This is a genomic window from Duganella sp. OV510 (genome assembly GCF_900100205.1).
Taxonomy (GTDB): Bacteria; Pseudomonadota; Gammaproteobacteria; order Burkholderiales; family Burkholderiaceae_D; genus Rugamonas.
The window spans coordinates 169,958-285,300 of sequence record NZ_FNEQ01000002.1 but is presented as its reverse complement, the minus strand read 5'-3'; the positions used below and the strand labels follow the sequence as shown (position 1 = coordinate 285,300).

Here is a 115,343-nt window from a genome sequence, read left to right as displayed (position 1 = left end):
CGTACATACCAGGTCAGATTGACGGAGACGAAAGCCTGCTGGCCAGTGTGCCGGCTAACCTTGTGCAGTCGATCCGCGCCTTCCGCGTTGGTGAGCTGCAGGAGGAGGCGGCCCGTTTGGGGCAGCATTTCCTGTACGCGCACTGCATCGCCGGCGCGACCAAGCAGCAGGTGCTGGGCATTATTTCGGAATCGTTCCAGTTTCCCAAGGGCGTGGGCAAGAATTTTGACGGTCTGCGCACCACGCTGACCGACACCATGTTGCAGGCCGAAGGCAGCCACACCGGCTTCCTGGTGGTGCTGGAACAATTGCCGAACACGCAAAAATTTGACAAGGAAGCACGGGAAACACTGCTGGATGTCTTCCGCGACGCGGCCGACTACTGGGCTGATAAAAAAGTTCCGTTCCGGGTGTTTTACTCCTTCGAGTAGCCGGAAGCCGCCCGCGCGCCCGCGCAGACTCGGCCTGGCTCGGCCGGCTCAAGTCTGCTGCAATGCAGCAATTGTTGCCGTAACAGTGGCTCTGTGCCTGTGGACAAGGTACAATGGCGGGCTATGAAAAACATCGTCATCCTGATTTCTGGTCGCGGCAGCAATATGGAAGCCATCGTCCGGGCGCTGCAGTCTGAGCGCTGGCCGGCCCGCATTGCCGCCGTCATCAGCAACCGGGCTGACGCCTCCGGACTGGCGTTTGCTGCCGAGCATGGCATCCCGACAGCCATCGTGCCAAACAAGGATTACGCCAGCCGCGCGGAATTCGACGCCGCCCTGCAAACCGTGATCGACCGCCATGCGCCCGATCTGGTGGTGCTGGCCGGCTTCATGCGCATCCTGACCGAGCAGTTCGTCACGCATTACGCGGGCCGCATGCTCAATATTCATCCGTCGCTGCTGCCGCTGTTTCCTGGGCTGGCGACGCATGCGCAGGCGCTGGCCGCCGGCGTGCAGGAGCATGGCGCGACGGTGCATTTCGTAACGGCCGAACTCGACCACGGGCCGATGGTGCTGCAGGCCGCCGTGCCTGTGCTGCCGGATGATACGGTCGAAACCCTGTCGGCCCGCGTGCTGGAACAGGAGCATGTCATCTACCCGCGCGCGGTGCGCTGGTTTGTGGAAGACAGGCTGAACATAGCGCAGGGCGCGGTCCAGGTGGACCACAGTAAGTAAAAACTAACCAAGGAATTCCATGAGATTGCCTCCAGCGATACTCGCCAACGCCGAAGAAGTGTTGCGCGAGATTTTGCGCTTTGCCGCGCCAGCCGACACCACCCTGTCGCGCTATTTCAAAGACCACCCGCGCCTGGGCGGCCGCGAGCGCGGCGCCATTGCCGAGTCCGTTTATAACGTGCTGCGCAATAAAAACTTCTACACCGATTTCTCGGAAGCCGGCGGCGGCGCCACCATGCGCCGTCTGACGCTGCTGGGCATGGCCGACGCGGTCGGCCTGGAATCGCTGGGCGGCCTGACCGAAGACGAAGTGGCATGGGTCACCCGCATCCTGGAAATCGACCGCAAGCTGATGCACAAGTCGAGCCGCTCGAATATGCCGCTGTGGCTATTTGAGAAACTGGTGGCGCAATACGGCGAAGAAGAAACGCTGGAACTGGCCGACAGCCTGAACAAGCCGGCGCCGCTGGACCTGCGCGTCAACACGCTGAAGGCCAACCGCGACGAAGTCATCGCCAAGCTGGCGGAGGCGCCGATCCGCGCCACGCCGACGCCGTTCGCACCGCAGGGCCTGCGCGTGCTGCAAAAACCGCAGCTGCAAAACCTGCCGCTGTTCAAGGACGGCCACATCGAAGTGCAGGACGAGGGCAGCCAGATCCTGTCGGCGCTGGTGGCTGCCAAGCGCGGCGAGATGGTGGTCGACTTCTGCGCCGGCGCCGGCGGCAAAACGCTGTCGCTGGGCGCCATCATGCGCAACACCGGTCGCCTGTATGCGTTTGACGTGTCTGAGAAGCGCCTGACCAAGCTGAAGCCGCGCCTGGCGCGCAGCGGCCTGTCGAACGTGCATCCGGTGGTGATCGCGCATGAACGCGATGCCAAGATCAAGCGCCTGGCCGGCAAGATCGACCGCGTGCTGGTGGACGCCCCATGCTCGGGCCTGGGCACCTTGCGCCGCAATCCGGACGTCAAATGGCGTCAGAAGCCGGATGCCGTGGCTGAACTGCAAGTCAAGCAGGCCGCCATCCTGGACGGCGCCGCGCGCCTGGTCAAAGGCGGCGGCCGCCTGGTATACGCCACCTGCTCGGTACTGGACGACGAGAACGAATTCATCGCCAAGCAATTCCTGGACACCCATCCGGACTTCGAACTGGTGCCCATGAGCAAAGCGCTGGCCGAGCAGAAGATCGAACTGGAAATGGGCGACTACCTCAAGCTGCTGCCGCACAAGCATCAGACCGACGGCTTCTTCGCCGCCGTGTTCGAGCGCAAGCCGATGGCCAAGAAGGTCAAGGAAGACGTCACGGAAGCAACAGAAGAAGAGTAATCCAACAGGCCGGTGATCCCGGCCTGTTTTACGTTAATCTACGCATCTCATTATTTAGCCAGAAAGCACAATGTCCCGACAACAACCCCTGCTCAACCTGATCGACGACCTGATCGCCGGCGATATCCACGACGTCAGCCTGATGTGGCAGCTGGCTGCCATCATCCTGTCGGTGGCGATCGGCTTTGGCGTGGCGCGCCTGCTGAAGAAGCGTTTCGGCCGTCCGCATGAGGTGCAGACCGGCGTACTGGGTTTCGGTGTGGAAAGTTTCGGCCGCGTGATGGCGCCGCTGGCGGTGGTCGGGCTGCTCTTCCTGTCGCGTATTTTGCTGGAGAAGTATCGCATCCATGTCAACCTGGTGCTGGTGGCGATTCCGATCTTCAGCTCGCTGGTGGTGATACGCTTCTTCTTCTACGTGCTGCGGCGCGTGTTCGGCCGCAATGGCCGCGTCTTCAGCCCGGCGATGCTGGCGTTTGAGAAAGTCTTCCAGCTGTTGGTCTGGCTGGCCTTTGTGCTGTATGTGACCGGCCTGTGGAACGATGTCTTCCTGTTCATGGAAAACACCGTGCTGCCGATTGGCAAATACAAGGTGTCGATCGCTGACATCCTGCAGGCAACGCTGTCGGTGATCGTGCTGCTGATGCTGGCGCTGTGGGCCGGCGCGGCGCTGGAAGAATCACTGATGAAAGTGCAGGGCATGCACACCAACCTGCGGGTGGTGGTGTCACGCACGGCGCGCGCAGTGCTGATCCTGGTGGCGGTGCTGATGAGCTTGTCGCTGGTGGGGATCGACCTGACCGTGTTGTCGGTGTTTGGTGGCGCGCTTGGCGTCGGCCTCGGCCTGGGCTTGCAGAAGATCGCCAGCAACTATGTGTCGGGCTTCGTCATCCTGCTGGACCGCTCGCTGACCATCGGCGACATGATCACGGTCGATAAATACAGCGGCAAGGTCACGCAGATCAATACCCGCTATACCGTGATCCAGAGCCTGGACGGCATGGAATCCATCGTGCCGAACGAGATGCTGGTGTCGGGCGCGGTGCAGAACTCGTCGCTGTCCAACAGCCTGGTGAATATCTCGACCAAGGTGTCGGTGGCTTACGATACCGATGTCGATTTCGTCATCCAGCTGCTGACCGACGCGGCGCTGACCGTGCCGCGTGTACTGAAAGACAAGGCGCCGTCAGCCAACCTGACCAGCTTTGGCGCCGACGGGCTGGACTTGTCGGTCAGCTTCTGGATCAACGATCCGGAGAACGGCCGCGGCGGCGTGACGTCGGACGTCAACCGGGCGATCTGGCGGGCGCTGAAGGAAAACGATATTTCTGTGCCATTCCCGCAACGGGAGATGCGCATCCTGGGACCGGTGCCGGGCGCCCTGGCCGAACAGGAAAGCACGACCGTGCCTAAGGAATAGTCAGTGGCGGAAGGAAAAGCTTCGTCAAATCGGCTTTAAATCATCGTACAATATCGTCCAAAAGTCGGACGCGGCAGGCGATGAACGCCTGTAAAAAACACAATCTTGGTTGGAGTGGTAATGGATTTATACGCAGTATTGGATTTTCTGGCGAACGGAGTGACCCGCTTCACCGGCTGGCAAGTATTCTTTTACACGATGGTGGTCACCCACATCACCATTGCGGCAGTGACGATTTACCTGCACCGTTGCCAGGCGCACCGCGCGCTGGACCTGCATCCTGTCGTCAGTCACTTCTTCCGTTTCTGGCTGTGGCTGACCACTGGCCAGGTGACCAAGGAGTGGGCGTCGATCCACCGCAAGCACCACGCCAAGTGCGATACCGAGGAAGATCCGCACAGCCCGGTCACGCGCGGCATCAAGAAAGTATTCTGGGAAGGCGCCGAGCTGTACCGTGCTGAGTCGAAAAACAAGGAAACCATGGAGAAGTATGGCCATGGCACGCCGGACGACTGGATCGAGCGCAATGTCTACACGCGCCACAGCGCGGCGGGCGTTGTTTCGTTGCTGGTGATTAACGTCGCGCTGTTCGGCGTGATCGGCATTACCGTGTGGGCGGTGCAGATGCTGTGGATACCGATTACCGCCGCCGGCATCATCAACGGCATCGGCCACTACTGGGGCTACCGCAACTATGATTGCGCGGACGCGGCTACCAACATCATCCCGTTCGGCCTGCTGATCGGCGGCGAAGAACTGCATAACAACCACCATACCTTTGCCACCTCGGCCAAGCTGTCGTCGAAATGGTATGAGTTCGACATCGGCTGGGGCTATATCCGCGCACTGGAAATGGTCGGCCTGGCGAAAGTGAAAAAACGCGCGCCGGAGCCGAAGTTCGCCAAAGGCAAGGTGGAAGCTGACTTCGACACGCTGCAATCGGTGATCGCCAACCGCTACGACGTCATGGCCAAGTACGCCAACTCGATCAAGAGCGCCTGGAAGGAAGAGCTGGAGCACCTGAAAGACAAGGCGCAGCTGGAAGCGCGCTTCCTGAAATCGTCGCGCAAGCTGCTGCAGCGCGAGCCGGGCAAGCTGGAAGCGCCGCAACAGCAGCAACTGTCGGAACTGTTCCAGCACAGCAAAGCGCTGGAAACCATGCACAATATGCGCGTGGAACTGGGCGTGATCTGGGAGCGTTCGCACTTTACGCGCGACCAGCTGCTGCACAAGCTGCAAGACTGGTGCAACCGCGCCGAAGCGTCGGGCATCAAGTCCCTGCAAGACTTCTCGCTGCGACTGCGCAGCTACGCATAAACAACTCCGGGGTCAGTTCCGCCAAACGTACACGGGCTCAGCTGCGCAGCAGCTGAGCCCGTGTACGTTTGGCGGAACTGACCCCGGAGTTGGGGTAATAAAAAAGCCACTCGATGAGTGGCTTTTTCGTAGAAGCAAAGATCGATTACTTGATCTTGGTTTCTTTGTAGATCACGTGCTTGCGTGCTTTAGGATCAAACTTGGTGATCTCCATTTTAGCAGGCATCGTGCGCTTGTTTTTGGTGGTGGTGTAGAAGTGACCCGTACCTGCAGTCGATTCCAGCTTGATTTTGTCGCGACCAGTTTTTGCCATGGTGAGAGCTCCCTAATTAGACTTTTTCGCCACGGGCGCGCATGTCGGCCAGAACGGCATCGATGCCGACCTTGTCGATTACGCGCAGACCAGCGTTGGACAGACGCAGGGAGACCCAGCGGTTTTCAGATTCAACAAAAATACGACGGTTCTGCAGGTTAGGCAGGAAACGACGTTTGGTTTTGTTGTTTGCGTGGGAAACATTGTTGCCGACCATCGGCTTCTTCCCAGTAACTTGGCAAACACGTGCCATAACGCACTCCTTAAAAGACATTCCAAAATTGGAAAAACAAGAGTATATCCAAAAAAATCAGGTTTTTCAATCACTTACGAAAAACAATTGTGTCTTGAATATCTCAAAAAAATTAACAATTGTGAATTCGCTTGTAAACCCTTGAGCGCATAGGGGTAAACCTATAGCTGTCCATGCTCGGCAAACGAGTGCACCTGATGTCCGGCCACCACAAAATGGTCGAGGATGCGGATATCCACCAGCGCCAGCGCCTGCATCAGGGCGCGCGTCAGCAGCAGGTCGGACTCGCTGGGATCGGGCGTACCGGACGGGTGATTGTGGGCCAGCATGACGCTGGCGGCGTTGCGCGCCAGCGCTTCCTTGACCACTTCGCGCGGATACACCGCCGTATGCGTCAGGGGGCCGCGAAACATTTCCTTGGCGTCGATCAGCCGGTTCTTCACATCGAGGAACAGCACATGGAAGGATTCGAAGGGCTTGCCGGCAAACGTGGTGCGCAGGTATTCCTTGACCGCGCGCGGTGAGCTGAGCATGTCGCCGGCGGTGACTTCCTCCAGGATGGCACGTCGCGCCAGCTCCATGACCGCCTGCAGTTGCGCAAACTTGGCCGGTCCCAGGCCGTGCATGGCGGCGAACTCCGGCAGCGTGGCGCCGAACAGTCTTTGCAATGACCCAAAATGGTGCATCATGTGCTGGCCCAGCTGGACTGCGTCCTGCCCGGCGACGCCGACGCGCAGGAAGATCGCCAGCAGCTCCGCATCGGACAGCGCCTGCGCGCCTTCCCGTATCAACCGCTCGCGCGGACGTTTTTCCTGCGGCCAGTCGATGATCGCCATGATGCTCTCCTTGAAATCAGCATTTACTTTGCATCAGCCGTGAGCGGAGAAGGCGAGGAGGATCAAAGGTGGCTTACAATATGGCCTTTCTCTGTCCAACAAAGCTGAAGTCATGTCTAACGAGCAACCTGTCGTCACCGCGTCGTCGTATCTCACCCTGAACTACCGTCTGGCCTCGCTGGATGGCAACGATATTGTTACCACCTTCGGCACCACGCCTGCCACGCTGCTGATGGGCCAGGGCCAGCTGGCGCCGGTGCTGGAAGAATTGCTGCTCGGCCTGCCTGAAGGCACGCACAAGACTTTCGACCTGGAACCGGGCGTCGGTTTTGGCCCGCGCAACCCCGAGCTGATCCGCGAAGTCAGCCGCGCCACGCTGGACCAGAATTCGTCGCCGGATGCTGAATACAAGATCGGCGACCTGGTCGATTTCGCTGCGCCGGGCGGCGGCCGCTTTGCCGGCATTCTGCGCGAACTGGGCGAGGAAACCTGCTTGTTCGACTTCAACCACCCGCTGGCCGGCCAGCCGTTGAAGTTTGAAGTTCAACTGATTTCGGTGCTGTGAGGATTGCATGAGCGATAAAGAACTCCTGTTGGCCCAGCCGCGCGGCTTTTGCGCCGGCGTCGACCGCGCCATCGAAATCGTCGAGCGCGCGTTGCAGCAGTTCGGCGCGCCGATTTATGTGCGCCACGAAATCGTCCACAACGCCTATGTGGTGGCCGACCTGCGCGCCAAGGGCGCCATCTTTATCGAGGAATTGAGCGAAGTCCCGGCCGGCAATACGCTGGTGTTCTCGGCGCACGGCGTGTCGAAGGCGGTGCGCGCGGAAGCGGATGCGCGCGGCTTCAGCATCTTTGACGCCACCTGCCCGCTGGTCACGAAAGTGCACGTGGAAGTGGCCAAGATGCGCAAGCAAGGCTGCGAGATCGTCATGATCGGCCACGACGGCCACCCGGAAGTTGAAGGCACGATGGGCCAGACCGAAGAGGGCATGTACCTGGTGGAAACCGTCGAGGACGTGGCCAGGCTGGAAGTGACCAAGCCGGATCAGCTGGCCTACGTGTCGCAAACCACGCTGTCGGTGGACGATACCGCCGACATCATCGCCGCGCTGAAGGCACGCTATCCAGCCATTATCGAGCCGAAGAAGGGCGATATCTGCTACGCCACCACCAATCGCCAGGAAGCCGTCAAATTCATGGCGCCGCAGGTGGAAGTGGTGATCGTGGTGGGCAGCCCGAACAGCTCCAACTCGAACCGCCTGCGCGAAGTGGCGGAAAAGAAAGGCACGCCGGCCTTCATGGTCGACAATGCCACGCAGATCAAACCGGAATGGCTGGAAGGCAAGCTGCGTGTTGGCGTGACCGCCGGCGCATCGGCGCCTGAAGTGCTGGTGCAGGCGGTGATCGACCGGCTGAAGGAACTGGGCGTGCGCAGCGTGCGTCCGCTGGACGGCGTCGAAGAAAATGTCACCTTCCCGCTACCGAAGGGACTGGATGGCGTACAAAAAACTGCACCAATCGAGGGCGCAATCTGATCCATTTGCCCTGGAGCGGAATATAATTCAGCTCCGGTAGCGTTATTCCGGCATTAGTTTTTCGGAAATCTCGTTATTATTTGCCTCGCTCTAAAAAATTGTCGTTTCGGCTTAATAATCCGGGGCGATGGAGACACCGATCAGGCATGAAACTTGCAACGTGATTGTGTAGTCAACGGCGGCACTACGGGGACACCCGGGTGCCGTTTTTGTTACATGACCACGCATAACAAAGGGCAAAACATGGATACTTTTATCCAACAAATTATTAACGGGCTGGTGCTGGGCAGCATGTACGCACTGGTCGCGCTGGGCTACACCATGGTGTACGGCGTTCTCAACCTGATCAACTTCGCCCACGGCGACGTGCTGATGATCGGCGCGATGACAGGCCTGACCATCCTCAACATCCTCAATACCCATTTTCCTGAACTGGCCGGGCCGATCAAGCTGGCAATCGCCATCGGCGGCGCAATTCCAGTCTGCATGATCGTCAACATCATCATCGAGCGCGTCGCCTATCGCCGCCTGCGCAATGCGCCGCGCCTGGCGCCGCTGATTACCGCGATCGGCGTCTCGACGCTGCTGAACACCTTTGCGATGATGATCTGGGGCCGCAATCCGCTGCCGTTCCCGCAAATGCTGCCGTCCGACCCGATCCTGATCGGCGGCGCGGTGATTACGCCGACGCAGATCCTGCTGCTGGCGCTGGCCCTGGTGTCGATGGCCGGCCTGGTGCTGCTGGTGGAAAAAACCAAGATGGGCCGCGCCATGCGCGCGACGGCGGAAAACCCGCGCGTCGCCGGCCTGATGGGCGTCGATTCGAACAAGGTCATCATCGCCACCTTCGCGCTGGGCGCGGCACTGGCGGCGGTGGCTGGCGTGATGTGGGGCGCGAATTACGCGTCGATCCAGTTCTCGATGGGCTTCCTGCCTGGCCTGAAAGCGTTCTGCGCGGCGGTGCTGGGCGGTATCGGCAATATTTATGGCGCCATGATCGGCGGCATTGCGCTGGGCATTATCGAAAGCCTGGGCGCCGGTTACATCGGCGACCTGACCGGTGGCTTCCTGGGCAGCCACTACCAGGACATCTTCGCGTTTGTGGTGCTGATCCTGGTGCTGACGGTGCGTCCGTCCGGCATCATGGGCGAACGCGTCGCCGACCGGGCCTGAGGAGCACAACATGACCTTGATGAGCTTCGACTTCAAACGCAATCCGCGTCAGGCGTATGTCAGCATGGCCTTGTTGACCGTGCTGCTGCTGGCGTTCCCGTTCTTCGCGCAGAACTACGGCAATTCGTGGGTGCGCATCGCCGACATGGCACTGCTGTACATCATGCTGGCACTGGGCCTGAACATCGTGGTCGGTTTTGCCGGCCTGCTGGACCTGGGCTATATCGCCTTCTACGCGGTGGGCGCCTACCTGGCCGGCCTGCTGGCTTCGCCGCAGTTTGCAGCCTTGCTGGAATCGGTGATTTACCAGTATCCGGCGCTGGGCGAGACGCTGATCGCCATTCTCGGTCCGGAAATCCAGCAAAACGGCATCCACCTGTCGGTATGGGTGATTGTGCCGCTGGCGGCCGCCGTGGCGGCGCTGTGCGGCGCGGTGCTGGGTGCGCCGACGCTGAAGCTGCGCGGCGACTATCTGGCCATCGTCACGCTGGGCTTCGGCGAGATCATCCGCATCTTCATGAACAACCTGAACGAGCCGATCAACTTCACCAACGGTCCGCAGGGTATCAATATGATCGATCCGATCAGGGTATTCGGCGTCAACCTGTCAGGTGAGGCGGGATCGCGCGCAACCGTGTTTATCGGTGATTACGGCATGCCGTCGGTGAACGCCTATTACTTCCTGTTCCTGTTCCTGTGCGTGGCGGTGGTGTTCATCACCTCGCGTCTGCAACACTCGCGCCTGGGCCGTGCCTGGGTGGCGATCCGCGAGGATGAGATTGCCGCCAAGGCAATGGGCATCAACACCCGCAACGTCAAGCTGCTGGCGTTCTCGATGGGCGCCTCGTTTGGCGGCGTGGCTGGCGCGATGTTCGGTTCGTTCCAGGGCTTTGTCTCGCCGGAATCGTTCTCGCTGACCGAATCGATTGCCGTGCTGGCGATGGTGGTGCTGGGCGGTATCGGCCACATTCCTGGCGTGATCATGGGCGGCGCGCTGCTGGCGGCCTTGCCGGAGGTGCTGCGCCACGTGGTCGAGCCGCTGCAAGAGAAACTGTTCGGCCACGTGCTGATCGAAGCGGAAGTGCTGCGTCAGCTGTTGTACGGCCTGGCCATGGTGCTGATCATGCTGAATCGCCCGGCCGGCCTGTGGCCCGCGCCCAAGCATGAAGATCGTCCGGATGGCGATTCCGACAGCAAGAATCAATCGACCGGCGTGATGGCGGCTTGACGAAGAGGCAATAATGACTGAACAGGTAATTCTCCATATCGCCGGCGTCAACAAGCGTTTCGGTGGCTTGCAGGCGCTGACCGATGTTGGCATCAAGATCATGCAAGGCCAGATTTATGGCCTGATCGGCCCGAATGGCGCCGGCAAGACGACGTTCTTCAATGTGATCACCGGCTTGTACCAGCCGGACACCGGCACCTTCGAACTGGCCGGCAAGCCGTATTCGCCGTCGGCGCCGCATGAGGTGGCCAAGGCGGGCATCGCCCGGACGTTCCAGAACATCCGCCTGTTTGGCGAGATGACGGCGCTGGAAAATGTCATGGTGGGCCGTCACGTGCGCTCGAAGCAGGGTGTGTTTGGCGCAATCTTCCGTCACAAGGCGGCACGCGAGGAAGAGGCGTCGATCCGCCAGCGCGCGCAGGAGTTGCTGGATTTCGTCGGGATTGGCCAGTTTGCCAACCGCACGTCCAAATTCCTGTCCTACGGCGACCAGCGCCGGCTGGAAATCGCCCGTGCGCTGGCGACCGATCCGCAACTGCTGGCACTGGACGAACCGGCGGCCGGCATGAACGCCACCGAGAAACTGGCACTGCGCGAACTGTTGATCAAGATCAAAGAGCAGGGCAGGACGGTGTTGTTAATTGAACACGATGTCAAGATGATGATGAGCTTGTGCGACCGGATGATGGTGCTGGAATACGGCAAACCGATCGCCGAAGGCCTGCCGGCGGAAATACAAAGTAATCAGGCGGTGATTGACGCCTACCTGGGAGGATCGCATTAATGAGCGGCAATGTTCTAAAAGTATCGGGACTGAAAGTCGCGTATGGCGGCATTAAAGCCGTCAAGGGTATTGATCTCGAAGTGAATCAGGGCGAGTTAATCGCCTTGATCGGCGCAAATGGCGCCGGTAAAACCACCACGCTGAAAGCGATTACCGGCACTTTGCCGCCCTGTAAAGTTGAAGGGACGATTACTTATCAGGGCGAATCCCTGAAAGGTTCCAAATCTTTTCATCTGGTTGAAAAGAAACTGGCGATGGTGCCGGAAGGTCGTGGCGTATTTACCCGCATGTCGATTCACGAGAATCTGATGATGGGGGCATATACGCGCAATGATAAAGCCGGTATTGAATCGGATATTGCCAAGTGGTTTGATGTATTCCCGCGTTTAAAAGAACGCGCGCAGCAATTGGCCGGTACTTTATCTGGTGGTGAACAGCAAATGCTGGCCATGGCGCGGGCATTAATGTCGCATCCAAAACTGTTGCTGCTGGATGAACCATCGATGGGTTTATCGCCGATTATGGTGGAAAAGATTTTCGAAGTGATTCGGAATGTTTCGAAAGAGGGTATTACCATTCTGCTGGTGGAACAGAATGCGAAACTCGCTTTACAAGCCGCGCATCGCGGTTATGTAATGGACTCCGGCAGCATCACCATGACCGGCGCTGCCAGCGACATGCTGGACGACCCGCGCGTCAAGGCCGCCTACCTGGGCGAATAAACCTTCGCGCGCCCGCAAGAGCCGCCAGCGCAAGCTGTGCGGCTTTTTTATTGCGCCCCACATGCTAAAAATTAGCGTGTTCAAGCCGGTTTCTGGCAGAAACCCGGTGTCAGGTCTGACAATCGCACACAGACTCATGTACCAAAGTCAGACCTGACACCGGCTTTGTATTTTGGAATAAAAAAAGCCTCGGATTAACCGAGGCTTTTACGGAATAAATCGGCACCCTACCGTGCCGAATAATCCATGTTTATTTTTTAGCTGGAGCAGCTTTTGCAGCGGCAGCGTTGAATTGATTTACTGCGGCGCTGACGTTGGTTTCAAACGATTCAGCAGCTTGTTTAGCGGTCTTGGTGAATTGCTCGTAGCCAGCGGTGGCATTGCCGATTGCCGATTTAAACAGGGCGACAGCATTTTCGGTGCCGGCTGGTGCGTTTTTGCTGACTTCATCGACCAGCGAAATAACCTTGCGGTTGGTTTCTGCGATTTGGGTTTCAGCGGCTTTGCTGAATTCCGCGCCGGTGCTGGTGGCGATGGTTGCCAGGTGACGGCCATAAGCGATGGTTTTTTCAGCGCTTGGCTGTGCTTGCGCGGTTGCCAGCGAGAAGAATTCTTGCGGGTCTTTAGCCGACAGCAATTGCTTGGTGGTGGCCGACGTTTCTTCCAGCGATGCCTTGGCAGCGGTCAGGTTCAGGTCGACAAACTTCTCAACGCCTTCAAACGCTTTATTGGTCAGGGCCGAGAAAATAGCGAATTGAGCTTCGAAATTAGCTTTGGTCGCATTGGAAAATTGCTCAGGAATCGAAAACATGTAGATCTCCAGAAATAATAGTCGTTGATTGAATTACTGCTCGTGTTTCTACCGTCGGTGAGAAACAGGCAAACTACGTTTCAGACCGAACAACATATTGTGCAACGCAACAAACCAAATTTTACGGCCTTCAAAAATTAAGTCAAGCGCTTTTTTGTGCGTTGCATCAAAGAATCCTCATTTAGGTGCATGGGGTAGTTCTCCATGGGAAGTTGTCTGACGTGTTAGACTCGCCTGATGCCCGACATCTCCCCAGCAGCGCCATCCGCGCGGCACGCCAGCTTCTGGTCGCCGATACCGATGTTTTTCGTGCTGCTATGGAGCAGCGGCTTCATTGTGGCCAAATTCGGCCTGCCCTATGCGCCGCCGCTGACGTTTATCCTGATACGGTTTATTGGTGTGCTGGCGGTGCTGGTGCCGACGGTCCTGTTCCTGAGAGCCCCTTGGCCGGACATGGGCAAGATCCGCCACATCGCGGTGGCCGGTCTGCTGGTGCAGGCCGGCTATCTGATTGGTGTCTGGTGCGCCATTAAACAGGGCATGCCGGCTGGCTTGTCCGCACTGATTGTGGGCATGCAGCCCATTCTGACCGCTTTTGCCGCGCCGTTAATCGGTGAAAAAGTGCTGCCCCGCCAATGGCTGGGCTTGCTGTTTGGCATCGGTGGCGTGGCGCTGGTGGTGGCGGCCAAGATTCAACTGGTCGGCCTGTCGGTGCCGGCTATCTTGCTGTGTGTAATGGCGCTGGTCAGCATCACCGCCGGCACGCTGTACCAGAAGCACCATTGTCCGCAGTTCGACCTGCGCGTGGGCACGGTGATCCAGTTTGCTGCATCGGCGGTGCTGGTGCTGCCACTGGCCATGATCTTCGAAGGACTTGGCCCGGATTTTGCTGCAGTGCATTGGACGCCGCGCTTTATTGGTGCCTTGCTGTGGTCGATTTTTGGCGTGTCGATCTGCGCGATTTTCCTGTTGTTTGCCTTGATCCGCAGAAATGACGCCACCCAGGTCACCAGTTTGCTGTACCTGACGCCGCCCACTACCGCTATCATGGCCTGGTTGATGTTTGGCGAAGCTTTCAACGCCCTCGGCATGGCTGGCATGGTGCTGGCGGTGACCGGTGTGATATTCGTGGTCAGGAAACCAAAGTGAGCAAGAACGCATGATTTCTACTGCCGAACAGCAGGCTGTTGACGCCGCCATCACGACGCGCCGCTCGATCCGCGCGTATTTGCCGACGCCGGTGGCGCGCGAAGACATCGAGCAGATTTTGCAGGTGGCGGGCAGGGCGCCGTCCGGCACCAATACGCAGCCGTGGAAAGTCTATGTGCTGCAAGGCGAAAGAAAGCAGCAGTTGACATCGGCGATTCTGGCCGCACATAACGATCCAGGGCAGGCGCAACAGCATCAGGAAGAATACGCCTACTATCCGCAGGAATGGGTGTCGCCGTATATCGACCGCCGCCGCAAGGTGGGCTGGGATTTATACGCGCTGCTCGGGCTGACGCGCGACAACAAGGCTGGCATGGCCGCGCAGCACGGCAAGAACTACGATTTCTTCGGCGCACCAGTCGGCCTGATTTTCACCATCGACCGCATCATGGAGCAGGGCTCGTGGCTGGACTACGGCATGTTCCTGCAGAACATCATGGTGGCCGCGCGTGGACGCGGCCTGGATACCTGTCCACAAGCAGCTTTTACCCAATATCACCGCATCATCGCCGCCCAGTTGGCGCTGCCGGACAGCGAAACCGTGGTGTGCGGCATGGCGCTCGGTGTTGCAGATTTGAGCAAGATCGAAAACTCTCTTGTCACTGAGCGCATGGCGCTCGAAGAATTTGTTAAATTTGTCGATTAGGACTACCTTGTTTTTTCCTATATTGCGCGGACACAACCATTGATGCTGCGAGTGTTAAATTTGCTTGCGCTGGCTCAGCGTTTTGCTACACTGCAACCGGTTTGGTGAACTTTTTTGGGGATACGAATGGTTAAAATCGCATTAAGCGCGCTGATTTCGCTGATGTTTGCCTCTGCAGCGATTGCTGCACCGGCAACTGACAAAAGCGGCGCCGCGCCCAAAAAACTGGTGCTGAAGAAGCGCCAACCGGTGCGCGTTGCCGCCGCTGACGCCAGCGACCGCGTGGTCAAGCGTGTGATCAAGGTCAATGGCAAGCGCAAGGTGGTGTACCAGCGTGTGCTGGCTGCCGCGCCAGCGGCGCCGACCATGGGCGATCTCGCCGGCCTGAACAAAACCAATGATCCGCTGTCGCTGGCCTCCAACGTGGCGCTGGTGCTGGATCAGGCCAACTCGGAAGTGCTGTTCGAGAAGAATTCCAATGTCGCCCTGCCGATCGCCTCCATCACCAAGATGATGACCGGCCTGATCGTGGTGGAAGCCAAGCAGGACATGGACGAAATCCTCACCGTCACCGATGAGGACGTCGACCGCGAAAAATTCAGCAGCTCGCGCCTGAAGGTCGGCACGCAGATGAGCCGCGCCAGCATGCTGCACATCGCGCTGATGAGTTCGGAAAACCGCGCCGCTTCGGCGCTGGGCCGCAACTATCCAGGCGGCAGGCCAGCCTTTGTGGAAGCGATGAACGCCAAGGCGCGCGAGTTGGGTATGAGCGACACGCACTACGTCGATTCCAACGGCCTGTCGAAAATGAATGTGGCCAGCGCGCGCGACCTTGCCAAGCTGGCGATGGCGGCGTATCAGCAGCCGATGCTGCGCCAGTTCTCCACCGATCCGAAAGCCATCGTGGAAACCAGCAATGGCCGTCCGATGCAGTTTGGCACCACCAACCACCTGGTGGCCAGCCCGGACTGGGCGATCGGCTTGCAGAAAACCGGCTTTATCAATGAGGCGGGACGCTGCCTGCTGATGCAGGCGGTGATCGAAGGCCGCTCGGTGATCATGGTGTTCCTGGATTCCAAGGGCAAGCAATCGCGGACGGCCGACGCCGGCCGCATGCGCAAATGGCTGGAAGCGCTGCGCCCGGCCAGCCTGGTGGGCGGCGGCGTGACCAGCGCGCCTTATTCGACCGGGATGTAACCGAGGGTGACGGAGATCTGGCGCGCAGTCAGCACCAGGTCTTCCAGCCAGTCTTCCTGCAGACGGTCGGCCGGCGCCGAGATCGACAGCCCGGCAATCAGCTTGCCGCCATCGTCATAGATGCCGGCAGCCATGCAGCGCACGCCTAGTTCCAGCTCTTCATTATCCCGCGAGTAGCCGCGCGACTTCACCAGGCTCAGCTCGCGTTCCAGCTTGCCCAGATCAGTAATCGAGTTCTTGTTGTGCCCGGCGAGGCCGGTGCGCGTGGCATACGCGCGGATGGCTTTCGGCTCGTCCACCGACAGGAACAGCTTGCCGGTCGAGGTCAGGTGCAGCGGGCCGCGGCCGCCGATGGCGCGCACCACCTGCATGCCCGAGCGCTCCGAGAAGGCACGGTCGATGTAGACGATCTCGTCGCCCTGGCGCACGGACAGGTTGATGGTTTGCTGGGTTTTTTTGTGCAGTGCACGCATAAAGTCCAGCGCCGCTTCGCGCACCGACAGCCGGCTCTTGACCACATTGCCCAGTTCCAGCAGCCGCATGCCGAGCCGGTAGGTGCCAGGCTCGACCCGGTCGACAAAGCGGGTGACCACCATGTCGTTCAGAATCCGGTGGGCGGTGGAAGGGTGTAGCCCCGAGACCTTGGACAATTCCTTGAGGCTGACGGGATCGGGATACTTGGCCAGGGCATCGAGCAGCGCCACCATGCGCTCGATCACCTGGATAGTGGTCTTTTGCTCGGGAACGGTTTCGATTTTCATGATGTGGTTGGTGCAATGCGGAATTCGATAATTGATTTATACCATAATGTGGAAAAAAGCGGAATTCCATGCATAATATGCTATTGACGATTACCACAGCTACCATGGAACAACCTGTCAGCGAATTCAAGAGCAAGAGCGGCCTCAAGCGGATTTACACGGCGTTTCGCTACTCATTAGATGGTTTCCGCGCGGCGTGGCAGAATGAACACGCCTTCCGCCAGGAGGTCAGCGTGTTCGCGGTGGGCGTGGTCATCGCGCTGCTGCTGAAGGTGTCGGCGTTTGAAAAGCTGGTGCTGATCGGCGTGTTGCTGCTGATACTGATCGTCGAACTGATTAACTCCTCGATCGAGGCGGTGGTGGACCGGGTGTCGCTGGAACGCCATCCTTTATCGAAGAACGCCAAGGATTTCGGCAGCGCGGCGGTGTTGCTGACCTGTTTGCTGGCGATCGCCACCTGGGCGGTGGTCCTGTATAACAGGTTCATATGATTTTCCGGTATATAGAACTGATAAAAGCTTAGTTCTCATTTATAAAGGACAGCATTAATCTGGAGACCTTCACTACTAGGGGAATCAAATGCTGTCCAAAAAAATTATTGCTGCTGCCGTTCTCGCTGTTACCGCCATCGCCCCAGCCCTGGCTGCGGACATTTCGCTGCTGAACGTGTCGTACGACCCGACCCGCGAGCTGTACCAGGACGTCAACACCGCATTCGCCAAAGAGTGGAAAGCCAAAACCGGCGACAACGTCAAGATCAAGCAGTCGCACGGCGGTTCGGGCAAACAAGGCCGCGCTGTGATCGACGGCCTGGAAGCCGACGTCGTTTCGCTGGCGCTGGCCTACGACATCGACGCCATCGCCGAACACAAGCTGCTGACGCCTGAATGGCAGAAGAAGCTGCCGCACAACAGCACCCCATACACTTCAACCATCGTGTTCCTGGTCCGCAAGGGCAATCCCAAGGGCATCAAGGACTGGGCTGACCTGGTCAAGCCAGGCGTGTCGGTGATCACCCCGAATCCAAAAACCTCAGGCGGTGCGCGCTGGAACCACCTGGCCGCCTATGGCTACGCGCTGCGCCAGCCCGGCGGCAGCGAAGCCACCGCCAAGGAATACCTGACCAAGCTGTACAAGAACGTGCCGGTGCTGGATTCCGGCGCGCGCGGCGCCACCACCACCTTCGTCGAACGCGGCATTGGTGACGTGCTGATCGCCTGGGAAAACGAAGCGCTGCTGGCGATCAAGGAACTGGGCCCGACCAAGTTCGACATCGTCGCGCCGTCGGTATCGATCCTGGCCGAACCGCCAGTGGCTGTGGTCGACAAAGTGGTCGACAAGCGCGGCACCCGCAAGGTGGCCGAGGCTTACCTGAACTTCCTGTACACCGATGAAGCGCAGGACATCATCGCCAAGAACTACTACCGTCCAGCCACCGAGAAAGCAGCCAAGAAATACGCGTCGCAATTCCCGAACGTGAAGCTGTTCACCATCGCGGAAGTGGCCGGCGGCTGGACCAAGGCACAGAAGGCCCACTTTGCCGACGGCGGCCTGTTCGACCAGATCTACCAGCCTAGCAAGTAAGTACGGAAGCAACTTATGACCAGCGCCTTTGAACAGTTTCGCGTGTTGATTGCGCCCGGTCTGCATAACAGCGGACCGGATCATTGGCAAAGCCGCTGGCAACGCCTGTTCCCCGCTTTCGAGCGGGTGCAGCAGGATGATTGGGAAGCCCCGGACCTGCCGCGCTGGTCGGCCAGGGTGGACCAGTTGCGCCAGCGCGATCCGCGTCCCACGCTGATCGTCGGCCACAGCTTCGGCGCGCTGGCCACCGTGCACAGCGTGGCGCGCGATCCGGAAAACGTGGTGGGCGTGCTGCTGGTGGCGCCCGCCGATCCGGACAAGTTCAACGTGGCCTCACTGCTGCCGCAGCAAGCGTTGCCGGTGCCGTCGATCATGGTCGGCAGCACCAACGATCCGTGGATGGCGGCCCCGCGTGCCGCGTTGTGGGCACGCCGCTGGCAAAGCCGCTTCATCAACGGCGGGCCGCTCGGTCACATCAATGCGGAGTCCGGCTTGGGCGACTGGCCCGAAGGGCTGGAAACCTTGTATTTTCTGGCAGAGCAAGCGCACAATGGCGTGACCTTTTCTACCCTGGAGACCCTACCATGACCATCCGTCTGGGCGATACCGCGCCCGATTTCGAACAAGACTCTTCCATCGGCCCACTGAAGTTCCATGAATGGGCTGGCAATTCGTGGGTGGTGCTGTTCTCGCACCCGGCCGACTTTACGCCGGTCTGCACCACCGAGCTGGGCCTGACCGCCAAGCTGAAACCGGAATTTGACAAGCGCAATGTGAAAGCGATTGCGCTGTCGGTCGACCCGGCTGAATCGCACAAGAACTGGATCAAGGATATCGAGGAAACACAGAAGACCGTGGTGGGTTTCCCGATCGTTGCCGATGCCGACCGCAAGGTATCGACCTTGTACGACATGATCCACCCGGAAGCGTCGGCCACCGCCACCGTGCGTTCGCTGTTCGTCATTGATCCGAACAAGAAAGTGCGTCTGACCATCACCTATCCGATGAGCACCGGCCGCAACTTCGACGAAGTGCTGCGCGTCATCGATGCACTGCAACTGACCGACGGTTACACGGTAGCCACGCCAGGCAACTGGAAAGATGGCGATGACGTCATCATCCCGCTGACCGTGCAAGACCCGGAAGTGCTGAAGCAGAAATACCCGAAAGGCTTTACCGCCGAGCGTCCGTATCTGCGCGTCACCCCGCAACCGAACAAATAAGCTTATAAGTTTTCCGTTGTTTGGATCTTTCCCTGGAATAGGTAACCTTCGGGCCTCCTACTTTAGGGAAACTTTATGGATGTCCAGTTTGTTGCGTCAGGATTTGGGGTTGGCCTGCTGGTCGGCATGACCGGCGTCGGCGGCGGCTCGCTGATGACGCCGCTACTGACCTTGATGTTTGGCGTCACGCCTGCCGTGGCCGTTGGCACCGACCTGGCATTTGCCTCGCTGACCAAGGGCGTCGGCACCTTCACCCATCGTTTGCGCGGCACGGTCCACTGGGACATCGTCGGCCGCCTGTGCCTCGGCGCGTTGCCGGCCGCCTTGCTGGCCAGCGTGGCGCTCAGCCATTTCGGCACCCTCAGCCACCAGATGGGCCAGATCATCCGCTACACGATTGCCGGCTCGGTGATGCTGACCGTCGTGGCCTTGCTATTCAAGCGCAAGATGCTGGCCTGGATCACCGCCCATCCCGAGCGGCAACTTCAGGGCGGGGCGCTGCGCAACGCCACTGTCTTCACCGGTGCTGTGCTGGGCGTGTTGGTGACGATTTCCTCGATCGGCGCTGGCGCGATTGGCGCCACCGTGCTGGTGATGCTCTATCCGCGCCTGACGGCCGCAGAAGTGGCCGGCACCGACATCGCCTACGCCGTGCCGCTGACCGCGATTGCTGCCGTCGGCCACTGGTGGCTGGGCTCGATCAACTGGACTCTGCTGCTGACCTTGCTGGTCGGGTCGGTGCCCGGCATCACCCTGGGCGCTTACGCCGCCCGCGCCGTACCCGAGCGCCTGTTGCGCGCTATCCTCGCGGTAACGCTCGTTGCTGTGGCGGTCAAGCTGGTATATAGCTGAATCATCTAATCAAATGACTAATGCTTCGTTTGTATTATGAGGCATTGATGAGAACATGCAGCCCTTATAGAAGGTTTTGTAATAAGGGAGCATCCATGTCTGCTGTTCTTGCAGCGTCCGCAGCCGCCACGCCAGTGGCCAAACGGGGCGCGCCATTCCGCGTTATGCCGGGATTCCGGCTGTCGCTGGGCTTCACCATTTTCTACCTGACGCTGATCGTGCTGATCCCGCTGTCGGCCGTATTTCTGAAAACGTTCACCCTGACCTGGGATTCGTTCTGGACCACGGTGACGTCGGCACGCGTGATGGCTTCCTACAAGCTGACGTTTGGCGCCTCGCTGATCGGCGCCTTCATCAACGTCATCTTCGGCGGCATCGTCGCCTGGGTGCTGGTGCGCTATGAATTTCCCGGCAAGCGCATCGTTGATGCGCTGGTCGACCTGCCATTCGCGCTGCCGACCGCCGTGGCCGGCATCACGCTGACCGCGCTGTATTCGGCCAACGGCTGGCTGGGCCAGTTCATCGAAGGCTACCTCGGTATCAAGGTGGCGTTCACGCCGCTGGGCGTGGTGATCGCATTGACCTTCATCGGCCTGCCGTTTGTCGTGCGGACCGTGCAGCCGGTGCTGGAGGACGCCGAGCGTGAGCTGGAAGAGGCTGCCGCCAGCCTGGGCGCCAACGCCTGGCAGACCTTTTCGCGCGTGGTGTTCCCGACCATCCTGCCGTCGCTGATGACAGGCTTTGCGCTGGCCTTCGCGCGCGCCACCGGCGAGTTCGGTTCGGTGATTTTCATCGCCGGCAATATGCCGATGGTGTCGGAAATCACGCCGCTGTTCATTATTACCAAGCTGGAGCAGTACGACTATGCCGGCGCCACCGCGATTGCACTGGTGATGCTGGTGGTGTCCTTCATTCTGCTGTTGGCCATCAACCTGTTGCAAGCCTGGGCGCGCGGAAAGTCGGGGAAATAAGATGAGTGGAGCTCCTGTGACACCTGTTACGCAAGTCCGTCGCGGCGAACTGCCGTCGAAGGCCGATATCCTGGAACCGCGCTGGGTGCGCGGCGTGCTGGTTGCCATCGCGCTGCTGTTCCTGACGCTGTTCCTGTTCATACCGCTGGTGGCAGTGTTCTTCGAGGCGCTGAAAAAAGGCTGGGATGCCTACGTCACCGCCATCGTCGAAGAAGATGCGATCTCGGCCATCAAGCTGACGCTGATTACCGCCGCCATCGCCGTGCCGCTGAACCTGGTGTTTGGCGTGGCGGCATCGTGGTGTATCGCCAAGTTTGAATTCTGGGGCAAAAGCTTCCTGCTGACCTTGATCGACCTGCCGTTCTCGGTGTCGCCGGTGATCTCCGGCCTGATCTACGTGCTGCTGTTCGGCGCGCAGGGCTGGTTCGGTCCGTGGCTGATGGAACACGACATCAAGATCCTGTTCGCGGTGCCGGGCATTGTGCTGGCCACCATCTTCGTCACCTTCCCGTTTGTGGCGCGCGAACTGATCCCGCTGATGCAGGCGCAGGGCAGCGAAGAAGAAGAGGCCGCCATCGTGCTGGGCGCGTCCGGCTGGGACACTTTCCGCCGCGTGACGCTACCCAACATCAAGTGGGGCCTGCTGTATGGCGTGATCCTGTGTAACGCCCGCGCCATGGGCGAGTTTGGCGCGGTGTCGGTGGTGTCCGGCCACATCCGTGGCGAGACCAACACCATGCCGCTGCAAGTCGAGATTCTGTACAACGAATACAACTTTGCCGCCGCCTTTGCCGTGGCGTCGCTGCTGGCGCTGCTGGCCCTGGTGACGCTGGTGGTGAAATCCTTTATCGCCTGGCGCCTGAACGAGTCCATCGCCGACGACAAACGTACTTCGGAGTAATACCATGACGATCCAAGTTAAAAATATCAACAAGCGTTTCGGCGATTTCGTCGCGCTCAATAATGTCTCGCTGGATTTTCCGCAAGGCGAACTGACCGCGCTGCTGGGCCCGTCGGGCTGCGGCAAGACCACGCTGCTGCGTTGCATCGCCGGGCTGGAGCATCCGGATTCCGGCCAGGTGGTGCTCGACGGGAACGATGCGTCGGACCGCCATGTGCGCGAACGCCAGGTTGGTTTCGTGTTCCAGCACTACGCGCTGTTCAAGCACATGACTGTGTTCGAGAACGTTGCTTTCGGCTTGCGCGTCAAGCCACGCAGCGAGCGTCCGTCGGAAGAGCAGATTCGCCGCAAGGTGAAAGACCTTCTGGAACTGGTGCAGCTGGATTGGCTGGCGGACCGCTATCCACCGCAACTGTCGGGCGGCCAGCGTCAGCGTATCGCGCTGGCGCGCGCGCTGGCGGTCGAGCCGCGCGTGCTGCTGCTGGACGAGCCGTTCGGTGCGCTGGACGCCAAGGTGCGCAAGGAACTGCGCCGCTGGTTGCGTCGCCTGCACGATGAGTTGCATGTCACCTCGATCTTCGTCACCCATGACCAGGAAGAAGCATTGGAGGTGGCCGACCAGGTGGTGCTGATGAACAAGGGGAACGTCGAACAGATCGGCGCGCCGGACGAGGTGTACAACCACCCGGCCTCGCCGTTTGTCTACGGCTTCCTCGGCAACGTCAACGTCTTCCACGGCCGCGTGCAGGATGGCGTGCTGGCCACCGGCGATACCAGTTTCAACGTGCCCGCCGAGCCAGGCGCGGCAGGCAAGGGCACAGCCTATGTGCGTCCGCACGAGCTGGACGTGGACCGCTACACACCGGGCGCCGAAGGCATCGTGGTCAAGCTGCGCCGCGCGCATGCGATCGGCCCGCTGGCACAGCTAGACCTGGAGCGCGGCGACAACGCCGAACTGATCGAAGCCGTCATTCCGAACGAGCGCTTTAGCAGCCTCGGCCTGAAGGAGGGCGAAACCCTGGTAGTCCGTCCGAAGCGCGTGCGCGTGTTCGTTGACGAAGGAGCATCCATATGAATTTCCAGCAGCTGCGGTCCATCCGCGAAGCCGCGCGTCGCGGCTACAACCTGACCGAAGTGGCAAATGCCCTGTTCACCTCGCAGCCTGGCGTGTCGCGCCAGATCCGCGAGCTGGAAGACGAACTGGGCGTGGTCATCTTCGAACGCAACGGCAAGCGCCTGACCGGCATGACCGAGCCGGGCAAGGGCATCCTGAAGATCATCGACCGCCTGCTGATCGAGGCCGAGAACCTGCAACAGGCCAGCCTGGAATACACCGGCCAGCAAAGCGGCACGCTGAGCGTGGCAGCCACCCACACGCAGGCGCGCTATGCGCTGCCGAAAGTGGTGCAGAGCTTCCGCAGCGCGTATCCGGATGTGCGCATCGCCCTGCAGCAGAGCGCGCCCGAGCACATCGCCGAGTGGATCTTGTCCGGCAAGACCGATATCGGCATCGCTACCGAGGGCCTGTCGCAGTTCCCCGACCTGGTGTCCTTCCCGTGCTACCGCTGGAGCCATTTGATCGTGGTGCCGGACGGCCACCCGCTGCTGTCGCGCTCGCCGATCAGGCTGGAAGACCTGGCCGAGTTCCCGCTGATTACCTATGACGTCGGCTTCACCGGCCGCGGCCACATCGACGCCGCGTTCGCGCAGGCCGGCGTGCGCCCGGACATCGTGCTGACCGCGATGGATTCGGACGTCATCAAGCAGTATGTGTCGCTGGGCCTTGGCGTGGGCATTGTCGCCTCGATGGCGTTTGACCATGGCCGCGACAAGGGCATGCGCGCGGTGGAAGCGTCGCACCTGTTCGCGCAGAACACCACGCGACTGGCAGTCCGCAAGGGAGCTTATCTGCGTTCCTATGCCTACCATTTCATCCAGCAATTCGCGCCGGACCTGAGCCGTGCCGACATTGACGCCGCCCTCAACGGCGGGGAACTGTCCTGATCCTGTTGATGATATTGCCGCCGCTACATGACTGTGGCGGCGGCAAAACAGTCATTCATTTTTTCTAATTTTCATGCCGGAATAACCATATACTGAATCCCTGTCACCAACACCGGGGAGCGCGTCATGGGTTTCGGTAATTGGAAAATCGGCTACCGTCTGGCAGCTGGTCTGGGCGTGGCCATCATCTTCATGATCGGCATTTCCGTCGAAGGCATCGCCAAGCTTGGTCGTCTGAACGACAACACCAAGGATCTGGCGGTCGATAAGGTTCCCAAGGTCATCCTGGCTTACGAAACGATAGGCGGTCTGAACGACGTGGCCCGCGCCATGCGCAACGCCATGCTGTCGACCGATCCGGCGGTGGTCAAGGCCGAACTGGAACGGGTGGAGAAGCGCCGCGTGGAAAATGGCGAGCGCCTCGACAAGCTAGGCAAGCTGATTGCTGACGACAACGATGCCCAGGGAAGCGCCAAGCTGCAAGCCGTGCTGGATGCGCGCGAAAAATACGCCGTGGTACAGGGCGCTTTTCTGAAAATGTCACCGGATGCCAGCCGGCGCGACGAGTCCGTCAAGTATCTGCTGACCACGGTGCGCAAGGAACAGACGGCTTACCTGAATGCGCTGACCGAGATGGTCAAGTATCAGACGGCGGCGGTGGAGGCAACCGCTGCGGTGGCCGAGCAATCCTACGCCAGTTCGCGCACCACGATGATTTTGCTGACGGTGGCGGCGGCTGCATTGGCGGCGTGGGTGCTGTTTGTGATTACGCGCAGCATCACCCAGCCTTTGAATCGCGCGGTGGGCATGGCGCAGGCGGTGGCCGGCGGCGACCTGACCATGCGCATGGAGTGCCACACCACCGACGAAACCGGCCAGTTGCTGCGCGCGCTGATCGACATGAATGCGTCGCTGGCGCGCACGGTCGGGCAGGTGCGCTCGGGCACGGACACCATCGCCACGGCGTCGAACGAGATTGCCAGCGGCAATATGGATTTGTCGTCGCGCACCGAGCAGCAGGCGTCCAGCCTGGAAGAGACGGCGTCGTCGATGGAGGAGCTGACCTCGACCGTGACGCAGAATGCGGAGAACGCGCGCCAGGCCACGCAGCTGGTGGTGGCGGCGTCCGACTATGCGACCAGGGGCGGCAAGGTGGTGGGCGAGGTGGTCACGACCATGGGAGCGATCAAGGAGAGTTCCAGCAAGATCGTCGACATCATCAGCGTGATCGACGGGATTGCGTTCCAGACCAATATCCTCGCTTTGAATGCAGCGGTGGAGGCTGCGCGCGCTGGCGAGCAGGGCCGAGGCTTTGCGGTGGTGGCGTCCGAGGTGCGTAACCTGGCGCAGCGTTCGGCCTCGGCGGCCAAGGAGATCAAGGAGTTGATCGGGCGTTCGGTGGAGACGGTGGATGCCGGCGCGGCGCTGGTCGATCAGGCGGGCAGCACCATGCAGAGTATCGTGCAGTCGGTGCGGCAGGTGGCGGAGATCATGCAGCAGATCAGCGCCGCCAGCAGCGAGCAGAGCACCGGCATTGAGCAGGTGAACCAGGCGATTGTATCGATTGATGATGTGACGCAGCAGAATGCGGCGCTGGTGGAGGAAGCTGCTGCTGCCGCGCAGAGCATGCGCGACCAGGCGGACTTGCTGGCGCAGGCGGTCAGCGTGTTCAAGCTGGCGGGAAGCCCGCCGCCAGCCAAGCCACCAGCGCGCCGGCTGGCGGTGGCGTGAGCCTCACCGGGTTGAGCGTTGAGGCGGGCCGCCGTGCGGGGGAGGGTTTTTACCAGCTGAAGCCGGCCTTGGCGTAGTAGTAGCGGCCGTTGAAGCCATTCGGCGCCCAGCCGCTATACGGGTTGATGCCGTTGTTGTTCAGATTGGCCACCGACGTGACCTGGTCCGGATAACGGTTGGTGGCGTTGTCGATGCCCACCGTCAGGCGCCAGTTCTTGCCCAGCTTGACGCTGGTCGACAGGTCCAGCACCCATTGCGGATCGTAAGTCTGGTCCTGTACCGGGTTGTTCTGCGGCACAGTGAAGCTGCCGTAGCGCGTGACCACCGCCCGCACGCCCCAGTTTGCCAATGACCAGTCGGTCGCCAGGCTGAACTTGTCCTTCGGCGAACCCACGGTGATGCGGTTGATGGTCTGGCGATCGATCAGGGTCAGGTTATTGGCGCTGAGGATCGCCGGGTTGGCGTTGACATGCTCCAGCGAGGTCTTGTTGTGGTTGTAGGCGGCGGTGAAGTCGAAGCGGCCGGCGTCGCGCGTCTCCCAGCGATAGGTGCTGAGGATGTCGACGCCGGTGGTGCGGGTGTCGATGGCGTTGGTGAAGTAGCGGCCGGCGCCAACCAGGATGCCTTGCGCGGCCAGCGTGTTTTGCAGCGCCGTGTTCAAGGTCATATTGGCTGACAGCGCGATGCGGTCGTCGATGTCGATGCGGTAGGCGTCGATCGACGCGGTCCAGTTGCGGCTCGGCTGGAATTGCAGGCCGAGGCTGTAGTTGCGGGCTTTCTCGGCCTTCAGCGGAGTCGCGCCCAGCGCTGCTGCTGCGGCGCTGCCGACGGCGAAGGTGCCGGTTTCGATCGGCGTGTTGACACCGTTGACCACCGAGAAATTGGTGGTGGTGATGGTGTAGAACTGCTGCGCCAGCGACGGCGCGCGGAAGCCGGACGAGGCCGTGGCGCGCAGCGATACCGCGTCGTTGAAGGCGTAACGGGTCGAGGCCTTGGCCGAGGTGGTGTTGCCGAAGTCGCTGTAGCGTTCATGCCGCAGCGCGGCGGAGGCGGAGAACTGCTTGGTGATCTCGGCCTCGAAGTTGGCATAGATCGATTCGTTGTGGCGAGTGTTGCTGCCAGCGTTCACCGGCCGGAAGCCGGAGAAGCCTTGCGCGCCGCTGCCGGTGTACGAGGCTTCATCGCCGGCGCCGATCTCATACTTCTCGTGGCGGTATTCGGCGCCCAGCGCCACCGTCAGCGGGCCGCTGAAGCCGTCGATCGGGAGTTCCCTGGCGACGTCGAAGTTCAGCAGCGCTTGCGTGTTCTTCAGCTTGCCGGCGTAGAAATGGGTCGGGCTCTTGTCCGCCAGCGTCAGGTTGACGGTATTGTCCAGGTCCAGCTTGAATTCATTGCTGCCGTAGTTGGCGCTCAGGTCCCAGCGCCAGCCGCTGGCTTCGCCACGCAGGCCGGTCACCAGCGAGGTGTCGGTCGATTTGCTGTTCTCCAGCGGCAGGAAGCCTTCCGGGAAGATGCTGCTGCGGCCGAAGCTGCGCCAGGTGGCAGCCGCCGAGGTTTCGCGCTGGCCGTAGTTGGCGAAGGCGTACCAGTCGATATCGTCGCTGACGCGGTACTGGCCGTTGACGAACAGCACGCGCGGCTTGGTTTCAGGATCGCCGAAGCGCTGGTTGACTTTGCCGTAGCGTGGATCGGTCGGGTAGCGGTAGTCGGCGCCGGCGCGGTTGGTCGGATCGCGGTCGGCGGCGTCGACTGCGATGCGCACCCAGCCATCGTCGCCGAGGTTGAAACCGGTGGAGCCGCGCAGCGACACTTGCTTGCCATCGCGCTCCTGGTATTCGCCGAAACCGATCTCGGCATCGCCACCGGCCGCGCCTTTTTTCAGGATGATGTTGATGACACCGGCAATAGCGTCGGAGCCGTACTGGGCGGCGGCGCCGTCACGCAGCACCTCGATATGGTCGATGGCCGACAGCGGGATCGCGTTCAGGTCAACCGGCGCCGAGCCGCGTCCCTGCGTGCCGTTGACATTGACCACCGACGAGGCATGGCGGCGCTTGCCATTGACCAGCACCAGCACCTGGTCCGGCGACAGGCCGCGCAGCTGCGCCGGGCGCACCGCGTCGGAGGCATCGGCGCCGGAAGGGCGCGGGAAATTCAGCGACGGCAGCACGCGGCCCAGCACGGTGGCCAGTTCGGTCGAACCGCTGGCTTGCAGCTCGCGCGCGCCGATGATGTCGACCGGCGATTCGGTATCGATGGTGCGGCGGTTCTTGGCGTAGGTGCCGGTCACAACGATGGATTGCAGTTCACCGTCGACAGCTTGCTCTTGGGCGAACGCGGGGATGACGATGGAGGAAATCAGGCTGGTCAGCAGCAGTGGACGTAACATCGGTTGTCTCTTAAAGTATGGATAGCAAAAAGCATATCAGCAGGTGCTGATGCTGCCCACTAATCGTTATGACTAATCATATTCAAGTTTTAGATATCGTGTCGCATCCGGGGTCAGTTCTGCCAAACGTACACGGGCTCAACTGCTACGCAGTTGAGCCCGTGTACGTTTGGCAGAACTGACCCCGGATTTTTATTGGCCGGGGTTGGTGATCTCGGCGTGGATCTGGTCGACTTGTTTGATGAGGTCGAGCGGCAGCTCTACAGCGTAGGCGTCGATGTTGTGCTTCAGCTGCTCCAGATTCGTTGCGCCGATGATGGTCGAGGCCACAAACCAGCGCGAGTAGCACCAGGCCAGCGCCAGTTGCGTTGGCGTCAGGCCGTTGTCGCGCGCCAGCTGGGCGTAGCGTGTCGCCGCCGCCACCGTGGCCGGACGCACGTAGCGCGGGCTCCAGTTGGACGGGAAGATGGTCAGGCGGCCATGCGCCTTCGCATCGTCGATGTACTTGCCGGTTAGCTGGCCGAAAGCCAGCGGGCTGTACGCCAGCAGGCTGACGTTCTCGCGGTAGCAGGTTTCGTCCAGCAGGCTGGTTTCGTAGTGGCGCGCGGTCAGGTTGTACAGGTTCTGGATGGTGGCGATGCGCGGCAGGCTGTTCATCTCGGATTGCTTGATGAATTCGTTGACGCCCCAGCATGATTCGTTCGACACGCCGATCGCGCCGATCTTGCCGGCCTTGATCAGGTCGTCCAGCGCGGCCAGCGTTTCCTCGATCGGCACACAGGCGCGCTCGTGCTTGGGATTGAACACATTGTTGCCGAACACCGGCACGTTGCGGCTGGGCCAGTGCAATTGGTATAAATCGATATGCTCGGTTTGCAGCCGCTGCAGGCTGCTGTCCACCGCCGCCTTCAGGTTGGCGGCGTCGAAGTTGCGCGCGCGGCCGCCGCGTATCCAGCCGATGCTGGCGTTGGGCCCGGCGGCCTTGGTGGCCAGCACCACCTGGTCGCGCAGGCCGGTCTTTTTCAGCCAGCTGCCGATGTGGCGCTCGGTCGCGCCCTGCGTTTCCGCGCGCGTCATCACCGGGTACATTTCCGCCGTGTCGATGAAGTTGATGCCGCGCTCGAACGCGTAGTCGAGCTGCGCGTGCGCTTCCGCTTCGCTGTTCTGCTCGCCCCAGGTCATGCTGCCAAGGCAGATCTTGCTGACGTTCAGGTGGCTGTTACCCAGTTGTACCTTGTCCATCGGGACTCCTGTTAGCGGCCGCGTACGGCGTCGGCGCAATCCTTGATCAGCGCCGGGCCGGCGTAGATCAGGCCGCTGTACAGCTGCACCAGCTGCGCACCGCATTCCATTTTCACGCGCGCATCGGCGCCCTGCATGATGCCGCCGACGCCGATGATCGGCAATGCGTCGCCCAGCTCGGCCTTCAGCAAACGGATCACGTTGTTGGAGAACTGGAACACTGGCGCGCCCGACAGGCCGCCCGCTTCCGCACCATGCAGCATGCCGGTGACGGCGTCGCGGTTGAGCGTGGTGTTGGTGGCGATGACGCCGTCGATCTTGTGGCGTATCAGTGCGTCGGCGATATTCTTGACCTGGTCGCCGTCCATGTCCGGTGCAATCTTCAGCGCCAGCGGCACGTAGCGCTGGTGCTGGTCGGCCAGGCGCAGCTGGGCGTCCTTCAGCGTGCTCAGCAGGCCGTCCAGTTCCGAGCCGCCTTGCAGCTGGCGCAGGTTCTTGGTGTTGGGCGACGAGATGTTGACGGTGACGTAGCTGGCGTAGGGATAGACTTTCTGCAGGCAGTGCAGGTAGTCGTCCGTGGCGTTCTCGATTGGCGTGGCGGCGTTCTTGCCGATGTTCAGGCCCAGCACGCCTTCCTTGTTCTGGTAGAAGCGCGAAGCCTGCACATTGGCGACAAAGGCGTCGACGCCGCCGTTGTTGAAGCCCATGCGGTTGATGATGGCGTGCGCCTCCGGCAGGCGGAACATGCGCGGCTTGGGATTGCCCGGCTGCGCGCGCGGCGTCACGGTGCCGACTTCGATCGAGCCGAAGCCGAGGTCGGCCAGCGCGTCGATGTAGGCGCCGTCCTTGTCCAGGCCGGCAGCCAGGCCGACCGGGTTCTTGAAGGTGATGCCCATCACGGTGCGCGGATCGGCCTGCGGCTGGCTGACCAGCTTGGTCAGGCCCAGTGCGGCGGCGCGTTTCAGGGTGGGCAGGGTGAAGTGGTGGGCGGCTTCGGCGTCCATCGAGAACAGCATCGGACGGGCCAGGGAATACAGGAATTTGGACATGGGCGGGCGTGTGGTGTGTAATTCGCCCGTATTTTATCAGGCGTCCAGCACGCTCCACACGCCTTTTACCCGCGCTTCCAGCGGCTTGAAGTTGGTTTTGTAGGACATTTTCGGGCTTTCCCTGATCCAGTAGCCCAGGTAGACATACGGCAGCTTGAGCTCACGGGCTTGTTCGATTTGCCACAGCACGTTGAAGGTGCCATACGACGCGCCCTCGACGTCCGGATCGAAGAAGGTGTACACCGACGACAGGCCGTCCGACAGCACGTCGATGATGCTGACCATGCGCAGCGTGCCGCCCGGCTCGCGGAATTCCACCAGCCGCGTGTTGACGCGGCTTTGCAGCAGGAACTGCGCGTACTGGTCGCGGCTGTCCTGATCCATGCCGCCGCCGGCGTGGCGCTTGCTCTGGTAGCGCAGGTAGAGATCGTAATGCTCGTCGGAGAAGGACAGCGTGGCGACGCCGGCACGCAGGTCGCCATGTTTCATCCACGCGCGGCGCTGGGTGCGGCTGGGCTTGAATTCGTCGGTCACCACGCGCACCGGGATGCACGCCTGGCAGCCGTCGCAATATGGACGATAAGTAAAGATGCCGCTGCGGCGGAAGCCGTTCTTGACCAGCTCCGAGTAGACGTCCGCGTTGATCAGGTGCGATGGCGTCGCCACCTGCGAGCGCGCCTGGCGGGCGTCGAGGTAGCTGCAAGGGTAGGGCGCCGTCGTGTAAAACTGCAGCGTCGCGAAAGGCAGGTCGTTCAGGTACGTCATGCACGTCCTATCGGCTTTGGTTGAGTCTCTATGTTAGCTTAACTGGCCGGGGCCAGCGGTGCAATCGCTTCCCATGCGGTGATCTGCGGCAACTCAATACTGTTGCGCAGATGCGCCAGGAATTCGGCGCGCGGGATCGGCGCTGCGCCCAGCGAGGCCAGGTGGCCGGTCTCCTGTTGGCAATCGATCATCTGCACGCCGTGCTGGCGCAGGAAGCGCACCAGGTAGGACAAGGCGATCTTCGAGCCGTCCGTGACCCGCGCGAACATCGATTCGCCGTAGAACATGCGGCCGATGCTGACGCCGTAGGCGCCGCCGACCAGTTCGCCATCCAGCCACACTTCGGCCGAGTGGGCGTAACCCATCTGGTGCAGGCCGGTGTAGCCGGCAATGATGTCTTCCGAAATCCAGGTGCCGGGGCCGTCGCGGCGTGGCGCGGCGCAGGCGCGCATCACTTGCTCGAAGGCGCTGTCGAAGCGCACTTGCCAGCGGCCGCCTTCATCCATGCTGCGTTGGACTTTGCGCAAGGTTTTCTTTAATGAATCCGTGATGCGGAAGTTTTCTGTCATCAGCACCATGCGCGGATCGGTGCTCCACCACAGGATGGGCTGGCCTTCGGAGAACCACGGGAAGATGCCGCGCCTGTAGGCCATCAGCAGGCGCTGCGGCGACAGGTCGGCGCCGGCCGCGAGCAGGCCGGGCGCGTCCGTCGTCAAGGCTTCGGAGACGTCGGGAAACGGCGTGTGGGTGTCGAGCCACGGAATCATAGGGGATGCGTCACGCGGCCGGTTCGATGTCGGCGCGCATGGCGCGTGTGATGTCCTGCGTGTGGAAGCCGTAGCTGCCGCCTTCCCGGATCTTGATGCGGTCGGCGAAGAACAGTTCCAGCGTGGTGCGGATGGTGGGGAAGGCCAGGTCGTCCCACGGAATGTCCTTTTCGCTGAACAGCTGGACTTCCAGGCTTTCCTCGCCGGGCTGGAAATCAAGGTCGAGCAGTTCGGCCAGGTAGAACATATGCACCTGGTGGACGTGGGCGACGTTGAGCAGCGTGAACAGATTGCCAAGCTTGATATGGGCGCCAGCTTCTTCCTCGGTTTCGCGGATCGCGGCTTCGGCGGTGGTCTCATTGTTTTCCATGAAGCCGGCCGGCAGCGTCCAGTAGCCGTAGCGCGGTTCGATGGCGCGCTTGCACAGCAATACCTGCAGTTCGCCGTCGCGCTGCCATACCGGGATCGAGCCCAGCACCATTTTCGGATTCTGGTAATGGATGGCGGCGCAGTTGGCGCACACATAGCGGGGACGGTTATCGCCAGCCGGAATGCTGAGGCTGACGGGGGAAGCGCATTCGGAACAGTATTTCATAAACAAGTGGTCAGGTCGGTTTTATGCTTACTTTACACCGATTGCCGCCTGCGCGGCATGCGTGCGGACGGGTTGGCACGGCATTTATTCGATCTATCGCGATTCTTTCTGGGATTGATATTGCCTAAGCGGGGGATTTGCCCTATAATAACGGCACAGACGCGGGGTGGAGCAGTCTGGCAGCTCGTCGGGCTCATAACCCGAAGGTCACAGGTTCAAATCCTGTCCCCGCAACCAAATTCTAAAGCCGTTGATACCGTTAAGGTTCAACGGCTTTTTCGTTTTTGCCGGGATAAAAACTGCGGTCAAGTAATTGGTCGGTGGTGTATGGGATCGTCGGTGGGAAGGCCGAGATCGGCAGATGTGTTGCTTCGGCCGCATCCCTGACGGCTTTGGGGTAGGCATCTTCCGCCGGATGCGGGTCGCCACCTCGCGCTTGTCTTTTCGCACTTGATACGCCAGCTCGGAAATGATGTTCTCCACATCCAGCTGATCGAATTTTCCTGCGCGCAGCAGGGCAATCTGGGTGTCGGTCCAGATCAGGGCGTCGGCTTCGTAGCGGCTGTTGAGATGATCGTCCATAGGGCACCATCGTAGAGCGGGAATCGGTAGTTCACTTTATGCTGGATCAAGCTTGTTCGCAAGCGGCCACGGCTTGACGGATATAGGCGAGGGTGGCCGGGCTGACCCATGTGCCTTTCAGCAGCTCCGGCTCGCTTTCGTGTGCGAGGCGGATGCGTGACTGGGTGTCAGGATGGCTACCGGCACGCGCACGGAACAGGCGCATCCATTCACGCGCCAGCGCTTGCATTTCCGGATGGTTCGCCGCGACACCGCTTTCCATCTGCGCGTGTACCTTGACCAGCAAGGCCAGCCATTCGTGAAAATATTTGCGGCTGTTGACGCGGATGTACTGCATCTCCTCAGCGTTTAAATACTTTGCGTACAAGGTCATCTTGCGTTCGTTGAACGACTCGCCGATGTATTGCTGAACATCCTGCGGAATCGGTGAATGGCGTTGGCTTAAGCGATCATCCTGCATCATTATCGTCATGCGCCGCGCGAACTCGGGGTTGGCGGCGGTATCGTGTTCCAGCGTTTCCATCCAGCGTAGGGCAAGCGCGCCGGCTTCCGCGCTGCTGAAAGGAACGCCATGCGCTATCAGTGTTTTCACCTCGTCGACCATGCCGCGCCAGACAGCGTTGCGACGTGCTTCCTGCTGCCAGAACGGCAGCCGCTTCAATTCTTCCGGCGTGAAATACTGTTCATATAATTTCATGTGCTCCAGCGCGCCGATCCAGCTTTCCAGTGCCGGCGCGTGGTCGCTGTTCATTTGTTGTTGCAGGCGCGTGAGTTGTTCGCGCAGCGTGCTGGCTTGTTTGATCTGCTGATCGAGGGCGGCGATCTGCTGCGAGACCACGTCGGCAAAGGGCGCGTCGGGGCTGGCGAGGAAGGTGGCGATGTCGGCCAGCGACATGCCGAATTTGCGCAGCGCCTGGATCTTGTGCAGGCGTTCGACGTCGTCGCGGTTGTACAAACGGTAGCCGGAATCGGCGCGCGCCGATGGCTTCAGCAGGCCGATGTCGTCATAGTGGTGCAGCGCGCGCACGGTGAGGCCGGAGCGCGCGGCCAGTGCGCCGATTTTAAGTACGGTTTTTTCCATGCCGCCTAGTTTAAACCGTGGCGCGGATCAGGCGGAAAATGCCGCTCAGTTTTGCGCCATAAAGCGCCTCCAGCTGCGGCGCGCCGAAGTGTTCGATGTGACGGTAGCCGTAGTGGCGCAGCATGTGCTCCAGCAGTTGCGGTTCAAAGCTGCTGTGCAGTTGCTCACCTTGTGCGGCCAGCGACGCGGCGATCACGTCTAGCCCCGCGCATTCCTGTTCGCTGAGATGCTGGCGATGTACGCAGTAGTCGAACACGATGCTGCTGCCCAGTGCGCAGTCGGCGATCTCGCCGAGCGTGCGCATGACTACATCCGGCTTCAGGTACATGCTGACGCCCAGCCACGAGAAGCACGCGGGCAGCGCGGCGTTGAAGCCGGCCTGCTGCAGGTCTTCCAGCAGCGATGGGGCGGTGAAGTCGGTGGCGACGTAGCGCGCGTGTGACGGTTCGCTGATGCCGGCGGCGCGCAGGCAGTCGCGCTTCCATTGCCGCATGGCCGGCAGGTCGACTTCGTAGACTTGCGCACTGTGGCTGCGATAGGCGCAGGTGTCCAGGCCGGCGCCGAGGATGACGTATTGCTGTACGCCTTCTTGCTGCGCGGTGTGCCAGCTATCTTCGGCAAGACGGGCGCGGACGGCCATGGTGGCGCGCATCGCGGCAGCCAGTGGATGTTGCTGGCGCTGGACGTCGGCGCGTAGTTCGGCTTCGCGTTCGGCGCCGAGGATACGCAATGCCAGCGGGTCGTCGAAGATGCGTGGTGTGTCGTACAGCTGGTGCGCGGCGCGCGCGGTGGCGGTGATCCAGGCGCTGGGCTTGGGCGGGGTGGGATGTGGCATATGCTCTCCTGGTTGATGTGATGGAGAGCGTAAAGCCTCACGTAGCGTGAGGCTCAAGCGGTTTTTAGTCGCGTGGGTGGAGGCTGGCCCACAGGTGGGCGGCGGCCATGGTGCGGTGAGGGCTGTAGCGGGCGAGGATTTCCTCGGTGCGCTTGATGTCCGGCTTGACCTCTTCGCCGAGCAGCGTTTGCAGCGCCGCACGGACGGCGACGTCGCCATGCAGCGAGCAGTCGGCATAGCCGTAGCCGCGCAGCAGGCCATAATTGACGGTCCATGGGCCGATGCCTTTGACGGCCAGCAGCGCGGCGGAGATTTGTTCGATGCTGTTGTCGTCGGCAAGGTCGAGCCGCAGCGTGCCGTCGGCAACCAGCGTGGCCAGGCGCAGCAGGGTTTCGGCTTTGGCGCGCGAGAATTTTCGGCTGGCGAGGTCGTCCACCGACAATGCGGCGGCGCTGCTGGCGTCCGGGTAGCACCACAAGCCGCTGCTGTGCTGGCGGCCAGCTTGCAGGATGAAGGTGCGGCGCAGCGCGATGGCGAATGAGAGGTTGATCTGTTGGCCGATGATCGCCCAGGTCAGCGCTTCAAACACCGTGGCTGACTGGACGATGCGCAGACCGGGCTGGCGGCGTGCCAGTGCGGCAAACAGTTTGTCTTTTTTGACGAAGGCATAAAATGGTGCGGGGTCGATGCGCAGGCCGAGGATGTTCAGCGCCGCGTCGCCTGCCTGTTCGCGGCCCGCTGCGCTGAGCATGCCGTCCGCGTGGATAGCGATGTTTGCGCAGGCCGCAGCGTGGTCTGCGTGGGCGGAGGTGCCGACACGCGCGGGCGCGTCGGTGACCGGCAACGCAATGTCCAGCACGACGGGCACGCCGTCCAGCAGCACGCCTTTGCGCAGGCGTTCGGCGCTGACTTCTTCGGCGATGCTTTCGGCGTCGCGGCGGTGGAAGGCCAGCACGTCATCCAGGCGATAGTCTGCTGGCAGTTCCAGCGCGTAGGGCTTCATGTGGCGCGCCTGCTGAAGCGGAAGCCGGTGACCAGCGCGGTGCCGGTGATGACGATGGCGGCGCCGGCGAAGGTGTACCAGCCGACTGTCTCGCCGAGGAACAGCACGCCCCACAGAATGCCGAACAGCGGGCTAAGGAAGGTCACCGTAAGCGCCGACGATGGGCCGACGTCCTGGATCAAGCGGAAGTAGATCAGGTAAGCGACGCCACTGCACAGCACCGCCAGCGCGATCACTGCGCCCATGATGCCGACAGTGTGCTCGCCCGGCGCCGGGAAGAACGGCACCACCGGCAGCACCATCAGCGCTGACGCCCACATCGAGCCGTGCGCGTTGGCGAATGGCTCGACCGCCTTGGCCTGCCTGGCGTAGTTGCTGGCAATGCCGTAATTGAAGGAGGCGAACAGCACCGCTGCAATCGCGATGCCGGCGCCCGGCTTGGAACTGACGTGGTCAAAGCCGACCAGCAGCGAGACGCCGCAAGTGCCCAGCAGCAGGCCAAGCATCACTTTGCCGCTGACCATGGTTCGCGACCAGACAGCCGCGATCAAGGTGCCCCACAGCGGCGTGGTGGCGTTCAGTACCGCCAGCACGGAAGCCGACAGCGTGCGCGCAGCGAAGGCGAACATCAAAAAGGGCAGGGCGGAGTTGAACAGGCCAAGGATGAAGTAGTGCTTCCAGTGCTGTTTCCAGTCCAGCGACTTTTTCAGGAACAGGCCAACCACGGCGAGGAAGATGGCGGCAAACAGCACGCGGTATTCGATCAGCACGGCGGCACCCAGCACAGGCGCGGCAATGCGCATGAACAGGAAGGAGCCGCCCCAGATGGCGGCTAGCAGGATGAGGCGTAACAGGTTGGCGGTGCTCATGCGGAATCCAGAATGTGAGGCGGCAGTGCGGAATGGCGCGTCCGTCCGCTATTGTCGCGTATCCGTGCGCGCGGTACTAGCCGATTCTTGCGCTGGAATTCGTTGGCACTGCCCGCCGGCGGCCTAGACGGCGCCGCTTTCCACCACGCAGGCCGCGTCGCCTGGTTTGGTCGGAGCGGAGGCGTGCGGCACGATCAGGTTGGTGGGCACGCCGTTTTTGATGGCGGTCATCTCGGCCAGGATGGAGATGGCGATTTCCGACGGTGTCTTGCTGCCGATGTACAGGCCGATCGGTCCGTGCAGGCGCGCCAGCTGTTCCGGCGTCAGGTCGAATTCCAGCAGCCGCTCGCGGCGCTTGTTGTTGTTCAGCCGCGAACCAATGGCACCGACGTAGAAGGCTTCCGATTTCAGCGCCTCCATCAGCGCCAGGTCATCCAGCTTGGGATCATGGGTCAATGCGACCACCGCGCTGCGACGGTCGAGGTTCATCGCCAGCACCACGTCGTCCGGCATCTCGTGCACCAGCTGCACGCCGTCGACATGCCAGCCGGCGCGGTATTCCTCGCGCGGATCGCAGACAATCACGCTGTAGTCCATCGCCAGCGCGATCTGCGACAGGAAACGCGACAACTGGCCTGCGCCGATAATCAGCAGCCGCCAGCGTGGCCCGTGCAGCGTCACCATCGCCTGCTCGCTGACCTGCATCTGCGCGCCCGGTGCCGCCTTGGACAGCTCCACCTCGCCGCTGCGCAGGTCGAGACGGCGCTGCACCAGCTCATGGCGCTCCAGCCGCTCCAGCAGTTCGCCGATACGGCTGCGTTGCGACAGCGGTTCAATCGACAGTTCGATGGTGCCGCCGCAAGGCAGGCCGAAACGGTGCGCCTCATCGGCGGTGATGCCGTAGCTGACGATTTCCGGGATGGCGCGGCTGATGCCCTGGTCGCGCACGCGCGCGATCAGGTCGTCCTCGATGCAGCCGCCCGACACCGAGCCGACCACCGTGCCGTCTTCGCAGATGGCCAGCGTGGCGCCGACCGGCCGCGGGCTGGAACCCCAGGTCTTGATGACAGTGATCAGTTCACAGCGGCGGCCCGCCGCGATCCACGCGGCGCTGGTTTTTAATACTTCGAGGTCGATAGAGTCCATGAATGGAATATACTACGGCTCATTAAACCTTGCAGGGATCGGACATGCCTCAGAAGGAAGATGACGGATCACCCAAATTCGGTCGTTTACTGATCGTGCTGATTTGTGCAGTGCTGCTGTGCGCCGGTCTCACATGGTTGATGGCGACGGTATTCCCGAACTTTCCCAACTAAGTTCCCCAACTAGTCCTTGCAGGCTGCAAGCAGTACGCTGTCGAAGGCGCTGTCGGGCACGATGTCTTCCGGGGTGAATTTCTCGAACTTGTAATTCTCCACCGGCTCGCCCTTGCCCATCGCTTCCGGGTAGTAGACTTGTGCCAGCAGGGTAGTGGTGTGCGCCTCGCACGCGTACACGTGCAGCATTTTCACCGAGCGATACAGCTTGCCATCAGGCGTCTTCTGCATGCGGGTAAAGGTTTGCATCGACCAGGCCTTGCGCGTCTTGTCGGTCTTGATGACGCTGGCCTTGTCCATGTAATAGGTGACGTTGCGGGTGCCGCCCACCTTCAGCCATACTGCGGCCTGCGCCCAGCCGGCCGTCAACATCAGTGCGATTGCAATCAGGCCGGACTTGTTCATGGCGCTCTCTCAGTCATCAAGGGACCAGCGGCTGCTTGGCGGCCTGCTTGCTTCGGATCGCGGACACGGTCTTGTCGATCACGCTCAGGCGATAACTCACGGCCGGGTGGTTGGCAGTATAGCCGTTCAACACCGAGGCCGGATATTGGGTGGCCAGGCGCTGCCAGAAGGCGCGTGCGCCCTGCACGTTGTAGCCGGCGCGGGCCACCATGTACAGCGACAGGTTGTCGGCCGCCGCATCCAGCTCCTGCGGCATCGGCTTGACGCCGGCGGTGCCGATCAGCATCGACAGATCGGGACGCACCGCCACCAGGTTGTCGATGATGCCGCCCACCGTGTAAGCCTGCTTGGTGGTGGCCGCGTGGCCCAGCACATTGTGGGCGATATCCTTGGCCAGCACGTAGGCGATGGCCTCGTCGCTCTGCGCGAAGTTGACCATGCCGCGCGTGATCATCACGCGCTGACCATCGGAATAGGCGTTGACGTTGTCGGCGTTGCCGATGTCGATCTTGAAGGCGCAGGCGCGCGTGACCGGCACGCGCAGCTGCTGATTGGCGCCGCCGCGCTGCACCGTCAGGTTGAGGAATTTGTTGTTGCTGACCAACGGGCCCAGAACGGCAGCCGCTTCGGTTTCCGCGTTGGCGCCGACCGGCAGCAGCTTGCCGTCGGCAGCGATCAGGATGTCGCCCTTGCGCAGGCCGGCGCGGGCTGCGCCGCTGCCCGCCAGCACGGTGGCGACTTCCAGGCGGTCGCTGTAATTCAGCACCGCCGCTGCGGCGTCACCGAATTCGCCAGGGTAGGAGTATTTGTTCTTGGCGGTGAAGCCGAGCAGGTTGCGCGCCTGCGTGCGGCACAGGTCCGCGTTATTGATCAGCAGCGGGCCGGCGACGCGATACAGGCGATCCTGCAGCGCCACCACCTGGCTCAGTTGCTGGCGCGCGGCGGCCATTTTGGCGGTGACCTGCGGTGCGGCTTCGGTTGCAGTGCTGACCACCGAAGGCGCCGGCTCCGGCGCGGCCGGCTGTGATTGGAAAGTGGAGCAGCCGGTCAGCGTGGCAGCTGCTGCCGCCATCGCCAGGGATAAAGTGCCAAATGTATTCGTCTTGTTCATCCCTGCGCTCCGTCTCCGTTCTTAGTGTTTGCCGGTGCTGCCGAAACCACCGGTGCCCCGTTCGCTGCCATTAAATTCTTCTACTACATTAAAGCCGACCTGCAGCACCGGCACGATGATCAGCTGCGCCAGGCGATCCATCGGCTGCAGCGTGAAGGCGCTGTGGCCGCGGTTCCAGGTCGAGATCATCAACTGGCCCTGATAGTCGGAGTCGATCAAGCCTACCAGATTACCCAGCACGATGCCGTTTTTGTGGCCCATGCCGCTGCGCGGCAGGATCATGGCGGCGTAGCCGGGATCGCCGACGTGGATCGCCAGGCCGGTTGGAATCAGCACGGTCTGGCCGGCCTCGATCACCATTGGCGCATCGATACAGGCGCGCAGGTCCAGGCCCGCCGAGCCAGGCGTTGCATACGCCGGCAGCTGGTCTTTCATGCGCGGGTCGAGAATTTTTACATCTACAGTTTTCATTTATTTGGCGAACAAGGAGTGTTGGGAGATCCGCTTGGAGATCTCGGAAATCAGTTGGCGCGCCAGTGTCAGCTTGTCGGCGCGCGGCAAAATGGTGTGGCCGTTCTCGTCGAACAGGATGATGGTGTTGTCATCCTGGCCGAAGGTATGGTGGCCGATATTCCCTACTAGCAGAGGGATGCCTTTTTTCTCGCGCTTGTCGGCGCCGAACTGCACCAGGTTTTCCGATTCGGCGGCAAAGCCGACGCAGTACGGATGGCCGGCCAGGTTGGTGCGTGCAGCCACCGACGCCAGGATGTCCGGGTTCTGCTCGAACTTCAGGTCCGGCGCGGTGCCGTTCGGGTTCTTTTTCAGTTTCTGGTCGCTGGCGTTGGCGATGCGCCAGTCAGCGACTGCCGCCACCGCGATGAAGATGTGCTGCTGTTCGACATCGGCCATCACCGCGTCATACATCTGCTGCGCGCTTTGCACGCTGATGCGCTGCACGCCGAACGGCACCGGCAGCGTCACCGGGCCGGACACCAGCACCACTTCGGCGCCGGCTTCGCGCGCGGCGCGCGCCACGGCATAGCCCATCTTGCCCGACGACAGATTGGTGATGCCGCGCACCGGGTCGATCGGTTCGAAGGTCGGGCCGGCGGTAATCATGATGCGCTTGCCGGCCAGGACTTTCGGCTGGAAGGCGGCAATCACTTCTTCCAGCAGCTGTTCCGGCTCCAGCATGCGGCCGAAACCGACTTCGCCGCAGGCCTGGTCGCCGGCCGCCGGGCCGAAGATGACGATGCCGTCCTCGCGCAGCTGTTCGACGTTGCGCTGGGTGGCAGGGTTCTGCCACATCTCGACGTTCATGGCCGGTGCGATCAGCAGCGGCACATGGCGTGGACGCGCCACGCACATGGTCGACAGCAGGTCGTCGCACGCGCCGTGCGCCAGCTTGCGGATAAAGTCCGTCGAGCAGGGGGCGATGATGATGGCGTCCGCATCGCGGGTAACGTCGATGTGGGCCATGTTGTTGTTGACGCGCGCGTCCCACTGGTCGGTGTACACCGGGCGGCCCGACAGGGCTTGCATGGTGACCGCCGTGATGAAGTGGGTGGCCGCTTCGGTCATCACCACTTGCACGGTGGCGCCAGCCTTGGTGAAGGCGCGGCACAGTTCCGCCGCCTTGTAGCAGGCCACGCCGCCGGAAAGGCCGAGGACGATTTTTTTACCAGTCAGTTCCATCATGGTGCAGCTCCGTTATTTGTTCACCCGGCGCAGTTCGTCCAGGATGAACAGGGCGGCGCCGACACAGATGGCCGAATCGGCCACGTTAAACGCCGGGAAGTGGCCAAGGCCTGGCCAATGGAAGTCGAGGAAATCGACCACGTGACCGTACAGCAGGCGGTCGATGACGTTGCCGACCGCGCCGCCAAGGATCAGCGCCAGCGCCCACGAGAACATGCGCTGGCCGCTGTGCTTTTTCAGCAGATAGATGATGAAGATCGCCGCGCCGATGCCGATGGCGGTGAAGAAGTAACGCTGCCAGCCGCCACTGTTGCTGAGGAAGCTGAAGGCCGCGCCCTTGTTATACGCCAGCACCAGGTTGAAGAAGGAGGTGATGACTTTCTCTTCGCCGTACTGGAAGGTCTTGTTGATGGTGATCTTGGTCAGCTGGTCGATCAGGATCACCAGCGCGGCGATACCCAGCCATGGCGTGATGCTGGACGAGGATTTGGTCGGGAAGATTTTTTTGGTGGCCATAGGTCAGGTATGTGCGTCAACATGGGGCGCTCCCTCACGGGAGCGCCGGCGGTATATTAAGCGAACTTGCGTTTTTCGCCCGCACCAAACAGGTTGCTGTAGCAGCGGCCGCACAGGGTAGGGTGGTCCGCGTGCGCACCGACGTCGGCGCGGTAGTGCCAGCAGCGCTCGCACTTCTCGGCGGTGGATGCGGCCACGTTGACCGCTTCTTCTGCTTCCGAGGCCACTTCCGTCACCGAGGCCAGCGAGGTGATGAAGATGAACTTCAAGTCATCCTCCAGGCTCGCCAGCACCTTGAACTTGTCGCCGGTGGCCTTGATGCTCAGTTCCGCTTGCAGCGAGGAGCCGATCGCACCCGAGGTGCGCAAGTCTTCCAGTTGCTTGGTGACGTCGGTACGCACGGTGCGCAGCGCGCTGTACCTGGTCAGCAGGGCTTCGCTGTCGGCCAGTTCCGGCAGTTGCCACCAGGTCTGCGTGAAGATGGTTTCGTCGCTGGCTTTCCAGCCCTCGGCGCCGGCGAAGATTTCCCATGCTTCTTCGGCGGTGAAGGACAGCGCCGGCGCCATCAGGCGCAGCAGGCTTTGCGTCAGGTGGTACAGCGCGGTCTGCGCCGAGCGGCGCGACACCGACGTCACGCCGGTGGTGTACAGGCGGTCCTTCAGGATGTCGAGGTAGAAGCCGCCCAGGTCTTCCGAGCAGTAGTTCTGCAGCTTGGACATCACCGGCTGGAATTCGTACTGCAGGTAGTGCGCTTCGATTTCCTTTTGCAGCTGCGCCATGTTGGCGATGGCGTAACGGTCGATCTCCAGCAGCTCGGCCACCGGCACCGCGTCTTTCGCGTAATCGAAGTCCGACAGGTTGGCCAGCAGGAAGCGCAGTGTGTTGCGGATGCGGCGATACGATTCGGTGACGCGCTTGAGGATCTCGTCGGAGATCGACAGCTCGCCGGTGTAGTCGGTCGATGCGACCCACAGGCGCAGCATGTCGGCGCCCAGCTTGTTCCAGACGTCTTGCGGCGCGACCGTGTTGCCGATCGATTTGGACATCTTCTTGCCTTCGCCATCGACCACGAAGCCGTGGGTCAGCAGCGCCTTGTACGGCGGGGCGCCGTTCAGCATCGAGGAGGTCAGCAGCGACGAGTGGAACCAGCCGCGGTGCTGGTCCGAGCCTTCCAGGTACAGGTCGGCCGGGAACGCGGATTGTTCCTTGTGCGAGCCGCGCAGCACCGTCTGGTGGGTGGTGCCGGAGTCGAACCAGACGTCCAGCGTGTCCTTGTTCTTCTCGTATTGCGCTGCTTCGTCGCCGAGCAGGTCTTGCAGGTCAAGCGCCTGCCAGGCGTCGATGCCGCCCTTTTCGATCAGCTGCGCCACTTGTTCCAGCAGCTCGGGCGTGCGTGGGTGCAGCGCGCCGGTCTCCTTGTGAACGATGAAGGCCATCGGCACGCCCCACTGGCGCTGGCGCGACAGGGTCCAGTCAGGACGGTTGGCGATCATGCCGTGCAGGCGCGCCTTGCCCCAGTCCGGGAAGAACTGCGTCGCTTCGATGCCTTGCAGCGCGGTTTCGCGCAGTGTGTGGCCGCCGTCTTTCGGCTTCACATCCATGCCGGCAAACCACTGCGAGGTGGCGCGGTAGATGATCGGCGATTTGTGGCGCCAGCAGTGCATATAGCTGTGGTCGAACATCTTCAGTTCGAACAAGGCGCCGGCTTCTTTCAGCGCGTTGCAGATTGGCTTCGACGCTTCCCAGATGGTCAGGCCGCCGAACAGCGGCAGCGTCGAGGCGTATTTACCGTCGCCCATCACCGGGGTCAGGATGTTGGCGTCCTTCATGCCGTGCGCGCGGCAGGAGATAAAGTCGTCCAGGCCGTAGGCAGGGGCCGAGTGGACCACGCCGGTGCCGCTGTCGGTGGTGACGTAATCGGCCATGTAGACCGGCGACAGGCGGTCGTAGAACGGATCGGCGGCGTGCAGCGGGTGACGGAAGCTGATGCCGTCGAAGGCGGCGCCGTGGGCGGTGGCGATGGTGGTGCCTTCCAGCTTGAAGCGCGCCAGCGAGGCTTCCACCAGGTCTTGCGCCAGGATCAGCAGCAGCGGCTGGCCATCACGCTCGGTTTGCACCAGCGAGTAGATGACTTCCGGGTGCACGTTCAGCGCCTGGTTGGACGGGATGGTCCATGGCGTCGTGGTCCAGATGACGATGAAGCCGTTTTCGGTCGGCAGCTCAGGCAGATTGAAAGCCTTGGCCAGCTTGTCGAATTCGGTGAACTTGAAGCCGACGTCGATGGCTGGATCGCGCTTGTCCTTGTACTCCACTTCCGCTTCGGCCAGCGCCGACTGGCAGTCGAAGCACCAGTTGACCGGCTTCAGGCCGCGATACACATAGCCTTTTTCCAGCAGCTTGCCGAGCGCGCGCAGTTCGTCGGCCTCGTTGGAGAAGTTCATGGTCAGGTAAGGGTTCTGCCATTCGCCCAGCACGCCCAGGCGGATGAAGTCCTTGCGCTGGCGGTCGACCTGCTCGTAAGCGTAGGCGCGCGCCTTGGTCAGCACTTCGCCGGTCGGCAGGTTCTTGCCGTACTGTTTTTCGATCTGGATCTCGATCGGCATGCCGTGGCAATCCCAGCCCGGCACGTAAGGTGCGTCGTAGCCGGCGAAGGTGCGCGCCTTGACCACCATATCCTTCAGGATCTTGTTGACGGCGTGGCCGATGTGGATGTCGCCGTTGGCGTACGGCGGACCGTCGTGCAGGATGAATTTAGGACGGCCGGCGGCGGCCTTGCGCACGCGCTCGTAGATTTTCTTGGTCTGCCATTGCTGGACCCAGTTCGGCTCGCGCTTGGCCATATCGCCGCGCATCGGGAACGGGGTGTCGGTCATGTTGACCGGGTATTTACTCTCTGGCTTCTTTGCTGGTTTGTTTTCGGACATGGTATGCGTTCAGTGATTTATTCGGGTGTCTGTGTAGCCGGCGCTCGTAGCTGATCGCGCGGTCAAATTCGGTCGGTGGCGCGCTTGGCGAAGAAGCTGCGGGCGATGTCGGCGTCGCGGTGGATGGCGGCCGTCAGCGTCGGCAGGTCGACGTATTTTTCCTCGTCGCGGATCTTTTGCAGGAATTCGACGCGCACCTGCTTGCCGTAGCAGTGCTGCGCGAAGTCGAACACGTGCACTTCCAGCAGCACGCGGCCGCTGTCGTCGACGGTCGGGCGCACGCCCAGGCTGGCGACTGCCGGCAAGGGCTGTTCGCCCAGGCCGTGCACCTGCACGATGAAGATGCCGGACAGCGCCGGGCGGTGCGGCACGCGCAGGTTCAGCGTCGGGAAGCCCAGTGTGCGGCCCAGCTTCTGGCCGTGGATCACATGGCCGGAGATGGCGTACGGGTGGCCCAGCAGCGCTTCGGCGTGCGGGAAATCGCCCTCGGCCAGCGCGGCGCGCACGGCGGAGGAGGAGATGCGGGTGCTGCCATTCATCACGGTCGGCAGCGTCTCGACGTGGAAGCCGTATTTCTGGCCGGCGTCCAGCAGCATCTGCACATTGCCGGCGCGGCGGGCGCCGTAGCAGAAGTCGTCGCCGACCATCAGCCATTTGACGTGCAGGCCTTCGACCAGCACTTTTTCCGTGAATTCCTGCGGCGTCAGCGCGGCGAAGGAATCGGAGAAGTGTTCGACGATGACGCGGTCGATGCCGTTGTCGGACAGCGATTGCAGCTTGTCGCGCAGGTTGGCGATGCGTGCTGGTGCGCGCGACAGGTCGCCGGCCTTGCGGGCGAAGAATTCGCGCGGATGCGGTTCGAAGGTCATCACGGCTGCTTCCAGTCCCAGGCCGGTGGCGGCGGCGCGCACGCGGGCCAGCAAGGCCTGGTGGCCGAGGTGGACGCCGTCGAAGTTGCCGATCGTGAGCGCGCAGGGCGCACGTGCCGCTGCATTGGGAAGACCTCGAAATACCTTCATGGGAATCTGGGAAAAACTTGTCGCAAATAAGAGATTATACGGGGAATCCCTCAAAGCGAAAAAAAAGCGCTGTCCGGCGGGGCCGGGACAGCGCTTTGCGCATTGACCTGCCCGAATTACATCGGGTGGTTAATGTTCAGCGTCCAGTAGCGGGCCAGATCGGCGGTGCCGTCGGTGCCTTTAACGGTTTTCAGGGTCGCCAGCGCAGCAGCTTTCTTGCCAGCGACGCTTTGAGCGATGCCGTAGTGCAGCTTGATCGCTTCAGGATTGCGGCCGGTGCCCAGCTTGACTGCCTGGTCCATCAGCGGCAGGCCCTTGTCAGCCTTGCCAGCCGATACCAGGCCGTAGCCCAGGTTGGCCAGCGCGTCGGCATCCTTGGCTTTGACAGCTTCGGCTTCCACGGTGGCGGCTTTGGCGTCGAACTCGGTCTGGGTCTTGGCGGCCAGGTCTTTCAGGCGCTGGTGACGGGCAGCGTCGGAACCGGTGCCCAGTGCGCCTTTCTTGTAGCCCTGGTCGATGATCTTGATCGCTTCAGCCGGGTTGTTAGCCTGCAGCGACAGCTGGGCCATTTCCATGTATTCGGCTGGCTTGGTCAGCAGGCCGTTGGCCAGGCGCAGGCGCAGCACGTCCAGCGACAGCGACGACGAGAAGCCTGGCTTGCCGGCAACGCGGTTCAGCAGGTCAGCCCAGTAGCTCGACTTTGGATACGAACCCGCCAGCTTTTCCAGCGTCTGCACGTAGCCGGCCTTGTCGTTCTGCTTCAGCTGGATATTGGCCAGCATCTGCAGCGACTGCTCGGAAGCGTTCTTCGACGATTGCAGTTCCTTGGCCGCTTCGGCGTATTTGCCGCTGATGTAGTAGGTCTGGATCAGCAGTTCACGCATCTGGCCGTCGTTTGGATTGTCTTTCAGCGCGCGCTGAATCCAGGTGATGGCTTTTGGATAGTCCTTGGCGCGGTAGTAGATGCCGGCCAGGGCCTGGGTGAATTTTGGTTGTTCGGCAGCCGACAGCTTGCCGGAGTTGATCACCGATTCGAAGGCCTTGGCGGCAGCGTCGTTATCGCCGGCAGCAGCAGCTGCCGAAGCGCGGGTGCGCTCGATCAAATAGGTTTCGTTGGCGGATTTGCCGCCGACGGAGTCGGTTTCTTTCAGTTTGGCAAGTGCTTCCTTGTTCTTGCCGGCCGCGGCCAGTTTCTGTGCTTCTTGCAATGGTTTGCCGATTTCTGCGCGCACCGTTTCTGCTGCGTAGGCGACCGACGAGAAACCTGCGATGGGGGCTGCTGCAGTAAAACCAATAGCGGCCATTACCAGGCCGAGATGAGCGAGACGAAACTTGGTCATGGGTGAGTTTTCTTTCTTCAAAAAAGCAAATAGGCAGGAATGGTCCTGCCTATTATTGTACATGGGACTAATTACTGGAACTGTTCGTTACCGACCAGACCAATTTTGGTCACGCCCAGACGCTGGGCCGAAGCCATCACGCCTGCGACGACTTTGTACGAGACCAGCTTGTTCGGACGCAGATGCACTTCCGGCTGATCCGCTTGCGCGGCGACATCGGTCAGTTTCGCTTCCAGGGTGCCGCGGTCAGGTACAACCACGTTATCCCACAGAATCGTACCGTCGAAGTCAACGTCAATCGTCACGACCACTGGTTCCTTGGTTGGCGGCGGCGGGGTACCGACCGGCATGTTCAGGTTGACCGAGTGATTGGCTTTAGGAATCGTAATGATCATCATGATAATCAGCACCAGCATCACGTCGATGAGGGGCGTCATATTCATTTCCATCATTGGTTCCGGATCCGCGCCTGCGGATGGGGAGCCGACATTCATACTCATGATGTTTCCTTTTAAGAAGGGCAGGCCCGGACTTCAGGCCTGCAATGCACTGTGGGAATTAACCCTTATCAGGCGGTTCGGTGATGAAGCCGACCTTCTGAATACCAGCACGCTGGGTAGTGTAAATAACCTTGCCGATCGATTCGTACTTGGTTTCTTGGTCACCACGTACGTGTACTTCCGGCTGAGGCAATTTAACAGCTTCCACCTTCAGATTGTCGAACAGTTCGTTCGCATCGCGCATCTTCCGCTGATTCCAGTAGATGTCGCCATCTTTGCTCACGACAATGTTCACGTCTTCCGGTTTGGTCTGAATAACCTGGTTGGTTTCTTCTGGCAGCTGGATCTTGATCAGCTTCAGAACAACCGGGCTCGTGATCAGGAAGATAATCAGCAGAACCAACATGATGTCCACCAGGGGCGTCGTGTTGATTTCTGACATGACTTGATCTTCGTCTCCGCTATCGGAGCCTACGGACATGGACATGGTTAATTAGCCTACTTTTTTGGAGCCGGTAGCGGTCGACATTGCGCCCGAGATCAGCACCGAGTGAACGTCAGCCGAGAAAGCACGTACGTCTTCCATTGCCGACTTGTTACGACGTACCAGCCAGTTGTAACCCAGAACGGCTGGAACTGCCACGAACAGACCGAAAGCGGTCATGATCAGCGCTTCACCCACCGGACCTGCCACTTTGTCGATCGATGCGTTACCCGACATGCCGATGGCGATCAGTGCATTGTAAATACCCCAAACGGTACCGAACAGACCGATGAACGGCGAGGTCGAACCAACGGTTGCCAGGAACGACAGGCCGTCTTGCAGACGCGATTGAACTTTGTCCACAGCGCGCTGGATCGACATGGTGACCCAGGTCGACAGGTCGATTTGTTCCAGCAGGGCGCCGTCGTGGTGCTGGGTAGCCTTGGTGCCGGTTTCAGCGATGAAGCGGAATGGCGAGCCTTCGGTCAGGGTAGCCGAACCAGCAGCGATCGACGAAGCTTTCCAGAACTTGGCCGAAGTTTCTTTCGACTGTTTGAAGATCTTGGTCTGGTCGATCAGTTTGGTGATGATGATGTACCACGAACCCATCGACATCAGCGACAGAATGATCAGGGTAGCGCGCGATACGAAACCTGCATCCCACACTGCTTTGAAGCCGTATGGGTTTTCCACTTCTTCTGCACCGTGAGCTGCTGGCGCTGCTGGAGCTGCAGCGTCGGCTGCAGGTGCTGCTGCCGCATCTGCTGCTGGCGCTGGCGCTGCTGCATCAGCTGCTGGGGCTGCAGCAGGTGCCGAGGCTTGCTCTTGCGCGAAGGCAGGAGCGCTCACCAGGGCGGTTGCTGCGGTCACCGAGAACAGCACAGCGGCCAGTACAGCGGACAAACGGGTATTCTTAAACATGCTTCCTCCAAATTGATAAAATAATCAGATCGCTGGCGTAATGACAACGAAAATTACTAATTGAGACGGTGATTTGTCTCGGTTTTACTCCAGCGTCCAGACGTATTGCATCTGCTGCCAGCCTTCTCTTGGTACGCCATCTTCCGTCGCCGGTTTGAACCGGCACTTCGTAATACCAGCAACCGCAGCTTTGTCGAGATCCCTGAAACCACTCGACTTAACTACTTTACCTTCGGCAACGCGGCCATCGGCTGCGATCAGGAAGGACAGCTGCACAGTGCCGGTTTCCTCATTACGCAGCGACGACTTCGGCCATTCCGGCTTGGCGCAAGTGCTGAAGTCGACGACTGCCGCAGTACGCACACCGGTCTTCGGAGGGCCTGGAGGTGCTGCCGGCGGAGCTGGCGGCGCCTTCTGGATCTCGGTGGTTGCCGGTTTAACGTTGGTCGCGTTAGCGATCACGTTTTGTGGTGGTGGCGGCTGCTGCACGTTCACCTCAACTGGCGGGATGAATGGCGGTGGTGGTGCCTTCATCTCTGGCGGTGGTGGCGGTGGTGGGAGCTCTTTCGGTGGAGGAGGTTTGACCTCCTCGATGATCTTGGTCTCCACTGGTGCGATCATCTTATGCACCAGACGTGTTCCCAAGCCCGTCACGATCCCATAAGCGACCAGCAAGTGCAACAAAACGACAATCGTTATGCCTGTAAAGTTCTTCCCGGTGCTTTTCTCGTTGTGCGTGAAATTCATGCCTGCTTTCTCCAATACCAACTCTCTTTGGTGCTACTTAAACCCCAAAATGGCGACACAAAACAACAGCCGCATCCGGGACGTCGGCGAATTATACATACGAATTCTTGATTTTACATAGAATTTTCATCCCTAAAACCGGTTAAATTTCATAGGGTTTTCCTATATGGTAGCGCTCCCTTTGCACCGTTCTGGCTCAACTTGCAAGTCTCTTCGGCGCATTTTTGGGCGCTCACGCACCACGACGTTACTTAGTTTTCCCTTAAGGCCAAAAACGGAATTTTATCAGCGTAGCTTTACTACGCGCAGTTGATAATTTGGCCGCTAAAGTTTCTTTCATGAAATTCTTGCGAGCACTCCTATACAAGCAGCCTCAGAAAAACATTGACTTCCCTGCCGTGCCATGCATCCCGTAAAAAAAACCGGGATCAGTGCGCCGTCACTGACCCCGGTTCGGACTCTTGCAAGAGCCGTGCCCGAAGCACACGGCGCAAAAAAAGCCTTATATATTAGTTGGTCAGGAATTCCGGCCGCGTTTCTCCCGTTTGACTTCCAGGGAACTGACAACTTCGCCGCTCGGCCCCACCGTTTCCAGGTGGACGTCGAAGCCCCATAAGCGTGCAACATGCTTCAGCACCTCACCGGCCTGCTGGTTCAGCGGGCGGCGCTGGAACTGGGTATGGCGCAAGGTCAGCGCGCGGTCGTCCTGGGTGTTGACCGACCATACCTGGATGTTGGGCTCACGGTTGCCCAGATTATATTGTTCTGCAAGCTGCTGGCGCACGTATCGATAACCGCTGTCATCGTGGATGGCGGAGACATTCAGCTTCTCGTTGTCGTCGTCGTCGAGCACGGCGAAGAAGTGGAACTCGCGTATCAGCTTGGGCGACAGATACTGGGCGATAAAGCTCTCGTCCTTGAAATTGCGCATGGCGAAGTCCAGCGTCTTGCGCCAGTCGCTGCCGGCGATGTCGGGGAACCATTCGCGGTCTTCGTCGGTCGGATGCTCGCAGATGCGGCGGATGTCGGTCATCATCGCAAAGCCCAGCGCATACGGATTGATGCCGCTGTAGTAGGGGCTGTTGACCGGCGGCTGGTAGACCACATTGGTATGGCTCTTCAGGAACTCCATCATGAAGCCGTCGCCGATCACACCCTCATCGTACAACTGGTTGAGGATGGTGTAATGCCAAAAGGTAGCCCAGCCCTCGTTCATCACCTGGGTCTGGCGCTGTGGGTAGAAATACTGAGAGATCTTGCGTACTATCCGCACCATCTCGCGCTGCCATGGTTCCAGCAGCGGCGCATACTTCTCGATGAAGTACAGCAGGTTTTCTTCCGGCTCGACCGGGAAGCGCTTGACTGCCTTGGCGGTTTCCTCTTCCTCGCGGCGCGGCAAGGTGCGCCACAGGTCGTTGAGCTGCGATTGCACATAGGCCTCACGTTCCTTCTGCCGGGCGCGTTCTTCCATCAGCGACAGCTTGGCCGGCCGCTTGTAGCGGTCGACGCCGTAGTTCTGGATCGCGTGGCAGGAATCCAGCAGCAGCTCGACCGCATCGATGCCGTGGCGCTGCTCGCATTCGGCGATGTAGTTCTTGGCGAAGACCATGTAGTCGACAATGGCGTCGGCGTCGGTCCAGGTGCGGAACAGGTAGTTACCCTTGAAGAAGGAGTTGTGTCCGTAGGCAGCGTGGGCGATGACCAGCGACTGCATGGTCAGGCTGTTCTCCTCCATCAGGTAGGCGATGCAGGGATTGGAGTTGATGACGATTTCGTAGGCCAGCCCCATCTGCCCGCGCTTGTAGCCCTTCTCGGTGCTGAGGAAGTGCTTGCCGAACGACCAGTGGTTGTACGACACCGGCATGCCGACCGAGGTGTAGGCATCCATCATCTGCTCGGCAGTGATGATTTCCAGCTGGTTCGGATAAGTATCCAGCCCGAAGCCTTCGGCCACACGGCGGATTTCCTGGTGTATCTGCTCGATCAGCTCGAACGTCCATTCGGATTGTTGCGGCAGCGCGTTCGGGTGTTTCGGCTTGGGCGTGGTCATGTCGTTCATTTCGGCTGCTTCTTGAACAGTTCACGGAATACCGGATAGATATCGGCCGGCGTCACTATCTTCTGCATGGCGAAGTGCGGATGGTGGTCCGGCACCTGCGAATATTGTTCCCACAGGTTTTGCGGCGGGCCGTCGGTGATCTCGACATAGGTGTAGTACTGCACCTTGGGCATGATGGTGTTGACCAGCAACTGGCGGCACAGCACCGAGTCGTTGTCCCAGTTGTCGCCGTCGGACGCTTGCGCCACGTAGGAGTTGTAGCTGCCGGCGCCGTAGCGCTCGTCGATGATCTTGTCCAGCAGGTGCAGCGCCGACGATACCACCGTGCCGCCCGATTCGCGCGAGTGGAAGAATTCCTCCTCGTCCACCTCGGCCGCAGCCGTGTGGTGGCGGATGAAGACCACATCGATCTTGTCGTACACGCGCTTGAGGAACAGGTAGAGCAGGATGAAGAAGCGCTTGGCGGTGTCCTTGCGCGTTTCGTCCATCGAGCCGGAAACGTCCATGATGCAGAACATCACCGCCTGCGTCATCGGCTTCGGCACCTTGATGCGGTTGGTGTAGCGCAGGTCGAAGGGATCGATGAAGGGGATGGCCAGCAGCCGCGTGTGCAGGTGGTGGATCAGTTTTTTCAGCTCGACCACGCGCGGGTCCTGTAGCGGCACGCCGTCCAGCAGCAGTGCTTCCAGTTCCTGCTCGGCTACGCTGACGCGCTTGCGCGAGCCGCCGCCAACGGCGATGCGCCGGCCCAGCGCGCCCCGCAGCGAGCGCAGCACGTGGATGTTCGATGGCGTGCCGGACATATTGTAGCCGGCGCGCTGGTTCTTGAAATCGGTGCTGGCGGTCAATTGCGTCTTGACCATGTGCGGCAGTTCCAGGTCTTCGAAGAAGTAGTTCATGAATTCTTCGCGCGACAGCTCGAAGATGAAGTCGTCTTCGGTCAGCTGGTCGCTATTGCCAGCCTTGCCGCGGCCGGCGCCGCCACCGCCTTTGGGGCGGTTGATCTGGTCGCCTTTCTGGTATTCCTGGTTGCCGGGATTGACCACTTCCCAGATGCCGCCGTGGGCGTGGCCAAACGAGGGCTCGCTCACATCCTTGACCGGGATGGAGACTTTTTCGCCGTTCTCAACGTCGGTGATGGAGCGGCCCTTGATGGCGCGGCCCACCGCGTCCTTGATCTGCGACTTGTAGCGCCGCAAGAAACGCTCGCGGTTGACTGCGGACTTGTTCTTGCCCTGCAAACGTCGGTCGATGAGGTAAGTCAAAAGATGCCTCCTGCTGCTATTGGTCGGCGGCGCGCCGCGCCTGCACAAGCGGCGCGCGGATGCTGCTTAGGACGACTTCCTCACGCGCAGATACCATTCGCACAGCAAGCGTACCTGCTTGGCCGTATAGCCTTTCTCCACCATGCGCGCGACAAAGTCGGCGTGCTTGTTGGCGTCCTCCGCGCTGGCCTTGGCGTTGAAGGAAATCACTGGCAGCAGTTCTTCCGTATTGGAGAACATCTTCTTCTCGATCACGGTGCGGAACTTCTCATAGCTGGTCCACGCCGGATTCTTGCCGCCGTTGTTGGCGCGCGCGCGCAAGCCGAAGTTGACGATCTCGTTGCGGAAGTCCTTGGGATTGGAAATCCCGGCCGGCTTCTCGATTTTCTCCAGCTCGTTGTTCAGCGACTCGCGGTCGAAGCTCTCGCCGGTATCCGGATCGCGGTATTCCTGATCCTGTATCCAGAAGTCGGCAAAGGTGACGTAGCGGTCGAAGATATTCTGGCCGTACTCGGAATACGATTCCAGATAGGCCGTCTGAATTTCCTTGCCGATGAACTCGACATAGCGCTGCGCCAGGTGCTCCTTGATATACGAGAAGTATTTCTGCTCCAGCTCAGGCGGGAACTGCTCGCGCTCAACCTGCTGCTCCAGCACATACAGCAGGTGCACCGGATTGGCTGCCACCTCGGTATTGTCGAAGTTGAACACCTTGGACAGGATCTTGAAGGCGAAGCGCGTCGACAGCCCGTTCATGCCCTCATCCACGCCGGCATAGTCGACATATTCGTGGATCGACTTGGCCTTGGGATCGGTGTCCTTCAGATTGTCGCCATCGTAGACCAGCATCTTGCTGAAGATGCTGGAGTTCTCCGGATCTTTCAGCCGCGACAGGATGGCGAACTGCGCCATCATGCGCAAGGTGCCTGGCGCGCAAGGCGCGCTCGACAGCGACGAGTTGAACAGCAGCTTGTCGTAAATCTTGATCTCGTCGGTGACGCGCAGGCAGTACGGCACCTTGACGATGTAAATACGGTCGAGGAAGGCCTCGTTGTTGCGGTTGTTCTTGAAGGTTTTCCACTCGGACTCATTCGAGTGCGCCAGTACCACGCCGTCAAACGGAATCGCGCCGAAGCCTTCGGTGCCCTTGTAGTTGCCTTCCTGCGTGGCGGTCAGCAATGGGTGCAGCACCTTGATCGGCGCCTTGAACATCTCGACGAATTCCATCAGGCCCTGGTTGGCCAGGCACAGTCCGCCGGAGTAGCTGTACGCGTCCGGATCGTCCTGCGAATAATCTTCCAGCTTGCGGATGTCGACCTTGCCGACCAGCGAGGAAATATCCTGGTTGTTTTCGTCGCCCGGCTCGGTCTTGGAAATGCCGATCTGCTTCAGCACGGAAGGGTAGCGCTTGACCACGCGGAACTGGTTGATATCGCCGTTGAATTCGTGCAGACGCTTGACCGCCCATGGCGACGGAATATTGCGCAGGTAGCGGCGCGGGATGCCGTAGTCCTCTTCGAGAATGGTGCCATCCTCGTCCTCGTTGAACAGGCCCAGCGGCGACTCGTTGACCGGCGAACCCTTCAGGCAATAGAAGGGCACATGTTCCATCAGCGACTTCAGCTTTTCCGCGATCGACGATTTGCCGCCGCCAACCGGACCCAGCAGATACAGGATCTGCTTGCGTTCCTCCAGCCCCTGCGCCGCGTGACGGAAATAAGAGACCACCTGCTCGATTACTTCCTCGGTGCCGTAGAACTCACGGAAAGCCGGATAAATCTTGATGACCTTGTTGGCGAAGATGCGCGACAGCCGGGTGTCGTTGCGCGTGTCGATCAGGGTGGGTTCGCCAATCGCTGCCAGCATGCGCTCGGCAGCGCTGGCGTAGGTAAGCCGGTCTTTCTTGCAAAGTTCGAGATATTCCTTCATGGACATCTCTTCTTCTTTGGTCCGTTCGTATCGTGCGGCGTAGTTGTCAAAAATGGTCATGTTTGAATGTCCTTTAATGATGAAAACCTGCATGTCACGAGTCACCGGCAGTTCGCCTGCCCTGGCTCTGGTTCGTATAATTCCTCTCTGTCTTATTTTTCTTGTGGTCAGCTTCCTTGGGTGGCGCGGATTGCCCGTACCTTTGAGCTGGCTTTATGGCCGGATGGCGGCTTTATGTGTTGGTCGTAACGCTTCTTACGTCTATGAAATTGATTATTGCGCTATTGGTGAAGGAAGTCAAAAGGTATGTCGTCATATCGTTAATACCCTTTTGTAACTTGTTTTATAGTCCTTAAACACCACAGTAACACGCCTTGCGAAGATGTGCTGACACGCTATCCGCCGCATGAGATAAGATGCCTCATCAAGTCACCCAAGTAACAGGAAAAATCACTATGTTGAACGATCAATTACGCCGTGTTTTGCAGCAGATGCCGAAAGCCGAGCTGCACATCCACATCGAAGGCTCGCTGGAGCCGGAACTGATCTTCGCGCTGGCCGAACGTAACGGCGTCAAGCTGGCTTACGCATCGGTGGAAGCGCTGCGCGCGGCGTATGCCTTCACCGACCTGCAATCCTTCCTCGACATTTACTACGCTGGCGCCAGCGTACTGCTGAAGGAGCAGGATTTCTATGACATGACCGCCGCTTACCTGAAGCGCGCCGAAGAAGACAATGTGCGTCACACGGAAATCTTCTTCGATCCGCAAACGCATACGCACCGTGGCGTGCCGATGGATGTCATCATCAATGGCATCTACCGCGCCTGCCAGGACAGCCCGGTCAGCGCCACGCTGATCCTGTGCTTCCTGCGCCATCTGTCGGAAGAAGACGCGATCGCCACGCTGGAGGCGGCGCTGCCGTACCGCGACAAGTTCATCGGCGTTGGCCTGGATTCCTCGGAAGTCGGCAACCCGCCGGAGAAGTTCGCGCGCGTGTTTGCCCGCAGCCGCGAATTGGGATTGCACCTGGTGGCGCACGCTGGCGAAGAAGGCCCGCCAGCCTACATCTACACCGCGCTGGATACGCTGAAGGTCGAGCGCATCGACCACGGCGTGCGCTGCCTGGAGGACCAGGCGCTGACCGAGCGCCTGGTGCGCGAGCAGATGGCGCTGACGGTGTGCCCGCTGTCCAACATCAAGCTGTGCGTGTTCGACAAGATGGATCAGCATAACCTGCTGGAGCTGCTGGACGCCGGCATCGTCGCCACCGTCAACTCGGACGACCCGGCCTATTTCGGCGGCTACATGAACGACAATTTCATCGCCACGTTCGAAGCGCTGCCATTGGGCTTGTCGCACGCGCAGCGGCTGGCGCGCAACGGCTTCTCAGCGGCCTTCCTGCCGGCTGAACAGAAGCAAAAATTCATCGACGAAGTAGACGCGTTTTTCGCCAAGGTTTAAATGTTCAAACTCGCCCTCAACATGACGGCGCGCGACTGGCGCGCCGGCCAACTGCGCTTTCTGCTGATCGCGCTGACGGTGGCGGTGGCCGCCTTGTCCGCCACCGGCTTCTTCATCGACCGCCTGCGCAGCGGTCTGGATCGCGACGCGCACCAGCTACTGGGCGCCGACGTGGTGGTCAGCGCCGACTTGCCGGTGCGCGCCGACTGGCGCGCGCAAACCGTGCAGCGCGGCCTGGTGGTGACCGACACCATCAGCTTCCCCAGCATGGCGCAGGCGGGCGAGGGCGAGCAATCGACATCGGTATTGTCGGCACTGAAAGCGGTCGGCCCCGGCTACCCGCTGCGTGGCAAGGTCAAGACCACCACCGATGCGGCGCAGGCGGAGCAGAGCATCGGCGCCGCTGCCAGCAGCGTGCCCGCACCCGGCACCGTGTGGGTGGAGCCGGGCTTGCTGGGCAGCCTGGATACCCGCGTCGGCCAGCAGATCCAGCTGGGCGACAAAAAATTCACCATCACGCAACTGATCGCGGCGGAGCCGGATCGTGGCGCCAACTTCCTGGCCTTCGCGCCGCGCGTGATGTTCGCGCTGGCGGATCTGGAAGCCACCAACCTGATCCAGCCCGGCTCGCGCGTCAACTACCGCATGCTGATCGGCGCGCCGCCGTCGCTGAAGAATGGCGCCCAGGCCGCCAAGGATTACGAAGAATGGCTGAAGGCGCAAATCAAGAACAACAATATCAAGGGCGTGCGCGTGGAATCGCTGGATGGCCGCCCTGAAATGGAAACCACGCTGGAACGCGCCGACCGCTTCCTGTCACTGGTCGGCCTGCTGTCGGCGATGCTGGCGGCGGTGGCCGTGGCGATGGCGGCGCGCCGCTTCATGCAGCGCCACCTGGACGCCTGCGCCATGCTGCGCTGCCTGGGCCTGACGCAGAACCAGGTCACCGCCATGTACCTGATCGAATTCCTGCTGGTCGGCGTGGTTGGCAGCGCACTCGGCGTAGCAGTCGGCTTTGGCGCGCACTATGTGCTGCTGGAGGTGCTGGGTTCGCTGGTATCGGCAGAGCTGCCGCCGCCAACCATCTTCCCGGCACTGCAAGGCATGGCGATCGGCATCCTGCTACTGGCCGCCTTCGCGCTGCCGCCGATACTGCAACTGCGCAAGGTGCCACACAACCGCGTGATCCGCCGCGAACAGGAGCCGCCGAAAGCCAGCGCGCTGGCCACTTACGGCATCGGCATGGCCGGCTTTGTCGCGCTGCTGCTGTGGCAGGCCGGCGATCCGAAAATGGCGCTGTACACGGCGCTCGGTTTCTTTGGCGCGTTCGCGGTGTTCGGCCTGGTGGCCTGGCTGGGACTGCGCTCGCTGCGTTCGCTGCGCGGTGCCATCGACCATCAAAGTTGGCGCTTCGCGGTGACGTCGCTGCAGCGCCGCCCCGGCGCCACGATTGTGCAGGTGGTGTCGCTGGCGCTGGGCATGATGGCGCTGCTGGTGCTGACCGTGGTGCGCGGCGACCTGATGACCGCCTGGCGCAACGCCACGCCGGCTGATGCGCCAAACCGCTTCATCATCAACATCCAGCCGGAGCAGGGCGCGGATATCGCCAGGCGGCTGAAGGCGGCGAACGTTGATTACGCGCCGCAGTACCCGATGATACGCGGCCGCCTGACGCAGGTGAATGGCCAGCCAGTCACCGCCGAAACCTATACCGAGGACCGTGCGCGCGGCCTCGCCGACCGCGAGTTCAACCTGTCGACCATGGCGCAGATGCAGGCCGGGAACAAGATCGTCGACGGCAAATGGTTCGAGGACAAGCCAGGCTCCCCTGAAGTGTCGGTGGAAGAGGGCATAGCCAAGACGTTGCGCTGGAAGCTGGGCGACAAGCTGCGTTTCGATATCGCTGGTTCGCCGGTGGATGTCACCATCACCAGCATCCGCAAGCTGGATTGGGGCTCGATGCGGGTCAACTTCTTCGCCATCATCAACCCGGCAGCGATGACCGATATCTCGCAAAGCTGGATCACCGCCTTCCACCTGCCGCAAGGGCAGGGCGCGGTGATGAACGCGCTGACGCGTGATTATCCGAACCTGACCATCGTCGATGTTGGCGGCATCCTGCGCCAGGTGCAGGCAGTGCTGGACCAGGTAATTACGGCGGTGGAGTTCCTGTTCATCTTCACGCTGGCTTCCGGTGTGCTGGTGCTGTATGCGGCGCTGATGGGTTCCCAGGACGAGCGCACACGTGAAGCGGGCCTGTTGCGCGCACTGGGCGCCACGCGCAAGCAGCTGTCGCAGGCGCAGCTGATCGAATTTACGCTGGTCGGCGCGCTGTCCGGCGTGCTCGCGGCGACCGGCGCGGCGGCCATGGGCTGGGCGCTGGCCACCTACCAGTTCAAGTTTGCCTGGGAGTTCAGTCCTGCCGTGTGGCTGGTCGGTCTTGTGGCCGGCGCCGTGTGCGCCATCGCCGGTGGCTGGCTGGGACTGCGCAACGTGCTGCGCCAGCCACCGCTGCAAACACTGCGCGAAGCCTGATCGCCTGTCAGGCGGCTGCGGATATCGGTTGCTGCGCCTGGACGAACTGCGCGTAGGCATAGGGGCGCTGATCGAAGTAGTGGCCGGGCAGGTCGAACAGCGCCCAGTAATATGTTTCCTTGCCGTGGCAGATGTGCGGCGCCGCGCTGTAGCGGTGCCAGTTCTCTGCCATGCCGCTGCTGTACATGCCATCACCGAAAGGCGCGCTGAAGAAAGTCAGCACGCGCCGCTCCAGCAAGGCGCGCAGCAGCGAGCGCGGCGCCTCGCTGTCGCGCGCGATCTCATACTGCGACTGCATGCTTTGCTCGGTTTCGATCGCCATCAACGTGGCTTTGCCATGCTGGTCGAGGAACAGCACACCAGTGGGATTGGGGAAGATGTAGTGCTCGACAAAGCCCAGTGAACGTTTGAGTTCCCGCACCACTTCCGCCAGCGCCGCATCGGTCAGGAAGCGGTAATCGTGCAGCGCCACCATCTCGCGCAATATGTCGGAACGGCTGTCGAAGTAGCAGTCCTGCATGGTGGCGATTTCCATCTCCAGAATATCCAGCGCATGGTCGTCGCTCTTCTTGATGTAGCGGTCGATCAGGCCCCGGTTGAAGGCGCTGACCGCGACCTTCTCGTCAGCCGCGCCGGTGAACAGGATCTTCTTGCACGGCAGGTGCGCCACCGCTGCGCAGAATTCCAGCCCATTCATTTGCGGCATCGAGTAATCCACCACCAGCACCGATGGCGTGGCGAAACGCTCGCGCTGCTCGGCGATGCGGTAGATGCGCTCCAGATCGAGCGCCACATTGCATTGATCGGCCGGCAGGTTCTGCATGTCGAAATTGACATGCAGCGGCACCGCGCTGTCCGGTGCGCTGGCGCGCAGCCAGTGCAGTGCCTCGGTGGTGTCGTGGAAGGTTTTGTTGGCCAGCATGGGATCGAGCTGGAACGACAAGCTGCGCAAAAATGAATCGCTGTCGTCGACCAGCACGGTCAGCGTCGGATGGGCGTAGACGGGTAGATGCATGATTCACCTCAAGGGGAATTCAAGAATGAAAATGGCGTAGGCGCTCTCGCGCGATACGCAACGGATATGGGCGCGCCACGCGTCCATGATCTCCTTGCACAGCGCCAGCCCGATGCCGGCGCCGTTGTGTGGCGGATGCGAGTAGAAACGCTGGAAGATCATCGACAACTGCGACGCCGCAATGCCGCAGCCGGTGTCGATGAACAGCAGTCGTGGCGGCTGATGGCCGCCATCAATGACAATGCGCACGCGCCCCTTGCCGGCGCGCTGCACGGCGCGCAGCGCATTGCGCAACAGGTTGAGCAGCACCACCACCGCCAGTTCGGTCTGTCCGGCGAACTGGAAGTTGTGGCGCATTTCCAGCTTGACCATCTTTTGCTGCTTGGTGCTGACGAAGGGATAGCGCTTCAGCACTGCCTCCACTACCGTCTCCATCGACACCGTCTCTACCGGACGAAGGTTTTGCCGCACCGCCGTGGCGCTCAGCAGGAACAGATCGATCATGTGGTTCATGTGGCGCACCTCGAACTGGATGCGCGCCAGCGCGTCGATGATGGTCAGGCGATCCTCCGCGCTCTGGCCCTGGGCGTCGGCCATCTTGCGCAGCAGGCCGCGCACATTGGCGTCAACACTGGTGAGCGGCGTGCGCAGTTCGTGTGCCACCGTGGCCAGACCGGCGCCCATGCCGGCCAGCTTTTCCTGCGCCAGCACGTGGCGGCTGATCTTGGCCACCGACAGCACAGCGATGGTGAACCAGTGGATCGGCAACTGCTGCAGCGCCGCGCGGCTGGACAGCATGTCGCCGGCGCCCATCGCCACCGCCGCCACGCAGGCCAGCGCGGTGCCGATGGCATAGGCGCGCAGCGCCAGGCCGGTATCGAAGTGGAACAGCACCACCAGCCCAATCAGCAGCGATTCACTCCACACACCCGAGGCGTGGTTCATCAGGAACATGAAAGTGAAGAAGAACGGGAAGATGTAGCTGAGCGCGACCAGCAGGTACAGATTGAGCATCTGGCGGCTGAACTGGCGCGCGAACAGGCCGAGCGCGCACAGCAGGATGCCGACCAGGCGTAGCGGCAGCGACTCGTATTCCTGCGGGAAGAAATGCTGCCAGATCACGTAGTACAGCGGCATGCCCACCGTGCCGATGCAGGCCAGCAGCAGCACGCGCACGGTCGCATGGTCTTCGCGGCCGTGGTATTGCAGCAGCGACTGGACCAGTCCGTGCTGCCAGCGCTTCCAGGGTTCGTGCGGCGGGAGCCTCATGGTGACGTTTGATTTTTATCAAGTTGCCATCATCGCCTTAATTTACAACGTGTTCTGGAATATCAAAACAGTAATTGATCCGTATCAATCTCAATGAGTTTTTTTGGCCGCATGGTGGGGGCTGTAGTTCACAAAAAAACAACCTTTTTTGTCCAGACCACAAGGAGATTTACCATGACGCACGCGATTGCCCAACACCAATTCCCAGCACATTTCCCTGATTTCGTCAGCCGCAGGATGGACCTGCATTACGTCACCCGCATCGCCGAACTGCTGGGTGGCGAGCATCCGCACGCCTGGCAGCCGACGCCTGCCAGCGCAGTGTTCCTTGCCGGGAACGATTATCTGTGTCTGGCCGGCGAGCCGGCGCTGGTAGGCGCGCAGGTGAAGGCGCTGCAAAGCAGCCAGGGCGAGCTGCTGATGTCGGCTGTCTACCTGCAAGAAGGCAGCGCGCAACACCAGCTGGAGCGCAAGCTGGCGCACTTCATGGGCGCGGAGGACGGCATCCTTGCGCAATCCGGCTGGGCCGCCAATGTGGGACTGGTGCAGACGCTGGCCGGGCCCGGCATCCCGGTGTATCTGGACATGCAGGCGCATGCCTCGCTGTGGGAGGGCGTGCAGTCGGCTGGTGCCTTGCCGGTGTCCTTCCTGCACAACGACATGGAACATTTGCAGAAGCAGTTGCAGCGTCACGGGCGCGGCTTGATCGTGGTCGACGCGCTGTACAGCACCAACGGCAGCGTCGCGCCGCTGGCGGAGCTGGTGCAGCTCGCCGAGCGCAATGGCTGCATGCTGATTGTCGATGAATCGCATTCGCTGGGCACGCACGGGCCGCGCGGCGCCGGCCTGGTGGCGGCACTGGGCTTGAGCGACAGGGTGCATTTCCGCACGGCGTCACTGGCCAAGGCGTTTGCCGGGCGCGCCGGTTTTATTACGTGCAGCAGCTATTTCAAGGGCTACTTTCTGTCGGAATCGCGACCGGCGATTTTCAGTTCCTGCCTGCTGGGGCACGAACTGGCGTGGTTCGACGCTGCCATCGATTTCATCGCCGCCGCCGATGAGCGCCGCGCCGCACTGCACCGGCACTCACGCGCCTTGCGCGAGGAACTGGGCGCGCTGGGCTACAACGTCAGCGACGGCACGGAGCAGATCATCGCGCTGGAGCCGGGGCCGGAACCGAAGACACTGGCGCTGCGCAAGCTGCTGGAACGGCACGGTATCTACGGCGCCATGTTCTGCGCGCCGGCCACGCCCAAGAACCGCTCGCTGGTGCGGCTGACACTCAATTCCGGCCTGGACCGCGCACAGCTGGCGCGCATCGTCGATGCCTGCGATGCGATCCGTGGCGAGGCTGATCTGGACAACTGGTCGTCCACGCGGCGCTTGCGCAAGCTGGCGCTGGTATAAGCTATCATTGCGGGTATGACTGAAGAATCCCGCACCCTCTACGAAGTAATCGGCGGCGAATCGACCATCCGCGAGATGGTCAACCGCTTTTATGATTTGATGGAACTCGAACCCGAGTTTCAATTGCTGCGCTCTGTGCATGGCCCATCGCTGGATAATGCCAACCAGCGCCTGTTCATGTTCCTTAGCGGCTGGATGGGCGGTCCGGACCTGTACCAGCAGGCGCACGGCCATCCACGCCTGCGCATGCGGCACATGCCGTTCGCCATCGGCACGCAGGAGCGCGACCAGTGGCTGCGCTGCATGGCGTGGGCGATGGAAGATGTCGGCATCGACACCGAACTGCGCGTACGCCTGATGAATTCCTTCTTCCAGACTGCGGACTGGATGCGTAACAAACCGGATTGATGCCATGAGCCAGATCGAGTTCTTCGTGTTGCTGGCGGCGCTGATCGCCGTCATCGTATTGCAGGTGATGGCGATGCTGCGCTCGCGCAGCGGGCCAGCGGGTGATCTGGCCGAACGCATCGAGCGGGTCGAGCGTGAGGTACGCATGCAATTGCAAACCACCGCGCAGGCCAGCAACGCCGCGTCGGTGCAGCAGTTCGACGCGATGCGCCGCCAGCTGGAAGCGCAGGGACTGGTGGGCCGCAACGAACAGGCGCGCAGCCTGAAGCAGTTCTCCGACACCATGCATCAGCGCATGGAGGAAATCCGCGCCACGCTGGAACTGAAGATCAAGGATCTGCAAGCCGACAACGGTGCGCGTCTCGAAGAGATGCGCAAGACGGTGGATGAGAAGCTGCACGCCACGCTGGAGTCGCGGCTGACCGCGTCGTTCCAGCAGGTGTCCGAACGGCTGGAACGCGTGCACCAGGGACTGGGCGAGATGCAGCAGCTGGCGCTGGGCGTCGGCGACCTGAAACGTGTGCTGACCAATGTGAAAACGCGCGGCACCTGGGGCGAAGTGCAGCTGGAAATGCTGCTGGAGCAGGTGCTCACGCCCGATCAGTATGCGAAGAACGTCGAGACGATCGCCGGCAGCGGCGCGCGCGTGGAGTTTGCGCTCAAGCTGCCGGGCCATAACGACAATGGTGTGCCAGTGTGGATGCCGATCGACGCCAAGTTCCCGAAAGAGCAGTACGAGCGCCTGCTGGAAGCGGCTGATAGCGCCGATGCCGAAGGCGTGACGCAGGCCGGCCGCGAACTGGAACGCGCGGTGCGCAACGAGGCGCGCACCATCTCCGAGAAATATGTCTCGCCGCCGCACACCACCGATTTCGCGATCCTGTTCCTGCCCACCGAGGGCCTGTATGCGGAAGTGATGCGCCGTCCCGGCCTGGCCGATGAACTGCAACGCGTGAATCGCATCAGCATCGCCGGCCCGTCGACGCTGACCGCGTTGCTGAATAGCCTGCAGATGGGCTTCCGCACACTGGCGCTGGAAAAGCGTTCGTCGGAAGTGTGGCAGGTGCTGGGCGCGGTAAAAACCGAGTTCTCCAAATTCGGCGACGTGCTGGCCGCAACCAAGTTGACGCTGGAGCGCGCCGCCAAGAATATCGAGTCGGCCGAAACGCGCAGCCGCGTCATGGCGCGCAAGCTGAAAACCGTGGAGGCGCTGCCGAGTGAGCAGGCGCAATTGCTGATGGGCGCAGAACTGGACAAGAGCGACCTCGATACCGATTAAGGAGCACGGCATGAACGGCAAGGTGGTCAGCGCAGCGCATGCGGTCAGCCTGATACGCGACGGCGACACCATCGCCACCGGCGGCTTTGTCGGCGTCGGCTTTGCCGAGAACCTGGCGGTGGCGCTGGAGCAGCGCTTCCTGACGACCGCCGCACCGCGCGACCTGACGCTGATTTATGCCGCAGGACAGGGCGACGGCAAGCAGCGCGGCCTCAATCACCTCGGGCATGAAGGGCTGGTCCGGCGCATCATCGGCGGCCACTGGAGCCTGGTACCCAAGTTGCAGCAGCTGGCCATCAGCGGCAAGGTGGAAGCTTACAACCTGCCGCAGGGCGTTATCTCCCAGCTGTTTCGCGATACCGCCGCAGGCAAGCCGGGATTGCTGACGCATGTGGGCCTGGGCACCTTCGTCGATCCGCGTCACGGTGGCGGCAAGATCAATCAGCGCACCACCGAAGACCTGGTCGAGCTGACCACGCTGGGCGGCAAGGAACACCTTTTCTACAAAACGCATCCGATACAGGTGGCGCTGATACGCGGCACTACGGCTGACGCCAATGGCAATATCAGCATGGAGCGCGAGGCGTTGACGCTGGAGGCGCTGGCCATCGCCATGGCCGCGCATAACTCTGGCGGCATGGTGATCGTACAGGTCGAACGCGTGGTCGAACGCGGCGCGTTGAATGCGCGCCAGGTCAAGATACCCGGCATCCTGGTGGACCATGTGGTGGTGGCCGAGCAGCCGGAATATCACATGCAGACTTTTGCCGAAGCGTACAGCGCGGCCTTTGCCAGCGAAACGCGGGTAGCGCTGTCGGCGCTGGGCGAGATGCCGCTGTCGGATCGCAAGGTCATCGCGCGCCGTGCGCTGATGGAGCTGCGGCCGGGTGACGTGGTCAATCTCGGCATCGGCATGCCGGAGGGCGTGGCCGTGGTGGCGGCCGAAGAGCGGATGCTGGAGCAGGTGACGCTGACGGCGGAAGCGGGCGTCATCGGCGGCATGCCGGCGTCCGGCCTGAACTTCGGTGCTGCCACCAATGCGGATGCGGTCATCGACCAGCCTTACCAGTTTGATTTCTACGACGGTGGCGGGCTGGATGTCGCCATTCTCGGGTTGGCGCAGGCGGATCGCATGGGTAATTTGAATGTCAGCAAATTCGGCAGCAAGCTGGCTGGCGCAGGAGGTTTCATCAACATCAGCCAGAATGCGCGCAAAGTGGTGTTTGTCGGCACCTTCACCGCTGCCGGCGGCACGACGCGCAAATTCGTCCATGAAGTCGAGCATCGCACCTACAGCGGCGAGTATGCCGCGCGGCGCGGCCAGCAAGCGCTGTTCGTGACCGAGCGCTGCGTGTTCCGGCTGGTGCTGCGCGATGGCGTGTCGGGACTGGAACTGATCGAGATCGCACCGGATATTGATGTCGAACGCGACATCCTGGCGCAGATGGACTTCCGGCCAGCCATCAGCCCTGAACTCAAAATGATGGATGCGCGTTTGTTCGCGCCAGGGATTATGAATCCATAATTATGCGTGTTTATGCGTATTTGTGTACAATGCACGCATGAAAACCGAACCTCTCCTGCTGCCCGAGCGGCATGCATTGATACTAAAGCAACTCGCTGCGGATGGCCGTGTGCTGGCTGCCGCGCTGGCGCGTCAGCTTAACGTCACCGAAGACACCATCCGCCGCGACCTGCGCGACCTGGCGGCCGCTGGCTTGTGCCAGAAGGTCTATGGCGGCGCAGTGCGCCTGTCCGCCGTGCCGGAAAGCGGCACGCTGGTGCAGCGGATGGAGCGTGGGCGGGACGGCAAGTCGCGCCTGGCCACTGCCGCCGCCAGGCTGGTGGCGCCCGGTAGCACCATCTTCCTTGACGCCGGCTCCAGCAACCTCGCCATCGCCGAAGCGCTGCCGCTGGCGCCGCTGACAGTGCTGACCAACGCACCATCGATCGCCGCGCGGCTGCTGGACAAGCCGCATGTGGACCTGATCATGATTGGTGGCCGCATCAAGCAAAGCCTTGGCGGCAGTGTCGGCGCCACCGCGATGCGCGAGCTGGAGCTGATTCATCCCGACCTGTATTTCGTCGGCGCCTGCGGCGTTGATTTGCAGGCCGGCGTTACAGCGGTAGATTACGAAGAGGCGGAATTCAAGCGGCGCCTGGCCGCGCAAAGCAAGGCCACCGCTGTTGTCGCCACGGCCGCCAAGATTGGCACGGTAGCGTCGTACCGCGTGCTGCCAATTTCCCAACTAACCCACCTGATCGTCGAAGCGGAGATGGCCGAGGATGTGGCGGAGGAATATGCCGCCGCCGGCACCCGCCTGCTGCGCGCCGACGCATGAATGCTATGAAAACTACTGGTTTAAAACAGCGCGTCTCGACGCGCCTGGCTTTCCTCGCGGCCGGCATGGCCATGTCTTCCTGGGCGCCGCTGGTGCCGTATGCGCAAGCGCGCACCGGCGTCGAAGCCGCGCAACTGGGGCTGCTGCTGCTGTGCCTCGGCATCGGTTCGCTGATGGCGATGCCGGTAACTGGCGTACTGGCGGCGCGCTTCGGCTGCCGTCGCGTGATCATGTTGTCCGGTCTGGGCTGCTGTGCAGTGTTCCCCTTTTTGGCGATCGCGCCCAGCGCACCCTTGCTGGGACTGAGCTTGTTCCTGTTCGGCGCCACCATCGGCACGCTGGATGTGGCGATGAATGTGCAGGCGGTGATCGTCGAGAAGGATTACGGCGGCGCGCTGATGTCCGGCTTCCATGGCATGTTCAGCGTCGGCGGTATCGTAGGCGCTGGCGGCATGAGTCTGATGCTGTGGCAGGGCATGGACATCATCAGCGCTTCGGTGGCGATGACCATCAGCGTGGCGCTGGTGCTGCTGGCGGCGGGCCCCAGCTTGCTGCGCGAGGCGCCGGCGTCCGAGCGCGACGCGCCGTTGCTGGTGGTGCCGCGCGGCGCCGTGGTGCTGATCGGCGTGCTGTGCATGTTTGTGTTCCTGGCCGAGGGCGCGGTGCTCGACTGGAGCGCGGTGATGCTGACCAACAGCGGCATGAGTGGCGCGCAAGGCGGCCTGGGTTACGCGGCGTTCGCGGTGGCGATGACGATTGGCCGCCTGAATGGCGACAAGATCGTGCAGCGCTGGGGCGGCCGCCGCATCCTGCTGCTGGGCGGACTCGCCTCCGCTGCGGGCTTTCTGATCGTGGTGCTGGCGCCGTCGGCGTGGCTGGCGCTGCTGGGCTTTGTGCTGATCGGCTGCGGTGCGTCGAATATCGTGCCGGTGCTGTTCACGGCGGCGGGCAGCCAGCGCGACATGCCGGCCAGCCTGGCGGTCAGCGCGATTTCAACTATCGGCTATGCCGGCATCCTGGCGGGACCGGGGCTGATCGGTTTTGTCGCGCATGCCATCGGTTTGCAGTGGGCCTTTGCGGCGCTGGCCTGCGGCATGCTGCTGGTGGCTACACAAGCCCGTCGAACAGCATAACATCAACCAGTTGGCCGGCGGCGACGCTGGCCTGGTCGTGGTGCAGAACGACGATGCAGTTCGCTTCGGTCATGGAACTGAGGATGCCGGAACCTTGCGCACCGGTCAGCCGCACCTGCGGCATGCCGTCTTCGCTTTGGCTGACAATCCCGCGCTGGAACTCGGTGCGGCCGGGGCGCTTGCGGATGGCGTCCGTGGCGCGTGCGCGCATCGTTTGTAGCGTGCTGTCGCTGCCCATCATGCGCAGCAGGGCGGGGCGGGCAAACATGTAGAACGAGACCATCACCGCGACCGGATTGCCGGGCAGGCCAAATAGCCAGGCGCTGTCCTGCTCCGTTTGCACTTTGCCGAAGGCCAGAGGACGGCCAGGGCGCATGGCCAGCTTCCAGAAGGCGACATCGCCTATCAGCGCCATGATGTCGCGCGTGTAGTCGGCCGCGCCTTCGGAGACGCCGCCGGAGGTGATGATGGCGTCGGCCTTGCTGCTGGCTTCACGCAGCGCCGCTTCCAGCGCCTGCGGATCATCGCGCACCACGCCCAGGTCGATCACTTCGCAGCCGAGGCGTTGCAGCATGCCGAACAGGGTGTAGCGGTTGCTGTCATAGACGCAGCCTTCTTCGAGTTTCTCGCCAAGCGAGCGCAGTTCGTCGCCGGTGGAGAAGAAGGCAACCTTCAGCTTGCGCCTGACCGTCACTTCGCTGATGCCGAGCGAGGCGATCAGGCCGAGATCAGCGGGGCGCAGCAGCTTGCTTTTGGCGATGGCGACGCCGCCGGCTCGCAGGTCTTCGCCAGCGCGGCGCAGGTTGGCGCCGGTGCGGATGGCGTTGTGGGCGATGGTGACTTCGTCGCCGTTGATGCTGGCGGCCAGTTCCTGCGGCAGCACGCTGTCACAGCCGGGCGGAATGGCGGCGCCGGTCATGATGCGCACGCATTCATGGGCCTGCGGCGCTTGCGTGAAAGGGTGGCCGGCGTAGGCGATGCCGATGGTCTTGAAGGTGGCCGTTGCGCCGGCGGCGGGCAGATCCTGGCCGCGCAGCGCATAGCCGTCCATGGCGGAGTTGTCGTAGGCGGGGACGTTGATTGGCGAGATGATGTCTTCGGCCAGCACGCGGCCGAGGGCGTCCAGCAGGGCAAGCTTCTCGGTCGCTTCGACCGGCGTGATGCGCCCGCAGATCAGGCGCTGCGCCTCATCGACCGGCAGCGCGGCCGGATCGCCATCCGGCGTGCGGGCGCTGGCCGCAGCAGCGGGCGGCTGCGGTGCTGGCGCCGCATCGAGGCCCGCTGTTGCGGCCAAGCCTGCGGCGGCGGCCAGGCCGGCGCTCGGCAGCGTGGCGGCCGAGGCCTTAGCGGTGTCGCCTTGCGCGACGGCCGGCGCTGGCGCCAGCGTGGCGCGTTCGTGGTGGTGCAGGTCTTCCAGCGTATTGATGTTGCCGAAGGCGGCGCTGTCGTCGAACAGCACCTCCGCCACGCGCAGCGATTTGTAGAAGCCCTCCATGCGGCGCGCCCCGGTCTCCAGATACGCTTCCAGCTGCGGCAGCACGCTGGCTTTCACCAGGCTGAAGACGGGATGCGGCTGGCGGAACGGCGGCGCGTCGGGCTGTTCCGGATCGCGCTCCATGGTGACCGCCATTGCCAGGTCGGCGCCTTCGGCCTGCATTGCCGCGTACAGGCGTTCCCCCATATCCAGTGGGAAGAACGGCGAATCGCACGGCGCCGTCAGCAGCAACTCGGTCGGGCAGAATTGCAAGCCCACCTGAAGGCCGGCCAGCGGCCCGGCAAAGCCATCGAGGTAATCCGGCAGCACCGGCAACGCGCCGGCCACCGCCTGATACTGCGGCAGGTTGCGGTTGGCGTTGACTGCCAGCGATGCCACCTGCGGCGCCAGCCGCGCCAGCACATGCGCCACCAGCGTCGCGCCGCGAAACGGCTGCAAACCTTTATCCACGCGGCCCATGCGTGTGCCGCGACCGCCCGCCAGTATCAGTCCGGTGACCTTGCTCTTCAAAGACAAAACTAACCCCCGATATAAGACATTTCCACTTTGTTCGCACTGCGCCGCAGCGCTGCCGTCTGGCTGGTGCGCAGTTCCGAATAGCGGTCGCCGCGCGCGCGCCACAGATGCGCCAGCGCGCTGCTGATCTCTGCGTCGCTGCGGCCTTCGCGCAGCAATGCACGCAGATCGTGGCCGCTGGTGGCAAACAGACAGGTGTACAGTTTACCCTCAGTTGACAGCCGCGCGCGCGTACAGTCCGAGCAGAAGGCCTGGGATACACTGGAAATCACGCCGATTTCGCCGCTGCCGTCGGCATAGCGCCAGCGCGCCGCCGTCTCGCCGCTGTAATTGGCGCTCAGCGGCTCCAGCGGCATGTCGGCGCTGATGCGGCGCACCACTTCTGCCGATGGTATCACCTCATCCATTTTCCAGCCGTTGGAGGCGCCCACGTCCATGTATTCGATGAAGCGCAAGATGTAAGGCGAGCCACGGAAATGGCGTGCCATCGGCAGGATTTCCTGGTCGTTCATGCCGCCCTTGACCACCATATTGATCTTGATCGGTCCCAGTCCCACCTGGTGCGCGACGTCTATGCCGTGCAGCACGTCGTCCACCGAAAAATCGACATCGTTCATGCGCTGGAAGGTGGCGTTGTCCAGCGCGTCCAGCGATACCGTCACGCGTTGCAGGCCGGCGTCCTTCAGCGATTGCGCCTTGCGCGCCAGCAGCGAGGCGTTGGTGGTCAGCGTCAGGTCCAGCGGCTTGCCGCTGACGGTCTTCAATTCGGCCAGCATGCCGACCAGCCGTTCGATATGCTTGCGCAGCAGCGGCTCGCCGCCGGTCAGGCGGATCTTTTCCACGCCGTGCGCGATGAACAGTTTGGCAATGCGGGTGATTTCTTCAAACGACAGCAGCGAGGTGTGCGGCAGGTATTGGTAGTCGCTATCGAACACCGCTTTCGGCATGCAGTAGACGCAGCGGAAGTTGCAGCGGTCGGTGACCGAAATACGCAGGTCGTGCAGCGGCCGCGCCAGCTGATCGCTCAGCAGGCCGGTGGGTGTTTCCAGCGTGGAGGGAATAACCGGCACGTCGCCACGTTGCTCGGTCATCATGATGATTTTTTCTGCCATGGGTAGTGCAATCTTGCTGTTTTTGAAAACCTGGGCGCACCCTCGCGCGCCCAACCAGCTACGATACCACGGGCAGCAATTCCGTGCCCTGTCCAGAGGCTAGAAGCCCGCCTCGCGCCAGGCCACTGAAGCGGCGGTGCGCAGGAAGCGCAGCGCCGGCGCTTCCCACTGCCCGGCGATGGCGACATGGCCGCGCCATTCCGGGCTGGATGGCGGCAGTTCGGCATCCGCCTGCAGCAGCACGCGGTACACCGCATGCTCGGGATACAGCACGCCATTCTTCTCGCGCACCAGCACATCGCCGCCGAACAGCGCCGCCAGCGCCGGTTCGCCCAGCACCCGGCTGGCGTCGCGGTCGATGGCGGCCACGGTCAGGCGCAGCGCTGGCCCCCCCATGCCGCCGGCGATGAACAGCGCGCGGTCGCCTTTGGCGATGCGCCGCACCGCCTCTTCGTCGACGTAGGTGACGACCTGCCATTTGCCGGCGGCGACCAGCGAGCCCAGATACTCCTGGTTCTTCAGCCATTCGCCAGGGCGCAGATCGGGATCGACGTCGACCAGCATGCCGGCATACGGCGCCTGCGGCCGATAGCGTTGCTGGTCGGCGCCGACGGTGGCGCGTTCGGCGCTGGCGTAGGATAGCTGGTCGTTGAGCACCTGCCAGTCCTTGCGGCTGCCGGCATCCAGCCCGGCGGCGGCGGATTGCCAGGCCAGCGCTTCGTGGCGCGCACCGGTTTCGTCTTCGCGCAGCGCCAGTTCCGGCGACGACAGGCGCAGCAGCGGCGCGCCGGCGGCGACCTGCTGGCCGTTCGTCACCGGCAGCGCTTCGAGTGCCGCATGCGGCGGCGCATACAACGCCAGGCGCTGTTGCGGTTGCAGCAGGCCGGAGGTCAGCACGCGGTTGGGCCATGGCAGTACGAACAGCGCGGCCAGCAGCAACAGCAGCAGGGCGCTGCGTTTGCTGCGGCGGCCATGGGGCAGGTCACGCCAGACTTTGATCTCGCGCCACACCGGCAGCGCGACGAACCAGCAGATCTCGACGATGAACAGCAAAATGCCGACCGCCTTGATGAAGAAGTGGTAGACCAGCGCCGCAATCCCGAGGAACAGCACCAGCCGGTAAATCCACACTGCCCACGCAAACAGGATCAGGCCAGTGTGCAGGCGCGGCGGGAATGGTTCCGGCGCCGGCTCGCCGAGCGCAAACAGGCGTTCGCGCAAATCCCAGCGCGCCAGCGCGAACGAGCGGTTGTGCAGGTTGGGCAGGCCCAGATAGTCGGACAGCAGGAAGTAGCCGTCAAAGCGCATGAAGGGACTGGCGTTGATCGCCAGTGTGGTGATCCAGGTGGTGGTCGACAGCAGGAAGGCCACCTGCTGCGGCCCGCCTTCCGGCAGCCACACCCAGGCCAGCGTGGCCCAGCAGGCGATCATCAATTCGGTCATGATGCCGGCGCCGGCTACCGCCAGCCGCTGCTCGCGGCGTGCCAGCTTCCACACTTCGTTGGTATCGGTGTAGGCCACCGGCCACATGACCAGGAAGGCCAGGCCCATGGTCGGCACGCGGCAGCCATAGCGCTTGGCGGTCAGCGCGTGGCCCATTTCGTGACACACTTTGGCGAAGGTGATGGCGCAGCCGTACAGCAGCGCGCCTTGCCAGCTCAGTGTGTCCATCAGCGTGGCGCTGAAGCGGTCCCACTCGCGCCAGGCGCCGGCCAGGCCGAAGACGCCGGCGGCCAGTGTCAGCCAGCGGAACAAGGGCGAAAACAGGAAGCCCAGTTGCGGCGTGATGCGGTCCAGCCAGCGGTCCGGCCGCACCAGCGGAATGCGGAAGAACAGATAGTTATGCAGCAGCCATTGGTGCCAGCTGCCGCGCTGCTTGTCGCGCATGGCCGCCAGTGTGGCCGCCGAGCCGCGCGCCGGTTGCAGCAATTGCTGGTCGCGCAGGAAGGCCAGTAGGCGATCGAGGTCGCCGAGGTCCAGTTGCAGCGTGGTGTCGCGGTTGATCTGCTCCAGCATCGCGTGCGGGTTTTTCAGATCCCAGCGGCTCAGCATTTCAAAGCTGGGCCAGTCGAGCTGGAAGAACTGGTTGCGTACCGGATCGTGCAGCGTCCAGCTGGGCTGACCGTCGGTCAGGCGCGGGCCGGCGTCGATGGCGAGTTCCTGGCGCAGCAGGGGCAGTTGCAGCAGCATGGTTCAGAACGCGATGAACTGGCGGATCGCGGCCAGCGGACGGCGCACCACCCAGTAAATCAGCGGTACCCGTTCGCCGCCCAGCTTGGCCGTGCCTTTGAGGCCGATGCGCTGGCCGGCCGGCGCGTCCAGTGTGGCGCGCACGCGGTAGGCGTAACTGCCGTCGGGACGGGCGGTGGCGCGGTGGCTCATGTAGCGCAGCGTGCCGCTCAGCGGCGTCAGCGGCGAGGACGCCAGGTACAGTTGCAGCGGTGCGCGGTCTGTCAGCGGGATGGCGTCGCCGATCGGTATCCAGGCTTCGATTTCCACATCGTCAGCGGCTGCCACCTGCATGATGCGTTCGCCGGTCTGCACCGGCCGGCCGATCCATTCGGAGGGATCGTCGAACAGCACGATGCCGGCTTGTGGCGCCAGCACGCGCGAACGCTGTGCCTGGCCTTCGAGGAAATCGGCCTGGGCCTGCTTCTCGGCCATCTTGCCCAACGTGGCCGCCAGTTGGGTGCGCACACGCTGATCGTTCAGCATCAGCTGGGCGTTCTGGCGGTACTCGGCCTGCGCGGTCGATAGCGCTTCGCGGGCGACGTCCAGCCGGCTGCCAATTGGCGCCTGGTCGAACGAGAACAGCGGCTGGCCGGCCGCCACCACCTGGTTCGGCCGCACCGAGAATTCAGCGATTACGCCCTCCAGCGGCGCGCGGATGGTGGCCGGCTTGGACGGCACCAGTTCGCCCGGCGCCAGCACCGTCATCCGCACCGGGAACAGCAGCACCGCCAGCAGTACCAGCGCGACACCGGCGCGGCGGCGCCAGCGCTGATGTTGGGCGCCGCTTTGCCACCAGTCGCGCAACAGCGTGGGCGTGCGCGCCAGCGACCAGCGTGGCGGTGGATGGGCGGCACGCCAGGCGTGCTGCCAGATGTCCATCCATTCGGCCAGCAGCGCCAGTTGATTCGGCGGCAGCGAGGCGTCGCCGGCCAGCAGCAGGCCACCGCTGGCAGGGCTGGTGGACGCGGCGGCATCGGATCGACGCGTTGCCCCAGGCTGCACGCCGCGCAGCGGCAGCCAGACGGCGTGCGTCGGCAGCCAGTCGTCCCACTCGGCCTTGATGGCCGGCGGCAGCGTGGACGGATCGATCGTCAGCGGGGTATCGGCGCTGTGCTGTGTGGTCAGCGTGCGGCACAGCTGGTCCAGCCATTGCGCATACGGTGCGTTGCTTTCTACCGCGACCACGCCGGACAGCGTGTGCACGCCGCTGCTGCGGAACCACAGCGCGGCCTGGCGGTAGGGCGCCAGGCCGCGCGTTTCGTTGACGGCCAAAAAGGCCAGTTCGTTACTGCTGGCCGCAGCGCGGGCGCGCTGGGCCAGTTCCAGCAGGGAGATCAGGGGATTGGTCGGTGCGCCATCGTTCATGACGACAATGCTACCAGACGGGCAGCGGCGCTGCTACGCGCGCTGCGCATCTGTTCCCCCAGGCTGGCGCGGCCGACCGGGTCGGCCGGCTCGCTCTGCCAGTAACCGGTCTTGGCGCCGTCCTTACTCACCACGATCTTGAACACTTGCGTCGCCACCCGGCCCTGGCTGTCGCGCGCCGTCACGCGGAAACTCAGCGTGCCTTCAAAGGCCTGTGGCGGCGTGCCTTCAAAGCGTGCGGTGCGGCCGTCGAAGCGTAGCCAGCCCGGCAGCGTGGTGCCGTCGGCCATTTGCGCGCTCAGCGTGACATTGGCGCTGTCGCCCGAGTGGGCAAACGCGTCGCTGCCGATCTGCACCGAGATCCGTTCACCGCTGACGCTGGCGATGTCGGGGATCGGCGTGTACGCCACCAGCGCGGCGCCACCCGGCAGTTCGGGCAGGGTGAGGATCTGGAACGCGTTGCCGGTCAGGGACTGGATTTCCGGCATCGGCTGCAACGTGACGAAGGTGGGCAAGGTGTCGATCACCGTCGGTGGCGCCTGGCCTGGCCAGGTGGTGGTGATGTCATTGCCGCTGCCGAGCGGCGGCAGCACTGTCGGCGCCACCGGTTGCGTCTGGGCCGGCAAGCCCGGCGCCCCTGACGTTTCGCCTGTGGGCGTGAGCACCGTGCCCGGTCCGGCCGTCGTCGGTTGCTGCGGCGCCTCCGGCTGCACCGGCGTTTCCGGCCGCACCGGTGGTGGCACTTCCGGCTCGGTCGGCGTGGTGGGGAGGGCGCTGACAGTCAGCGTGCGGCCGGCATTGCCGGCGGCGTCACGTACTTGCAGCAGTGCGCTGCTGGCGCCATTCAGGCTGAGCGACCACGTCTGGCCGCTGCTACTGAGCGTACTCCAGGTGCTGCCGTTGTCGCGCGATACCAGCACGCTTTCGCCGCTGCCCAACGGCGCCGACAGTGAGCCGCTGATGGCGCCGTCCGCCGTCTGCGTGCTCAGCACTGGCGTGGCAACCGGCGCGGTAGTGTCCAGCACATAGGCGCGCGCCAGCGAGGCGCCGTTGCCGCCGGCGCTGCTGACGCGCGCCACCAGCGTGTTACTGCCGCTGAGCGCGACGCTGGCGCTCCAGCTGGTGCCGCTGACGCTGGCATTCTGCCAGGTGGCGCCGCCATCCAGCGACAGCTGTACCGTCTGGCCGGCAGCCAGTGGCGCCGACAAGCCGCCGCTGACAATTTGTGCGGCGACATTGGTGATGAAATCGCTGTTGCTGCTGCCGCTGTCGGCCGACAGCGCCATGCTGGTGACGCCGGGCAGCGTGTTGATGGTCAGCGTGCCGCTGCCGCTGCTGCGGTTGCCGGCCAGGTCGGTCACGGTGGCCACCACGCTGTAGCTGCCGCCGGCGGTCAGTGACAAGGTGCCGCTGGCCGGTGTGGCGCTGGCCAGGTCCAGCGTCCAGCGGCCGTTGACGACGCTGACCGCATAGTTGGCGCCGCCCACCGCGACGCTGAGGGTTTCGCCATCGGCCAGCGTGGCGGCGCCGTTCAGCACCGGCGTCAGCGAGCTGCTGCTGAATGCATCGGCCAGCGGGGCTGCCGGCGGCGTGGTGTCCAGCGTATAGGCGCGGCTGTAGACGGCGCCGTTGCCGCCGTCGCCGCTGACGCGCACCTGCAAGCTGCCGCTGCCTGCCAGTGTGGCGCTGAACGACCAGCTACTGCCGCTGGCAGAGGCATTGCTCCAGCTGGTGCCGCCATCAAGCGACACCTCGACCCGTTCCCCCGCCTGCAACGGCGCCGACAGGCTGCCGCTGATGGTTTGCTGCGCGATATTGGTGATGAAGTCGCTGTTGCTGGCGCCGCTGTCGTTGGACAGCGTCGCGCCGCCCGCCGTGGTGGTTGGCGGCGTCGCCGGTTGCGCGAGCGTGCCAACGATCAGTTCACCGCTGGTGGTGTCGTTGCTGCTGTTGCCGGCGGTGTCGGTGATGGTGGCGGTGACGTTGTACTGATTGTTCAGCACCAGCGTTAGCGCGCCGGTGGCCGGCACGGCGCTGGCCAGGTCCAGCGTCCAGGCGCCGGCCACCGGGGTGACGTCGTAGGTGGCGCCGCCGACGGTGACGGTCATGCTGTCGCCGGGCGCCAGCGTGGCGCTGCCACTCAGCACCGGTGTCAGGCTTTGCGTGGTCAGTGGCGTGACGGTGGCGGCGGCCGGTGGCGTGCTGACGTAGGAGTAGACCTGGCCGGCGATTGCCGCATCGTTGCCGGCGGTGTCGCTGACTTTGACCTGCAGCGTGTCAGTGCCGGGGGTGAGCGTAAGGTTGGCGATCGACCAGCCATCCAGGCCGTCGCTGGTGGCGAGGCTCCACGAACCGCCATTGTCGGTCGAGACATAGACCATTTCGCCGGCCTGCAGGTTGGCTGATAGCGTGCCGCGGATGGTCTGGCTACCGATGTTGGTGATGAAGTCGCTCTTGCTGCTGCCGCTGTCGTCGGAAAACTCGATGCTGGCGATGGTGGTGGTCGGCGCGGTGGTGTCCAGCACGTAGGATTTATAGGAAATGGTGCCGTTATTGCCGGCGACGTCGCGGACGTAGAATTGCAGCGTGTTGCTGGACGCCAGCGTTACGCCGTCCCAGCTCAGCGTGGTGCCGCTGACCTTGCTCGTGATGTCGTCCCAGTTATGGCCGCCGTCGTACGAGCCGATCACCAGTTCACCGCTGGCCAGCGCGCTGCTCAGCGTGGCGCTGACGGTTTGCGCAGTGGCGTTGGTGATGAGATCGGTCTTGCTGCTGCCGGTGTCGTTGGAGAAGCCGATGCTGCCGAAGGTGGTGCTGGGGCCGGTCTGATCCAGCACATAATCAAACGTGGCGGTGCTGCCGTTGTTGCCGGCGGCGTCCTTGACGTACACCTTGATGGTGTTGCTGCCGCTCAGCGTGCGGGCGTCGATGGTCCAGTTGCTGCCGGCGGCCACGGCGATGATCCAGCTGGCGCCGTTGTCCAGCGACACCATGACGGTTTCGTTGCTGGCCAGCATGCCATTCAGCGTGCCGCGGATTTCGGTCTGGCTGGCCTGTTTCGTGATGAGGTCGGTGGCGGAACTGCCGGTATCGTTCGAGAACACCACGGTGCTGCCGGTGATGGCGGGCGCGGTGGTGTCGATGACGATGTTGCGGTTGGCGCCCAGCGAGCCGGCGGTGCCTGGCGTCAGCAGTGTCACCGAGGCGTTGCGGCCGGCGCCGTTGCTTTCGTAGATCAGGGCGTTATTCAGCGACAGCGCGGCGCTGCTGGCGTAATCGAGGTCGGCGCTGTTCTGGCCGGCGGCGACGGTGTAGTGGAACACCAGCGTGTTGCTGCCGCCGCCGCTGAAGTAGGTGGCGGTGCCGCCGCTGCTGAGCGCCAGCGTCGGGATGCCGCCGGTGGTGTTGACTTCCACTGCAGCGCTGAACGAGACGGTGATGCTGATCGTGCTGCCGGCGCCGTAGCTGCCGTTGGCGGTGCTGCTGACGTTGGTGATGCTCGGCTGCGAGCCGTCGATCAGCACGCCGGCGGTACTGCCCTTGCTGTTGAGCGTGTTGACGCTGTCGTTGCCGGCAAGGTCGGTCAGCGCGCCGTTGTTGACGCTCAGGGCGCCGATGGTGATGCCGTCGGCGTCGGTGTCGCCGTTGACCACGATGTAGCGGAACACCAGTGTGCTGCTGCCGGAGCCGGAGAAATAGCTGGCGTAGCGGGTGACGCCGCCGACGTCCAGCGCGATGCGCGGCGTGCCGCCGCCGGTGTCGACGTACACCGCTTCGTTGAAGTTGACGCTGAAGTCGAGCGATTCGCCGCTGTAATACGTGGCGTTGAGCGGCACCGACACCGAGGTCACGGTGGGCGCGGTGGTATCGATGGTGACTGTCTTGTCGCCCGAGGCGGCCGAGACGTTGCCGGCGACATCGGTGGCGGTGACGGTGATGCTGTGGCTGCCCTGGGTCAGCACCCCGGTGGTGTAGCTCCACGTGCCGCCGCTGGTGATGGTGGTGCCGAGCTTGGTGGCGCCGTCGTAGATGGTGACGGTGCTGCCGTCTTCGGCGGTGCCGTTCAGCGTCGGCGTGTTGTCGTAGGTGACGCCGTCGCTTGACGAGACGCCGGTTTCGCTGACGAGCGTGGGCGTCGGCGGCGCCGCCGGCGTGCTGGTGTCCAGCACATAGGCCTTGCTCTGCACGGTGCCGATGTTGCCGGCCTGGTCCAGCACCTTGACCTGCAGCGAATTGCTGCCGCTCAGCGTAACGCCGGTCCAGGTGAGGGTGGTGCCGCTGACCTTGCTGGTGATGTCGTTCCAGCTGGTGCCGCCGTCGGTGGAGCCTTGCACCGTGTCGAAAGCGGCCAGCGTCGTGCTCAGCGTTACGGTCACGGTCTGGCTGGCCACGTTGGTGATGAAGTCGCTGTTGCTGGCGCCGTTGTCGGTGTTGAGCGCCCAGCTGACAGCGCTGTGCGGCGGCGCCGTGGTGTCGTAGACATAGGTCTGGGTCCTGGCGGTACCGTCGTTGCCGGCCAGGTCGGTGACCTTGACCTTCAGCGTGTCGCTGGCGGCGAGCGTGACGCCGCTCAGCGAGAAGCTGTTCTGGCCGACGGCGGCGCTGGCGGCGCTCCAGCTTGTGCCGTTGTCGAGCGAGACGTACACCGATTCACCGCTGGCGACATTGGCCGACAGCGTGCCGGTGACGGTTTGCGAGGCAATGTTGGTATAGAAGTCGCCGACGATGTTGCTGTCGTTGGAGAACGCCAGCGTCGACACCGTGGTGCCGGGCGCGACGGTGTCCAGGACATAAGCCTTGCTGCTGGCAACGCCGTCGTTGCCGGCCAGGTCGGTCACCTTGAGCTTCACCACCTGGGTGCCGGCCGCGCTCAGCGTGGCGCCGTTCCAGGTCAGCGCGGTGCCGCTGACCTTGCTGGTGACATCGGTCCAGTTGACGCCGTCGTCGGTCGAGGCCCATACCGCATCGCCGCTGTCGAGCGGGCTGCTGAGGGTGGCGTTGATGGTCTGGCTGGCGTTCTTGGTGACCAGGTCGGTGGCGCTGGCGCCGGTGTCGTTGTTGAAGCTGTAGTTGCTGAAGGTGGTGGTGGGCGGGCTCTGGTCCAGCTGATAAGCCTGGGTGTGAGCGGTGCTGGTGGCGCCGGTCGCGCTGATGGTGCGCACCTGGAAGGTATTGCTGCCGGCAATGGTGACGCCGGTGTCTTTCCAGGCATTGCTGCCGGCCGTGTAGTTGCTGGCGTCGCGCCAGTTGGCGCCATTGTCGTAGGACACCTGGACGCGGGCGCCGGTGTCGAGGTTGGCCGTCAGCGTGCCGCTGAATTCCTGGCTGGCGACGTTGGTGATGAAGTCGCCGGGGGTGCCGCTGTCGTATTTCATCGTGGCGTTGTTGGCCATCGCCACCGGCGGCGCCGCCTTGACGTCGTTGATGACGATATCCTGCAGCGTTGTGTAGCCGGCGGCCTTGATGGTGACGCTGCGGACGTCGTCGAGCACGGGGGTGAAGCCGTTGATGAGTGTCAGTATGCCAAAGGTGCCGACGCCGCTGAAGCCAAACGTGACCGGGGTATTGCTGCTGGCGAACGTTACAGTGATGGTGCCGGCGGAGGAATCGCCCTGGGCGCGGAACGAGGTCAGATCGAACGAATAGCCGGCGGCGACGCTGATGGTCAGCGCAATCGTCTGGTGGTCCGCCGACAAGGGGTAAATGCCGAGGCCGTCGCCGTAATCAAAGATCTCGGCGGAGCTGAAGGTGAACGCCTGACCGCCGATGGTGCGGTTGATAACCGACACCAACCCGTTGTCGTCGGCGTCGACGCCGTAGGTGAAATGGATGGTGTCGAGCACGCCGTCGTACTGCACCAGCGCCAGCTCGCGGCTGTCGATGGTGCCCGCCTGCGCTTCCAGCGTCCAGTTGCCGCCCAGGCGGGCGGCGCCGGTCAGGTCGGTGGAGGCGGCGACGTCGGCGCCGGTGGCCTGCGCCAGGCCGGCCAGCAGCGCGCCGTTGTCGCCGACATCGCAGCCGTACAGCAGCAGGTCGCCGTCGGCGCTTAGCGCGCGGCCCAGTTGCGCCAGTTCGGCCTGGGTGTGGTTGTCGGCCAGCGCGGCGGTGTCGAGCCGGGTGACGCCGAGCAGCAGTGCGCCGTCGCTGCCGTGCGACAGGATGTGGATGGTGTCGTAGCCGCCTTCGGCCGCCGCCCACTGGGCGATCTGCGCCAGGCCGTCCTTGCTGCCGTCGAACTCGACGATGCCGACGCCGTCGCGCACGCCGGCTTCCAGCGTCTTGTAGTTGGCCAGCGAGGTATCCACCAGCACCACTTCCTTCTTGCCCTCGTCCTTGGCCGGTTCGGCGGCGCGCACCAGCACCGCCGGCGGTACGGCCGCCGCGACAGCGGCGTCGTGCACCTGGGCGGCGTGGGCGGCGTCGGCCAGCGCGCCGTCAAACATGAAGCGCTGCTCCAGCGGCAGCAGTTGCGAGGCGCGGCGCAGCGGACGGCGGCGAGTTTGAGTTTGGGCGGGGAAGTAGGGATGGTTCATGTCAGACTCCTGGGGACGCGCCGTTGGCGCGGGGTAAGGCAAACTTGGCAAGATGGGTGGCGACGCGGGCGTCCAGCGCCGGCCGCCAGTCGGCTGGCATCACGGCCAGTACGCTGGTCAGCAATTGCTCGGCGGCGGCGGCCAGTGCGCTGTCCGGCGGCAGGCTGGCCTTGGCGGCGCTGGCCCACAAATAGGTTTTGGCCAGATGCTCGGCGCTCAGCGCGCCGCTGTCCGGCTGCGGCGGCTGGTGCGCGTACAGCACGGCGGTCGGCAGGTAGGCCGCCACATGGCCTTCGGCGGCCAGGCTTTCCATGCCGGCCAGCGCCGCCTCGACATCCACCGCGCCGCCGTCGCCCTGCGACTGCATGATAGCCAGCTGGTAGCGCGCTTCGCTGACGTTGCGCTCGGCCGCCAGCCGATACCAGTGGCGCGCGCCGGCCAGGTCGACCGGTACGTTGGCGTCGTGTTGCAGGTACTGGGCCAGCCGCAGCATGGCCGGCGGCGAATTGGCCTGGGCGGCGGCGGCGCACAGCGCCAGCCCATGCGCGACGTCGCTGGCGACGTAACGGCCGCGGATGTAGAACTCGGCGGCCATGCACAGTGAAATTTTGTGGCCGTTGTCGGCGGCGGCCAGGTAGCTGGCCAGCGCGCTGGCGGCGTGGCCGGGCGCATCCGGCGTACGCATCAGGCAGTCGCCGTGGTAATGCAGCGCGGTCGGCACCTTGCGGCCAGCGGCCTTGGCGAACCAGGCGCAGGCGGCGTCGCGGTCGACTGGACGGCCCCAGCCGTTTTGATGGAACTGGCCCAGTGTGAATTGCGCCAGCGGGTTGGCGGCGGCCTGACGCTGGAACGCGCTGTAGGCGCGGCTGTAATCGCCGCTGGCCAGCAGGCTGTAGGCGTGCTTCAGCTGGCCGGCGTAATCCGGCGCGGGCGCAGCAGCTGCCAGCGGCGCCAGCAGCGCGGTCAACAACACCAGCAATAAAAAGCGGATCGACTGCATGTTATTCAGGCGGCCGCGCACTGGGCGCGGCCGCACCTTGCTTTAGTTGGAGCTTGGGAAAATACCCTGCACGGCGATGAAGTAATACATCGCCAGGTAAGGCTGCATATTGCTGAATGGCTGGCTGCCGCCGGCAATCGCGGTGTTGGTGGCTGGCAGCGTGCCGTTGACACCCGAGTTCACCGAACCGCTCAGCGTGACCGGCGCGGTCGAGGTCGACGTGACCGCAATGCTGCCCGCCAGACTGGTTGCGGCCAGGTTGACGTCCGGCGCCGCCGAGCTGTAGATGCGGTTGGCCGGGCCGGCCGGCACGGACAGCGCGGCGTCGGTCGGGGTGCCGATGGTGGCGTTGGCATTGGCGGCGCGCACGCGCAACTGGCTGGTGTCGACGTTGAACTGGGCGCCGCTCAGCGCGGCGGTGCCGGTCGCCTTGCTGAGGTCGAGCGTGGTGGTGACATTGGTCAGCGGTACCGCCGCGATGCCGTGGACGTGTTGCGGCATCTGGTTGGGCAGCAGCGTCACACTGGCGTTACCGGCGGCCTGGCCGACCGCATAGCTGATGCCGTCGATGCCGGTGCCGGCGCCGATGATGGTGCGGCCGCGCAGGTCGGGCAGCTGGAAGGTGCTCTGGCCGTTGCCGCCATAGGTGAGGCCGAGTAGCGAGAACAGCGCGCTGTTCTGGGAAATCGACAGGGTCTGGCCATTGGCCGGCAGGTAGCCGCGCAAGTCGTTGCGGCTCCAGGCCAGGACGCAGACAGTGGATAGATAGGTATCCGAGGCGCCGCAGGCATAGCTCGGCGTGACCCAGGCGCAGGAGGCGGCGGCGACGGCCAGGGCCAGGTAGCGGTGGCAGCGGTTGGTGCGTGACTTCATTTGATCCCCTTTGCTTTTAGTGTGGGTGGAAAAAACTACTTTGGTGGCGGCACCATCAACACTTTGCCGCTCATGCCGGCGACCAGCTCGCCGAATCGGCCATCGATGACAGCGCTCAGCTTGACCGACTGGCTGACCGGATCGACGCGGGCGCCGATGCGCTGCACCTTGGCCGGATACGTTTTGCCGGTCTCGTCGATGCTGACCTGGAACGGCGCGCCGCTGCGCACCCATGCCAGCCAGCGCGACGGCACAATGAACTCCAGCTCCAGTTGGCTGTCGTCGAGGATTTCCATCAGCGCCTGGCCGGGCTGCACGTATTGCTGTTCGCGCGCCTTCTGCTCGGCGATACGGCCGGAAAACGGTGCGGCAATGCTGCACTTGCCCAGCAGCGCGCGGTTGGCCGCCACCTCTGCCTGGGCTTTTTGCGCTTCGGCCTTCGAGACGTCCAGCTCGACCTGGCCAACCGAATTCAGCTGCGCCAGCTTCTGGTTGCCTTTCCAGTTGGTCTCGGCCGCCATCAGCGCGGCGTCGGCCTTGGCCAGCTGCGCCTGCTGCAGCACGCAGTCGAACTGCACCAGCAACTGGCCCTGGCGGAACGACGCGCCCTCGGCCAGCGGCAGGCGGTTGATCTTGGCGCCGATTTCGGCGGCCAGCGTGGTGTAGCGGCGCGGCGCCAGCTGGGCGCGGATTTCACGGCTGTCCAGCGCACCGGCAGCCGGTGCTGCTGGCTGCGGTGCTGCGTGGAGCGGCAGCACAGACGACAAGGTCAGACTCAACAGGGACAGACTCAACAGGGACAGCACATGCTTCATTGACCGCCCTCGATGGCCGGCAACTGGCCGCGATTCCAGGCTTGCAAGGACTGGCCGACTGCGCTGGTCAGTTGGTCCAGCGGCATGCTGGATGAGCCGGTGATGGCGGGTTCCATGCCCAGCGTGGCTTGCAGCCGCGATGCGGCGGCCTGGGCGTTGGACAGCGCCTGATAGCGGCGCAGTTGCGACAGCACGGCCGTGCTTTGCTGCGAAATACGGTCCAGCGCCGACTGTTTCTGCGCTTCGGCCTGGTTGGTGATGTGGTTGGCGATGCGGGTGTCAACGCCGGCGATGGCGTCGGCGCGCTGGTACTGGCGCGCAGTGTTGGCGTATTGCAGGCGGGCGATGTGCAGCTGGCTCAGCACCGCCATCTGGGTCGCCATGCGGCGCTGGTTGGCCAGCGACACGCCGGCATCGGCCAGGCGCAGCTGCGCCGGTGCCGACAGCAGGCCCAGCAGGTTGAACGAGATCTGCGCGCCGGCTTCGTTCCAGTTCTGGTGGATCAGATAGTCGTCATTGCTGTGCTTGACGCCATAATTGAACGACAGGCCAGGGAAGATCTTCAGCAGCGCGCGGCGGGTTTCCTGCTGGGCGATGCGGGCGTTGTAGATGCCTTCGCGCAGATCCGGATTGCGCAGCAGTGCATATTCTTCCAGCCGGTCGACCGGCTGCTCCAGCCACACGGTGCTGAGTTCGCTGGACGGCTCGACCACGGTATAGTCGGCGGTCAGCGGCAGGTTGGCCAGCGTTGCCAGTTCAATCTTGCCAGTCGACAATTCCTGTTCGATGGTTTCCAGCAGGCGCAGGTTTTCCAGCAGCTGGCGCTGGTAGCGCAATGGCTCCAGCGGCGAGCGGATGCGGTCATCTTCGGCCTTGCGCGCGTCTTTCAGTGCGGCTTCGGAGTCGGCGATGGTCTGGCGCAGCTGCGGCAGCAGCTTTTGCGCCGCCACCACGCGCCAGTAAGCCGAGCGCACATCCTGTACCAGGTTGTTCAGCGCCTTGCGGTGGCGTTCGCTGGCGATCAGCACGCGGTCGGCGTTTTGCTGGGCCGCATAGTAGCTCTGGCCGAAGTCGAGCAGGCTCCAGGAGATGCCGACTTCAGTGGTCAGCACTTCGCGGCTGGAGGAAATGTATGGGTTGGCCAGCGACGGCGCACCGGTGACGGAATCGACGCTGCGGGTTACCAGGTCGTTATTGCGGTCGCGGTAGCCGGCCGAGGCGACCAGCTTGGGCAGCATGTCGAACTTGCCGGCCTCGAAAGTGCCGAGGGCAACCGCTTCTTCCATCGCGCGGAAGCGGCGGTCGGCATTGTATTTGATGGCGCGGGCGATGGCGTTATCCAGCGTCAGTGGGCCGGTCAGCGGTTCGACGTCCTTGGTCAACGCGGCTTTATCTTCTTGCAATGTGGCGCGGACTTCGGGCAGCGTCAGTTTGGCGTTTTCCACATTCAGCGTCGAGCAGCCGCTGAGTACCAGCAGACTGACGGCGGCCAGGCCTAGCGTTTTGGCGGTGGAGCCATGATTAAGTTTTTGGTTTGAGCGCATTAATAGTGGCGTGAATCTAGTTAATGATGGTCAATAAGAGTTTGCCAGTGTAACCGGCGTAGTTGCCCCGGAAATCGCGATATTGGCTACTGTTGCTGATTTGGTACTGCAACTGTATCCTATCATCAATTTACAATCCTTCGGGAAACCTTCTGAATTCTTCTTCATGTGGCTGTAGGCTTACTTTCGTATGCTGCGTGATTATTCGTGACAATTGAATTAATATTTAATTAATAAAATATTCAATTAATGTGATTGTTGGCGATAATTTCCGGACTGAGCAATTGCTCGGAAATAAAAAAGGGAAGCATCAAGCTTCCCTTTTTTATTTGCTGGACCGGATTATCGGCGCGTATCGACCTGGATCAATGGCTCGTCAATTTGCGGTGGCAGCGGCTTGCGTTCGCGTGGTACGCGGGCAGGTTGCACGACCTGCGCAGCGGCGTCCTGGGCGGCGCGCAGCTTGGCTGGATCGGTTGCTGCCAGCGTCAGGCCGGCGGAACCAAGCACTGCTTGCAGGTCAACCGGCGCAGCTGGCGCTGGTGCTGCCACAGGCGCCGGTGCTGGCTGGGCTGCAACTGGCGCCGGGGCCGGCGCTTCCACGACCGGGGCGGCAGCCGCTACAGCGACTGGCTCGGCCGGGGCAACTGGCGCCACCGGAGCGGCTATTGGCTCAGCAACCGGCTCGACAACCGCGACTTCCGCCACGGCTGGCTTGGCTGCCGGTGCTGCCAGCGCTGGTGCGGCTTCCACTGGAGCAACTGCCACGGCAGCGACCGGTTCGGCGGCCACGACTGGCGCTGCGGTTGCCACAGGGGTGGCGGCTGCCACTGGTTCGGCAGCGATTACAGGCTCGGCAGCGACCACCGGTTCGGTGGTGACGACCGGCGCGGACGCAGCGACTGGTTCAGCGGCGACGACTGCTTCGGCGGCGGCAACTGGCGCGGTGGCTGCCGGCTCAGCGGCGGCGACTGGCTCGGCGGCAGCAACGGATTCCGCTGCGGCAACCGGTTCAGCGGCAGGGGCGGCAACTGGCTCGGCCACGGCAGCCGGTGCTGCGCTGACGACTGGCTCGGCGACTGGTGTGGCTGGCGCCACTTCCGCTGCGGCGGTCACGGTCTCGGCAGCAGCTACTGCAGTGGTTGCGACTGGCGGAGCAAAGCTCAGTTCAGTCTGCTCACCCGCTTCGCCTGCGACTTCTTCCTGACCTTCAACGCCTTCAACGCCTTCGCGTTCACGGCGATTGCGGTTGCGGCCACCACGGCGACGGCGACGGCGTGGCTCATCGCCTTCACCTACGACGTCGTTCTCATCCCCCTCAGGACCGGCGTTTGGCGCCGATTTCAGGATGCTGGCGGCAGCGTCAGTTGCCGGACCGGTCGATGCGACGGCGGCGTTCAGTGCCAACTCTTCCACTTTGGCTTCGACGGGTGCCTTGTCGCCGCGCGGTTCGCGTGGCTGACGTGGTGGGCGCTCACCGCGCTCTGGACGCTCGGCGCGTTCCGCACGCTCGCGGCCCTGGCCTTCGACGGCCGGGTCACGCGGCTCGCGCGGTTCACGTGCCTCGCGGCCCTCGCGTGGTTCACGGCCTTCGCGTGGCTCGCGTGGTGGACGCGGCTGACGTGGTGGACAGCCATTGGCGTCCGCTGCCTTGCCTTCTTCCTGGCCAGCAGCAGCACCAGCGCGGGTAGCGCCGGCTTCTTTCTCGTCGCGCTCGCCACGGCCACCTTTGCCATTACGGCTGCGGCCGCGTGGGCCACGGGCGTTGCGGTCGCCACGCTCGCCGCCAGCAGGCGCCTTGACCACGATGGTCGGCTGCTGCGGCAGGGCAGGGGTGGCTGGCTTGCCGGTGAAGAAACCGATCAGCTTGGCGAAGAAGCCTTGCTCGGCTGGCGCTGGCACTGGGGCCGGCGCTGGCTTGATGACGGTGTCGCTCGGCTTGCGCTCGACCAGCGGTGCTGGCTGCTCAGGGGTGATGGTCTTGACCATGGCTTCCTGGCGTGGCTTGGTTTCTTCCTTCTGGCGCTTGCTATAGGCCATATCGGTTTCCGCCTGCTCGGCCAGCGAGTAGCTGGCGGCGCTGTCTTCCAGGCGCGGATCGTCGTGCTTGATGCGCTCCAGCTTGTAGTGCGGGGTTTCCAGGTGCTTGTTCGGCACCAGGATGACGTTGATGCGGTGGCGCGTCTCGATCTTCAGCACTTCGCTGCGCTTTTCGTTCAGCAGGAAGGCTGCCACATCCACCGGCACTTGCACGTGGATGGTGGCCGAGTTTTCCTTCATCGCCTCTTCCTGGATGATGCGCAGCACTTGCAGTGCCGACGATTCGGTATCGCGGATGTGGCCAGTGCCCGAGCAGCGTGGGCAGGCAACGTGCGAACCTTCCGACAGCGACGGACGCAGGCGCTGACGCGACAGTTCCATCAGGCCGAAGCGGGAAATCTTGCCCATCTGAACGCGGGCACGGTCGTGGTGCAGCGCGTCTTTCAGGCGCTGTTCGACTTCGCGCTGGTTCTTGGCCACTTCCATGTCGATGAAGTCGATCACGATCAGGCCGCCCAGGTCGCGCAGGCGCAGCTGGCGGGCGACTTCTTCAGCCGCTTCGCAGTTGGTGTTGAAAGCGGTGGTTTCGATGTCGGAACCGCGGGTGGCGCGGGCCGAGTTGACGTCGACCGAGACCAGCGCCTCGGTGTGGTCGATGACGATGGCGCCGCCGGATGGCAACGGCACGGTGCGGCTGTAGGCGGTTTCGATCTGGTGTTCAATCTGGAAACGCGAGAACAGCGGCACGTCGTCGCTGTAGCGTTTTACACGGTGCACCATGTCGGGCATCACGTGGCTCATGAACTGGTGGGCCTGCTCGTAGATCTCGTCGGTGTCGATCAGGATCTCGCCGATGTCCGGCTGGAAGTAGTCGCGGATCGCGCGGATTACCAGCGACGATTCCTGGTAGATCAGGAAGGCGCCCGACGCCGACTTGCCGGCGCCTTCGATGGCGCGCCACAGTTGCATCAGGTAGTTCAAGTCCCACTGCAGTTCATCGACATTGCGGCCGATGCCGGCGGTGCGGGCAATTACCGACATGCCTGGTGGCAGGTCCAGCTTGTCCATGGTTTCGCGCAGTTCCTGGCGCTCTTCACCTTCGACACGGCGGGAAACACCACCACCGCGCGGGTTGTTCGGCATCAGCACCAGGTAACGGCCGGCCAGCGAGACGAAGGAGGTCAGGGCGGCGCCCTTGTTACCGCGTTCTTCCTTTTCCACCTGGACCATGATTTCCTGGCCCTCGCGCAGCGCATCCTTGATGGTGGCGTTGCGCACATCCACACCTTCACGGAAGTAAGTACGTGCTACTTCCTTGAAGGGCAGGAAACCGTGGCGATCTTCGCCATAGCTGACGAAGCAAGCTTCCAGCGACGGTTCGATGCGGGTGATCACGCCTTTGTAGATGTTGGACTTGCGCTGTTCGCGTCCGGCGGTTTCGATGTCGATATCGATCAGTTTCTGACCATCGACAATCGCTACGCGCAGTTCTTCTTGCTGCGTAGCGTTAAATAACATGCGTTTCATTTTTATTAACTCCGCGACCCTTGGGCCATCGATGCCGTCCGGTTTCTTAGGACCGGTGCGGCAAGCTACAGGGATATACGCGAGAATCGGAATGATTATGGTGGGTATGCCCATCCTGTGCGGCCGCGCAGGCAGCCGCAACTGGGCGCATGAGGTTGATCGACATGCCGAGTGCTCGCTTCATCTGTAGTTCTCCATGCGGCCCCGACGGACGGCAGAAAAGAACAGACGGAGAGCAGCGTCTAAATGGCCAGATCTCGACCAGGCTTACATTACAAGTATTGCAACTTCGGTAACAGGCTGGGTTTCAGCCTTCCGTCGAGCTTGCAGTGAGCATGGGGTCTGGCAAAAACGGCAAGCGTTATCAACTTCTCATCAACCGGCCAGCCCAAACCTATGATCTGGCTGACCGGACTTTATCCTTACTATCCAATCAATCTTTTTCAGCATCCCTGTCGCCATCCGATTACAACTACGGTGCAACCCTGACTCGGACAGGGGTGGTGCGTATACATTTTTTCCTCTGAATTTGCAATTTGGCGAGGCCAGTGGAGACGCCCCTGTGTAAAATATGCTTTTATTCTTACACTTGCCGCAGTTTGAACCGCAGCGTAACGATTATATATTCAAAATGAAGGACTTAGAGAGATTTCTGGGAAGACAGAGCAAATGAAGATGCAAAAAGATGTTGTTCCCGCTTCAACGTCCGCCCCGCTGCAAGCCCAATTCGTCACCATCACTGAAGAAGAAGCCGGTCAACGGATCGATAACTACCTGTTGCGTGTTTGCAAAGGCGTGCCGAAAAGCCACGTCTATCGCATCCTGCGCTCGGGAGAAGTGCGCGTTAACAAAGGTCGTATCGACCAGCTGTACCGTCTGGTACAAGGCGATGTCGTGCGGATTCCGCCTATCCGCCTGGCGGAAAAACCGGAGCATCACGTTCCGGCCGCCGAATTCAAGATTATTTTCGAGGACAGCCATCTGCTGGTGATCGACAAGCCGGCCGGCGTGGCCGTGCATGGCGGCTCCGGCGTGTCGTTTGGCGTCATCGAGCAGTTGCGGGCGTCGCGCCCGGACGCCAAGTTCCTCGAACTGGTGCACCGCCTGGACCGCGAAACCTCGGGGCTGCTGTTGCTGGCAAAGAAACGCTCAGCGCTGACCAGCCTGCATGAGCAGATGCGCGACGGCGACACCGACAAGCGTTACCTGACCATGGTGGCCGGCGACTGGAAAAACACCCGTCAGCACATCAAGCTGGCGCTGCACAAGTACACCACGGCCGACGGCGAACGCCGCGTCACTGTGTCGGACGAGGGCGGCCAGCCATCGCACACGATCTTCTCGCTGCTGAAGAAATTCGACGGCTATGCGCTGCTGGAGGCCGAACTGAAGACCGGCCGCACGCACCAGATCCGCGTTCATCTGTCATCTTCCGGCTTCCCCATCCTGGGTGACGACAAGTACGGCGATTTCCCGCTGAATAAGGCGCTGCAAAAAGCCAGCGATACGCGCGGCGCGCTGAAGCGCATGTTCCTGCACGCCCATCAGATTACGTTTACCCATCCGGAATCCGGCAAAAAGATGACGCTCAATGCGCCTTTGGCCGCCGAATGTGAGCGATTCTTGGTAAGCTTGGGCAAACCTCTTAACTAATCGCAAACACATGGCAAGAAAGCAATTTGATCTGATCGTCTTCGATTGGGATGGCACCTTGATGGATTCGACGTCTACCATCGTCAAGTGCATCCAGGCTGCCGCGCGCGACCTGTCGCTGCCGGTGCCGCGCGACGAGATGGCGGCGCATGTCATCGGCCTCGGCCTGCATGAGGCGATGCAGGCGGTGTTGCCGGAAATTGATCCGTCCTACTATCCGCGCATGGTGGAACGCTACCGTTATCACTTCCTGTCGCGCGACCACGAGATCAGTCTGTTCCCCGGCGTGCACGACATGCTGGAAGACCTGTCGCAGAACGGTTATTTCCTGGCGGTTGCCACCGGCAAGAGCCGGGTGGGCCTGAACCGTGCCATGAATGATGTCAAGGTACTGTCGCTGTTCGACGCCACGCGCTGCGCCGACGAAACTTTTTCCAAGCCACATCCGGCCATGTTGCAAGAGCTGACGCGGGAATTGGGGCAGGATATGCGGCGTACCGTGATGATCGGCGATACTACCCATGATCTGCTGATGGCCAGCAACGCTGGTGCGGCCGGTATTGCGGTCGAGTACGGTGCGCATCCGGTCGAGCAGCTGCACGCCTGCGCGCCGCTGTATTCGGCGCGGACGGTGGCCGAGCTGCACCAATGGCTAAGCGAGCACGCCTGATGGATGAGATCCTGATCTGTGCCTCGGACGCCATCGAGAACGGCGGCAAGGGTGTGCGTTTCGCACTGACGGCCGGCGGCGATGATGCCACCGGCTTTGTGGTGCGCCACGGTGACAAGGCGTATGCCTACCTGAACCGCTGCGCCCACGTGCCGATCGAACTCGACTGGGCCGAAGGCGAGTTCTTTGAATCCAGCAAGCTGTACCTGATGTGTTCGACCCATGGCGCCGTGTACGTTCCGGAAACCGGGCAGTGCGCCGGCGGCCCCTGCCGTGGCGGACGGCTGCGTCCGATCGCGGTGGTCGAGCATGATCAGCAGATTTACTGGCAACCGGATGAGTACGTGCGCCCAGCGCGCGCCTGATTAAAAACCAACAAGAAGCACGCCATGAGCGATAACCTCGATACCAATCCGCCATCCCCGCCACCACTACCATTGCCGCCACCGGGCAAGCCGGCCGCTGCCAACTGGGAGCGCGACGTGCTGGAAAAACTGGTGTTTGCCACGCTAAAAGAGCAAAAGGCATCGCGCCGCTGGAGCATCTTCTTCAAGGCGATGACGCTGCTGGTGATCGTGTTTGCGCTGAGCGCCTATTTCGACATCAGCTGGACCGGTTCGGACAGCGAAACGCTGGGCCGCCACACGGCACTGATTGAAGTCGAAGGCGCCATCGAATCGGAGGGCAGCGGCTCGGCTGGCGTGGTGATTCCGGCGCTGAACAAGGCCTTTTCAGACACTGGCTCGGTGGCCGTGGTGCTGCATATTAATAGTCCCGGCGGCAGCCCGGTGCAGGCCGGCATGATCGTCGACGAGATGGTGCGCCTGCGCAAGGGCTATCCGGGCAAGCCGCTGTACGTGGTGGTGGACGAGATCTGCGCGTCCGGCTGCTACTACATTGCCGCCGGCGCCGACCGCATTTACGTCAACAAGGCCAGCATCATCGGCTCGATCGGCGTGCTGATGGACGGCTTCGGCTTCACCGGCGCGATGGACAAGCTGGGCGTCGAGCGCCGCCTGCTGACCGCCGGCGAGAACAAGGGTTTCATGGATCCGTTCAGCCCGGTCACCGAAAAGCACAAGCAGCACGCCCAGGAAATGCTGAACGAAATCCACCAGCAATTCATCGACGTGGTGCGCACCGGCCGCGGCAAACGCCTGAAAGAAACCCCGGACATGTTCTCCGGCCTGTTCTGGACCGGCGCCCATTCGATCGACATGGGCCTGGCCGATGCCTATGGCACGGTCGACTCGGTGGCGCGCGACGTCGTCAAGGCCGAGGACATTGTCGACTACACCACGCACGAAGGCTTGCAGGAACGCGTGCTGAAGAAATTCGGCGCCGCCATGGGCGCTGGCGCGATGAAATCGGCGGTGGACGCGGTGCGTCCGGCACTGCGTTAGCCTGCGTTACAGGACCACTGGCTCAGCGATTAACATTATCAATACAGCCTCCTTTTTACTTGCATATCCGATGTGGTGAACTATATTGGTGTTGTAGTTCTTTCCAAGGGGGGCCGATATAAACACTAACATGTTGTCAGCACGTTCTTGCTTCAAGATGATTTGACGGAACTACTCAACCGCATCGTCGATGCGGACCAGAGAGAATTTAAATTCCTCTTTCGAGTCCCTTTGTGGGGCTGAAAACAGCGGCTCTGTGCCGCTGTTTTCTTTTTCAGCCTCGGCTTGCGTAAAGCCGCCGGCGTCCAGCCAGGCCAGGAATAGCGTTTGCTGGGAGTTGTGCCACAGCGACTGGGCGCTGAAAGGCGCCTGGCCATTGCGGCAGCGCTCCAGCAGCAACTCGGTACGGTGGAGGGCGGCCTGGGCTTGCGCCGCTGGGTTGGCAATAGAAGTCATGGTTAGTCCTGCTGAGTATTCCGATGTGCAGTAGGCGAATTCCTAATGCAGTTTCAGTCTATCAATAGAAACTGAGCATGGCTTGATGTACGTCAATGATGCATACATCCTGTAAAATCGCGCCCATGAGTAAATTATCCTTGGACCGCATCCTGCAATCGCAGGGCTATGGCACCCGCAAATACTGCCGCTCCCTGATTGAGGACGGCGAAGTCACCATCAATGGCGTGGTGCACGACAACTTTAAAGAATCCATCGAGACCGACGGCCTGGTGTTCAAGCTGTTCGACGAAGAGGTGGTGTACCGTGAACACGTCTACATCGCGCTGTTCAAGCCGCAGAATTATGAGTGCTCGCGCAAGCCCAGCCACCATCCGGGCGTGCTGACCTTGCTGCCGGAAGAGTTCACCTGGCGCGAAGTGCAGCCGGTTGGCCGGCTCGACCACGACACCACCGGCATGCTGCTGATGTCCGACGATGGCGCCTTTATCCACGCACAATCGTCGCCGAAGCGCCATGTGCCGAAGATTTACCAGGCCACCACCGCCGAGCCGGTGACCGATGCGCTGATCGCTGAATTGCTGGCCGGCGTCAAGCTGCACGACGAGCCGGCGCCGCTGGCGGCGCAAACCTGCATCAAGCGCGGCGAGCATCAGCTGGAAATCGTGCTGGAGCAGGGCAAGTATCACCAGGTCAAGCGCATGCTGGCGGCTGCCGGCAACCATTGCTCGGCCCTGCACCGCTCCGCCATCGGTGGCCTGGAGCTGTCTGCGCTGAACCTCGAAGAGGGCGACTGGTGCTACCTCAGCCCCGAACAACTAGCCCTGCTGGCCCCCGCATGAAACTCGCTACCCTGAAAGACGGCACCCGTGACGGCCAGCTGATGGTGGTCTCGCGCGACCTGAAAACCGCGCAGCTGGCCGACGGCGTCGCCCGCACGCTGCAACACGCGCTGGACGACTGGACCTTTATCTCGCCGCAACTGGACGCCATCTATCAGGAACTGAATCGCGGTGGCGGCCGCCGTAGCTTCGACTTTGAAGCGCAGAACTGCATGGCGCCGCTACCGCGCGCCTACCAGTGGGCCGACGGCTCGGCCTACGTCAACCACGTCGAGCTGGTGCGCAAGGCGCGCGGCGCCGAGATGCCGGCCTCGTTCTGGGAGGAGCCGCTGATGTACCAGGGCGGCAGCGACGATTTCCTCGGCCCGACCGACGACATCATGCTGGCGCGCGAGGAGTGGGGCATCGATTTCGAAGCGGAAGTGTGCGTGATCACCGACGATGTGCCGATGGGCGCAACGGCCGACCAGGCGCACCAGCGCATCCGCCTGCTGATGCTGGCGAATGACGTATCGCTGCGCAACCTGATTCCGGACGAGCTGGCGAAAGGTTTCGGCTTCCTGCAATCCAAGCCAGCCACCAGCTTCTCGCCGGTGGCGGTGACGCCGGACGAACTGGGCGACGCCTGGAAGGGCGGCAAGGTGCACCTGCCGCTGCTGTCCACCTGGAACGACAAGCTGGTCGGCAAGCCGCAGGCCGGCGTCGACATGGTGTTCAATTTCCCACAACTGATTGCCCACCTGGCCAAGACGCGCAATGTGCGCGCCGGTGCCATCATCGGTTCCGGCACGGTGTCCAACAAGGACGCCAAACGTGGTTATTCCTGCATCGCCGAGCAGCGCTGCCTGGAAATGATCGCCGGCGGCGCGCCGGTGACGCCTTTCATGGCCTTCGGCGACACCATCCGCATCGAGATGCTGGACGACGGCAAGTCGGTGTTCGGCGCCATCGAGCAGACCGTCAAAGCGATTTAATTTCCCCATGGAATCGTGGATATGGCGGTGAAAACCCGCCGTATTCCACCGATGCTCCTGTCCTGCCGCCATCGATAATGGCACTGTCGAAGATTAACCTACGCAGCAGGCAGACCCAACATGGCAGAAGACAGCGACGCAGAAAAAACAGAACCCGCGTCAGCGAAGCGCCTTGAGCAGGCGCGTGAAGAAGGCGACGTTCCGCGCTCGCGGGAAGTGGCGACGTTTACCGTGCTGATGGCGGCCGGCGCCGGCCTGTGGATGATGGGTGACTCGGTGATCCGCCAGCTGGAGGCGGTGCTGGTGTCCGGCCTGACGCTGGACCAGGAACAGATCTTCAATGCCGAGGTGCTTTTTCGTCGCATTACCAGGGACCTGGTGCAAGTGCTGATCGCCTGCCTGCCGCTGGGTGTGGCGGTGATGGTGGTGGCGCTGGCGTCGCCGCTGGTGGTGGGCGGCTGGCTGTTCAGTTCCAAGTCGTTTATGCCGAATTTCAACAAGCTCAATCCGGTCAGCGGCATCAGCAATATGTTCTCGAAGAACGCGCTGGTCGAGCTGGTCAAGGCCATCCTGAAGACGGTGGTGGTCGGCTTTGTCGCCTGGCTGGTGGTGCTCAAGTACAAGGATGCGGTGATCGGCCTGTCGGTCGAGCCGCTCAAGCTGGGCATCGCCCACACCGCCAATATGCTGGCGGCCGCCTTCATGTTCATCGTCGGCGCGCTGGGCCTGATCGCCGCCATCGATGCGCCGTACCAGATGTGGCACTACGCCGACAAGCTGAAGATGACGCGCCAGGAACTGATCCAGGAATCCAAGGAATCCGACGGCAATCCGCAGATCAAGGGCAAGATCCGCCAGTTGCAGCGCGAGATGGCGAAACGCCGCATGATGGCCGATGTGCCGACCGCCGATGTCATCGTCACCAACCCGACCCACTATGCGGTGGCGTTGAAGTACGACGACAATATGCGCGGCGCGCCGAAAGTGGTGGCCAAGGGCACCGACGAAGTGGCGGCAAGAATCCGCGAAATCGGCAAGGAAAACAAGGTGGCCTTGCTGGAGGCGCCGGCGCTGGCGCGTGCGCTGCACAAGCATACCGAGATCGGCGACGAGATTCCGGAGCAGCTGTACGCTGCGGTGGCGGAAGTGCTGGCCTATGTGTTCCAGCTGCGGCTGTTCAACCGCAGCGGCGGCAACCGTCCGGAAGAACCGAAGAAACTCGATGTGCCGCCGACCATGGACCCGCTGAATCCAGCCTTCATCCCCAAGCACGGCGCCCAACCAGATTTGAATAACGGAGCATCCGCATGAACGCCCTCAGCAACGTGAAGTTACCACCATGGCTGCAAAGCCTGGCCTCGTCGCAGAACAAGGCCAGCCTGGCGGCGCCTGTCCTGATCATCATGCTGCTGGCGATGATGATCCTGCCGTTGCCGGCGTTCGTGCTGGACCTGTTCTTCAGTTTTAACATCGCCCTGTCGGTGATCGTGCTGCTGACCGCGCTGTACACGATCAAGCCGCTGGACTTCATGTCCTTCCCGACCATCCTGCTGGTATCGACCATGTTGCGCCTGTCGCTGAACGTGGCCTCGACCCGTATTGTGCTGACCGAAGGCCATACCGGCGCCGATGCGGCCGGCAAGGTGATCGAAGCCTTCGGCCACTTCCTGATCGGCGGTAACTACACGGTCGGTATCGTGGTGTTCATCATCCTGACCATCATCAACTTTGTGGTGGTGACCAAGGGTGCGGGGCGTATTGCCGAGGTGGGCGCGCGCTTCGCCCTGGACGCGATGCCAGGCAAGCAGATGGCGATTGACGCCGACCTGAACGCCGGCCTGATCGGCGAAGCCGAGGCGAAAAAGCGCCGCAGCGAAGTGTCGATGGAAGCGGAATTCTACGGCGCGATGGACGGTGCTTCGAAGTATGTGCGCGGCGACGCGGTGGCCGGTATTCTGGTGACGGTGATTAACGTGGTCGGCGGCCTGCTGGTCGGCGTGATCCAGCACGACATGCCGTTTGCCGACGCCACCAAGAACTACACGCTGCTGGCCATCGGTGACGGCCTGGTGGCGCAGATTCCTTCGCTGATCATTTCGATCGCGGCCGGTATCGTGGTGTCGCGCGTGGCGAATGACCAGGACATCGGCGGCCAGTTGGTGGGCGAGCTGTTTGCCAAGCCGGAAGTGCTGTACATCACGGCTGGCATCATCGGTGGCATGGGCCTGATTCCCGGCATGCCGAATCTGGTGTTCCTGGCACTGGCCGGTGCACTGGGCGGCTCGGCTTATCTGATGTCGAAGAAAAAAGTCAGCAAGGTGGCGGCCGAGACGGCGGCGGCCGAAGCTGCCGCGCCGGCTGCTGCTGCGGCGGCCGAGCAGGAAGAAGCCAGCTGGCAGGACATCATGCCGGTCGATACGCTGGGCCTGGAGGTCGGCTATCGCCTGATTCCGCTGGTGGATAAAACCCAGGGCGGCGAGCTGCTGAAGCGCATCAAGGGCATTCGCAAGAAGTTTGCGCAGGAGGTGGGCTTCCTGGCGCCGCCGGTGCACATCCGTGACAACCTGGAGCTGAAGCCATCGGCCTACCGTATCGCATTGAAGGGCGTGGAAGTGGGTGCCGGCGAGGCGTTCAACGGCCAGTTCCTGGCGATTAATCCGGGCATGGCGACCGGCACGCTGCAGGGCATGGTGACCACCGATCCGGCGTTCGGCCTGCCGGCGGTGTGGATCGACGCCAGCTTGCGCGATCAGGCGCAGGGCTTGGGCTACACCGTGGTGGACGCCGGCACGGTGGTGGCGACCCACCTGAATCACCTGATCACCACCCACGCGTCGGAGCTGCTGGGCCGGGCGGAGGTGCAGTCGCTGCTGGATCACCTGGGCAAGGAGTCGCCGAAGCTGGTGGAGGACCTGGTGCCGAAGATGGTGTCGATTTCGACGCTGCAGAAGGTGCTGCAAAACCTGCTGACGGAAGGCGTGCATATCCGCGACATGCGCACCATCATCGAGACGCTGGCCGAGCACGCGGTGCACACGCAGGACCCGGGCGACCTGACCGCGCTGGTGCGGATCGCGCTGGGCCGGGCCATCGTGCAGCAGCTATTCCCTGGCGCCGGCGAGCTGTCGGTGATGACGCTGGATAACCGCCTGGAACGCCTGCTGATGCAGGCACTGGCGGCCAGCGGCCCGGATGGCGCCGGCATCGAGCCGGGGCTGGCGGACACCATCGCGCAGCAGGCCGCCTCGGCGACGCAACAACAGGAAGCGCTGGGCCTGACGCCGGTGCTGCTGGTGCCGGGACCGTTGCGTGCCTTGCTGTCGCGCTTCCTGCGCCGCTCACTGCCGCAGCTGAAGGTGTTGTCGCACGCCGAAATCCCGGAAAGCAAAACCATCCGCGTTACCGCACTGGTGGGCCAGCAGCCGGCTTGATCCAGCTCGTTACGCATCCATGCAGGCGGCCTAGACTACCTGCATGGATGACGATTACGACACGCCATGGAAGGAAGCGGTGGCCGGCCATTTCCCTGAATTGTTTATCACTACCGGGTGTATGACCGTTACCGCCGGCCCCTTGCTAGCATGGCCGTGCTGGCGGATAAAGGCGCACGATGGCGGCCGTCGTCGTATGCCTACGAATTGCTGGGCTGTGAAATGCGGCTGTCTTTTCCCATTGCTAAGCTGCAGGATTATGCTGGGCGCATCCAGGAATTGCTGGCGCATCATAATCCGTTTGCATTGCTTACTGCGGCGCATTTGCTGACGCAGCAGACCAGGCATAGCGTTCATCAGCGCCGGATTGCCAAATGGCGGTTGACCAAGCTTTTGTACGCACGCCAATGGGATAGGCAGCGTATCATCAATTTTTTCAAAGTGATTGATTGGATGATGCGCTTGCCAGAGGGCTTGCAAAACTTGTATATGCGCGGTGCGGTGGCTCTGCAAAGGAGAGAAAGCATGACTTATCTGACTATTCTTGAACGCCAGGCAATCGGTAAAGGCTTGCGCCAAGGACGGCGGAAGGGACTGAAGGAAGGACGACAAGAGGGAAGACAAGAGGGACTGGCTGAGTTGCTGTTGTCGCAGCTGGCTAGCGCTTCGGGCCGCTGGATGTGGTGGTGGCTGAGCGGGTGGCGCAGGCGGATTTGCAGCAGCTGTCGGCATGGGCGCTGAGCTTCGTCGATGCGTGATCGCTCGGTGAGGTTTTCGGCGACTGAAATACGGCCCATTTCTGCCCCTGTTCATCAGATCGTTTCCAGAGTGCATCGTCAATAATGGAATCATTGGAGTAAGGCGCTTGCGATTGGCAGGCGTGCTGCTCAACCTGGTTCCCTTGAGAGACGGTCATGAACGTTAAAAAATTTACCGCACCGACTTCCCGCGAAGCGCTGCGCAAAGTCCGCGAATCCCTCGGCCCCGACGCCGTGATCCTGTCCAACCGTCAATCCGACGGCATCGTTGAAATCCTCGCGCTGGCGAATGACGACGCCGCCTCGCTGGCGATGCCAGCACCGCACTCGCCGATGGCCGAGCCAGCGCCATCGCTGGACCTGGGCGCTCCGATCACCGCCAGCCGCGTCGAGCCGCGTTTCGAAGAGGAATTGCCGCATATGTCGCCGCCGGTCGCTGCGTCTGTTGCACCACGTCCGGCCAGCCTGCCGCAACAGCCGCAGCGCCGCGTGGTCGCCTCGCACTCGTCGCTGGCCACCAAGGTCGCCGCCGCTGCGCCTGCGCCTGCGCCAGCGCCACAGCCGAAAGCCGCGCCGGCCATCGATGCCAGCCAGATCGCCGCCATGGTCAGCGCTGCTGTCGCCAGCGCCAAGGAATCCGCTGCCGTCGAGATGAGCGGCATGATGAGTGAAATCCGCGCCATGCGCGGCATGATGGAAACCCAGCTGGCCGAGCTGTCGTGGGGCGCGACGCAAGCGCGCGAACCGCAGAAGACCGCCGTGCTGCGCGAAATGCTGGCGGCCGGTTTCTCGGCCAGCCTCGCGCGCTACCTGATCGAAAAACTGCCGGCCGGCCGCGACGCCGCCGACAGCCTGCGCTGGATCAAGACCGTCCTCACGCGCAACCTGCAGACCATGGCCAATGAAGACGCGCTGATCGACCAGGGCGGCGTGTTCGCGCTGGTCGGCCCGACCGGCGTTGGCAAGACCACCAGCACCGCCAAGCTGGCGGCGCGCTGCGTGATGCGCCACGGCCCGGACAAGCTGGCGCTGATCACCACCGATGCCTACCGTATCGGCGCGCATGAACAACTGCGCATCTACGGCAAGATCCTCGGCGTGATGGTGCATTCGGTGAAAGACGAAGCCGACCTGCGCATCGCCTTGAAAGAACTGAGGAACAAGCACACTGTGCTGATCGATACCGTTGGCGTCAGCCAGCGCGACCAGATGGTCACCGAGCAGGTATCGATGCTGCAAGGCGCCGGCAGCAACGTCAAGCGTCTGCTGTGCCTGAACGCCACCGCCACCCAGGAAACCCTGAGCGAAGTGGTGCGCGCCTACCAGGGCAGCGGCCTGGCCGGCTGCATCATGACCAAGCTGGACGAGGCGGCCGCGATCGGCAATGCGCTGGACGTGGTGATCCGCCACAAGCTGAACCTGTTCTACGTGTCCAACGGCCAGCGCGTGCCGGAAGACCTGCACCTGGCCGATCCGGCCTACCTGATCGACCGCGCCTTCAAGCTGAAGCGCGACATCGTCAACACCCAGTATCAGGACGCGGAACTGCCGCTGCTGATGAGTGGAGCAGGTTTCGGCCTCGCCGCCGAGCGCGAGGTGCACCTTGGCTAACTTCAATTTTGACCAGGCGGAGGGACTGCGCCGCATGCTGGCGGGGCCGCAGCCCCGCATCGTCACCTTCCTGTCGGCGGCGCCGCAGGATGACAAGGGTTCCATGCTGGTCAACCTGGGCGCCTCGCTGTCCCGCGCCGGCAACGACGTGCTGATCGTCGACGCCTGCGCCAGTGCCCACGGCGTCGCCAGCCGGCTTGGCGTCGATGGCGGCCACAGCCTGTTGAACGTGGCGCGCCAGGAATGTGCGCTGAACCAGGTGATCCACCAGGTGCCGCAGGGTTTCGCGGTGGCCTCGATGACGCGCGGCACGTCGCGCTCCGGCCCGGACGACACCCGGCGCCTGGCCAAGGCCTTCGATGTGCTGGCCAAGCAGACCGGCATGGTGCTGGTCGACGGCGAATTCGACGGCGACGCCTTCCCGGTGCCGATCATGGCCAGCTCGGATATCGTGGTGCAAGTTTCCAATAGCGCTACCTCGATCAAGGCGGCGTACAGTATGATTAAGCGGCTGAACCAGGAACTTGGCCGCCGGCCGTTCGGAATTCTGGTCACCGGGGCGTCTGAAGACGAAGCAACAGTGGTTTACGATAATATGGCACAGGCGGCAAGTCGTTACCTGGCCGTCAACCTGGTGTCGATGGGATCGGTGCCGGCGGATGAGTACCTGCAACGCGCAGCGCGCTTGGGGCGTGCGGTGGTCGATGCGTTTCCGCTGGCTGGGGCTTCTGTCGCGTTCCGTCAACTGGCGGGCCGCTTTGCGCTGGGGGGAAACAACCAACTGCGCGCTTGATTAAATAATAAATATTCGAATGTATACGGTAAAAGGGAAAGCGGACAAGGACACCTTGCTGACGGAGCATATGCCGTTGGTCAAGCGCCTGGCCCACCACATGAAGGCGAAACTGCCGCCCAGCGTCGAAGTCGACGATCTGGTGCAAGCCGGGATGATCGGCCTGTTGGACGCCATCAGCCGTTACGAAGAAACCCACGGCGCACAATTCGAGACCTACGCGGTGCTGCGCATCCGTGGCGCCATGCTGGATGAGTTGCGCAGCAGCGACTGGCTGCCGCGGTCGCTGCGGCAGAATATGCGCAAGGTCGAGGCGGCGATGTCGACGCTGCAGCAGCGCCTGGGCCGGCCGCCAAGCGAATCGGAAGTGGCCAAATCGCTCAAGCTGTCGCTGGCCGACTACCAGGAACTGCTGGGCGACGGCGGCGGCCACCAGCTGGTGTACTACGAGGATTTCCATGACGACGACGGCAACGATAGCTTCCTCGACCGTTACGCCACGGATGAAGACGCTGACCCGCTGCGCTCGCTGCTGGACGGCGACTTCCGCCAGGCGGTGATCGATGCCATCGACATGTTGCCGGAGCGCGAGAAGATGCTGATGGGCTTGTACTACGAAGAGGAGCTCAACTTGAAAGAAATTGGCGCCGTGATGGGCGTATCCGAATCGCGCGTATCGCAATTGCATACGCAAGCTGTGGCGCGTCTGCGCGCCTCACTCCGGGAGCGGTCTTGGACTGGGCCAGTGTAGCCGGCGTCCTGCTGGCGCTGGCCGGCATCATTGTCGGCCAGACCATGGAGGGGGGCAAGCTCAGCTCCCTGTTGCAGCCGGCGGCGTTCGCCATCGTGGTGATCGGCACCTTTGGCGCCGTGCTGCTGCAAACCCGCTTCAAGACGTTTGTGCGCGGCATCCGCATGCTGCGTCTGGTGTTCGCGCCGCCCAAGGATAGCCGCGCCGCGCTGGCGCGCGACATCAACGCCTGGAACCAGGCGGCGCGCCGCGACGGCCTGCTGTCGCTGGAGCGCTATATGCTGGCTTCCAAGGACCAGTTCAACGTCAAGGGCCTGCGCCTGATCGTCGACGGCATCGCGCCGGAGAAACTGCGCCAGTTGCTGGACACCGAAATCACCGCCTATGAAACGGCGGAGCGGCAGGCGGTGCGCATCTGGGAATCGGCGGCCGGCTATTCGCCGACCATCGGCATCCTCGGCGCGGTGCTGGGCCTGATCCATGTGATGGAAAACCTCACCGATCCCAGCAAGCTGGGTTCCGGCATCGCCATCGCGTTTGTCTCGACCATCTACGGCGTTGGCCTGGCCAATCTGTTCTTCTACCCGATCGCCAACAAGCTGAAGGCCATCGTCACCCAGGCCGTGCACCAGCAGGAGATTGCGGCGCAGGTGTTCTACGATATCGCCACCGGCGACCACACGCGCGTCATCGACGAGCGCATCGCCACGCTGATGCGGGAGCATTGACATGCAATACCGCCGCGCCCGCCGGAAGTTCGACGATGAACCGGAGAACCATGAACGCTGGCTGATTTCCTACGCGGATTTCATCACGCTGCTGTTTGCCTTCTTTGTCGTCATGTATGCGATTTCGGCGGTCAACATCGGCAAGTACAAGGTGTTTTCCGATGCGCTGGGTAATGCCTTCGGCGGCCAGGGTTCGGCCACGCCGGTCAATACCCAGGTGCAGAACCTGCCCATTCCGAATCCCGGCCTGAAGCGCCGCACCGAGATGCTGCGCAAGGAAAAAGAACACATGACCAGGCTGGCGCAGGATCTGCTGTCGACCATGGCGCCGCTGGTCAAAGAGGGTAAGGTGCGGGTGACGCAGAACAGTCGCGGCGTCAGCGTCGAGATCAACGCCTCGGTGCTGTTCGATCCGGGCGATGCGCGGCTGATGCCGCAATCGGTGGAAGCCTTGCGCGCGGTGGCCAGCCTGCTGGCGGCCGACAGCCACAATGTGCAGGTGGAAGGGCACACCGACAATCAGCCGATTGCCAATCCACGTTTTCCCTCCAACTGGGAGTTGTCGGCGGTGCGCGCCAGCAGTGTCGTGCGGCTGTTCATTGATGCCGGCGTGGCGCCAGGGCGCTTGAGCGCAGTCGGCTTCAGCGCCAACCAGCCGGTGGCCGGCAATGATACGGCCGAGGGGCGTGCGCGCAACCGGCGCGTGGCGGTGACGATACTTTCGGGGATTCCCGATCCTGCAACGGAATTGCCAACGCCGTAACCCTGCGCCTGCGAGTGTCAGACCCTGGCATGCGCGGGGGGAGTTAGCCGGCGAGGAAGCCGCGGCTGCGCGGGACGGAAGTGGAGATGCCGCTCGGGCCGTAGAAATTGTTGGCGCTGGCGTTGTGCGGACGCAGCGTTTGCAGCGCGTCCTGGGTGTGGCCCATCTGCTTGTTGATCAGCATGCCGTTGATGCGGTTCAGTTCCTTGGCTTCGCGCGTATGTTGCAGCAGCGCCTGCCACAGGCTGGCCGATTCGTCGCGCGCCTCGCCGCTGGCCCCGATCCACGCGTCCATGCCGGCTTCCTCTGCGGGATAGCCGCATTTGCCCAGCGAGCGGTGACGTTGCGCGGACAACAGGGTCATTTGCGTGACCAGCGCGGTCTTGCGGGTGGTGATGGCCGGCAGGCCTTCGATTTCCGCCGTCACCAGCAGTTGCTGTTCCTGGCGCAGCAAGTCCAGCAAGGTGGACATGATTTGCTCTTCTTCGCGCAGGCTGTTCAGCGGGGTGACGGTGGTCATGGTAATCCTATCGTTTTCTTGAGTGCAGCAGATCCTTGACGGTATCCAGCAAGCCATCCGCTACTTTTTCCGAGTTGACCTGGAACTGGCCATCGGCGATTGCCAACTTGATGCGTTCGACTTTTTTGGTGTCGAACACGGCGTTGGCGCCGCTGGCAGAACTGGCCGCCATTGCCTGGCCTTGCGAGGACAGGCGCACATTGTCCGATGCGACATTGGTCGACGCGGTTTGCGCCGCTTTTTCCGCGCCGCGCGCGGTCGCACCATTGGCTGCCGGCGTCGATGGCAGGCCTGGGGTGCTCTTTAATGAGTCGTTGACTTTCACAGCATTTCCTTCTCAGCGAGGAGTACGAAACTCCGGGATCTGAGTCGGTAACGGCGGCCTGGCCGGAAACTTTAGGCAGGTCTTGCTCAAAATGCTACCTCAACCATGCCGCCACGCTTGGCAATGCCGGTAATCTGCTGGCCATTGCCGGTCCTTACCTGCACCACCTGGCCGTCGCCGGCCGTGCTCATCGCCCGGCCCTCGGCCGACACGCTGAAATTGCTGCCGCTGGACACCAGCCGCACCAGCTGGCCGGACTGCACCACCGGCTTGCTGCGCAAGGTATCCAGCCGCAAAGGCGTTCCAGGAGGCAACGATACCGTGGCGCTGCGGCCGATCACCTGGCTCGCGTCGGTGGCTACACCTGCTGGCAACATTGTCAGATCGCCCTTCAGCACGGTCAGCTGGCTGGCGTCAATCGGCTGGCCCTGGACCAGCGGCGCGGCGGCGGCGATGTAGTCGCCGACCACCGTGACGTTGGCCTGAATATATACCGTCCACGTGGAAGGCGTCGCACAGCGCACGCCAACCGTGGTCTTGCCCCAGGCGCGCGCGCCTGGCATGAAGAAGGCTTGCGGGTCGGCGCAGGCGGCCAGGTTGAGGCGCGGATCAATCGCACCAACGGTGACCGTGACCTGGCCCGGCAGGCCGCCGGCCTGCACCTGCAGGAATTGCTCGACCGTGCTCTTCAGCGCGGCCACTTCCTGGCGCCCCGGCTGGGCGGCGGCGTTGGCGCTGAGTGCGGCAGCCAACAGCGTGGTAATCAGCAGACGTGGTTTCATGGTGTGGGTTTCCCGTTCAATGTTGCCATCATAGAGGGACGGGGTGAACTTGAAGCGTGGAATAAGGCAGGAAAAACCGGGCTTATCGGTCGATGGCAGCGCAGGGCAACTCCGTATCATCGAACCTGTCATCAATGTGGAAGGGGAGCGAATCATGCTCGGCAGCAAGTTAGACGATTATATGCGCTTCAATGAGAACGCCTTGAGCCTGCGCTCGGCGCGCCAGAGTGTCATTGCCTCCAATATTGCCAACGCTGACACACCGAATTACAAGGCGCGCGATATCGACTTCAGCAGCGCGCTGCAGGCGGCCATGGACAAGGCCGATCCGAACGCGCAGCAAAGCCTGAAGACCACCGCGCCCAAGCATTTCCCCAACCCCCTGCAAGTCGCCGGTACGCTGGCCGATGGCACGCCGCTGCTGTATCGCGGCGTGGTGCAGGGCGCGGTGGACGGCAACACGGTGGACATGGATGTCGAGCGTAACCAGTTTGCCGACAACGCGCTGCGCTACGAGGCCGGGATTAATGCGATTAATGGCCAGATCAAATCGATGCTGGCCGCCATCCAGCCAGGGAATTAATCATGTCGCTATTTAAAATCTTTGATGTGTCGGGTTCGGCGATGAGCGCGCAAGCGCAGCGCCTGAACGTAGTGGCCTCCAACCTGGCCAATGCCGACTCCGCCACCAGCGCCAGCGGTGAGGCGTACCGCGCGCGCCAGGTGGTGTTCGAGGCGCAGACGCCGACCAACGGCGGCACCTCCACCGGCGTGCGGGTCAAGCAGGTGGTGGAAGACCAGTCGCCGATGAAAATGATGTATGACCCCAAGCATCCGGCCGCCGACGAAAACGGCTATGTGACGATGCCGAATGTGAACGTGGTGGACGAGATGGTCAATATGCTGTCGGCCTCGCGCTCCTACCAGACCAATGTGGAAACCATGAACGCGGCCAAGTCGCTGCTGTTGAAAACCCTGACCATCGGTCAAAACTAATCCAATAACAAGAGGCCATCATGAGCGTTAGCGGCATTATCGATACCCCGGTCAACCTGAACAGCACGACCACCACCAGCACCACCACCTCGACCGACAGCGTGCAGGCGGACCAGGATAAATTCATGAAGCTGCTGGTGACGCAGCTGAAGAACCAGGACCCGCTGAATCCGATGGACAACGCGGCCATGACCAGCCAGCTGGCGCAGCTGTCGACCGTGACCGGCATCAACAAGGTCAACGCCACGCTGGAGTCGCTGCGCAGCGACATCGCCAGCACCCAGTCGTCCACCGCCATCAGCATGATCGGCAAGGGCGTGCTGGTGGAAGGCAAGGGCATCACGCTGAGCAGCACCACCGATGAAGACGGCAAGACCACCAGCTCCAGCGTGTTTGGCGTTGAACTGGCGTCCGATTCGCAAGAGGTGACAATCGAAATCAAGGACAGCGCCGGCAAGACCGTGCGCACCATGAGCATGACCAACGCCGAGGCCGGTACCTACCCGATCACCTGGGACGGCCTGAAGGACGACAAGACCACCTACGCGGCGGCCGGCAACTATACCTTTGCCGTCACCGCCAAGACTGCCGGCAGCGCACTGACCGCGACGCCGCTGCAACTGGCCGCAGTGGCCAGCGTGTCGACCGGCGCCAGCGGCGTCAAACTGAATACTTCGCTCGGCCATTTCAGCATGAGCGAAATCAAGGAAGTTCTGTAAGCAGTATCACACCTAGATAGGGGAATACCATGTTCCAACAAGGGCTGAGCGGCTTGAATGCTGCATCCAAATCGCTGGACGTCATTGGCAACAATATCGCCAATGCCAGCACCGTGGGCTTCAAGAGCTCGCAAGCACAGTTTGCCGACCTGTACGCCAACTCGCTGAACGGCGTTTCCGGCAACAACCCGGGTATCGGTGTGACCGTATCCAAGCTGGCGCAGCAATTCACGCAAGGTAATCTTGAGAGCAGCAGCAATCCGCTGGACGTGGCGATCAATGGCGGCGGCTTCTTCCGCCTGGTGGTCAACGGCGCGGTACAGTATTCGCGCAACGGCCAGTTCCACGAAGACAATACCCACACGCTGGTCAATGCGCAGGGCGCTGTGCTGACCGGTTACCTGGCGAATACCGCCGGCGTGATCCAGTTGGGCGCACCCGTGCCGCTGACGCTGGACAAGTCCGACCTGAAACCGGTGGAAACCACCGAGGCCAACTTCCAGCTGAACCTGAGCTCGGCTGAAAAAGTCCCGGAAACCGTGCCGTTCGACGCCAACGATCCGACCAGCTACAACAAGCAGACCGTGCTGAACGTGTACGATTCGCTGGGCACCTCGCACGTCATGACCACTTACTACGTCAAGACCGATGCCAACCAGTGGGATGTGTACGCCGCCGCCGACAACAAGGAAATCGTTTCGGCCGGCGTCGCCGCCTCGGTCAATAGCGATGAGACCGTGGTCGCCGCGCGCCTGGAATACAACAATGCCGTCAAGGCGGTGCCGCCGGTGCCGGAAACCATTGCTGCCGCCGCTGGCGCCTATGCGGCTGCCGCGCGCGACGCCATGATCAATGCCGCTGGCGCGGCTGGCGCCACGGAAGACCAGATCGCGGGCATTACCGCCGCCTATGACGCGATCGATCCGGGTGCCACCGGCTCGATCACCGGCAAGACGCCGGACCAGATCAACGGTCTGCTGGCCGCCTCCATCACCGTGCCAGCGGTCAAGGTCGGCACGCTGGTGTTCACCAAGACCGGCGCGCTGGATCCGCAGGCAATGGCCTTGATGGAGCCGCCGCAGACGCTGCCGTTCCAGATCCAGCTGCCGATCTTCCCGGACACCGGCGCGCAGGAGCCGATGACCATCGCCACCACCTTTGACAAGACCACCCAGTACGGTAGCGTCACCAACGACCTGGGCTCGGTCCAGAACGGTTACTCGGCCGGCTCCTGGCAGCGTTACTCGATCGACGAGAACGGCGTCATCCTGGGCCAGTACAGCAACGGCAAGTCGCGCGCGATGGGTCAGATCGCCATGGCCAACTTCGCCAGCGTCGACGGCCTGACGCCACTCGGCAACAATGCCTGGTCGGAAAGCGCGGCCTCCGGTCCGCCAACCGTGGGCGTGCCCAACGCGGGTTCGATGGGCCAGCTGCGTTCCAGCATGGTGGAAACCTCGAACACCGACCTGACGGCCGAACTGGTCAACATGATCACCGCGCAGCGCGTCTACCAGGCGAATGCGCAGACCATCAAGACCGAGGACTCGATCCTGCAAACGCTGGTCAATCTGCGTTAATAGAGGGGTAGGCCATGGACCGTCTCGTCTATACGGCAATGACTGGTGCGCGACACGTGATGGAGCAGCAGGCCACCGTGTCGAACAACCTGGCCAATGCCACCACCACCGGCTTCCGCGCCCAGCTGGACAGCTTCCGCGCGGTGCCGGTGGTGTCGGAGGGCTTGCCGACGCGCGCCTTCGTGGTCGATTCCACGGTCGGCTCGGACTTCCGTTCCGGGCCGATGGAAACCACTGGCCGCGCGCTCGACATTGCCGTGCGCGACCAGGGCTGGCTGGCGGTGCAATCGGCCGACGGTTCGGAAGCCTACACCCGCAACGGCAGTTTGAAGATCACCGAAAACGGCATCCTGCAGACTACCAGCGGGCAAACGCTGATCGGCGACGGCGGCCCGATCGCGGTGCCGCCGGACACCAAGATCACCATCGCCAGCGATGGCACGGTGAGCGTGGTCAACGACAATTTCGAGCCAGGCCCTTCCAACGTGCTGGGGCGGCTGAAACTGGTCAATCCGGACGTCAAGGGCCTGATCCGCGGCGATGACGGCCTGTTCCGCCAGGCCGATGGCACGCCGGCCGAGAACGACCCGAATGTGCGCGTGGTCGATGGCGTGCTGGAAGGCAGCAATGTCAATCCGGTGGATTCCATGGTCAACATGATCAGCCTGGCAAGGCAGTTTGAAATGCAAATGAGCCTGATGAAGAACGCCGAGAATAACGCCGCAAAAGCCACCCAGATCCTCGCTTTGAGTTGACGTCCTCTCCCGCATAATGCTTGCATGGGATGAACAGGTGTATGTTCATCCGGCATTGGGAGAAGCAACATGATACGTTCGTTATGGATCGCCAAGACTGGCATGGAAGCGCAGCAGACGCAGATGGACGTCACGTCCAATAATCTGGCCAACGTCAGCACCAACGGTTTCAAAAAGTCACGCGCCGTCTTCGAGGATCTGCTGTACCAGAATATCCGCCAGCCGGGCGCGCTGTCGTCGCAGCAGACCAATCTGCCCTCCGGCATGCAGCTCGGTACCGGCGTGCGCCCGGTCGCCATCGAGCGCATCCACACCCAGGGCAATCCCCAGTCCACCGGCAACGACAAGGACATCATGGTCAACGGCAGCGGCTTCTTCACCGTGCTGCTGCCGGATGGCACCACCGCCTACACCCGCGACGGCTCGTTCCAGCGCGATAACAACGGCCAGATGGTGACCTCGGAAGGCTTTGTGCTGCAACCGGCCATCACCATCCCGATCACCGCGCAATCGATCACCGTGGCGCGCGATGGCACCGTCTCGGTCAACATCTCCGGCGCCAACGGCGCCACCACCACCCAGCAGCTGGGCAGCTTGCAGCTGGCCACCTTCATCAATCCGACCGGCCTGGAATCCAAGGGCGAGAACCTGTACGTGGAAACCACCGCTTCCGGTGCGCCGCAGCAGAACACGCCGGGTACCAATGGCACCGGCCTGATCCTGCAAGGCTATGTGGAAACCTCCAACGTCAACGTGGTGGAGGAGATGGTCAATATGATCCAGACCCAGCGCGCCTACGAAATCAACTCCAAGGCCATCACCACCTCCGACCAGATGCTGCAGAAGCTGTCGCAAATGTAAGGAACAGATCATGAAACACGCCATCTCCCTGTTTATCGCCGCCGCCGTGCTCAGCGGTTGCGCCGCCACTCCCAGCTCCATCGTTTCCGGTCCGAAGAGCGCGCGCCCGCTGACCAGCGAGCAGTTGCAGGCGGTGCCGAACAACGGCGCCATCTACCAGGCATCGGCATTCCGCCCGGTGTTCGAAGACCGCCGTGCGCGCCATATCGGTGACGTGCTGACGCTGGTGATCACCGAACGCACTTCGGCCAACAAGAGCGGCACGGCGTCCGGCAACAAGTCGGGCAGCGTATCGGCCGCCTTGCCGAAGAAGCTGCAAAGCACTTTCGGTAATCCGCTGTCGGTGTCGAGCGAAAACACGTATACGGATGGCGATGCGCAGACCGCCAGCAATGCCTTCACCGGCACCATGGGCATCACTGTGGTGGAGGTGCTGAGCAACGGCAACCTGATCGTCGCCGGCGAGAAGCAGGTCGGCATGAACAAGGGCACCGAGTACATCCGCTTCTCCGGCATGATTAACCCGGACAGCATCGCCACCGGCAACACCGTGTCGTCGACCGCAGTGGCTGACGCCCGCGTCGAATACCGCACCGCCAACTCCATCGACCGCGCTGAAGTGTCGTCGATGGCGTCGCGCTTCTTCCAAAGCCTGCTGCCGTTCTGATGATCATGAAAACTTCACTCAAAGCTGCGCTGCTGGTGTGCCTGACGCTGTTGGCGCCGCTGAGCCAGGCCGAGCGCATCAAGGACCTGGCCAGCATCGCCGGCGTGCGTAACAACCAGTTGCTGGGCTACGGCCTGGTGGTCGGCCTCGACGGTTCGGGCGACCAGACCACGCAAACCCCGTTCACCGTGCAAAGCGTGATTTCCATGCTGCAGCAACTGGGCGTCAACCTGCCGCAGGGCGGCAGCCAGTTACAGCTGAAGAACGTCGCCGCCGTGATGGTGACCGCGACGCTGCCGCCGTTTGCCCAGCCTGGGCAACAGCTGGACATCACGGTATCGTCGATGGGTAATGCCAAGAGTTTGCGTGGCGGCACGTTGCTGATGACGCCACTGAAAGGTGCGGACGGCCAGGTGTACGGCATGGCACAAGGCAATGTGCTGGTCGGCGGCGTAGGCGTGCAAGCCGGCGGCGGTGGCGGCGGCAGCTCGCTGACCGTCAACCACCTGAGCGTGGGCAAGATTTCCGGCGGTGCTACCGTCGAGCGCGCGGTGGCCACCAGCCTGGGCGAAGGGAATATGATCAAGCTGGAGCTCAACAACGCCGACTTCGCCACCGCCAGCCGCATGGTCGAAGCCATCAACGACAAATACGGCGCCGGCATCGCCTATGCGCTGGACAGCCGCGTGATCCGCGTGCAGGCGCCCAGCAGCAGCGACCAGCGCGTGACTTTCATCGGCACCTTGCAGGACATGCAGGTGAATCCGGCCGAGCAGCCGGCCAAGGTCATCATGAACGCCCGCACCGGCTCGGTAGTGATGAACCGCGCTGTGACGCTGGAGACGTGCGCCATTTCCCACGGCAATCTGTCAGTATCAGTCAACGCCGACACCCAGGTGAGCCAGCCGAACCCGCTGTCCGGCGGCCGCACGGTGGTCACGCAGAATCCGCAAGTTGGCATCAAGCAAGATGCTGGCAAGGTCATGCTGGTCAAGGGCGGCGCCTCGCTGGCTGAGGTGGTGAAGGCGCTCAACGCCATCGGCGCCACGCCGCAAGACCTGCTGTCGATCTTGCAGGCAATGAAGGCCGCAGGTTCGCTGCGTGCCGAACTGGAAATTATTTAAGCGGGTGAACCATGGCCAGCCAAACTTCCACCTCCAATGACCTGAGCGGCAAATTCGCGCTGGACCTGCGCGATATGGGCAGCCTCAAGCAGTCGGCGCGCGCCGGCAGCCCGGAGGCGCTGAAAACCGCGTCGACCCAGTTCGAAGCCATGTTCGTCAACATGATGCTGAAGAGCATGCGTGAAGCCACGCCGCAGGACGGCATGATGGACAGCCAGCAGAGCAAGACCTTCCAGACCATGCTGGACCAGCAGACCAGCCAGAACATCGCCAAGAAGGGCATCGGCCTGGCCGACATGCTGGTGCGTCAGCTGTCCAGGCAGACCGACAACCAGGCGCTGGCCATCGGCGGCGAGGCCGCCGACAAGAGCAGCGGCGCCAACGGCGGCAGCTTTGCCGGCATGGCCAGCCTGATGGATGCCAAGCTGCAGCGCGCAATCGCCGCCGCCGGCGGCAATGCGGCCGCCACCGCCACCAGCAGCACCGACGCCGCTGCCAGCGCCAACAAAGGCTCGCAGGCGCCGCATGTGCGCAGCTTCCAGGAAAAACTGGCGTCGCACGCGGAAGAGGCCAGCAAGGCCACCGGCATCCCGGCCAAGTTCATGCTGGGCCAGGCGGCGCTGGAGTCCGGCTGGGGCCGGCGCGAGATCAAGGCGCGCGACGGCAGCAGCAGCCACAACCTGTTTGGCATCAAGGCCAGCGCCGACTGGAAAGGCAAGGTGGTCGAGGCCACCACCACCGAATACGTGAACGGCAAGGCGCAAACCAAGGTCGAGCGTTTCCGCGCCTACGACAGCTATGCGGACAGTTTCAAGGATTATGCAAAGTTGATTACTAGCAACCCCCGCTATGAAAAAGTGCTGGCCAGCGCCGGTGACGCCGCCAGTTTCGCCCAGGGTTTGCAGAAGGCTGGCTACGCCACCGACCCCAACTATGCCAACAAGTTGACCAGCATCATCAAGCGCTCGCTGGCTGGATGATCAAGTTTCGGCAAATGCTGCCGTAAACCTCACTACTTAAAGCGAATTTATTATGAGTCTACTCAGCATCGGTAAAAGCGGTTTGTTGGCAGCCCAGGTGGGTTTATCGACCACCGGCAACAATATTACCAACGCCAATACCGCCGGCTACAACCGCCAGGTGGCCATCCAGGGCGATACCGGTACCCAGTACCAGGGCTTCGGCTTTGTTGGCACGGGCACCGAGATTCAGGCTGTGCGCCGCTATTACGACAACTTCCTGGCCACCTCGCTGCGTAATGCCGAGGCCAACCAGGCGGCGCTGAACACTTATAGCCAACAAATCAGCCAGATCGACAATCTGCTGGCCGATCCGACCGCCGGCCTGTCGCCGGCGCTGCAGGACTTCTTCGCCGGTGTGCAGGACGCCACCGCCAACCCGGCGTCGGTGGCGGCGCGCCAGTCGCTGCTGTCGAACGCGGAATCGCTGGCGGCGCGTTTCCAGGGCATGAGCGCCCGGCTGAACGAGATGCAGGCTGGCGTCAATAGCACCATCACTTCCAGCGTCAACGAGATCAACGCCTACGCCAAGCAGATTGCTGACATCAATAACACGATCGCCGGGCTGACCACCAGCACCGCCGCGCCGAACGACCTGCTGGACAAGCGCGACCAGATGCTGACCGAGCTGAACAAGCTGGTCAAGATCAACGTCACGCAAGGCGACAACAATATGCTGAACGTCCAGTTCGGCACCGGCCAGCCGCTGGTGGTGGGCAACAGCGCTTTCCAGCTGACGACGGCGAACTCGCCGACCGATGCCGGCCGCGTCACCATCGGCTACCAGACACCCAGCGGCAGCTTCAGTGAACTGCCGGATTCGGTGTTTACAGGCGGCCAGCTGGGCGGCATCCTGGAATTCCGCAACGACGCGCTGGACAAGGCGCAAAACGCGCTAGGCCAGGTGGCAGCCGGCCTGGCCACCGCCTTCAATGCCCAGCACGTGCTGGGCCAGGACCAGAACGATGCGCTGGGCACCAACTTCTTCAATCCGATCGAAGCCTATGTCGGCCCGAGCACGCGCAATTCCGGCGCCAGCACAGCAGAAGTGAAGGCGGTGATCACCGACGCCAGCGCGCTGACCGCCAGCGACTACAGCGTCGATTACGACGGCACCAACTTCAACGTCACCCGCAAGAGCGACGGCAAAGTCACGCAGATCAATCCGTTCCCGCAGACCGAACCGCAGGTGATCGACGGCGTCTCCTACAGCATCAGCGGTACGCCGGCCGCCAAGGACAACTTCCTGGTGCGGCCGACCTACAACGCCGCCGGCAGCCTGACGGTGGCGATCAAGGACCCGGCCAAGATCGCGCTGGCGGCGCCGGTCACCACCGCCGCGCCGACCACCAATGCCGGCAACGGCAAGATCACGGCCGGCACGGTCGACCAGAATTATTTGACGCCCGGCAATGCGCTGACGGCGCCGGTGACGCTGACCTTCGACAAGGCCGCCGGCACGCTGTCCGGCTTCCCGGCCGACCAGGACGTCACGGTCACCGTCAATGGCACGGCGACCGTGTATCCGGCCGGCACGCCGGTGCCGTACACCGACGGCGCCAACATCAGCGTCGGCGGCGTCAGCTTCGCGATCAGCGGCACGCCGGCCGACCAGGATACTTTCACCGTCGGCCCCAATACCAGCGGCGTCGGCGACAGCCGCAATGGTGCCTTGCTGGCCGCATTGCAGACCAAGAACGTCCTGAACAACGGCAAGGCGACTTTCCAGTCGACTTACGCACAGATGGTCAACGTGGTCGGCACCAAGGCGCGCGAATCGCAGATCGCCGGCACGGCAGCCGACGCCGCCGTCAAGCAGGCCACCAATTCGCAACAGGCGGTCTCCGGCGTCAACCTGGACGAGGAAGCGGCCAACCTGCTGCG

102 protein-coding genes, 1 tRNA gene and 2 pseudogenes (1 of these 105 cut by a window edge) are annotated in these 115,343 nt (G+C 62.4%); 57 read left to right on the top strand and 48 right to left on the bottom strand.

The features are described 5' to 3' along the window. Positions 1–38: 38 nt before the first annotated feature. The 5 genes from BLS51_RS08375 (at position 39) to BLS51_RS08355 (ending at position 5,224) form a co-directional block, all read left to right on the top strand. A complete protein-coding gene (locus BLS51_RS08375) occupies positions 39–431 on the top strand; it encodes a barstar family protein (protein ID WP_229207527.1) in 393 nt (130 codons plus the stop codon). A 123-nt stretch (positions 432–554) separates the two neighbouring features. Further along, positions 555–1,166: a phosphoribosylglycinamide formyltransferase gene (purN, locus tag BLS51_RS08370; protein WP_090181677.1), complete on the top strand. Its 612-nt coding sequence runs from the start codon at positions 555–557 to the stop codon at positions 1,164–1,166. Between the two features lie 19 nt (positions 1,167–1,185). Next, positions 1,186–2,490, top strand: a complete 1,305-nt coding sequence (locus BLS51_RS08365) for an RsmB/NOP family class I SAM-dependent RNA methyltransferase (protein ID WP_090181679.1) — start codon at positions 1,186–1,188, stop codon at positions 2,488–2,490. Between the two features lie 70 nt (positions 2,491–2,560). Next, the gene (locus BLS51_RS08360; protein ID WP_090181681.1) at positions 2,561–3,907 is read left to right on the top strand and encodes a mechanosensitive ion channel family protein; all 1,347 of its coding nucleotides are present in this window, start codon (positions 2,561–2,563) and stop codon (positions 3,905–3,907) included. A 120-nt stretch (positions 3,908–4,027) separates the two neighbouring features. Then, a complete protein-coding gene (locus tag BLS51_RS08355) occupies positions 4,028–5,224 on the top strand; it encodes a DesA family fatty acid desaturase (protein WP_090181683.1) in 1,197 nt (398 codons plus the stop codon). A gap of 145 nt (positions 5,225–5,369) precedes the next feature. Here BLS51_RS08355 and rpmG read toward each other — a convergent pair whose 3' ends face one another. The 3 genes from rpmG to radC form a co-directional block, all read right to left on the bottom strand. Beyond that, a complete protein-coding gene (gene rpmG, locus BLS51_RS08350; RefSeq protein ID WP_005665735.1) occupies positions 5,370–5,537 on the bottom strand; it encodes a 50S ribosomal protein L33 in 168 nt (55 codons plus the stop codon). Between the two features lie 16 nt (positions 5,538–5,553). Next, complete coding sequence (rpmB, locus tag BLS51_RS08345) at positions 5,554–5,790, bottom strand: 50S ribosomal protein L28 (RefSeq protein WP_008451488.1); 237 nt, start codon at positions 5,788–5,790, stop codon at positions 5,554–5,556. A gap of 161 nt (positions 5,791–5,951) precedes the next feature. Then, the gene (gene radC / locus BLS51_RS08340) at positions 5,952–6,626 is read right to left on the bottom strand and encodes a RadC family protein (RefSeq protein ID WP_090181686.1); all 675 of its coding nucleotides are present in this window, start codon (positions 6,624–6,626) and stop codon (positions 5,952–5,954) included. A gap of 112 nt (positions 6,627–6,738) precedes the next feature. Between radC and BLS51_RS08335 the strand changes: the two genes are divergently transcribed. The 6 genes from BLS51_RS08335 to BLS51_RS08310 all read left to right on the top strand — a co-directional run bounded on the left by BLS51_RS08335 (position 6,739) and on the right by BLS51_RS08310 (position 12,071). After that, on the top strand, positions 6,739–7,191 hold the full coding sequence (locus BLS51_RS08335; protein WP_090181688.1) for an FKBP-type peptidyl-prolyl cis-trans isomerase: 453 nt from the start codon (positions 6,739–6,741) through the stop codon (positions 7,189–7,191). Positions 7,192–7,198: 7 nt separating this feature from the next. After that, complete coding sequence (gene ispH / locus BLS51_RS08330) at positions 7,199–8,164, top strand: 4-hydroxy-3-methylbut-2-enyl diphosphate reductase (protein ID WP_090181690.1); 966 nt, start codon at positions 7,199–7,201, stop codon at positions 8,162–8,164. 243 nt (positions 8,165–8,407) lie between these two features. Further along, positions 8,408–9,337: a branched-chain amino acid ABC transporter permease gene (locus tag BLS51_RS08325; protein ID WP_090182223.1), complete on the top strand. Its 930-nt coding sequence runs from the start codon at positions 8,408–8,410 to the stop codon at positions 9,335–9,337. Positions 9,338–9,347: 10 nt separating this feature from the next. Then, on the top strand, positions 9,348–10,565 hold the full coding sequence (locus BLS51_RS08320) for an ABC transporter permease subunit (protein WP_090181691.1): 1,218 nt from the start codon (positions 9,348–9,350) through the stop codon (positions 10,563–10,565). Positions 10,566–10,578: 13 nt separating this feature from the next. Beyond that, positions 10,579–11,349 (top strand): ABC transporter ATP-binding protein, encoded by a 771-nt coding sequence (locus BLS51_RS08315; protein ID WP_090181694.1) that lies wholly within the window; start codon positions 10,579–10,581, stop codon positions 11,347–11,349. Then, positions 11,349–12,071, top strand: a complete 723-nt coding sequence (locus tag BLS51_RS08310) for an ABC transporter ATP-binding protein (RefSeq protein WP_090181696.1) — start codon at positions 11,349–11,351, stop codon at positions 12,069–12,071. The genes BLS51_RS08315 and BLS51_RS08310 overlap by 1 nt, the downstream gene beginning before the upstream one ends. A gap of 250 nt (positions 12,072–12,321) precedes the next feature. Here BLS51_RS08310 and phaP read toward each other — a convergent pair whose 3' ends face one another. Continuing rightward, positions 12,322–12,882, bottom strand: a complete 561-nt coding sequence (gene phaP, locus BLS51_RS08305) for a TIGR01841 family phasin (protein WP_090181698.1) — start codon at positions 12,880–12,882, stop codon at positions 12,322–12,324. Positions 12,883–13,119: 237 nt separating this feature from the next. Between phaP and BLS51_RS08300 the strand changes: the two genes are divergently transcribed. The 3 genes from BLS51_RS08300 to pbpG all read left to right on the top strand — a co-directional run bounded on the left by BLS51_RS08300 (position 13,120) and on the right by pbpG (position 15,934). After that, the gene (locus BLS51_RS08300) at positions 13,120–14,031 is read left to right on the top strand and encodes a DMT family transporter (protein WP_229207509.1); all 912 of its coding nucleotides are present in this window, start codon (positions 13,120–13,122) and stop codon (positions 14,029–14,031) included. Positions 14,032–14,041: 10 nt separating this feature from the next. After that, positions 14,042–14,737 (top strand): nitroreductase, encoded by a 696-nt coding sequence (locus tag BLS51_RS08295; protein ID WP_090181702.1) that lies wholly within the window; start codon positions 14,042–14,044, stop codon positions 14,735–14,737. 126 nt (positions 14,738–14,863) lie between these two features. Continuing rightward, positions 14,864–15,934 (top strand): D-alanyl-D-alanine endopeptidase, encoded by a 1,071-nt coding sequence (pbpG, locus tag BLS51_RS08290; RefSeq protein WP_090181704.1) that lies wholly within the window; start codon positions 14,864–14,866, stop codon positions 15,932–15,934. Here pbpG and BLS51_RS08285 read toward each other — a convergent pair. After that, positions 15,916–16,695 carry an IclR family transcriptional regulator gene (locus BLS51_RS08285; protein WP_090181706.1) on the bottom strand — a complete coding sequence of 260 codons (780 nt, stop codon included), beginning with the start codon at positions 16,693–16,695 and terminating at the stop codon, positions 15,916–15,918. The genes pbpG and BLS51_RS08285 overlap by 19 nt on opposite strands. Positions 16,696–16,799: 104 nt before the next feature. Between BLS51_RS08285 and BLS51_RS08280 the strand changes: the two genes are divergently transcribed. The 10 genes from BLS51_RS08280 to BLS51_RS08235 all read left to right on the top strand — a co-directional run bounded on the left by BLS51_RS08280 (position 16,800) and on the right by BLS51_RS08235 (position 25,961). After that, the gene (locus BLS51_RS08280) at positions 16,800–17,186 is read left to right on the top strand and encodes a diacylglycerol kinase (RefSeq protein ID WP_090181708.1); all 387 of its coding nucleotides are present in this window, start codon (positions 16,800–16,802) and stop codon (positions 17,184–17,186) included. A gap of 88 nt (positions 17,187–17,274) precedes the next feature. Beyond that, on the top strand, positions 17,275–18,279 hold the full coding sequence (locus tag BLS51_RS08275) for a sulfate ABC transporter substrate-binding protein (protein ID WP_090181710.1): 1,005 nt from the start codon (positions 17,275–17,277) through the stop codon (positions 18,277–18,279). Between the two features lie 15 nt (positions 18,280–18,294). Next, positions 18,295–18,867 carry an RBBP9/YdeN family alpha/beta hydrolase gene (locus BLS51_RS08270; protein ID WP_090181712.1) on the top strand — a complete coding sequence of 191 codons (573 nt, stop codon included), beginning with the start codon at positions 18,295–18,297 and terminating at the stop codon, positions 18,865–18,867. After that, entirely contained in the window at positions 18,864–19,502 is a 639-nt protein-coding gene (locus BLS51_RS08265; RefSeq protein ID WP_090181715.1) for a peroxiredoxin, read from the top strand. The genes BLS51_RS08270 and BLS51_RS08265 overlap by 4 nt, the downstream gene beginning before the upstream one ends. A 75-nt stretch (positions 19,503–19,577) precedes the next feature. Next, a complete protein-coding gene (locus BLS51_RS08260) occupies positions 19,578–20,354 on the top strand; it encodes a sulfite exporter TauE/SafE family protein (protein WP_090181718.1) in 777 nt (258 codons plus the stop codon). A 95-nt stretch (positions 20,355–20,449) separates the two neighbouring features. Further along, positions 20,450–21,325 (top strand): sulfate ABC transporter permease subunit CysT, encoded by an 876-nt coding sequence (gene cysT, locus BLS51_RS08255; protein ID WP_090181720.1) that lies wholly within the window; start codon positions 20,450–20,452, stop codon positions 21,323–21,325. Position 21,326: 1 nt separating this feature from the next. Next, positions 21,327–22,226, top strand: coding sequence for a sulfate ABC transporter permease subunit CysW (cysW, locus tag BLS51_RS08250; RefSeq protein WP_090181723.1), 900 nt, complete (start codon positions 21,327–21,329; stop codon positions 22,224–22,226). A 4-nt stretch (positions 22,227–22,230) separates the two neighbouring features. Further along, on the top strand, positions 22,231–23,301 hold the full coding sequence (locus BLS51_RS08245) for a sulfate/molybdate ABC transporter ATP-binding protein (protein WP_090181725.1): 1,071 nt from the start codon (positions 22,231–22,233) through the stop codon (positions 23,299–23,301). Then, entirely contained in the window at positions 23,298–24,230 is a 933-nt protein-coding gene (locus BLS51_RS08240; protein WP_090181726.1) for a CysB family HTH-type transcriptional regulator, read from the top strand. The genes BLS51_RS08245 and BLS51_RS08240 overlap by 4 nt, the downstream gene beginning before the upstream one ends. Positions 24,231–24,356: 126 nt before the next feature. Then, entirely contained in the window at positions 24,357–25,961 is a 1,605-nt protein-coding gene (locus tag BLS51_RS08235; RefSeq protein ID WP_090181728.1) for a methyl-accepting chemotaxis protein, read from the top strand. Between the two features lie 49 nt (positions 25,962–26,010). Here BLS51_RS08235 and BLS51_RS08230 read toward each other — a convergent pair whose 3' ends face one another. The 6 genes from BLS51_RS08230 to BLS51_RS08205 all read right to left on the bottom strand — a co-directional run bounded on the left by BLS51_RS08230 (position 26,011) and on the right by BLS51_RS08205 (position 32,768). After that, positions 26,011–28,350 carry a TonB-dependent receptor plug domain-containing protein gene (locus BLS51_RS08230; RefSeq protein ID WP_090181730.1) on the bottom strand — a complete coding sequence of 780 codons (2,340 nt, stop codon included), beginning with the start codon at positions 28,348–28,350 and terminating at the stop codon, positions 26,011–26,013. A gap of 192 nt (positions 28,351–28,542) precedes the next feature. Continuing rightward, entirely contained in the window at positions 28,543–29,592 is a 1,050-nt protein-coding gene (locus BLS51_RS08225; RefSeq protein WP_090181732.1) for an aldo/keto reductase, read from the bottom strand. A gap of 11 nt (positions 29,593–29,603) precedes the next feature. After that, positions 29,604–30,641, bottom strand: a complete 1,038-nt coding sequence (locus BLS51_RS08220; RefSeq protein WP_090181734.1) for a quinone-dependent dihydroorotate dehydrogenase — start codon at positions 30,639–30,641, stop codon at positions 29,604–29,606. A gap of 36 nt (positions 30,642–30,677) precedes the next feature. Continuing rightward, positions 30,678–31,406 carry an arginyltransferase gene (locus BLS51_RS08215; protein ID WP_090181736.1) on the bottom strand — a complete coding sequence of 243 codons (729 nt, stop codon included), beginning with the start codon at positions 31,404–31,406 and terminating at the stop codon, positions 30,678–30,680. A gap of 38 nt (positions 31,407–31,444) precedes the next feature. Then, positions 31,445–32,173 carry a leucyl/phenylalanyl-tRNA--protein transferase gene (aat, locus tag BLS51_RS08210; RefSeq protein ID WP_090181740.1) on the bottom strand — a complete coding sequence of 243 codons (729 nt, stop codon included), beginning with the start codon at positions 32,171–32,173 and terminating at the stop codon, positions 31,445–31,447. Positions 32,174–32,183: 10 nt separating this feature from the next. After that, positions 32,184–32,768: an NUDIX hydrolase gene (locus BLS51_RS08205; RefSeq protein WP_090181743.1), complete on the bottom strand. Its 585-nt coding sequence runs from the start codon at positions 32,766–32,768 to the stop codon at positions 32,184–32,186. 160 nt (positions 32,769–32,928) lie between these two features. Here BLS51_RS08205 and BLS51_RS08200 point away from each other — a divergent pair. After that, positions 32,929–33,005 (top strand) — tRNA-Met (locus tag BLS51_RS08200). Between the two features lie 22 nt (positions 33,006–33,027). On the opposite strand, the pseudogene BLS51_RS08195 reads toward BLS51_RS08200, so the two are convergent. The 21 genes and pseudogenes from BLS51_RS08195 to BLS51_RS08095 all read right to left on the bottom strand — a co-directional run bounded on the left by BLS51_RS08195 (position 33,028) and on the right by BLS51_RS08095 (position 55,435). Next, a pseudogene (locus BLS51_RS08195) lies at positions 33,028–33,350 on the bottom strand (DUF29 domain-containing protein). A 46-nt stretch (positions 33,351–33,396) separates the two neighbouring features. Next, the gene (locus BLS51_RS08190; protein WP_090181747.1) at positions 33,397–34,431 is read right to left on the bottom strand and encodes a MerR family transcriptional regulator; all 1,035 of its coding nucleotides are present in this window, start codon (positions 34,429–34,431) and stop codon (positions 33,397–33,399) included. Positions 34,432–34,441: 10 nt separating this feature from the next. Beyond that, positions 34,442–35,266: a class I SAM-dependent methyltransferase gene (locus tag BLS51_RS08185; RefSeq protein WP_090181748.1), complete on the bottom strand. Its 825-nt coding sequence runs from the start codon at positions 35,264–35,266 to the stop codon at positions 34,442–34,444. Between the two features lie 64 nt (positions 35,267–35,330). Continuing rightward, positions 35,331–36,269 (bottom strand): DNA-3-methyladenine glycosylase 2, encoded by a 939-nt coding sequence (locus BLS51_RS08180; protein ID WP_090181751.1) that lies wholly within the window; start codon positions 36,267–36,269, stop codon positions 35,331–35,333. Continuing rightward, a complete protein-coding gene (locus tag BLS51_RS08175) occupies positions 36,266–37,138 on the bottom strand; it encodes a DMT family transporter (RefSeq protein ID WP_090181753.1) in 873 nt (290 codons plus the stop codon). Before BLS51_RS08175 ends, BLS51_RS08180 begins: the two co-directional genes overlap by 4 nt. A gap of 123 nt (positions 37,139–37,261) precedes the next feature. After that, positions 37,262–38,284, bottom strand: a complete 1,023-nt coding sequence (locus BLS51_RS08170; RefSeq protein WP_090181755.1) for an XdhC family protein — start codon at positions 38,282–38,284, stop codon at positions 37,262–37,264. A 182-nt stretch (positions 38,285–38,466) separates the two neighbouring features. Then, on the bottom strand, positions 38,467–38,862 hold the full coding sequence (locus tag BLS51_RS08165) for a surface-adhesin E family protein (RefSeq protein WP_090181756.1): 396 nt from the start codon (positions 38,860–38,862) through the stop codon (positions 38,467–38,469). Positions 38,863–38,878: 16 nt separating this feature from the next. After that, on the bottom strand, positions 38,879–39,973 hold the full coding sequence (locus BLS51_RS08160; RefSeq protein ID WP_090181758.1) for a M48 family metallopeptidase: 1,095 nt from the start codon (positions 39,971–39,973) through the stop codon (positions 38,879–38,881). 21 nt (positions 39,974–39,994) lie between these two features. Then, positions 39,995–40,444, bottom strand: coding sequence for a dUTP diphosphatase (gene dut / locus BLS51_RS08155; RefSeq protein WP_090181759.1), 450 nt, complete (start codon positions 40,442–40,444; stop codon positions 39,995–39,997). Further along, complete coding sequence (coaBC, locus tag BLS51_RS08150; protein WP_175472545.1) at positions 40,445–41,668, bottom strand: bifunctional phosphopantothenoylcysteine decarboxylase/phosphopantothenate--cysteine ligase CoaBC; 1,224 nt, start codon at positions 41,666–41,668, stop codon at positions 40,445–40,447. 15 nt (positions 41,669–41,683) lie between these two features. Then, positions 41,684–42,187 (bottom strand): signal peptidase II, encoded by a 504-nt coding sequence (gene lspA, locus BLS51_RS08145; protein ID WP_090181762.1) that lies wholly within the window; start codon positions 42,185–42,187, stop codon positions 41,684–41,686. Positions 42,188–42,243: 56 nt separating this feature from the next. Further along, positions 42,244–45,111: an isoleucine--tRNA ligase gene (ileS, locus tag BLS51_RS08140; protein WP_090181764.1), complete on the bottom strand. Its 2,868-nt coding sequence runs from the start codon at positions 45,109–45,111 to the stop codon at positions 42,244–42,246. A 62-nt stretch (positions 45,112–45,173) separates the two neighbouring features. Beyond that, the gene (locus tag BLS51_RS08135) at positions 45,174–46,130 is read right to left on the bottom strand and encodes a bifunctional riboflavin kinase/FAD synthetase (protein WP_090181767.1); all 957 of its coding nucleotides are present in this window, start codon (positions 46,128–46,130) and stop codon (positions 45,174–45,176) included. 116 nt (positions 46,131–46,246) lie between these two features. Continuing rightward, positions 46,247–47,470, bottom strand: coding sequence for a tetratricopeptide repeat protein (locus BLS51_RS08130; protein WP_229207510.1), 1,224 nt, complete (start codon positions 47,468–47,470; stop codon positions 46,247–46,249). A 71-nt stretch (positions 47,471–47,541) separates the two neighbouring features. Beyond that, positions 47,542–47,970: an ExbD/TolR family protein gene (locus BLS51_RS08125; protein WP_175472537.1), complete on the bottom strand. Its 429-nt coding sequence runs from the start codon at positions 47,968–47,970 to the stop codon at positions 47,542–47,544. A gap of 58 nt (positions 47,971–48,028) precedes the next feature. Further along, entirely contained in the window at positions 48,029–48,457 is a 429-nt protein-coding gene (locus BLS51_RS08120; protein ID WP_090181773.1) for an ExbD/TolR family protein, read from the bottom strand. Between the two features lie 6 nt (positions 48,458–48,463). Further along, positions 48,464–49,375: a MotA/TolQ/ExbB proton channel family protein gene (locus tag BLS51_RS08115; protein ID WP_229207511.1), complete on the bottom strand. Its 912-nt coding sequence runs from the start codon at positions 49,373–49,375 to the stop codon at positions 48,464–48,466. Between the two features lie 84 nt (positions 49,376–49,459). After that, complete coding sequence (locus BLS51_RS08110) at positions 49,460–50,122, bottom strand: energy transducer TonB (protein ID WP_090181775.1); 663 nt, start codon at positions 50,120–50,122, stop codon at positions 49,460–49,462. A 517-nt stretch (positions 50,123–50,639) separates the two neighbouring features. Next, complete coding sequence (locus BLS51_RS08105; RefSeq protein WP_090181778.1) at positions 50,640–52,181, bottom strand: SpoVR family protein; 1,542 nt, start codon at positions 52,179–52,181, stop codon at positions 50,640–50,642. Next, a complete protein-coding gene (locus BLS51_RS08100; RefSeq protein WP_090181780.1) occupies positions 52,178–53,446 on the bottom strand; it encodes a YeaH/YhbH family protein in 1,269 nt (422 codons plus the stop codon). The genes BLS51_RS08105 and BLS51_RS08100 overlap by 4 nt, the downstream gene beginning before the upstream one ends. A gap of 66 nt (positions 53,447–53,512) precedes the next feature. Then, the gene (locus BLS51_RS08095; RefSeq protein ID WP_090182228.1) at positions 53,513–55,435 is read right to left on the bottom strand and encodes a PrkA family serine protein kinase; all 1,923 of its coding nucleotides are present in this window, start codon (positions 55,433–55,435) and stop codon (positions 53,513–53,515) included. A 395-nt stretch (positions 55,436–55,830) separates the two neighbouring features. On the opposite strand from BLS51_RS08095, the gene BLS51_RS08090 reads away from it, so the two are divergent. Beyond that, complete coding sequence (locus BLS51_RS08090; RefSeq protein ID WP_090181783.1) at positions 55,831–56,838, top strand: adenosine deaminase; 1,008 nt, start codon at positions 55,831–55,833, stop codon at positions 56,836–56,838. Beyond that, entirely contained in the window at positions 56,839–59,373 is a 2,535-nt protein-coding gene (locus BLS51_RS08085) for an ABC transporter permease (protein WP_090181785.1), read from the top strand. Positions 59,374–59,380: 7 nt separating this feature from the next. On the opposite strand, the gene BLS51_RS08080 is transcribed toward BLS51_RS08085, so the two are convergent. Both BLS51_RS08080 and BLS51_RS08075 read right to left on the bottom strand, forming a co-directional pair. Continuing rightward, complete coding sequence (locus BLS51_RS08080; protein ID WP_090181788.1) at positions 59,381–60,388, bottom strand: response regulator; 1,008 nt, start codon at positions 60,386–60,388, stop codon at positions 59,381–59,383. Between the two features lie 3 nt (positions 60,389–60,391). Further along, positions 60,392–61,657, bottom strand: a complete 1,266-nt coding sequence (locus BLS51_RS08075) for a sensor histidine kinase (protein ID WP_090181791.1) — start codon at positions 61,655–61,657, stop codon at positions 60,392–60,394. A 174-nt stretch (positions 61,658–61,831) separates the two neighbouring features. Here BLS51_RS08075 and cqsA point away from each other — a divergent pair, with 174 nt between their 5' ends. From cqsA to BLS51_RS08045, 6 genes and pseudogenes are all read left to right on the top strand, one after another. After that, the gene (cqsA, locus tag BLS51_RS08070) at positions 61,832–63,064 is read left to right on the top strand and encodes an alpha-hydroxyketone-type quorum-sensing autoinducer synthase (RefSeq protein ID WP_090181794.1); all 1,233 of its coding nucleotides are present in this window, start codon (positions 61,832–61,834) and stop codon (positions 63,062–63,064) included. A 15-nt stretch (positions 63,065–63,079) separates the two neighbouring features. Further along, positions 63,080–63,472 carry a group II truncated hemoglobin gene (locus BLS51_RS08065; RefSeq protein WP_090181797.1) on the top strand — a complete coding sequence of 131 codons (393 nt, stop codon included), beginning with the start codon at positions 63,080–63,082 and terminating at the stop codon, positions 63,470–63,472. 4 nt (positions 63,473–63,476) lie between these two features. Then, positions 63,477–64,751 (top strand): DNA recombination protein RmuC, encoded by a 1,275-nt coding sequence (locus BLS51_RS08060; RefSeq protein ID WP_090181800.1) that lies wholly within the window; start codon positions 63,477–63,479, stop codon positions 64,749–64,751. Between the two features lie 10 nt (positions 64,752–64,761). Beyond that, positions 64,762–66,261, top strand: a pseudogene (locus BLS51_RS08055) (acyl CoA:acetate/3-ketoacid CoA transferase); the annotation flags it as partial. 52 nt (positions 66,262–66,313) lie between these two features. Continuing rightward, the gene (locus BLS51_RS08050) at positions 66,314–67,093 is read left to right on the top strand and encodes a DeoR/GlpR family DNA-binding transcription regulator (RefSeq protein WP_090181804.1); all 780 of its coding nucleotides are present in this window, start codon (positions 66,314–66,316) and stop codon (positions 67,091–67,093) included. A gap of 5 nt (positions 67,094–67,098) precedes the next feature. Next, the gene (locus BLS51_RS08045) at positions 67,099–68,226 is read left to right on the top strand and encodes an MFS transporter (protein WP_090181806.1); all 1,128 of its coding nucleotides are present in this window, start codon (positions 67,099–67,101) and stop codon (positions 68,224–68,226) included. Here BLS51_RS08045 and glp read toward each other — a convergent pair. The 10 genes from glp to BLS51_RS07990 all read right to left on the bottom strand — a co-directional run bounded on the left by glp (position 68,201) and on the right by BLS51_RS07990 (position 89,278). Continuing rightward, complete coding sequence (gene glp / locus BLS51_RS08040) at positions 68,201–70,237, bottom strand: molybdopterin molybdotransferase MoeA (RefSeq protein ID WP_090181809.1); 2,037 nt, start codon at positions 70,235–70,237, stop codon at positions 68,201–68,203. The genes BLS51_RS08045 and glp overlap by 26 nt on opposite strands. Before the next feature lie 2 nt (positions 70,238–70,239). Then, positions 70,240–71,349 (bottom strand): GTP 3',8-cyclase MoaA, encoded by a 1,110-nt coding sequence (gene moaA, locus BLS51_RS08035; RefSeq protein ID WP_090181811.1) that lies wholly within the window; start codon positions 71,347–71,349, stop codon positions 70,240–70,242. Between the two features lie 99 nt (positions 71,350–71,448). After that, positions 71,449–73,539, bottom strand: a complete 2,091-nt coding sequence (locus tag BLS51_RS08030; RefSeq protein WP_175472536.1) for a site-2 protease family protein — start codon at positions 73,537–73,539, stop codon at positions 71,449–71,451. A gap of 3 nt (positions 73,540–73,542) precedes the next feature. Continuing rightward, positions 73,543–74,946 carry an efflux RND transporter periplasmic adaptor subunit gene (locus tag BLS51_RS08025; protein ID WP_090181813.1) on the bottom strand — a complete coding sequence of 468 codons (1,404 nt, stop codon included), beginning with the start codon at positions 74,944–74,946 and terminating at the stop codon, positions 73,543–73,545. Next, entirely contained in the window at positions 74,943–81,479 is a 6,537-nt protein-coding gene (locus BLS51_RS08020) for an Ig-like domain-containing protein (RefSeq protein WP_090181816.1), read from the bottom strand. Before BLS51_RS08020 ends, BLS51_RS08025 begins: the two co-directional genes overlap by 4 nt. Before the next feature lies 1 nt (position 81,480). After that, complete coding sequence (locus tag BLS51_RS08015; protein WP_139168672.1) at positions 81,481–82,479, bottom strand: tetratricopeptide repeat protein; 999 nt, start codon at positions 82,477–82,479, stop codon at positions 81,481–81,483. Positions 82,480–82,521: 42 nt separating this feature from the next. Further along, the gene (locus tag BLS51_RS29965) at positions 82,522–83,352 is read right to left on the bottom strand and encodes a phage tail protein (RefSeq protein WP_217636435.1); all 831 of its coding nucleotides are present in this window, start codon (positions 83,350–83,352) and stop codon (positions 82,522–82,524) included. A gap of 35 nt (positions 83,353–83,387) precedes the next feature. Then, positions 83,388–84,167 (bottom strand): efflux RND transporter periplasmic adaptor subunit, encoded by a 780-nt coding sequence (locus BLS51_RS08000; RefSeq protein ID WP_090181822.1) that lies wholly within the window; start codon positions 84,165–84,167, stop codon positions 83,388–83,390. Continuing rightward, the gene (locus tag BLS51_RS07995) at positions 84,164–85,711 is read right to left on the bottom strand and encodes a TolC family protein (RefSeq protein ID WP_090181825.1); all 1,548 of its coding nucleotides are present in this window, start codon (positions 85,709–85,711) and stop codon (positions 84,164–84,166) included. Before BLS51_RS07995 ends, BLS51_RS08000 begins: the two co-directional genes overlap by 4 nt. 342 nt (positions 85,712–86,053) lie before the next feature. Continuing rightward, positions 86,054–89,278 (bottom strand): Rne/Rng family ribonuclease, encoded by a 3,225-nt coding sequence (locus BLS51_RS07990; RefSeq protein WP_090181827.1) that lies wholly within the window; start codon positions 89,276–89,278, stop codon positions 86,054–86,056. 669 nt (positions 89,279–89,947) lie between these two features. Between BLS51_RS07990 and BLS51_RS07985 the strand changes: the two genes are divergently transcribed. From BLS51_RS07985 to BLS51_RS07970, 4 genes are read left to right on the top strand one after another with little or no spacing between them, the layout of a single operon-like run. Further along, the gene (locus BLS51_RS07985) at positions 89,948–90,931 is read left to right on the top strand and encodes an RluA family pseudouridine synthase (protein WP_090181828.1); all 984 of its coding nucleotides are present in this window, start codon (positions 89,948–89,950) and stop codon (positions 90,929–90,931) included. A 10-nt stretch (positions 90,932–90,941) separates the two neighbouring features. Then, positions 90,942–91,601 carry an HAD-IIIA family hydrolase gene (locus tag BLS51_RS07980; RefSeq protein WP_090181830.1) on the top strand — a complete coding sequence of 220 codons (660 nt, stop codon included), beginning with the start codon at positions 90,942–90,944 and terminating at the stop codon, positions 91,599–91,601. Then, on the top strand, positions 91,580–91,966 hold the full coding sequence (locus BLS51_RS07975; RefSeq protein WP_373994323.1) for a Rieske (2Fe-2S) protein: 387 nt from the start codon (positions 91,580–91,582) through the stop codon (positions 91,964–91,966). The genes BLS51_RS07980 and BLS51_RS07975 overlap by 22 nt, the downstream gene beginning before the upstream one ends. Positions 91,967–91,990: 24 nt before the next feature. Further along, the gene (locus BLS51_RS07970; protein WP_090181833.1) at positions 91,991–93,004 is read left to right on the top strand and encodes a S49 family peptidase; all 1,014 of its coding nucleotides are present in this window, start codon (positions 91,991–91,993) and stop codon (positions 93,002–93,004) included. Positions 93,005–93,175: 171 nt separating this feature from the next. On the opposite strand, the gene BLS51_RS07965 is transcribed toward BLS51_RS07970, so the two are convergent. Further along, on the bottom strand, positions 93,176–93,460 hold the full coding sequence (locus BLS51_RS07965; RefSeq protein ID WP_229207512.1) for a hypothetical protein: 285 nt from the start codon (positions 93,458–93,460) through the stop codon (positions 93,176–93,178). Between the two features lie 125 nt (positions 93,461–93,585). Between BLS51_RS07965 and BLS51_RS07960 the strand changes: the two genes are divergently transcribed. From BLS51_RS07960 to motD, 10 genes are all read left to right on the top strand, one after another. Continuing rightward, positions 93,586–94,302, top strand: a complete 717-nt coding sequence (locus BLS51_RS07960; RefSeq protein WP_090181835.1) for a pseudouridine synthase — start codon at positions 93,586–93,588, stop codon at positions 94,300–94,302. Then, a complete protein-coding gene (locus BLS51_RS07955; RefSeq protein ID WP_090181838.1) occupies positions 94,299–95,276 on the top strand; it encodes a fumarylacetoacetate hydrolase family protein in 978 nt (325 codons plus the stop codon). Before BLS51_RS07960 ends, BLS51_RS07955 begins: the two co-directional genes overlap by 4 nt. A 120-nt stretch (positions 95,277–95,396) precedes the next feature. Beyond that, positions 95,397–96,587, top strand: coding sequence for a flagellar biosynthesis protein FlhB (gene flhB / locus BLS51_RS07950; protein WP_090181840.1), 1,191 nt, complete (start codon positions 95,397–95,399; stop codon positions 96,585–96,587). Next, positions 96,584–98,707 carry a flagellar biosynthesis protein FlhA gene (gene flhA, locus BLS51_RS07945; protein ID WP_090181842.1) on the top strand — a complete coding sequence of 708 codons (2,124 nt, stop codon included), beginning with the start codon at positions 96,584–96,586 and terminating at the stop codon, positions 98,705–98,707. The genes flhB and flhA overlap by 4 nt, the downstream gene beginning before the upstream one ends. 150 nt (positions 98,708–98,857) lie before the next feature. After that, on the top strand, positions 98,858–99,448 hold the full coding sequence (locus BLS51_RS07940; RefSeq protein WP_090181844.1) for a hypothetical protein: 591 nt from the start codon (positions 98,858–98,860) through the stop codon (positions 99,446–99,448). Positions 99,449–99,621: 173 nt separating this feature from the next. Beyond that, positions 99,622–101,076 (top strand): flagellar biosynthesis GTPase FlhF, encoded by a 1,455-nt coding sequence (gene flhF, locus BLS51_RS07935; protein ID WP_090181845.1) that lies wholly within the window; start codon positions 99,622–99,624, stop codon positions 101,074–101,076. Further along, positions 101,069–101,869 (top strand): MinD/ParA family ATP-binding protein, encoded by an 801-nt coding sequence (locus BLS51_RS07930; RefSeq protein WP_090181847.1) that lies wholly within the window; start codon positions 101,069–101,071, stop codon positions 101,867–101,869. The genes flhF and BLS51_RS07930 overlap by 8 nt, the downstream gene beginning before the upstream one ends. A 19-nt stretch (positions 101,870–101,888) precedes the next feature. Further along, entirely contained in the window at positions 101,889–102,620 is a 732-nt protein-coding gene (locus BLS51_RS07925) for an RNA polymerase sigma factor FliA (protein WP_090181850.1), read from the top strand. After that, complete coding sequence (locus BLS51_RS07920; protein ID WP_090181852.1) at positions 102,602–103,348, top strand: flagellar motor protein; 747 nt, start codon at positions 102,602–102,604, stop codon at positions 103,346–103,348. Before BLS51_RS07925 ends, BLS51_RS07920 begins: the two co-directional genes overlap by 19 nt. Position 103,349: 1 nt before the next feature. Beyond that, positions 103,350–104,111, top strand: a complete 762-nt coding sequence (gene motD / locus BLS51_RS07915; RefSeq protein WP_090181854.1) for a flagellar motor protein MotD — start codon at positions 103,350–103,352, stop codon at positions 104,109–104,111. Between the two features lie 43 nt (positions 104,112–104,154). Here motD and BLS51_RS07910 read toward each other — a convergent pair whose 3' ends face one another. The 3 genes from BLS51_RS07910 to flgA all read right to left on the bottom strand — a co-directional run bounded on the left by BLS51_RS07910 (position 104,155) and on the right by flgA (position 105,738). Beyond that, positions 104,155–104,631: a flagella synthesis protein FlgN gene (locus BLS51_RS07910; protein ID WP_090181856.1), complete on the bottom strand. Its 477-nt coding sequence runs from the start codon at positions 104,629–104,631 to the stop codon at positions 104,155–104,157. 7 nt (positions 104,632–104,638) lie between these two features. Further along, positions 104,639–104,956 (bottom strand): flagellar biosynthesis anti-sigma factor FlgM, encoded by a 318-nt coding sequence (flgM, locus tag BLS51_RS07905; protein WP_090181858.1) that lies wholly within the window; start codon positions 104,954–104,956, stop codon positions 104,639–104,641. Between the two features lie 86 nt (positions 104,957–105,042). Beyond that, positions 105,043–105,738, bottom strand: a complete 696-nt coding sequence (flgA, locus tag BLS51_RS07900; RefSeq protein WP_090181861.1) for a flagellar basal body P-ring formation chaperone FlgA — start codon at positions 105,736–105,738, stop codon at positions 105,043–105,045. 154 nt (positions 105,739–105,892) lie between these two features. On the opposite strand from flgA, the gene flgB reads away from it, so the two are divergent. The 10 genes from flgB to flgK all read left to right on the top strand — a co-directional run. Then, positions 105,893–106,321, top strand: coding sequence for a flagellar basal body rod protein FlgB (gene flgB, locus BLS51_RS07895; RefSeq protein WP_090181863.1), 429 nt, complete (start codon positions 105,893–105,895; stop codon positions 106,319–106,321). Positions 106,322–106,323: 2 nt separating this feature from the next. Beyond that, positions 106,324–106,734: a flagellar basal body rod protein FlgC gene (gene flgC / locus BLS51_RS07890; protein ID WP_090181866.1), complete on the top strand. Its 411-nt coding sequence runs from the start codon at positions 106,324–106,326 to the stop codon at positions 106,732–106,734. A gap of 20 nt (positions 106,735–106,754) precedes the next feature. Beyond that, positions 106,755–107,453 carry a flagellar hook assembly protein FlgD gene (locus BLS51_RS07885; RefSeq protein WP_090181869.1) on the top strand — a complete coding sequence of 233 codons (699 nt, stop codon included), beginning with the start codon at positions 106,755–106,757 and terminating at the stop codon, positions 107,451–107,453. A gap of 29 nt (positions 107,454–107,482) precedes the next feature. Further along, complete coding sequence (locus BLS51_RS07880; RefSeq protein ID WP_090181871.1) at positions 107,483–109,033, top strand: flagellar hook protein FlgE; 1,551 nt, start codon at positions 107,483–107,485, stop codon at positions 109,031–109,033. Positions 109,034–109,047: 14 nt separating this feature from the next. Further along, the gene (gene flgF, locus BLS51_RS07875) at positions 109,048–109,788 is read left to right on the top strand and encodes a flagellar basal-body rod protein FlgF (RefSeq protein ID WP_090181873.1); all 741 of its coding nucleotides are present in this window, start codon (positions 109,048–109,050) and stop codon (positions 109,786–109,788) included. A gap of 69 nt (positions 109,789–109,857) precedes the next feature. Next, positions 109,858–110,649 (top strand): flagellar basal-body rod protein FlgG, encoded by a 792-nt coding sequence (gene flgG / locus BLS51_RS07870; RefSeq protein ID WP_090181875.1) that lies wholly within the window; start codon positions 109,858–109,860, stop codon positions 110,647–110,649. 10 nt (positions 110,650–110,659) lie between these two features. After that, positions 110,660–111,316 carry a flagellar basal body L-ring protein FlgH gene (locus tag BLS51_RS07865; RefSeq protein WP_090181878.1) on the top strand — a complete coding sequence of 219 codons (657 nt, stop codon included), beginning with the start codon at positions 110,660–110,662 and terminating at the stop codon, positions 111,314–111,316. Between the two features lie 5 nt (positions 111,317–111,321). Next, positions 111,322–112,440, top strand: coding sequence for a flagellar basal body P-ring protein FlgI (locus tag BLS51_RS07860; RefSeq protein ID WP_090182232.1), 1,119 nt, complete (start codon positions 111,322–111,324; stop codon positions 112,438–112,440). An 11-nt stretch (positions 112,441–112,451) separates the two neighbouring features. After that, positions 112,452–113,420 (top strand): flagellar assembly peptidoglycan hydrolase FlgJ, encoded by a 969-nt coding sequence (gene flgJ, locus BLS51_RS07855; protein ID WP_090181880.1) that lies wholly within the window; start codon positions 112,452–112,454, stop codon positions 113,418–113,420. Between the two features lie 52 nt (positions 113,421–113,472). After that, positions 113,473–115,343 carry the 5' portion of a flagellar hook-associated protein FlgK gene (gene flgK / locus BLS51_RS07850; protein ID WP_090181883.1) on the top strand. The gene runs 85 nt beyond the window's last position, so the window shows 1,871 of its 1,956 coding nt (coding positions 1–1,871); it begins with the start codon at positions 113,473–113,475; the stop codon falls past the right edge of the window.

Coding starts and splice junctions, on each gene's coding strand:
- pbpG (WP_090181704.1), top strand. CDS start 14,864: ATGGTTAAAATCGCATTAAGCGCGCTGATTTCGCTGATGTTTGCCTCT.
- BLS51_RS08275 (WP_090181710.1), top strand. CDS start 17,275: ATGCTGTCCAAAAAAATTATTGCTGCTGCCGTTCTCGCTGTTACCGCC.
- BLS51_RS08230 (WP_090181730.1), bottom strand. CDS start 28,350: ATGTTACGTCCACTGCTGCTGACCAGCCTGATTTCCTCCATCGTCATC.
- flgF (WP_090181873.1), top strand. CDS start 109,048: ATGGACCGTCTCGTCTATACGGCAATGACTGGTGCGCGACACGTGATG.
- BLS51_RS07975 (WP_373994323.1), top strand. CDS start 91,580: ATGGCTAAGCGAGCACGCCTGATGGATGAGATCCTGATCTGTGCCTCG.
- BLS51_RS08270 (WP_090181712.1), top strand. CDS start 18,295: ATGACCAGCGCCTTTGAACAGTTTCGCGTGTTGATTGCGCCCGGTCTG.
- BLS51_RS08000 (WP_090181822.1), bottom strand. CDS start 84,167: ATGAAGCATGTGCTGTCCCTGTTGAGTCTGTCCCTGTTGAGTCTGACC.
- BLS51_RS08285 (WP_090181706.1), bottom strand. CDS start 16,695: ATGAAAATCGAAACCGTTCCCGAGCAAAAGACCACTATCCAGGTGATC.
- BLS51_RS08075 (WP_090181791.1), bottom strand. CDS start 61,657: ATGAGGCTCCCGCCGCACGAACCCTGGAAGCGCTGGCAGCACGGACTG.
- flhF (WP_090181845.1), top strand. CDS start 99,622: ATGAACGTTAAAAAATTTACCGCACCGACTTCCCGCGAAGCGCTGCGC.
- BLS51_RS07885 (WP_090181869.1), top strand. CDS start 106,755: ATGAGCGTTAGCGGCATTATCGATACCCCGGTCAACCTGAACAGCACG.
- BLS51_RS08080 (WP_090181788.1), bottom strand. CDS start 60,388: ATGCATCTACCCGTCTACGCCCATCCGACGCTGACCGTGCTGGTCGAC.
- radC (WP_090181686.1), bottom strand. CDS start 6,626: ATGGCGATCATCGACTGGCCGCAGGAAAAACGTCCGCGCGAGCGGTTG.
- ispH (WP_090181690.1), top strand. CDS start 7,199: ATGAGCGATAAAGAACTCCTGTTGGCCCAGCCGCGCGGCTTTTGCGCC.
- BLS51_RS08030 (WP_175472536.1), bottom strand. CDS start 73,539: ATGCTGCTGCAACTGCCCCTGCTGCGCCAGGAACTCGCCATCGACGCC.
- dut (WP_090181759.1), bottom strand. CDS start 40,444: ATGAAAACTGTAGATGTAAAAATTCTCGACCCGCGCATGAAAGACCAG.
- BLS51_RS29965 (WP_217636435.1), bottom strand. CDS start 83,352: ATGAAGTCACGCACCAACCGCTGCCACCGCTACCTGGCCCTGGCCGTC.
- BLS51_RS08310 (WP_090181696.1), top strand. CDS start 11,349: ATGAGCGGCAATGTTCTAAAAGTATCGGGACTGAAAGTCGCGTATGGC.
- BLS51_RS08260 (WP_090181718.1), top strand. CDS start 19,578: ATGGATGTCCAGTTTGTTGCGTCAGGATTTGGGGTTGGCCTGCTGGTC.
- BLS51_RS08190 (WP_090181747.1), bottom strand. CDS start 34,431: ATGGAAAAAACCGTACTTAAAATCGGCGCACTGGCCGCGCGCTCCGGC.
- aat (WP_090181740.1), bottom strand. CDS start 32,173: ATGATTCCGTGGCTCGACACCCACACGCCGTTTCCCGACGTCTCCGAA.
- BLS51_RS08235 (WP_090181728.1), top strand. CDS start 24,357: ATGGGTTTCGGTAATTGGAAAATCGGCTACCGTCTGGCAGCTGGTCTG.
- BLS51_RS08025 (WP_090181813.1), bottom strand. CDS start 74,946: ATGAACGATGGCGCACCGACCAATCCCCTGATCTCCCTGCTGGAACTG.
- cysW (WP_090181723.1), top strand. CDS start 21,327: ATGAGTGGAGCTCCTGTGACACCTGTTACGCAAGTCCGTCGCGGCGAA.
- cysT (WP_090181720.1), top strand. CDS start 20,450: ATGTCTGCTGTTCTTGCAGCGTCCGCAGCCGCCACGCCAGTGGCCAAA.
- BLS51_RS08185 (WP_090181748.1), bottom strand. CDS start 35,266: ATGCCACATCCCACCCCGCCCAAGCCCAGCGCCTGGATCACCGCCACC.
- BLS51_RS07860 (WP_090182232.1), top strand. CDS start 111,322: ATGAAAACTTCACTCAAAGCTGCGCTGCTGGTGTGCCTGACGCTGTTG.
- BLS51_RS08215 (WP_090181736.1), bottom strand. CDS start 31,406: ATGACGTACCTGAACGACCTGCCTTTCGCGACGCTGCAGTTTTACACG.
- flgJ (WP_090181880.1), top strand. CDS start 112,452: ATGGCCAGCCAAACTTCCACCTCCAATGACCTGAGCGGCAAATTCGCG.
- BLS51_RS08045 (WP_090181806.1), top strand. CDS start 67,099: ATGAAAACTACTGGTTTAAAACAGCGCGTCTCGACGCGCCTGGCTTTC.
- BLS51_RS08115 (WP_229207511.1), bottom strand. CDS start 49,375: ATGTTTAAGAATACCCGTTTGTCCGCTGTACTGGCCGCTGTGCTGTTC.
- BLS51_RS07925 (WP_090181850.1), top strand. CDS start 101,889: ATGTATACGGTAAAAGGGAAAGCGGACAAGGACACCTTGCTGACGGAG.
- cqsA (WP_090181794.1), top strand. CDS start 61,832: ATGACGCACGCGATTGCCCAACACCAATTCCCAGCACATTTCCCTGAT.
- flgC (WP_090181866.1), top strand. CDS start 106,324: ATGTCGCTATTTAAAATCTTTGATGTGTCGGGTTCGGCGATGAGCGCG.
- lspA (WP_090181762.1), bottom strand. CDS start 42,187: ATGGCCACCAAAAAAATCTTCCCGACCAAATCCTCGTCCAGCATCACG.
- BLS51_RS08280 (WP_090181708.1), top strand. CDS start 16,800: ATGGAACAACCTGTCAGCGAATTCAAGAGCAAGAGCGGCCTCAAGCGG.
- BLS51_RS08110 (WP_090181775.1), bottom strand. CDS start 50,122: ATGAATTTCACGCACAACGAGAAAAGCACCGGGAAGAACTTTACAGGC.
- BLS51_RS08170 (WP_090181755.1), bottom strand. CDS start 38,284: ATGGACTCTATCGACCTCGAAGTATTAAAAACCAGCGCCGCGTGGATC.
- BLS51_RS07955 (WP_090181838.1), top strand. CDS start 94,299: ATGAAACTCGCTACCCTGAAAGACGGCACCCGTGACGGCCAGCTGATG.
- BLS51_RS07980 (WP_090181830.1), top strand. CDS start 90,942: ATGGCAAGAAAGCAATTTGATCTGATCGTCTTCGATTGGGATGGCACC.
- BLS51_RS08245 (WP_090181725.1), top strand. CDS start 22,231: ATGACGATCCAAGTTAAAAATATCAACAAGCGTTTCGGCGATTTCGTC.
- BLS51_RS08015 (WP_139168672.1), bottom strand. CDS start 82,479: ATGCAGTCGATCCGCTTTTTATTGCTGGTGTTGTTGACCGCGCTGCTG.
- BLS51_RS08295 (WP_090181702.1), top strand. CDS start 14,042: ATGATTTCTACTGCCGAACAGCAGGCTGTTGACGCCGCCATCACGACG.
- rpmG (WP_005665735.1), bottom strand. CDS start 5,537: ATGGCAAAAACTGGTCGCGACAAAATCAAGCTGGAATCGACTGCAGGT.
- rpmB (WP_008451488.1), bottom strand. CDS start 5,790: ATGGCACGTGTTTGCCAAGTTACTGGGAAGAAGCCGATGGTCGGCAAC.
- BLS51_RS08180 (WP_090181751.1), bottom strand. CDS start 36,269: ATGAAGCCCTACGCGCTGGAACTGCCAGCAGACTATCGCCTGGATGAC.
- flgB (WP_090181863.1), top strand. CDS start 105,893: ATGCTCGGCAGCAAGTTAGACGATTATATGCGCTTCAATGAGAACGCC.
- BLS51_RS08105 (WP_090181778.1), bottom strand. CDS start 52,181: ATGAACGACATGACCACGCCCAAGCCGAAACACCCGAACGCGCTGCCG.
- BLS51_RS08240 (WP_090181726.1), top strand. CDS start 23,298: ATGAATTTCCAGCAGCTGCGGTCCATCCGCGAAGCCGCGCGTCGCGGC.
- moaA (WP_090181811.1), bottom strand. CDS start 71,349: ATGGCAGAAAAAATCATCATGATGACCGAGCAACGTGGCGACGTGCCG.
- BLS51_RS08095 (WP_090182228.1), bottom strand. CDS start 55,435: ATGACCATTTTTGACAACTACGCCGCACGATACGAACGGACCAAAGAA.
- BLS51_RS07990 (WP_090181827.1), bottom strand. CDS start 89,278: ATGAAACGCATGTTATTTAACGCTACGCAGCAAGAAGAACTGCGCGTA.
- BLS51_RS08120 (WP_090181773.1), bottom strand. CDS start 48,457: ATGTCCATGTCCGTAGGCTCCGATAGCGGAGACGAAGATCAAGTCATG.
- BLS51_RS08060 (WP_090181800.1), top strand. CDS start 63,477: ATGAGCCAGATCGAGTTCTTCGTGTTGCTGGCGGCGCTGATCGCCGTC.
- BLS51_RS08355 (WP_090181683.1), top strand. CDS start 4,028: ATGGATTTATACGCAGTATTGGATTTTCTGGCGAACGGAGTGACCCGC.
- BLS51_RS08135 (WP_090181767.1), bottom strand. CDS start 46,130: ATGAAGGTATTTCGAGGTCTTCCCAATGCAGCGGCACGTGCGCCCTGC.
- coaBC (WP_175472545.1), bottom strand. CDS start 41,668: ATGGAACTGACTGGTAAAAAAATCGTCCTCGGCCTTTCCGGCGGCGTG.
- BLS51_RS08225 (WP_090181732.1), bottom strand. CDS start 29,592: ATGGACAAGGTACAACTGGGTAACAGCCACCTGAACGTCAGCAAGATC.
- BLS51_RS08125 (WP_175472537.1), bottom strand. CDS start 47,970: ATGAGTATGAATGTCGGCTCCCCATCCGCAGGCGCGGATCCGGAACCA.
- BLS51_RS08175 (WP_090181753.1), bottom strand. CDS start 37,138: ATGAGCACCGCCAACCTGTTACGCCTCATCCTGCTAGCCGCCATCTGG.
- BLS51_RS07880 (WP_090181871.1), top strand. CDS start 107,483: ATGTTCCAACAAGGGCTGAGCGGCTTGAATGCTGCATCCAAATCGCTG.
- BLS51_RS08220 (WP_090181734.1), bottom strand. CDS start 30,641: ATGTCCAAATTCCTGTATTCCCTGGCCCGTCCGATGCTGTTCTCGATG.
- BLS51_RS08130 (WP_229207510.1), bottom strand. CDS start 47,470: ATGACCAAGTTTCGTCTCGCTCATCTCGGCCTGGTAATGGCCGCTATT.
- BLS51_RS08320 (WP_090181691.1), top strand. CDS start 9,348: ATGACCTTGATGAGCTTCGACTTCAAACGCAATCCGCGTCAGGCGTAT.
- BLS51_RS08050 (WP_090181804.1), top strand. CDS start 66,314: ATGAAAACCGAACCTCTCCTGCTGCCCGAGCGGCATGCATTGATACTA.
- BLS51_RS07910 (WP_090181856.1), bottom strand. CDS start 104,631: ATGACCACCGTCACCCCGCTGAACAGCCTGCGCGAAGAAGAGCAAATC.
- phaP (WP_090181698.1), bottom strand. CDS start 12,882: ATGTTTTCGATTCCTGAGCAATTTTCCAATGCGACCAAAGCTAATTTC.
- BLS51_RS07965 (WP_229207512.1), bottom strand. CDS start 93,460: ATGACTTCTATTGCCAACCCAGCGGCGCAAGCCCAGGCCGCCCTCCAC.
- motD (WP_090181854.1), top strand. CDS start 103,350: ATGCAATACCGCCGCGCCCGCCGGAAGTTCGACGATGAACCGGAGAAC.
- BLS51_RS07865 (WP_090181878.1), top strand. CDS start 110,660: ATGAAACACGCCATCTCCCTGTTTATCGCCGCCGCCGTGCTCAGCGGT.
- flgA (WP_090181861.1), bottom strand. CDS start 105,738: ATGAAACCACGTCTGCTGATTACCACGCTGTTGGCTGCCGCACTCAGC.
- BLS51_RS08300 (WP_229207509.1), top strand. CDS start 13,120: ATGCCCGACATCTCCCCAGCAGCGCCATCCGCGCGGCACGCCAGCTTC.
- flgG (WP_090181875.1), top strand. CDS start 109,858: ATGATACGTTCGTTATGGATCGCCAAGACTGGCATGGAAGCGCAGCAG.
- ileS (WP_090181764.1), bottom strand. CDS start 45,111: ATGTCCGAAAACAAACCAGCAAAGAAGCCAGAGAGTAAATACCCGGTC.
- BLS51_RS08265 (WP_090181715.1), top strand. CDS start 18,864: ATGACCATCCGTCTGGGCGATACCGCGCCCGATTTCGAACAAGACTCT.
- flhB (WP_090181840.1), top strand. CDS start 95,397: ATGGCAGAAGACAGCGACGCAGAAAAAACAGAACCCGCGTCAGCGAAG.
- purN (WP_090181677.1), top strand. CDS start 555: ATGAAAAACATCGTCATCCTGATTTCTGGTCGCGGCAGCAATATGGAA.
- BLS51_RS08315 (WP_090181694.1), top strand. CDS start 10,579: ATGACTGAACAGGTAATTCTCCATATCGCCGGCGTCAACAAGCGTTTC.
- BLS51_RS07985 (WP_090181828.1), top strand. CDS start 89,948: ATGAAGATGCAAAAAGATGTTGTTCCCGCTTCAACGTCCGCCCCGCTG.
- BLS51_RS08165 (WP_090181756.1), bottom strand. CDS start 38,862: ATGAACAAGTCCGGCCTGATTGCAATCGCACTGATGTTGACGGCCGGC.
- flhA (WP_090181842.1), top strand. CDS start 96,584: ATGAACGCCCTCAGCAACGTGAAGTTACCACCATGGCTGCAAAGCCTG.
- BLS51_RS08090 (WP_090181783.1), top strand. CDS start 55,831: ATGTTGAACGATCAATTACGCCGTGTTTTGCAGCAGATGCCGAAAGCC.
- BLS51_RS08065 (WP_090181797.1), top strand. CDS start 63,080: ATGACTGAAGAATCCCGCACCCTCTACGAAGTAATCGGCGGCGAATCG.
- BLS51_RS08335 (WP_090181688.1), top strand. CDS start 6,739: ATGTCTAACGAGCAACCTGTCGTCACCGCGTCGTCGTATCTCACCCTG.
- BLS51_RS08020 (WP_090181816.1), bottom strand. CDS start 81,479: ATGAACCATCCCTACTTCCCCGCCCAAACTCAAACTCGCCGCCGTCCG.
- BLS51_RS07940 (WP_090181844.1), top strand. CDS start 98,858: ATGGCCGTGCTGGCGGATAAAGGCGCACGATGGCGGCCGTCGTCGTAT.
- BLS51_RS08360 (WP_090181681.1), top strand. CDS start 2,561: ATGTCCCGACAACAACCCCTGCTCAACCTGATCGACGACCTGATCGCC.
- BLS51_RS07960 (WP_090181835.1), top strand. CDS start 93,586: ATGAGTAAATTATCCTTGGACCGCATCCTGCAATCGCAGGGCTATGGC.
- BLS51_RS08325 (WP_090182223.1), top strand. CDS start 8,408: ATGGATACTTTTATCCAACAAATTATTAACGGGCTGGTGCTGGGCAGC.
- BLS51_RS08365 (WP_090181679.1), top strand. CDS start 1,186: ATGAGATTGCCTCCAGCGATACTCGCCAACGCCGAAGAAGTGTTGCGC.
- BLS51_RS07970 (WP_090181833.1), top strand. CDS start 91,991: ATGAGCGATAACCTCGATACCAATCCGCCATCCCCGCCACCACTACCA.
- BLS51_RS08160 (WP_090181758.1), bottom strand. CDS start 39,973: ATGAACAAGACGAATACATTTGGCACTTTATCCCTGGCGATGGCGGCA.
- BLS51_RS08085 (WP_090181785.1), top strand. CDS start 56,839: ATGTTCAAACTCGCCCTCAACATGACGGCGCGCGACTGGCGCGCCGGC.
- BLS51_RS08205 (WP_090181743.1), bottom strand. CDS start 32,768: ATGAAATACTGTTCCGAATGCGCTTCCCCCGTCAGCCTCAGCATTCCG.
- BLS51_RS07995 (WP_090181825.1), bottom strand. CDS start 85,711: ATGCGCTCAAACCAAAAACTTAATCATGGCTCCACCGCCAAAACGCTA.